Source organism: Tenacibaculum haliotis, from assembly GCF_025215075.1.
Taxonomy (GTDB): domain Bacteria; phylum Bacteroidota; class Bacteroidia; order Flavobacteriales; family Flavobacteriaceae; genus Polaribacter; species Polaribacter haliotis_B.
The window spans coordinates 1-112,350 of sequence record NZ_JAOBTH010000021.1 but is presented as its reverse complement, the minus strand read 5'-3'; the positions used below and the strand labels follow the sequence as shown (position 1 = coordinate 112,350).

Annotated in this window: 109 protein-coding genes; 39 read left to right on the top strand and 70 right to left on the bottom strand. The window is 30.3% G+C overall.

All coding sequences use genetic code 11. The annotated features are described in order from the left end of the window. Nucleotides 1-824: 824 nt before the first annotated feature. From N2251_RS02885 to N2251_RS02840, 10 genes are all read right to left on the bottom strand, one after another. Nucleotides 825-1,562, bottom strand: coding sequence for a DUF4294 domain-containing protein (locus N2251_RS02885; RefSeq protein ID WP_260585208.1), 738 nt, complete (start codon nucleotides 1,560-1,562; stop codon nucleotides 825-827). A 103-nt stretch (nucleotides 1,563-1,665) separates the two neighbouring features. Further along, a complete protein-coding gene (locus N2251_RS02880; RefSeq protein ID WP_068706221.1) occupies nucleotides 1,666-2,919 on the bottom strand; it encodes an aminotransferase class I/II-fold pyridoxal phosphate-dependent enzyme in 1,254 nt (417 codons plus the stop codon). Nucleotides 2,920-3,059: 140 nt separating this feature from the next. Then, entirely contained in the window at nucleotides 3,060-5,270 is a 2,211-nt protein-coding gene (locus tag N2251_RS02875) for a xanthine dehydrogenase family protein molybdopterin-binding subunit (protein ID WP_260585206.1), read from the bottom strand. Between the two features lie 11 nt (nucleotides 5,271-5,281). After that, nucleotides 5,282-5,743, bottom strand: coding sequence for a (2Fe-2S)-binding protein (locus tag N2251_RS02870; RefSeq protein ID WP_260585205.1), 462 nt, complete (start codon nucleotides 5,741-5,743; stop codon nucleotides 5,282-5,284). 209 nt (nucleotides 5,744-5,952) lie between these two features. Then, nucleotides 5,953-6,423 carry a hypothetical protein gene (locus tag N2251_RS02865; protein ID WP_068706215.1) on the bottom strand — a complete coding sequence of 157 codons (471 nt, stop codon included), beginning with the start codon at nucleotides 6,421-6,423 and terminating at the stop codon, nucleotides 5,953-5,955. Nucleotides 6,424-6,502: 79 nt separating this feature from the next. Next, entirely contained in the window at nucleotides 6,503-7,690 is a 1,188-nt protein-coding gene (fabV, locus tag N2251_RS02860; RefSeq protein WP_260585204.1) for an enoyl-ACP reductase FabV, read from the bottom strand. Next, on the bottom strand, nucleotides 7,668-8,078 hold the full coding sequence (locus N2251_RS02855; protein WP_260585203.1) for a glyoxalase: 411 nt from the start codon (nucleotides 8,076-8,078) through the stop codon (nucleotides 7,668-7,670). The genes fabV and N2251_RS02855 overlap by 23 nt, the downstream gene beginning before the upstream one ends. After that, complete coding sequence (locus N2251_RS02850) at nucleotides 8,071-9,018, bottom strand: phosphoribosylaminoimidazolesuccinocarboxamide synthase (protein ID WP_260585202.1); 948 nt, start codon at nucleotides 9,016-9,018, stop codon at nucleotides 8,071-8,073. The genes N2251_RS02855 and N2251_RS02850 overlap by 8 nt, the downstream gene beginning before the upstream one ends. A gap of 39 nt (nucleotides 9,019-9,057) precedes the next feature. Further along, entirely contained in the window at nucleotides 9,058-9,249 is a 192-nt protein-coding gene (locus N2251_RS02845; RefSeq protein ID WP_260585201.1) for a hypothetical protein, read from the bottom strand. A 1-nt stretch (nucleotide 9,250) separates the two neighbouring features. After that, entirely contained in the window at nucleotides 9,251-10,204 is a 954-nt protein-coding gene (locus N2251_RS02840) for a PhoH family protein (protein ID WP_260585200.1), read from the bottom strand. A gap of 120 nt (nucleotides 10,205-10,324) precedes the next feature. Between N2251_RS02840 and N2251_RS02835 the strand changes: the two genes are divergently transcribed. From N2251_RS02835 to gldG, 5 genes are read left to right on the top strand one after another with little or no spacing between them, the layout of a single operon-like run. Beyond that, nucleotides 10,325-11,188 carry an SAM hydrolase/SAM-dependent halogenase family protein gene (locus N2251_RS02835; RefSeq protein ID WP_260585199.1) on the top strand — a complete coding sequence of 288 codons (864 nt, stop codon included), beginning with the start codon at nucleotides 10,325-10,327 and terminating at the stop codon, nucleotides 11,186-11,188. 5 nt (nucleotides 11,189-11,193) lie between these two features. After that, the gene (locus N2251_RS02830) at nucleotides 11,194-11,490 is read left to right on the top strand and encodes a putative quinol monooxygenase (protein ID WP_260585197.1); all 297 of its coding nucleotides are present in this window, start codon (nucleotides 11,194-11,196) and stop codon (nucleotides 11,488-11,490) included. Next, nucleotides 11,490-12,014 (top strand): GNAT family N-acetyltransferase, encoded by a 525-nt coding sequence (locus N2251_RS02825; RefSeq protein ID WP_260585196.1) that lies wholly within the window; start codon nucleotides 11,490-11,492, stop codon nucleotides 12,012-12,014. The genes N2251_RS02830 and N2251_RS02825 overlap by 1 nt, the downstream gene beginning before the upstream one ends. Next, nucleotides 12,014-12,724 carry a gliding motility-associated ABC transporter permease subunit GldF gene (gene gldF, locus N2251_RS02820; RefSeq protein ID WP_260585195.1) on the top strand — a complete coding sequence of 237 codons (711 nt, stop codon included), beginning with the start codon at nucleotides 12,014-12,016 and terminating at the stop codon, nucleotides 12,722-12,724. Before N2251_RS02825 ends, gldF begins: the two co-directional genes overlap by 1 nt. Then, a complete protein-coding gene (gene gldG, locus N2251_RS02815; protein ID WP_260585194.1) occupies nucleotides 12,717-14,360 on the top strand; it encodes a gliding motility-associated ABC transporter substrate-binding protein GldG in 1,644 nt (547 codons plus the stop codon). Before gldF ends, gldG begins: the two co-directional genes overlap by 8 nt. Here gldG and N2251_RS02810 read toward each other — a convergent pair. Both N2251_RS02810 and N2251_RS02805 read right to left on the bottom strand, forming a co-directional pair. After that, on the bottom strand, nucleotides 14,353-15,114 hold the full coding sequence (locus N2251_RS02810; RefSeq protein ID WP_260585193.1) for an NAD(P)-binding domain-containing protein: 762 nt from the start codon (nucleotides 15,112-15,114) through the stop codon (nucleotides 14,353-14,355). The genes gldG and N2251_RS02810 overlap by 8 nt on opposite strands. Then, a complete protein-coding gene (locus tag N2251_RS02805; protein ID WP_260585192.1) occupies nucleotides 15,101-15,766 on the bottom strand; it encodes an aquaporin in 666 nt (221 codons plus the stop codon). Before N2251_RS02805 ends, N2251_RS02810 begins: the two co-directional genes overlap by 14 nt. Before the next feature lie 107 nt (nucleotides 15,767-15,873). Here N2251_RS02805 and N2251_RS02800 point away from each other — a divergent pair, with 107 nt between their 5' ends. Both N2251_RS02800 and N2251_RS02795 read left to right on the top strand, forming a co-directional pair. Continuing rightward, complete coding sequence (locus tag N2251_RS02800) at nucleotides 15,874-16,713, top strand: DUF2911 domain-containing protein (protein ID WP_260585191.1); 840 nt, start codon at nucleotides 15,874-15,876, stop codon at nucleotides 16,711-16,713. 107 nt (nucleotides 16,714-16,820) lie between these two features. Further along, nucleotides 16,821-18,008 carry a BaiN/RdsA family NAD(P)/FAD-dependent oxidoreductase gene (locus N2251_RS02795; RefSeq protein ID WP_260585190.1) on the top strand — a complete coding sequence of 396 codons (1,188 nt, stop codon included), beginning with the start codon at nucleotides 16,821-16,823 and terminating at the stop codon, nucleotides 18,006-18,008. Nucleotides 18,009-18,155: 147 nt separating this feature from the next. Here N2251_RS02795 and N2251_RS02790 read toward each other — a convergent pair whose 3' ends face one another. From N2251_RS02790 to acs, 12 genes are all read right to left on the bottom strand, one after another. Further along, nucleotides 18,156-19,811, bottom strand: coding sequence for a sodium:solute symporter family protein (locus N2251_RS02790; RefSeq protein WP_260585189.1), 1,656 nt, complete (start codon nucleotides 19,809-19,811; stop codon nucleotides 18,156-18,158). A gap of 111 nt (nucleotides 19,812-19,922) precedes the next feature. Next, nucleotides 19,923-20,675 carry a DUF6503 family protein gene (locus N2251_RS02785; protein ID WP_260585188.1) on the bottom strand — a complete coding sequence of 251 codons (753 nt, stop codon included), beginning with the start codon at nucleotides 20,673-20,675 and terminating at the stop codon, nucleotides 19,923-19,925. A 138-nt stretch (nucleotides 20,676-20,813) separates the two neighbouring features. Beyond that, nucleotides 20,814-22,580, bottom strand: a complete 1,767-nt coding sequence (locus N2251_RS02780) for an ABC transporter ATP-binding protein (protein ID WP_260585187.1) — start codon at nucleotides 22,578-22,580, stop codon at nucleotides 20,814-20,816. A 90-nt stretch (nucleotides 22,581-22,670) separates the two neighbouring features. After that, nucleotides 22,671-23,396 (bottom strand): acyl-CoA desaturase, encoded by a 726-nt coding sequence (locus N2251_RS02775; RefSeq protein WP_260585185.1) that lies wholly within the window; start codon nucleotides 23,394-23,396, stop codon nucleotides 22,671-22,673. 59 nt (nucleotides 23,397-23,455) lie between these two features. Next, complete coding sequence (locus tag N2251_RS02770) at nucleotides 23,456-24,028, bottom strand: Crp/Fnr family transcriptional regulator (protein ID WP_260585212.1); 573 nt, start codon at nucleotides 24,026-24,028, stop codon at nucleotides 23,456-23,458. A gap of 82 nt (nucleotides 24,029-24,110) precedes the next feature. Further along, nucleotides 24,111-24,488 (bottom strand): hypothetical protein, encoded by a 378-nt coding sequence (locus N2251_RS02765; RefSeq protein WP_260585184.1) that lies wholly within the window; start codon nucleotides 24,486-24,488, stop codon nucleotides 24,111-24,113. A 12-nt stretch (nucleotides 24,489-24,500) separates the two neighbouring features. Beyond that, complete coding sequence (locus N2251_RS02760; protein ID WP_260585183.1) at nucleotides 24,501-24,893, bottom strand: GreA/GreB family elongation factor; 393 nt, start codon at nucleotides 24,891-24,893, stop codon at nucleotides 24,501-24,503. An 11-nt stretch (nucleotides 24,894-24,904) separates the two neighbouring features. Next, nucleotides 24,905-26,200, bottom strand: a complete 1,296-nt coding sequence (locus N2251_RS02755; RefSeq protein ID WP_260585182.1) for a Glu/Leu/Phe/Val family dehydrogenase — start codon at nucleotides 26,198-26,200, stop codon at nucleotides 24,905-24,907. A 6-nt stretch (nucleotides 26,201-26,206) separates the two neighbouring features. Then, entirely contained in the window at nucleotides 26,207-26,395 is a 189-nt protein-coding gene (locus N2251_RS02750) for a hypothetical protein (RefSeq protein WP_260585181.1), read from the bottom strand. A gap of 178 nt (nucleotides 26,396-26,573) precedes the next feature. Continuing rightward, the gene (locus N2251_RS02745) at nucleotides 26,574-27,902 is read right to left on the bottom strand and encodes a sigma-54-dependent transcriptional regulator (RefSeq protein ID WP_260585180.1); all 1,329 of its coding nucleotides are present in this window, start codon (nucleotides 27,900-27,902) and stop codon (nucleotides 26,574-26,576) included. 7 nt (nucleotides 27,903-27,909) lie between these two features. After that, nucleotides 27,910-29,004, bottom strand: a complete 1,095-nt coding sequence (locus N2251_RS02740; RefSeq protein ID WP_260585178.1) for a sensor histidine kinase — start codon at nucleotides 29,002-29,004, stop codon at nucleotides 27,910-27,912. A gap of 81 nt (nucleotides 29,005-29,085) precedes the next feature. Then, a complete protein-coding gene (gene acs / locus N2251_RS02735; RefSeq protein WP_260585177.1) occupies nucleotides 29,086-30,993 on the bottom strand; it encodes an acetate--CoA ligase in 1,908 nt (635 codons plus the stop codon). A 464-nt stretch (nucleotides 30,994-31,457) separates the two neighbouring features. On the opposite strand from acs, the gene N2251_RS02730 reads away from it, so the two are divergent. Together N2251_RS02730 and N2251_RS02725 are read left to right on the top strand one after the other, a co-directional pair. After that, nucleotides 31,458-32,375 (top strand): AraC family transcriptional regulator, encoded by a 918-nt coding sequence (locus tag N2251_RS02730; RefSeq protein WP_260585176.1) that lies wholly within the window; start codon nucleotides 31,458-31,460, stop codon nucleotides 32,373-32,375. 58 nt (nucleotides 32,376-32,433) lie between these two features. Continuing rightward, complete coding sequence (locus tag N2251_RS02725) at nucleotides 32,434-33,162, top strand: sulfite exporter TauE/SafE family protein (RefSeq protein WP_260585175.1); 729 nt, start codon at nucleotides 32,434-32,436, stop codon at nucleotides 33,160-33,162. Between the two features lie 4 nt (nucleotides 33,163-33,166). On the opposite strand, the gene N2251_RS02720 is transcribed toward N2251_RS02725, so the two are convergent. The 3 genes from N2251_RS02720 to N2251_RS02710 form a co-directional block, all read right to left on the bottom strand. After that, nucleotides 33,167-34,891, bottom strand: coding sequence for a cytochrome-c peroxidase (locus tag N2251_RS02720; protein WP_260585174.1), 1,725 nt, complete (start codon nucleotides 34,889-34,891; stop codon nucleotides 33,167-33,169). Between the two features lie 63 nt (nucleotides 34,892-34,954). Continuing rightward, the gene (locus N2251_RS02715) at nucleotides 34,955-36,475 is read right to left on the bottom strand and encodes a PhoX family protein (RefSeq protein WP_260585173.1); all 1,521 of its coding nucleotides are present in this window, start codon (nucleotides 36,473-36,475) and stop codon (nucleotides 34,955-34,957) included. Nucleotides 36,476-36,663: 188 nt separating this feature from the next. Further along, complete coding sequence (locus N2251_RS02710) at nucleotides 36,664-37,134, bottom strand: Dps family protein (RefSeq protein WP_260585171.1); 471 nt, start codon at nucleotides 37,132-37,134, stop codon at nucleotides 36,664-36,666. Nucleotides 37,135-37,248: 114 nt separating this feature from the next. Between N2251_RS02710 and N2251_RS02705 the strand changes: the two genes are divergently transcribed. Beyond that, nucleotides 37,249-38,190, top strand: a complete 942-nt coding sequence (locus N2251_RS02705) for a hydrogen peroxide-inducible genes activator (protein ID WP_260585170.1) — start codon at nucleotides 37,249-37,251, stop codon at nucleotides 38,188-38,190. A gap of 36 nt (nucleotides 38,191-38,226) precedes the next feature. Here the strand turns inward: N2251_RS02705 and N2251_RS02700 are convergent, their stop codons facing one another. Beyond that, nucleotides 38,227-40,119, bottom strand: coding sequence for a SulP family inorganic anion transporter (locus N2251_RS02700; protein ID WP_260585211.1), 1,893 nt, complete (start codon nucleotides 40,117-40,119; stop codon nucleotides 38,227-38,229). Between the two features lie 145 nt (nucleotides 40,120-40,264). Here N2251_RS02700 and pyrR point away from each other — a divergent pair, with 145 nt between their 5' ends. The 5 genes from pyrR to N2251_RS02675 are packed head-to-tail and all read left to right on the top strand — an operon-like array spanning nucleotide 40,265 to nucleotide 43,406. Continuing rightward, nucleotides 40,265-40,819: a bifunctional pyr operon transcriptional regulator/uracil phosphoribosyltransferase PyrR gene (gene pyrR, locus N2251_RS02695; protein ID WP_260585169.1), complete on the top strand. Its 555-nt coding sequence runs from the start codon at nucleotides 40,265-40,267 to the stop codon at nucleotides 40,817-40,819. A 24-nt stretch (nucleotides 40,820-40,843) separates the two neighbouring features. Then, complete coding sequence (locus N2251_RS02690; RefSeq protein WP_260585168.1) at nucleotides 40,844-41,776, top strand: aspartate carbamoyltransferase catalytic subunit; 933 nt, start codon at nucleotides 40,844-40,846, stop codon at nucleotides 41,774-41,776. 2 nt (nucleotides 41,777-41,778) lie between these two features. Beyond that, nucleotides 41,779-42,111, top strand: a complete 333-nt coding sequence (locus N2251_RS02685) for a hypothetical protein (protein ID WP_260585167.1) — start codon at nucleotides 41,779-41,781, stop codon at nucleotides 42,109-42,111. Between the two features lie 32 nt (nucleotides 42,112-42,143). Beyond that, nucleotides 42,144-42,464 carry a T9SS type A sorting domain-containing protein gene (locus tag N2251_RS02680; protein ID WP_260585166.1) on the top strand — a complete coding sequence of 107 codons (321 nt, stop codon included), beginning with the start codon at nucleotides 42,144-42,146 and terminating at the stop codon, nucleotides 42,462-42,464. Then, the gene (locus tag N2251_RS02675) at nucleotides 42,465-43,406 is read left to right on the top strand and encodes a ribonuclease Z (RefSeq protein WP_260585165.1); all 942 of its coding nucleotides are present in this window, start codon (nucleotides 42,465-42,467) and stop codon (nucleotides 43,404-43,406) included. Here the strand turns inward: N2251_RS02675 and N2251_RS02670 are convergent. Next, complete coding sequence (locus N2251_RS02670; RefSeq protein ID WP_260585164.1) at nucleotides 43,403-43,765, bottom strand: CoA-binding protein; 363 nt, start codon at nucleotides 43,763-43,765, stop codon at nucleotides 43,403-43,405. The genes N2251_RS02675 and N2251_RS02670 overlap by 4 nt on opposite strands. A gap of 96 nt (nucleotides 43,766-43,861) precedes the next feature. On the opposite strand from N2251_RS02670, the gene N2251_RS02665 reads away from it, so the two are divergent. Continuing rightward, complete coding sequence (locus tag N2251_RS02665; protein WP_260585163.1) at nucleotides 43,862-46,342, top strand: TonB-dependent receptor; 2,481 nt, start codon at nucleotides 43,862-43,864, stop codon at nucleotides 46,340-46,342. Between the two features lie 158 nt (nucleotides 46,343-46,500). Here the strand turns inward: N2251_RS02665 and N2251_RS02660 are convergent, their stop codons facing one another. Next, on the bottom strand, nucleotides 46,501-47,508 hold the full coding sequence (locus tag N2251_RS02660; protein WP_260585162.1) for a 3-oxoacyl-ACP synthase III family protein: 1,008 nt from the start codon (nucleotides 47,506-47,508) through the stop codon (nucleotides 46,501-46,503). 109 nt (nucleotides 47,509-47,617) lie between these two features. Here N2251_RS02660 and N2251_RS02655 point away from each other — a divergent pair, with 109 nt between their 5' ends. From N2251_RS02655 to N2251_RS02640, 4 genes are all read left to right on the top strand, one after another. Beyond that, nucleotides 47,618-49,009 carry a Gfo/Idh/MocA family protein gene (locus N2251_RS02655; RefSeq protein WP_260585161.1) on the top strand — a complete coding sequence of 464 codons (1,392 nt, stop codon included), beginning with the start codon at nucleotides 47,618-47,620 and terminating at the stop codon, nucleotides 49,007-49,009. A gap of 121 nt (nucleotides 49,010-49,130) precedes the next feature. Continuing rightward, on the top strand, nucleotides 49,131-51,044 hold the full coding sequence (gene htpG, locus N2251_RS02650; RefSeq protein ID WP_260585160.1) for a molecular chaperone HtpG: 1,914 nt from the start codon (nucleotides 49,131-49,133) through the stop codon (nucleotides 51,042-51,044). A gap of 147 nt (nucleotides 51,045-51,191) precedes the next feature. After that, the gene (locus tag N2251_RS14055) at nucleotides 51,192-51,551 is read left to right on the top strand and encodes a VF530 family protein (RefSeq protein ID WP_312025081.1); all 360 of its coding nucleotides are present in this window, start codon (nucleotides 51,192-51,194) and stop codon (nucleotides 51,549-51,551) included. 153 nt (nucleotides 51,552-51,704) lie between these two features. Then, nucleotides 51,705-52,115: a GNAT family N-acetyltransferase gene (locus N2251_RS02640; protein ID WP_260585159.1), complete on the top strand. Its 411-nt coding sequence runs from the start codon at nucleotides 51,705-51,707 to the stop codon at nucleotides 52,113-52,115. Between the two features lie 364 nt (nucleotides 52,116-52,479). On the opposite strand, the gene N2251_RS02635 is transcribed toward N2251_RS02640, so the two are convergent. The 7 genes from N2251_RS02635 to N2251_RS02605 are packed head-to-tail and all read right to left on the bottom strand — an operon-like array spanning nucleotide 52,480 to nucleotide 60,795. Beyond that, nucleotides 52,480-53,985, bottom strand: a complete 1,506-nt coding sequence (locus N2251_RS02635) for a lipopolysaccharide biosynthesis protein (protein ID WP_260585158.1) — start codon at nucleotides 53,983-53,985, stop codon at nucleotides 52,480-52,482. Between the two features lies 1 nt (nucleotide 53,986). After that, nucleotides 53,987-55,072: a non-hydrolyzing UDP-N-acetylglucosamine 2-epimerase gene (gene wecB, locus N2251_RS02630; RefSeq protein ID WP_260585157.1), complete on the bottom strand. Its 1,086-nt coding sequence runs from the start codon at nucleotides 55,070-55,072 to the stop codon at nucleotides 53,987-53,989. Then, entirely contained in the window at nucleotides 55,069-56,343 is a 1,275-nt protein-coding gene (locus tag N2251_RS02625; protein ID WP_312025080.1) for a glycosyltransferase, read from the bottom strand. The genes wecB and N2251_RS02625 overlap by 4 nt, the downstream gene beginning before the upstream one ends. A gap of 7 nt (nucleotides 56,344-56,350) precedes the next feature. Continuing rightward, nucleotides 56,351-57,535, bottom strand: coding sequence for a glycosyltransferase family 4 protein (locus N2251_RS02620; protein ID WP_260585155.1), 1,185 nt, complete (start codon nucleotides 57,533-57,535; stop codon nucleotides 56,351-56,353). Between the two features lie 6 nt (nucleotides 57,536-57,541). After that, nucleotides 57,542-58,060, bottom strand: coding sequence for a methyltransferase domain-containing protein (locus tag N2251_RS02615; protein ID WP_260585154.1), 519 nt, complete (start codon nucleotides 58,058-58,060; stop codon nucleotides 57,542-57,544). A gap of 33 nt (nucleotides 58,061-58,093) precedes the next feature. Further along, nucleotides 58,094-60,514 carry a YfhO family protein gene (locus N2251_RS02610; protein WP_260585153.1) on the bottom strand — a complete coding sequence of 807 codons (2,421 nt, stop codon included), beginning with the start codon at nucleotides 60,512-60,514 and terminating at the stop codon, nucleotides 58,094-58,096. A 2-nt stretch (nucleotides 60,515-60,516) separates the two neighbouring features. Continuing rightward, nucleotides 60,517-60,795, bottom strand: a complete 279-nt coding sequence (locus tag N2251_RS02605) for a DUF4834 family protein (protein WP_260585152.1) — start codon at nucleotides 60,793-60,795, stop codon at nucleotides 60,517-60,519. A gap of 137 nt (nucleotides 60,796-60,932) precedes the next feature. On the opposite strand from N2251_RS02605, the gene N2251_RS02600 reads away from it, so the two are divergent. From N2251_RS02600 to N2251_RS02570, 7 genes are all read left to right on the top strand, one after another. After that, entirely contained in the window at nucleotides 60,933-62,315 is a 1,383-nt protein-coding gene (locus N2251_RS02600; protein WP_260585151.1) for a transporter, read from the top strand. 18 nt (nucleotides 62,316-62,333) lie between these two features. Next, a complete protein-coding gene (locus N2251_RS02595) occupies nucleotides 62,334-63,452 on the top strand; it encodes a GTP cyclohydrolase (RefSeq protein ID WP_260585150.1) in 1,119 nt (372 codons plus the stop codon). After that, on the top strand, nucleotides 63,452-64,162 hold the full coding sequence (locus N2251_RS02590; protein WP_260585149.1) for a 16S rRNA (uracil(1498)-N(3))-methyltransferase: 711 nt from the start codon (nucleotides 63,452-63,454) through the stop codon (nucleotides 64,160-64,162). Before N2251_RS02595 ends, N2251_RS02590 begins: the two co-directional genes overlap by 1 nt. Nucleotides 64,163-64,201: 39 nt before the next feature. Then, nucleotides 64,202-65,362, top strand: a complete 1,161-nt coding sequence (locus N2251_RS02585) for a helix-turn-helix domain-containing protein (protein ID WP_260585148.1) — start codon at nucleotides 64,202-64,204, stop codon at nucleotides 65,360-65,362. Nucleotides 65,363-65,854: 492 nt separating this feature from the next. Then, nucleotides 65,855-66,493, top strand: coding sequence for a DUF4159 domain-containing protein (locus N2251_RS02580; RefSeq protein ID WP_260585147.1), 639 nt, complete (start codon nucleotides 65,855-65,857; stop codon nucleotides 66,491-66,493). Beyond that, nucleotides 66,477-67,388 (top strand): bile acid:sodium symporter family protein, encoded by a 912-nt coding sequence (locus N2251_RS02575; RefSeq protein ID WP_260585146.1) that lies wholly within the window; start codon nucleotides 66,477-66,479, stop codon nucleotides 67,386-67,388. The genes N2251_RS02580 and N2251_RS02575 overlap by 17 nt, the downstream gene beginning before the upstream one ends. A gap of 3 nt (nucleotides 67,389-67,391) precedes the next feature. Beyond that, nucleotides 67,392-68,438, top strand: a complete 1,047-nt coding sequence (locus N2251_RS02570; RefSeq protein WP_260585145.1) for a lysophospholipid acyltransferase family protein — start codon at nucleotides 67,392-67,394, stop codon at nucleotides 68,436-68,438. Here N2251_RS02570 and N2251_RS02565 read toward each other — a convergent pair. From N2251_RS02565 to N2251_RS02550, 4 genes are read right to left on the bottom strand one after another with little or no spacing between them, the layout of a single operon-like run. After that, nucleotides 68,419-71,340 (bottom strand): serine hydrolase domain-containing protein, encoded by a 2,922-nt coding sequence (locus tag N2251_RS02565; protein WP_260585144.1) that lies wholly within the window; start codon nucleotides 71,338-71,340, stop codon nucleotides 68,419-68,421. The two genes, N2251_RS02570 and N2251_RS02565, sit on opposite strands and share 20 nt — an antisense overlap. A gap of 58 nt (nucleotides 71,341-71,398) precedes the next feature. Next, nucleotides 71,399-71,884 carry an ABC transporter ATPase gene (locus tag N2251_RS02560; protein ID WP_260585143.1) on the bottom strand — a complete coding sequence of 162 codons (486 nt, stop codon included), beginning with the start codon at nucleotides 71,882-71,884 and terminating at the stop codon, nucleotides 71,399-71,401. Nucleotides 71,885-71,920: 36 nt separating this feature from the next. Then, on the bottom strand, nucleotides 71,921-72,748 hold the full coding sequence (locus N2251_RS02555; RefSeq protein WP_260585142.1) for a 3'-5' exonuclease: 828 nt from the start codon (nucleotides 72,746-72,748) through the stop codon (nucleotides 71,921-71,923). Between the two features lie 14 nt (nucleotides 72,749-72,762). Continuing rightward, on the bottom strand, nucleotides 72,763-73,617 hold the full coding sequence (locus N2251_RS02550; RefSeq protein WP_260585141.1) for a PPK2 family polyphosphate kinase: 855 nt from the start codon (nucleotides 73,615-73,617) through the stop codon (nucleotides 72,763-72,765). 147 nt (nucleotides 73,618-73,764) lie between these two features. Here N2251_RS02550 and N2251_RS02545 point away from each other — a divergent pair, with 147 nt between their 5' ends. Then, nucleotides 73,765-74,274, top strand: coding sequence for a flavodoxin family protein (locus tag N2251_RS02545; protein ID WP_260585140.1), 510 nt, complete (start codon nucleotides 73,765-73,767; stop codon nucleotides 74,272-74,274). Nucleotides 74,275-74,309: 35 nt separating this feature from the next. Here the strand turns inward: N2251_RS02545 and N2251_RS02540 are convergent, their stop codons facing one another. From N2251_RS02540 to N2251_RS02530, 3 genes are all read right to left on the bottom strand, one after another. After that, nucleotides 74,310-75,230 (bottom strand): AraC family transcriptional regulator, encoded by a 921-nt coding sequence (locus tag N2251_RS02540; protein ID WP_260585139.1) that lies wholly within the window; start codon nucleotides 75,228-75,230, stop codon nucleotides 74,310-74,312. Nucleotides 75,231-75,590: 360 nt separating this feature from the next. Then, nucleotides 75,591-75,902, bottom strand: a complete 312-nt coding sequence (locus tag N2251_RS02535; protein ID WP_260585138.1) for a hypothetical protein — start codon at nucleotides 75,900-75,902, stop codon at nucleotides 75,591-75,593. Then, nucleotides 75,895-77,199, bottom strand: a complete 1,305-nt coding sequence (locus tag N2251_RS02530; protein ID WP_260585137.1) for an NAD(P)/FAD-dependent oxidoreductase — start codon at nucleotides 77,197-77,199, stop codon at nucleotides 75,895-75,897. The genes N2251_RS02535 and N2251_RS02530 overlap by 8 nt, the downstream gene beginning before the upstream one ends. Before the next feature lie 107 nt (nucleotides 77,200-77,306). Here N2251_RS02530 and N2251_RS02525 point away from each other — a divergent pair, with 107 nt between their 5' ends. Next, entirely contained in the window at nucleotides 77,307-77,732 is a 426-nt protein-coding gene (locus N2251_RS02525; protein ID WP_260585136.1) for a DUF7738 domain-containing protein, read from the top strand. A gap of 1 nt (nucleotide 77,733) precedes the next feature. Here the strand turns inward: N2251_RS02525 and N2251_RS02520 are convergent, their stop codons facing one another. The 5 genes from N2251_RS02520 to N2251_RS02500 all read right to left on the bottom strand — a co-directional run bounded on the left by N2251_RS02520 (nucleotide 77,734) and on the right by N2251_RS02500 (nucleotide 82,209). Continuing rightward, complete coding sequence (locus N2251_RS02520) at nucleotides 77,734-78,261, bottom strand: hypothetical protein (RefSeq protein WP_260585135.1); 528 nt, start codon at nucleotides 78,259-78,261, stop codon at nucleotides 77,734-77,736. A 162-nt stretch (nucleotides 78,262-78,423) separates the two neighbouring features. Further along, on the bottom strand, nucleotides 78,424-79,668 hold the full coding sequence (locus N2251_RS02515) for a hypothetical protein (RefSeq protein ID WP_260585133.1): 1,245 nt from the start codon (nucleotides 79,666-79,668) through the stop codon (nucleotides 78,424-78,426). Between the two features lie 23 nt (nucleotides 79,669-79,691). After that, on the bottom strand, nucleotides 79,692-81,044 hold the full coding sequence (locus N2251_RS02510; RefSeq protein WP_260585132.1) for a hypothetical protein: 1,353 nt from the start codon (nucleotides 81,042-81,044) through the stop codon (nucleotides 79,692-79,694). 196 nt (nucleotides 81,045-81,240) lie between these two features. Beyond that, nucleotides 81,241-81,618, bottom strand: a complete 378-nt coding sequence (locus tag N2251_RS02505) for a hypothetical protein (protein WP_260585131.1) — start codon at nucleotides 81,616-81,618, stop codon at nucleotides 81,241-81,243. A 342-nt stretch (nucleotides 81,619-81,960) separates the two neighbouring features. Then, nucleotides 81,961-82,209, bottom strand: coding sequence for a hypothetical protein (locus N2251_RS02500; RefSeq protein WP_260585130.1), 249 nt, complete (start codon nucleotides 82,207-82,209; stop codon nucleotides 81,961-81,963). A 151-nt stretch (nucleotides 82,210-82,360) separates the two neighbouring features. On the opposite strand from N2251_RS02500, the gene N2251_RS02495 reads away from it, so the two are divergent. Continuing rightward, entirely contained in the window at nucleotides 82,361-82,546 is a 186-nt protein-coding gene (locus N2251_RS02495) for a hypothetical protein (RefSeq protein WP_260585129.1), read from the top strand. Nucleotides 82,547-83,020: 474 nt separating this feature from the next. On the opposite strand, the gene N2251_RS02490 is transcribed toward N2251_RS02495, so the two are convergent. The 7 genes from N2251_RS02490 to N2251_RS02460 form a co-directional block, all read right to left on the bottom strand. After that, entirely contained in the window at nucleotides 83,021-83,398 is a 378-nt protein-coding gene (locus N2251_RS02490; protein ID WP_260585128.1) for a hypothetical protein, read from the bottom strand. A gap of 151 nt (nucleotides 83,399-83,549) precedes the next feature. Beyond that, the gene (locus N2251_RS02485; protein WP_260585127.1) at nucleotides 83,550-83,867 is read right to left on the bottom strand and encodes a hypothetical protein; all 318 of its coding nucleotides are present in this window, start codon (nucleotides 83,865-83,867) and stop codon (nucleotides 83,550-83,552) included. Between the two features lie 127 nt (nucleotides 83,868-83,994). Further along, entirely contained in the window at nucleotides 83,995-84,735 is a 741-nt protein-coding gene (locus N2251_RS02480; RefSeq protein WP_260585126.1) for a LytR/AlgR family response regulator transcription factor, read from the bottom strand. After that, a complete protein-coding gene (locus tag N2251_RS02475) occupies nucleotides 84,728-85,951 on the bottom strand; it encodes a sensor histidine kinase (protein WP_260585125.1) in 1,224 nt (407 codons plus the stop codon). The genes N2251_RS02480 and N2251_RS02475 overlap by 8 nt, the downstream gene beginning before the upstream one ends. Nucleotides 85,952-86,079: 128 nt before the next feature. After that, nucleotides 86,080-88,965, bottom strand: coding sequence for a sensor histidine kinase (locus N2251_RS02470; RefSeq protein WP_260585124.1), 2,886 nt, complete (start codon nucleotides 88,963-88,965; stop codon nucleotides 86,080-86,082). A gap of 107 nt (nucleotides 88,966-89,072) precedes the next feature. Beyond that, on the bottom strand, nucleotides 89,073-90,962 hold the full coding sequence (gene dnaK, locus N2251_RS02465) for a molecular chaperone DnaK (protein WP_260585123.1): 1,890 nt from the start codon (nucleotides 90,960-90,962) through the stop codon (nucleotides 89,073-89,075). 113 nt (nucleotides 90,963-91,075) lie between these two features. Further along, nucleotides 91,076-91,699, bottom strand: coding sequence for an NUDIX hydrolase (locus N2251_RS02460; RefSeq protein WP_260585121.1), 624 nt, complete (start codon nucleotides 91,697-91,699; stop codon nucleotides 91,076-91,078). A gap of 7 nt (nucleotides 91,700-91,706) precedes the next feature. On the opposite strand from N2251_RS02460, the gene pyrE reads away from it, so the two are divergent. Beyond that, complete coding sequence (gene pyrE / locus N2251_RS02455) at nucleotides 91,707-92,357, top strand: orotate phosphoribosyltransferase (protein WP_260585120.1); 651 nt, start codon at nucleotides 91,707-91,709, stop codon at nucleotides 92,355-92,357. 6 nt (nucleotides 92,358-92,363) lie between these two features. Next, complete coding sequence (locus N2251_RS02450; RefSeq protein ID WP_260585119.1) at nucleotides 92,364-92,753, top strand: SRPBCC family protein; 390 nt, start codon at nucleotides 92,364-92,366, stop codon at nucleotides 92,751-92,753. Nucleotide 92,754: 1 nt separating this feature from the next. Here the strand turns inward: N2251_RS02450 and N2251_RS02445 are convergent, their stop codons facing one another. Then, nucleotides 92,755-93,486 (bottom strand): biotin--[acetyl-CoA-carboxylase] ligase, encoded by a 732-nt coding sequence (locus N2251_RS02445; RefSeq protein ID WP_260585118.1) that lies wholly within the window; start codon nucleotides 93,484-93,486, stop codon nucleotides 92,755-92,757. Between the two features lie 85 nt (nucleotides 93,487-93,571). Between N2251_RS02445 and rsfS the strand changes: the two genes are divergently transcribed. From rsfS to N2251_RS02415, 6 genes are read left to right on the top strand one after another with little or no spacing between them, the layout of a single operon-like run. Next, complete coding sequence (rsfS, locus tag N2251_RS02440; RefSeq protein ID WP_260585117.1) at nucleotides 93,572-93,940, top strand: ribosome silencing factor; 369 nt, start codon at nucleotides 93,572-93,574, stop codon at nucleotides 93,938-93,940. Between the two features lie 25 nt (nucleotides 93,941-93,965). Beyond that, entirely contained in the window at nucleotides 93,966-95,894 is a 1,929-nt protein-coding gene (gene ftsH, locus N2251_RS02435) for an ATP-dependent zinc metalloprotease FtsH (RefSeq protein WP_260585116.1), read from the top strand. Nucleotides 95,895-95,905: 11 nt separating this feature from the next. Then, on the top strand, nucleotides 95,906-96,496 hold the full coding sequence (locus N2251_RS02430) for an LUD domain-containing protein (protein ID WP_260585115.1): 591 nt from the start codon (nucleotides 95,906-95,908) through the stop codon (nucleotides 96,494-96,496). Between the two features lie 3 nt (nucleotides 96,497-96,499). Beyond that, nucleotides 96,500-97,294, top strand: a complete 795-nt coding sequence (locus N2251_RS02425) for a phosphatidate cytidylyltransferase (RefSeq protein WP_260585114.1) — start codon at nucleotides 96,500-96,502, stop codon at nucleotides 97,292-97,294. Between the two features lie 22 nt (nucleotides 97,295-97,316). Then, complete coding sequence (locus N2251_RS02420; protein ID WP_260585113.1) at nucleotides 97,317-97,574, top strand: acyl-CoA-binding protein; 258 nt, start codon at nucleotides 97,317-97,319, stop codon at nucleotides 97,572-97,574. Nucleotides 97,575-97,579: 5 nt separating this feature from the next. Next, nucleotides 97,580-98,209 (top strand): YceI family protein, encoded by a 630-nt coding sequence (locus N2251_RS02415; RefSeq protein ID WP_260585112.1) that lies wholly within the window; start codon nucleotides 97,580-97,582, stop codon nucleotides 98,207-98,209. Nucleotides 98,210-98,250: 41 nt separating this feature from the next. Here the strand turns inward: N2251_RS02415 and N2251_RS02410 are convergent, their stop codons facing one another. The 13 genes from N2251_RS02410 to kynU form a co-directional block, all read right to left on the bottom strand. Next, the gene (locus tag N2251_RS02410; RefSeq protein ID WP_260585111.1) at nucleotides 98,251-99,051 is read right to left on the bottom strand and encodes a class I SAM-dependent methyltransferase; all 801 of its coding nucleotides are present in this window, start codon (nucleotides 99,049-99,051) and stop codon (nucleotides 98,251-98,253) included. Between the two features lie 98 nt (nucleotides 99,052-99,149). Continuing rightward, on the bottom strand, nucleotides 99,150-100,697 hold the full coding sequence (locus N2251_RS02405; protein WP_260585110.1) for a peptide MFS transporter: 1,548 nt from the start codon (nucleotides 100,695-100,697) through the stop codon (nucleotides 99,150-99,152). A gap of 117 nt (nucleotides 100,698-100,814) precedes the next feature. After that, nucleotides 100,815-101,918, bottom strand: a complete 1,104-nt coding sequence (locus N2251_RS02400; RefSeq protein ID WP_260585109.1) for a hypothetical protein — start codon at nucleotides 101,916-101,918, stop codon at nucleotides 100,815-100,817. A gap of 1 nt (nucleotide 101,919) precedes the next feature. Then, nucleotides 101,920-103,002 (bottom strand): amidohydrolase family protein, encoded by a 1,083-nt coding sequence (locus N2251_RS02395; protein ID WP_260585108.1) that lies wholly within the window; start codon nucleotides 103,000-103,002, stop codon nucleotides 101,920-101,922. After that, nucleotides 103,003-103,530, bottom strand: a complete 528-nt coding sequence (locus N2251_RS02390) for a 3-hydroxyanthranilate 3,4-dioxygenase (RefSeq protein ID WP_260585107.1) — start codon at nucleotides 103,528-103,530, stop codon at nucleotides 103,003-103,005. 360 nt (nucleotides 103,531-103,890) lie between these two features. Then, nucleotides 103,891-104,661 carry an SDR family oxidoreductase gene (locus tag N2251_RS02385; protein WP_260585105.1) on the bottom strand — a complete coding sequence of 257 codons (771 nt, stop codon included), beginning with the start codon at nucleotides 104,659-104,661 and terminating at the stop codon, nucleotides 103,891-103,893. Between the two features lie 48 nt (nucleotides 104,662-104,709). Continuing rightward, entirely contained in the window at nucleotides 104,710-104,928 is a 219-nt protein-coding gene (locus tag N2251_RS02380) for a DUF6500 family protein (RefSeq protein WP_260585104.1), read from the bottom strand. Nucleotides 104,929-105,025: 97 nt separating this feature from the next. Then, nucleotides 105,026-106,465: an aldehyde dehydrogenase gene (locus N2251_RS02375; protein WP_260585103.1), complete on the bottom strand. Its 1,440-nt coding sequence runs from the start codon at nucleotides 106,463-106,465 to the stop codon at nucleotides 105,026-105,028. Nucleotides 106,466-106,517: 52 nt separating this feature from the next. Beyond that, nucleotides 106,518-106,922, bottom strand: coding sequence for a RidA family protein (locus tag N2251_RS02370; protein WP_260585102.1), 405 nt, complete (start codon nucleotides 106,920-106,922; stop codon nucleotides 106,518-106,520). 56 nt (nucleotides 106,923-106,978) lie between these two features. Then, complete coding sequence (locus N2251_RS02365; RefSeq protein WP_260585101.1) at nucleotides 106,979-107,548, bottom strand: transposase; 570 nt, start codon at nucleotides 107,546-107,548, stop codon at nucleotides 106,979-106,981. Between the two features lie 28 nt (nucleotides 107,549-107,576). Then, entirely contained in the window at nucleotides 107,577-108,110 is a 534-nt protein-coding gene (locus tag N2251_RS02360; protein ID WP_260585100.1) for a DUF1697 domain-containing protein, read from the bottom strand. A 52-nt stretch (nucleotides 108,111-108,162) separates the two neighbouring features. Next, nucleotides 108,163-109,587: an FAD-dependent oxidoreductase gene (locus N2251_RS02355; protein ID WP_260585099.1), complete on the bottom strand. Its 1,425-nt coding sequence runs from the start codon at nucleotides 109,585-109,587 to the stop codon at nucleotides 108,163-108,165. Nucleotides 109,588-109,861: 274 nt separating this feature from the next. Then, nucleotides 109,862-111,121 (bottom strand): kynureninase, encoded by a 1,260-nt coding sequence (gene kynU, locus N2251_RS02350; protein ID WP_260585209.1) that lies wholly within the window; start codon nucleotides 111,119-111,121, stop codon nucleotides 109,862-109,864. Between the two features lie 155 nt (nucleotides 111,122-111,276). Here kynU and N2251_RS02345 point away from each other — a divergent pair, with 155 nt between their 5' ends. After that, nucleotides 111,277-112,050, top strand: coding sequence for an IclR family transcriptional regulator (locus tag N2251_RS02345; protein ID WP_260585098.1), 774 nt, complete (start codon nucleotides 111,277-111,279; stop codon nucleotides 112,048-112,050). Nucleotides 112,051-112,350 lie beyond the last annotated feature (300 nt).

Genomic DNA, 112,350 nt, shown 5'->3' with positions numbered 1-112,350 from the left:
CGCTAGCGTTCATCCTGAGCCAGGATCAAACTCTTCATTGTATATTTTAAATAATATTAATGAATAAGTTTCAAAAGAATTTGTTCTAACGAATTAGAACGTGGTTATTCTACTCTTTGTTTACGCTGTCAATTTCAATATTTTCAATGAACGTGTCGAGTCGACACTCACAAGTATTTTCAACTTGATTATCTTCTCAGACTTCTTGTAGAAATGTTAGATTCGAACTAACTGATTTTATTACCAAATCATTCCAAAATTTCTTTGATCGTTTTCGCTTTCTTAAAGCGGTTGCAAATCTATAAACTTTCTAAAAACTGACAAAACTTTTTTTGAAGTTTTTTTTAGTTTATTTTTGCGATGTTTTCAATAAACTTCCGCTTTTTAAACGGACTGCAAAGATACTTTCTTTCTTTTGATTTAAACAAGTTATTAGTAACTTATTTTTAATCTTTTCTTGATGATATCTTAACAATGTTTTTAATGAACTTTCACTAATCTTAAACTTGCGTTTTTCCCTTAGCGGGTGCAAATATAGATCCCTTTTTTAACATGACAATGCTTTATTTTATGTTTTTTTTGACGTTTTTTATTGTGTATTGTTTTTTAGATAGTTAGCTGTTTTTTATTTTATGAAATCAACTTTAAATAGTTTTGCGCGAGGAATGGAATATATCGAATACGATCAATACAGGCTCTTTGTTTGAGCTCTTTTTGCTTGGTAAAGCTAAAAAGCGAGTAGTCAAAGCCCGACAATTTTTGCGAAAAATTGACGCGCCATAAAAAATAACAACTAATATATATTGTATTAGAAATGATTTTGATTACTTTTTTTTACGTTTGTTCTTTTTAGCACGCTTTTTGCGTTGTTTTGCAAACATCTCCTTGTAGAATTCTACATCAATATACCCTCTGCCCTTTGATACTATAGATAAATAATCTTTTTTCAATTTAGGTTTTTGATATTCTAACTTCTCTTCAATAAATGCTCGTTGCAATACATCTTCTATTAAAAAGTCTTCATTTTCAAGCCTAGGAAGATATTCTGATTTTAAAGACAACTTAAACATATTAGCTGTTGTGTTATACCAAAACGCTTTCCAACCACTTCGTAATTCTTTTACATTATTAAAGGCTGTTTTACCTGATTGTCGATGAATTAACTTTAGTAAAATTCGTCCTTCGGTTCTTGTTAACTTTTTTAATGGTTTTGTCAACTCTTCTTCTAGATACTTTTGTGTTTTTTTTACAAATCTTCTTTTCGCTTTTTTTGATTTTAATGTCGATAAGTGTGTCGCTACACTATCAATTTTTTTTATAGCTAGCACTGCATAAGGATACGCTTTGAAAACTTTACGTTTAAACCAATAATAATAACGAGCGTCTGATGCTGTTTTATATTTGTGTTTTGGTAAAATAGCGACTTCATTTAACGCAATCATTAAACTATCTCCGTTTTTGACTAGAAAATAGTCATTATTAAAATCAGGTAAAGTGTCCTGTATTTGCGCTTTTAGAACGGTAACTTGTAATATTATATATAGGTATAAAAACTTTTTCATTTTTTTTAGTATCAATAAGTAGTACCAAATGTATTCGTTTCTTTTTAAAACAAAAAAACTCATGAAATATTTCATGAGTTTTTTTTATTTTCTGAGCATTTTGCTATTTAGCCATAATTGCTTCGGCTACTTTTTTATAAGTTCCGTTTTCTAATTTTTCTCTTATTGCTGAAAAAGCTACGATTGTTTCATCAACATCTGCTTGTGTATGACGTGCTGTTGGAATTAATCTTAATATAATTAATCCTTTAGGAATTACTGGATACACTACAATTGAACAAAATACCCCGTGATTTTCACGTAAATCTTGCACCATTGCCATTGCTTCTGGTATTTCTCCTTTTAAATATACAGGAGTGATACATGTTTGCGTAGTTCCTAAATCAAAACCAGCATTACGTAAACCTGATTGTAAAGCGTTTGTAATTTTCCATAAATTTTCTTTTAACTCAGGCATTGTACGCATCATATCCAAACGCTTTAATGCTCCTTTTACCATTGGCATTGGTAATGATTTTGCAAACATTTGCGAACGCATGTTATATTGCAAATACTGAATTACATCTTTATCTCCTGCAAAGAAAGCTCCAATACCTGCCATTGATTTTGCGAATGTTGCAAAATAAACATCAATACCTTCTTGAACTCCTTGCTCAAAACCTGTTCCTTTTCCACCTTCACCTAAAGTTCCGAAACCATGTGCATCATCAACTAAAAGTCTAAAGTTATATTTTTCTTTTAAAGCTACAATCTCTTTTAAACGACCTTGCTCACCACGCATTCCAAAAACTCCTTCTGAAACTAATAGAATTCCTCCACCAGTTTTTTCTGCCATCCTGGTTGCTCTCTTTAAATTTTTTTCGCAACTTTCTATATCATTATGGCGGTACACAAAACGTTTACCAGCATGTAAACGAACTCCGTCAATAATACATGCATGTGTATCCATATCATACACAATAATATCATCTTTATTTACCAAAGCATCGATGGCCGAAACCATTCCTTGGTACCCGAAATTTACTAAATACGCTGCTTCTTTCTCTACAAATTCAGCACACTCTTGCTCTAATTGCTCGTGATACTTTGTATGGCCAGACATCATACGCGCTCCCATTGGATATGCTAACCCATCAGCAGCAGCTGAATCTCCATCTGCTTTTAAAACATCTGGGTGATTTGCTAGTCCTAAATAATCGTTGATACTCCAAGTAACTACCTTCTTACCGTTGAAAGACATTCTGTTAGAAATTGGCCCTTCTAATTTAGGAAATACAAAATAACCTTCTGCTTTATCTGCCCATTTTCCTAAAGGCCCTTTATCTTCTTTAATTCTTTCAAATAAATCTTTTACCATTATTACTTTTGTAATTTTATGCTGCGAAAATAATGCTTTTTAAGAAATTTTCAAAATTGACAACCTCCTTAATGACTTGAAATAAAAAAAGATATCGAAATCGATATCTTTTCTATTAAGACTTATTTTTAATTATGTTTTTATGGTTGTTTTAACTGATTGATAAACGGTTGTTTATACAAACGTTTTCCTAAAGCTTTATAAATTGCATTTGCAACTGCTCCACCTGCCGGGGGCAATCCTGGCTCACCTAACCCTGTTGGCGATAATTCGTTTTTAACAAAATGTACTTCTACCTTAGGTGTTTCATTCATTCTTATTAATCGATAGGTATCAAAATTTTTATTAGATGGTTTCCCTTTTTCGAAAGTTAAATCAGCGTACATTGCATGTCCAATTCCGTCGATTACACCACCTTGTACTTGATTTATTGCTCCGGTTGGATTTACTACAATTCCGCAATCTACCGCTGCAACTACTTTAGTTACTACAGGCAAACCGTTTTTTAAAACAACTTCAGCTACTTCAGCGACGTGGGTGTTATGACTATAATATGCAGAAAAACCTTGATAAACACCTTCTTTTTCTTTACCCCAATTTCCTTTTTCTACAGCTAGTTTTATGGTATCTTCCATTCTTTTACCTGAATACTCAATCTTTTTATCTTGAGTATCTTTTACGTTTTGCAATAAATCGATACGCAATTGTACAGTATCTACATTTAATTCTGCTGCTAACTCATCAAAAAAGGCTTGCTCTGCAAAGGCTAAAAAATTAGTATACGGAGCTCTCCATGCCCCTGTTGTAATATCACTTTGATAATTTTTTGTAGATACTTTATAATTTGCAATACATCCTGCAGGGAAAAAATGTGGTATTAACCCATACATATTACCATCAATAGCTGCTTCTTTTAAATGATATCCTGTAATTTTATTATTTCTAATTGAAGCTGCAATTCGATATTTTATTGCTGGGCGATAAACCCCTGTAGTCATATCATCTTCTCTTGTCGATATAACTTTTACAGGCTTTTTAATTGCATTAGATATTTCAGCAGCTTCATATACAAAATCACCATATAAACGTCGACCAAATCCTCCTCCCATTCTTGTCATATGCACTTGAACATCGGCTAAATCTCTATTTAACATTTCTGCAACAACCATCGCAGCAAATTCTGGAGTTTGTACTGGTCCTATTAAATCAATCTTTTCTAGAGTAACATTGGCGAAAAAATTCATTGGTTCTAAACAATTATGAGGTAAAAAAGGTGAATGATATGTTCTTTCAACTATTTTATCTGCTGATGCAAATGCTTTTTCGATGTTTCCATCTTCACGACGTACATCAAAATCTTTAGCATCTAAAATATCATTTAGAATTTTATCATGAGCTTCAGTATTTTCTAATTTTTTATTATTGGTCTTCCAAACAGCTTTTATAGCGTTTTTTCCTTTAATCGCTGCCCAAGTATTTTCTGCAACCACCACCACTTTATCTGTTTCAGACATTTTAAAAGTCCAATTAGATTTACCTGAATCTAAAAAACTTCTAACTTTATCTCCAATAATTATAACATCTAATACTCCTTTTACTTTTTTTGCTTCAGATGCATCAAAAGAATCTAATAATTGACCGAATGCCGGAGGTCTTAAAACTGTTGCATATACCATTCCGGGAGCTTTATAATCTAATCCAAATAAAGGTTTACCTGTTACTATTTTTTCTAAATCTACATTGGTTGCACTCTTTCCTATAATGGTAAATTCAGAAGGCTTTTTTATAGTTACATTTTCAGGCACATCTAAAACAGCAGCTTCTTTTACAACATCTCCATATCCTAAAGTTTCTCCTTTAGCATTCGTTATAATTCCGTTTGATGCTTTACATGTTACTGGATCTACGCCCCATTTTACAGCGGCAGCATTTACCAACATTTGTTTTGCTGTGGCGCCGGTTTGCCTTAAAGCATCCCAACCAAAACGTATTGATTGACTACCTCCTGCCAACTGACGTTTATAATTTTTAGTATCTAATGGAGCTTGTGCTACATGTACATTATTCCAGTCAACATCTAGTTCTTCGGCTATAAGCATTGGCATAGAAGTTTTAACACCTTGCCCAATTTCTGGATTTGGAGAATAAATAGTTACATAACCTTCGTTAGATATTTGAATAAATGCATTGAAATCATTAAAATTTAAATTTTCAATATCAACTGATGGTTTTACATTGGGCTTGCATGCGGTAAACAAATTAAACCCAATCATAATTCCGCCACCTGCTAATGCCGATGTTCTTAAAAAACTCCTTCTACTAAACGTAATTTTATTTTTTGATGTACTCATAAGTTTAATTTTTAAGACATTTTTTTAGCGGCGATTCCTACTGCTTTTTCTATTCGGTTGTAAGAAGCACATCTGCATAAATTACCATGCATTGCTTCTCGAATTTCCTGGTCAGACGGACTCGGATTTTCTTTTAAAAACGATGCCGCTGTCATTATTTGCCCTGCTTGGCAATATCCGCATTGCGGAACATCAACTTCCTCCCAAGCTTCTTGCAACGGATGATTTCCTTCTTTTGACAAACCTTCAATCGTTGTTATTTCTTCATTATCTAACTCTGATACTTTTAATTGACAACTTCGCATTGCTGCGCCATCTACATGTACTGTACAAGCACCGCATTGTGCAATTCCACAACCGAATTTTGTACCTACCATTTCTAATTCATCTCTTAAAATCCATAACAAAGGCGTATCATCATCCGTAGAAAAAGAATGTGATTTTCCGTTTATTTTTAATGTATAATTTGGCATTTTTTGAAGTTTTTGTTTTTGCTCGAATAAGTTACGTAAAAAAATTATATTTTTTTTCGGTTAATTGGCAATAAATAATTTCGCTTTACTTAAATGTGATTACGAAATAAATTCGGAATGACGTTATCAAGAATATTTTATCACTTTTATTTTTAATAGATTTTATTAGATTTGGTTCTGAATCAAATTCAGAATAACGAGAAATATTTTTATAATTTATCTAACTCTAAACGGAAATCATATTGTAAATCTTCGTGTAACGTAGCCATTAATTTTTCTATTAACTTTATTTGCGTTGTTAATATATTTTGTAATCGCGGGCTTTTTTGTATTGATGGTTTAAAGTTTTTAAGTTTTACACAGAAATATAAGAGCAGTTCTACTTCTGTTTCTTTTTTCTTTGAGAAACGAATGTATTTTTTTGTGCTTGTTAATATTTTACGCATACTTTTTCTTATAAAGAAGTAGCTTTTGGTATTAATTCCTTCAAATAAAATGTCTATCTCTTTTTTAACTCCCAAAATGTAGCTCTCTTCATCATGTGATTCAAACAACAAATAGGTTAATAACTCTTTATTTTCTTTTTTGAATCGAGCTAATTTTAAACATAATTCTAATAATTCGTTCGTATTCTTATGTTTTAGTTCGTCTTTTAATATTTTAACGGTAGCTGTTTTCATCTTTTAATTTAAAAATTAAATATAACTAAAAAACCTCATAGACTTTATATCTATGAGGCTTTCAATTTATTTTTTTGATTTACTGAATACTTGGTACTTTAACAAGCTCGTTAACATCAGCATCATAATCTACTCCGTCGACTTTAAATCCGAATAACTTAAAAAACTCATTACTGTATCCTTCTAAATCACCTAACTCAGCTAAATTTTCAGTAGTTGCTTTTTTCCATAATTCTGCAATTTCTGCTTGCACATCTTCACGCATTTCCCAGTCATCAACTCTAATTCTTCCTTTGGCATCTAAATCTAAATCGCCACCAAATAAACGTTCGCTATACAAACGTTGAATTTGTTCGATACACCCTTCATGAATTCCTTTTGCCTTCATCACTTTAAATAATAAAGAAATATATAACGGAATTACCGGAATTGCAGAACTAGCCTGAGTTACCAATGCTTTATTTACAGAAACATATGCTTTTCCGTTTAATGATTTTAAATCTTCAGTAATTTTAAAAGCTGTTGCTTCTAAATCATCTTTTGCAGCACCAATTGTTCCGCTTCTATAAACAGGTTTTGTTACTTCTGGCCCAATATATGAATAAGCAACTGTTGTAGCCCCTTCTGATAATAAGTTTTCTGATTGTAATGCATCCATCCACATTTTCCAATCTTCACCTCCCATAACTGTTACTGTATTAGCAACATCTTCGCCTTCGGCTGGATTTATAGATATTTCTGATACTTTTCCTGTATGAAAATCTACTGTTTTATTTGTAAACACCTCTCCTATTGGTTTTAAAACCGATTTAAAGCGTTTACCAGATTCTGGATGCGTTCTTACTGGTGATGCTAAACTATAAATTACTAAGTCTACCTGACCTAAGTCTTCTTTAATTAGCTTAACAACTTGTTCTTTTATTTCGTTTGAAAATGCGTCTCCGTTTATACTTTTTGCGTATAATCCTGCTTTTTCAGCTTCTTGTTCAAAAGCTGCTGTATTATAAAAACCTGGCGATCCTGGTCTTCCTTCTGTGGCTGGTTTATCAAAAAAAACTCCGATTGTTGCAGCGTCTGAACCAAAGGCACTTGAAATTCTTGATGCCAGTCCGAAACCTGTTGATGCACCTATTACTAATACTTTTTTGGCTCCCTCAATTTTTCCTTTCGATTGTACGTATGCTATTTGATCTTTTATATTTTGTTCACATCCTGTTGGGTGAGATGTTAAACAAATAAACCCTCTAGTTCTTGGTGCTATTATCATTGTTGTTTGTTTTAAAATCTTTAATTTCTAATTGACTGTCTTTGATTCGTTGGCCAATCATCATTAAAATTCTTTTATTAATATCAGCATTATTTTCTTTATAAAACTCAAATTCACCAACGGTAAACTGACCTATAATTAAACCTAAAAACTGATTTTTTAAATTTATATTTTTTTTGGTGATATTGTTCACCACTTTATTAAACTTCTCTTTTTCGACATTTAAAATATCTACTTTTTGCTTATTACAGAAAAAAATGAAAAACTGTAGCAATAAATCATGTTGTAATTTTAAAATTGGACGCACAGTCTTATTCTGAAAATCTTCAATAGGTATTTCAGATGAAAAGTTTAAAACTGGTCTAATAGTTAGTTTTTTACTATCCATTCAAAAAATTAACAACATTTTTTTCTATACGATCTAATACGTTTGCTGTATTTGCTTTTACAAATTTCTCTCCTGTAATTTGTTCGTACAATTCGATATATCTATTTGAAATTTCGATAACTTTTTCATCAGACATTTCAGGAATTTGTTGTCCGTCTTTTCCTTGAAAATTATTTTCAATTAACCACTGACGTACAAACTCTTTTGATAACTGCTTTTGAGCTTCTCCTCTATCTTGTCTATCCTGATATCCATCAGCATAAAAATAACGAGAAGAATCTGGCGTATGAATTTCATCAATCAATACAATTTTGCCATCCTTTGTTTTTCCGAATTCATATTTAGTATCTACTAAAATCAATCCGCGAGAAGCTGCTATCTCGGTTCCTCTTTGAAATAAAGCACGTGTATATTTTTCTAAAACGATGTAATCTTCTTCAGAAACAACTCCTTTTGATAAAATTTCTTCACGAGTTATATCTTCATCATGATCACCATTATCAGCCTTGGTAGATGGTGTAATTATAGGAATAGGAAACTTGTCGTTTTCTTGCATTCCTTCTGCCATTGTTACGCCACATAAAACTCTTTTACCTGCTTTATATTCACGTGCTGCATGACCAGACATATAACCACGAATTACCATTTCTACCTTAAAAGGTTCACATAAATGACCAATTGCAACGTTTTCATCTGGATTTGCGTGTAACCAATTCGGAACAATATCAGCAGTATCATTCATCATTTTGGTAGCAATCTGATTTAAAATCTGCCCTTTAAAAGGAATTTGACGTGGTAAAACTACATCGAAAGCTGATAATCTATCAGAAGCTATCATTACTAATAACTCATCATTTATATTATAAACCTCGCGTACTTTACCTTTATAAACCGACTTTTGTTTTGGAAACTGAAAGTTAGTTTCATTAATTGTATTCATTCTTTGTTTGTTGTGTTGTTGGCTGCAAAAATATACTATTTATTTTTCTTTTTTATTTCTTTCCTTAAAAGAATAAAATAAAGAAAAAGACGAGCCTATAATTAAAAACCACAAGCCTGTTCCTTTTAAAAATGATGGAAGAATAATATTGTTTTTAGATTCTAAAAAGTAAATTACTATACCTATAATACATATTAAAAGCCCTAATAAAGCGATTACCTTCTTTTTCATACTATTCTGTTTCTATACTTTTATAGGCTTTAATAATTTTTTTGATCAATCGATGGCGTACTACATCTTTATCATCCAGATACACTTGTGCTATACCTCCAATATCTTTTAAAGCCAATAATGCCTGTTTTAACCCAGAAACTTGTTTACGCGGTAAATCTATTTGCCCAGGATCTCCTGTTATAATAAACTTTGCATGTTTTCCCATTCTTGTTAAGAACATTTTCATTTGATTATGCGTTGTATTCTGAGCTTCATCTAAAATAACAAAAGCATTATCTAAAGTACGTCCACGCATAAATGCCAAAGGAGCAATTTGTATGATTCCTTTTTCTAAATGCGATTCTAGTTTTTCATGCGGAATCATATCTCGTAAAGCATCATATAAAGGTTGCATATACGGATCTAATTTTTCTTTTAAATCGCCCGGTAAAAAACCTAAATTCTCTCCAGATTCTACAGCAGGTCTTGTTAAAATTATTCTACGAACTTCTTTTTCTTTTAATGCTTTTACTGCCAGGGCAACTGCTGTATACGTTTTTCCTGTTCCTGCTGGACCAACAGCAAATAACATATCATTATTTTGCATCAAATCAACCATTTTACGTTGATTTGTTGTTTGTGCTTTTATCAATTTACCATTAACACCGTGTACTAAAACACCTTCTATTTTTCCGGATTTTCGAATTTCTTCTTCTTTTCCCGTTGCTGTTAAAACACGTTCAATGCTGTTTTCATCTAATTTATTATATTTATTGAAGTACTTTACAAGCATTTCTAACCGTTTTTCTAATTCATCTAGAATTTCAGGTTCTCCATAAATTTTAAGTTTATTTCCTCTAGCAACAATTTTCACTTTCGGAAAGTACTTTTTTAACGCTGTAATTGTACTGTTTTGAGCTCCAAAAAATTCATTTGGGTCGATTTCTGTTAGTTCAATGATACGTTCGTTCAAATGACAAAGGTTTTAATATTATTCACTTTAAAAATAATGATTATTTTTATTGAATTATGTAGTTTTGCTATAAATTTTAGCTTACTTTTTCAACCTACTAATTAACAAGCAATTAAATTAATGTCTCTAATTACATTAACTACCGATTTTGGAATAAAAGACCACTTTGTAGGGGCTGTAAAAGGAGCAATTTATAGTGAATTACCTGAAGCTAAAATTGTTGACATTACACATCATATAACCCCATTTAACATTACAGAAACTGCTTATATTTTAAAAAACACCTATAAAAGTTTCCCTGATAAAACAATTCATATCGTTGGGGTAGATTCTGAATTAAGTCCAGAGAATAAACATATTGCAATTGAATTAGACAATCATTATTTTATTTGTCCTGATAACGGATTAATTGCAATGATTGCATCAGAAATAAAACCAACAAAAATTGTTGAAATCAATATTCACAATCATATCGAAACCAGTTTTCCTGTATTAGATGTTTTTGTACAAGTTGCTTCACATATTGCTCGTGGTGGTAGCCTAAATGTTATTGGTAAAGAAATAGCTTCTTATAAAAGTAGTGTTGAAATTCAGCCAAAAGTAAATCAAGCGAAAGACATTATTATTGGAGGAGTTATTTATGTTGATAATTACGGAAATGTAATTACGAATATTAATAAAAAACTTTTTATAGCTATAGGTAAAGGTCGTAATTTTACCATTGCTGCCAAACGATCTATTTTTAATAAAATTTACAATCGCTATAATGAAATTGTAGATTACTCTGTCTCTAAAGAAAAAAGGAATTGTGATGGCGAAAAATTAGCTATTTTTAATTCGGCAGGTTTTTTAGAAATTGCTATTTACAGAAGCAATCTAAACACCGTTGGTGGTGCATCTTCTTTATTAGGGCTAGGATATAGAGATACCATTACTATTGAGTTTGAAACCATTGAAACACCCGATTTTACCACAATAAATTAAAAAATATGTTTGTACGAATTGTAAAGATGAGTTTTCATTCAGAGAAAATTGAAGAATTCTTAGCTAATTTTAACACAAAAAAAGAGTTTATTAGAAACTCACCCGGCTGTCGTTTATTAGAATTGTATAGAGATAAAAACAATCCAGATATTTTCTTTACTTACAGCTATTGGGAAACCGAACAAGATTTAGAAAACTACCGAAACTCTGACCTATTTAAAGGTGTTTGGGCACAAACAAAAGTATTATTTAACGACAAACCATTAGCGTGGAGTGTTGACAAAACCGTAAGCCTACCATAATGAACTACCCTACAATTTTCCCTGAATTATCTACCGAAAGATTAACATTACGCCAATTATCTTTTAACGATAAACGAACTATTTTTAAACTGCGTTCTAACAAAGAAGTTAACAAATTAATTGTTAGAGATACACCTAAAAACTTAAATGATGCCGATTCTTTTATTCAAACTTGTTTGGATGAATTTGAAAAAGGTAATCGAATTTTTTGGGCAATTCAGCATCAAGAAAACAACCAAATAATTGGTACCATCGTTTATCATAATATCAATGCCGAAAATAATTATGCTGAAATTGGTTATGAATTAAATCCCGATTTTCATAATGAAGGTTTTATGAGTGAAGCTATGGCTACTGTTTTAGAATATGGAAAATCAGTTTTAAAACTACAAACAATTGAAGCTTTTACACATCAAAATAATACTGCGTCAATAACGTTATTAAAAAAACATCAGTTTATTTTAGATGATGATGATTTATTTGATGATAATACTATTTTTCGCCTCGATATAAACCCAGCATAATGTACGCTATACTAAAAAAAGAATTCAACTCATTTTTTGCATCACCAATAGCTTATTTAGTTATCGGTGTTTTTTTACTCGTAAACGGATTATTTTTATGGGTTTTTAAAGACAATTTTAATATTTTAAATGCTGGTTTTGCCGATTTAAGTTCTTTCTTTTATTTAGCACCTTGGTTATTTTTATTTCTGATTCCGGCAATTACCATGAAGAGTTTTGCTGATGAATTTAATAGCGGAACCATAGAAATTTTAAAAACAAAACCTGTTACCGATTGGCAAATTGTATTAGGTAAGTTTACCGCATCTTTACTTTTAGTTTGTGTTGCTTTAATACCAACATTAACTTATGTTTATACCGTTTACACGATTGGAAATCCTGTTGGAAATTTAGATATTGGTAGTACAATTGGTTCGTATTTAGGATTACTTTTTTTAGCTGCCACTTATACCGCAATTGGTTTATTTACATCTACACTTTCTAAAAATCAGATTGTAGCCTTTATTTTAAGTGTGTTTATTACTTTTATTTTTTTCTACGGATTTGATGCTGTAAGTAGCACTTTAGGAAACTCGATACAACAATTAGGAATAAACGAACATTTTAAAAGTATTAGCCGTGGTGTAATTGACACACGTGATGTTATCTATTTTTTAAGTGTTACTTTTTTCTTTTTATTCATCACCAAACAACAATTAAAAAATGAGTAAAAAGATACAACATATAGCCTTTACTCTTATCGGACTGTTATTATTAAACTATCTTTCAACATCAATATACAAAAGATTTGATTTAACAAAAGATAAGCGTTTTACAATATCTGATGTTAGTAAAAACATATTAGATAATATTGATAATACTGTTTTTGTAAACGTGTATTTAGAAGGTGATTTTCCTGCAGAATTTAAAAGATTACAGATTGAAACACGTCAATTTTTAGAGGAATTAAAAGCTCAGAATTCGAATATTTTATTTCGATTTATAAATCCTGATAATATTCGTGAGGAATTGATACAAAAAGGAATGATGCCTACGCAATTAACTATTGAAGAGGATGGAAAACTATCACAAGCTATTATTTTTCCTTGGGCAGAAATTAATCTTGGTAAAAAATCTACTTTAGTCTCTTTATTACCAAATGCAATAGCCAAAACTCAAGAAGAGCAACTACAAAATGCTATTGAAAAATTAGAATATTCTTTTGCAAATGCATTGAATAATATCACTAAAAATAAAAAGCAAAAAATAGCAGTTATTTCAGGTAATGGCGAGTTAGAAGATATTTATTTATACAGTTTATTAAGTGAAGTAGGAAAAAATTATCACTTAGCTAAATTCACTTTAGATAGTGTTGCTAAAAATCCGCAGAAAACACTTAAAGATTTAACAAAATATGATTTGGCTGTTGTTGCCAAACCAACCGAACGTTTTACCGAACAAGAAAAATTTACACTCGATCAATTTATTACCAACGGAGGAAAATCCCTGTGGATGATTGATCAAAATTATGCCGATACTGATAGTTTATACAACGAAGGGAAAATGTTGGCTTTTCCGCGTGATTTAAATTTAACCGATTTATTATTCAGTTATCAAGTTCGGGTAAATAATAAACTAATTCAAGATTTATACTCGGCTAAAATTCCGCTTGCAACTGGTAACACCGGTAATCAAGCACAGTTTCAACATCTAAACTGGTTTTATCATCCGTTAGCAAACGGAAATCCAAATCATTCGACAACAAAAAATATAGCTCCAGTTCGCTTTCGTTTTACCACTCAAATTGACACTTTAAAAGGTAATATTAAAAAAACACCTTTATTTATTACTTCAGTTTTAAGTAAAAAAATCGGAACTCCAAATTTTGTAGAACTACAAAGTATTGCCCAACAACCTAAAGAAAATGAGTATAAAAGCGGCCCACAGCTTTTAGGTGTTTTATTAGAAGGTAATTTTAATTCTGCCTATAAAAATAGAACAAAACCATTTGATACGTCACTTTTTAAAGCAGAAAGCAACCCTAATAAAATGGTTGTCATTGCGGATGGAGATATTGGTAAGAATCAAGTTTTAAAAGGTAAACCACACGATTTAGCTTTGGATAAATGGACAGGCGAGCAATTTGGAAACAAAGAGTTTTTAATAAATACTATTGATTATTTATTAGACGATGTTGGTTTAATTAATTTACGAAATAAAACATTGCAGATAAACTTACTTGATAAACAAAAAGCTTACACCGAAAAAAGTTTTTGGCAGTTTATAAATATGGGTATTCCGTTAATTTTACTAGCTATATTTGGCTTCGTTTTTAACTATTTAAGAAAAATAAAATATGCTAAATAGACAGCAAATCGTCGTGAATAAAAGTATAATCTAAAGCTTGTTGTATTTTTTTCGAACTGATAATCTTCCACTCATAAACTTCATTGTTTTCAAACTCTGGAACTTCAAAGTCGTTCCTTAATTTGGCTAAGGTGTAAAACTCTCTTCTTGTTGGATGATGGTTAGAACATGCATTAAAAGTTTCACCCCAACAATTCTGATCAATAATTGTATGAATAATCTCTATACAATCGTCTTTATGAATCATATTTACAAAACCTTTTGGATGTGGTATTTTTCTTCCATTTTTAAACCAATTACTTGGTTGTCTTACATCTCCAAATAAACCTGCAAAACGAATAATAGTAGTTTCGAAAAAAGTATTTTCTCTAAATAAATTTTCTATTGCTGTTAAAGGAGTTTTTAAAACTTCATCTTCTTCTGTCATGATTTTATTAACTCTTCCATAAACTGAGGTAGAACTAATAAAGATTATTTTTTGTATTGGAGAGTTTTCTATTTGAGCAATTAAATTTTCAAAACTATCAACATCTTTAGAAGTAATTGTAATAATTAAAATATCTGAATTTAAGAAAGTATCAAACTCTTCAAATTCAGAAATATTAACAATATAAGGTGCTATTCCGTTAACTTCTAAAAGATCTAATTTTTCTTCAGAAGTTGTAGAGCCTTTTACTTTATATCCTTCATTTAATAACGAAACTGCTAATGATTTTCCTAACCACCCACAGCCTAAAATACTAACATTCTTCATCACAACAATTATTGTCTTTTACAAATTTACAAGAAACTACCGCTAACAAAGCTCCTAAAATTGGCGCTAATATATATAACCATAAATGCTCTAAATGCCCAGAAACCAATGCTGGAGCAATGGAACGAACAGGATTCATAGACGCTTTGGTCATTGGTCCTGCAAACATTGCTTCTAACAACACCACACCACCAATAGCAATACCTGCCATTACGCCTACTTCTTTACTTCCGCTAGAAACATTAATTATTGTTAGCATTAAAAAGAAGGTTAGCAGTAATTCTAAAATAAACGCTCGCCATGGTTCTAATACAGGAATGGTTGCACCGTAATATTCACTTTCAGGAAATAACACCCATAAAATGCAACTAGCAAGTAACGCTCCTACTAATTGAGCAATTATATATTTAGGAACTTCTTTCCATGAAAACTTTTTAGCATACGCAAAAGCTATAGTAACTGCCGGATTAAAATGAGCTCCTGATATTTCACCAAAAGCATAAATCATAGCCATAACAATTAAACCCCAAGTTATTGCAACACCTGTATGCGTTAAATCGGTTCCGCCAGTTATTTCACTCACTGTCATTGCACCAGTACCACAAAAAACCAAAGCAAAAGTTCCTATCAATTCAGAAATATATTTTTTCATATTGCAAATATCAACTAAAAAAATGATGTTTATTTTAAGTTTTCATTAACATTTAACTCAATTTTTACTCGTAATTTTAGCATCGAAACAAAAACAAACCAATTATCATGAAAAAATTAGTTTTAAGCTTATTTGTAGCTGCACTTACGTTAACTACAAATGCACAAATAAAAACTCCAGCTCCTAGCCCTTCTTCTAAATTAGAACAAACTGTTGGATTATCAGATGTTACAGTTGAATATTCTAGACCAGGAATGAGAGGAAGAACTATTTTTGGAGACTTAGTTCCTCACGGAAAAGTATGGAGAACTGGAGCAAATGAAAACACTAAAGTTACTTTTAGTACGGATGTTACTATTGATGGTAAAGAGTTAAAAAAAGGAACATACGCTTTATATACTAAACCAGGAAAAACTTCTTGGGAAGTAATTTTTTATACGGATGCAACTAACTGGGGAACTCCACAAAAATGGGATGCTAGTAAAGTAGCTTTATCTACAACTGTAAAGGCTGATATGATGCCAATGAAAATAGAAACTTTTACAATTACTATTGACGATATTACTAATAGCTCTGCTGTTTTAGGAATGTTATGGGAAAACGCTTATGTTGGTGTAAAATTTAACACACCTACGGATAAAGCTGTTGAAGCTAGTATTGCTGCAACTATGCAAGGTCCAAAAGCTGGTGATTTTTACTCTGCTGCTGTATATTATTTACAGAGTGGTAAAGACATTAAAAAAGCGGCAACTTGGATTAACAAAGCAGTAGATATGACTAAAAATCAACCTCGTTTTTGGTATTTACGTCAGCAATCTTTAATCTTAGCAAAAGCTGGAGATAAAAAAGGAGCTGTTAAAGCTGCAAAAGCATCTTTAGCTGGTGCTGAAAAAGCAGGTAATGCTGATTATATTAAAATGAATAAAGAGTTTTTAGCTAAAATGTAATACTACATATTTAAAAACATATTAAAAAGACTGTCTTATAAGGCAGTCTTTTTTGTTTTATTATAATTTTACATTCTCTTTATAAAAACAAATAGTAGTTTTGTTATATGAAAAAATCAATAGCCATTATTGGAGGTGGATCTTCTGCTCTCTTTACAGCAGTTTTTTTAGATTCAAATAAATTTGATATCACAATTTATGAGAAAAAAAAATCTATTGGGAGAAAGTTTTTAGTCGCTGGTGATGGTGGATTTAACCTTAGCCATGGTGAGCATATTGATAAAATGATTACCCGTTATACACTTACTTCATTTCTTAAAAATGCTTTATTAAACTTTACGAATGAAGATTTACGTAACTGGTTGTTATCTATTGATATTCCAACTTTTGTAGGAAGTAGTAATCGTATTTATCCTGAAAAAGGAATTAAACCCATTACAGTTCTTACCAACATCAAACAGTTTTTAATTGATAAGAATATACAATTCGTATACAATTATGAATGGAAAGGTTGGAGTGATAAAAGTGAATTGATTTTTAATGACAATAAAATTGTAAGAGCTGATTACACTATTTTTTCATTAGGTGGCGCTAGTTGGAAAATTACTGGATCAGAAGGTAATTGGGTAGATAATTTTAAGGAGAAAGATATAAATACACTTCCTTTTTTACCTGCTAATTGTGCTTATAATATTAATTGGAAAGGTGATTTTATATCTAAAAACGAAGGACAGCCTTTAAAAAATATTGCACTTTCTTGTTTAGATAAAAAACAAAAAGGAGAATTGGTTATTACAAAATTCGGATTAGAAGGAAATGCTATTTATGCATTGAGTCCGCAAATACAATCGCAACTAACTGCTAACAAAAAACCTGTTATTTATTTAGATTTAAAACCAACTCTTGAATTAGCAACAATTCAAAAAAAAATAAAGGACTCTCATTTAAGAATAACTGATATTCTTAAAAAAATACTGAGGTTAAGTTCACCTCAAATTGCTCTTTTAAAAACTATTTTAACAAAAGAAGAATACATCAACAAAAATAATATTGCTAAAAAAATAAAAGCGTTACCTCTTGTAATCGAAGCGGCTGCAACTTTAAACGAGGCTATTTCAACTACTGGAGGAATTTCTTTAAACGAAGTCAACGAAAATTTCGAGTTAAAAAAACTCAAAAATAATTATTGCATCGGTGAAATGTTAGATTGGAACGCGCCTACCGGAGGTTATTTATTACAAGCCTGTTTTAGTATGGGAACTTATGTTGCAAAGCATTTGAATGAAAAAGAATAATCCTTTTTAGGTCATTCTTAATTTATTTCAAAATCTCATCTATCATAGCACCCAATGCTTATGCGAACCTGAAACAAGTTCAGGTTGACGTATTCGATATCTTTTTAATTTCTATTTATATCAGAATAACTAAACTACAATTATTACTTATTTCTTATTTAAAAATGGTTGTAATAAAGAAGCTATTAAAATTACCAATCCGCAACCCAAAGCATTTAACCATAAGAAAGGTAGCCAATCTGCTTTCCAAACATAAATAATAATTAACTGAGTGATAATTGCGGCTATAAAAACGGCATTCGATTTCACAAATTTAAAGAAGAAAGCTAATAAGAATATTCCTAATACATTTCCGTAGAAAATAGAACCGATAATATTAACTAACTGAATTAAATTATCAAATAAATTGGCTACACAAGCAACGGAAATTGCTAAAAGCCCCCATCCTAAAGTAAACCATTTGGTCATTTTAACATAATGCTCTTCACTCCTATCTTTTGATTGATTTCTTTTATATAAATCGATAACAGTGGTTGATGCCAATGCATTTAACTCGGATGCTGTAGATGACATTGCTGCCGATAAAATTACCGCCAACAACAAACCGATTAATCCTTTTGGCAAATTGTGCAATATAAAATGGATAAAAACATAATCTTTATCATTCGTTTCTACTTGAGTGTTTGCTTTTGTAATAACTGCTTTTGCTTCTTTTTTTATCGATTTATCTTGTTCATTTAAAGCTTGTAATTGTTTTTTATTTTCGTCGGATAATCCATCAAAAATCAATGCTTTTTTCTGATTTTCAATCTGGATATGTTTATCACCTAAAGCCTTATACTCTGATGCATATTGAGAATTTTCAACAGCTTCTTTTGCCTTCGGATTAAAGTTTAAAGGCGAAGTATTAAATTGATAAAAAACAAAAACCATTACCCCAACCAATAGTATAAAAAATTGCATAGGCACTTTTAACAATCCGTTAAAAATTAAACCTAACTGACTTTCTCGAACCGATTTTCCTGATAAATATCGCTGAACTTGACTCTGATCGGTTCCGAAATAAGAAAGCATTAAAAATGTTCCTCCTAAAATACCTGTCCAAACTGTGTAGCGATTATTTAAATCCCAAGAAAAATCTAATACTTGCATTTTATCCGAAGCTCCGGCAATTTCTAACGCTTTTGTAAATGTAATTCCGTCAGGTAAATATTGTAATATCAAATAGAAGGCAATAAACATTCCTGCAAAAATTACTGCCATTTGTTGTTTTTGAGTAACACTTACGGCTTTTGTTCCGCCAGAAACAGTATAAATAATTACTAAGAATCCGATGATTATATTTAATGTAATTAAATCCCAACCTAATACAGCTGACAAAATAATTGCAGGCGCAAAAATGGTAATTCCTGCTGCTAAACCTCTTTGAATTAAAAATAAAATAGCAGTTAAAGTTCTTGTTTTTTTATCAAAACGCCCTTCTAAATATTCGTACGCTGTATATACTTTTAATCGATGATAAATCGGGATAAATACCAAACAAATGATGACCATAGCAATTGGCAATCCGAAGTAAAATTGTACAAAACCCATTCCGCTATGAAATGCCTGTCCTGGTGTAGATAAAAAGGTAATCGCACTTGCTTGTGTTGCCATTACTGATAAACCAATTGTCCACCATTTACTATCACTTCCTCCTTTAATATAATCTTCAGCGTTTTTTCTTCCTCTAGTTTTCCAAACTCCGTAAAAAACAATAAATGATAATGTTAACGAAAGTACTACCCAGTCTATAGTTTGCATATTCTAATTCGTATATAAATTTGTAATAATATAAAATAATGCGATGTAAACTATATTTGCAATCAACACTACTGTATATTCTTTTTTCCAAGTATATTTTTGTGAATCCATTTATTTTGTTGGTTTTGCATAAAAGTCAGCATCAAATGATGCTTCACTTAATAAAGGTAATACAAATTTGGTAGGTTCTCTTGCTGGCTCAGTAGGATTACCATTTTCATGTTTTTTATACCACGTTAAAGATTTAGGTAATAAAAACCCGTTAACGTTTTGCCAATCGTTATATCTAATAATACTCTTTTTATTTGATGCTTTTTTACTGTGATACGTAACTGTATAAGCTAACCAACTCATTTCGTTGGTAGTTTCATCGTAATAAATAAAATAATTATCATCTGGTGATGAACCTACATTTGCATTGTATGAAATTTTAAACCCTGGATATTTTTTTCCTTCAAACTCTAATGGTTTTGTTTCTGAATATACAATTCCGTCATCTGCCAAAACAAAAGGCATTGTATAAAAATAAAAATATAGGTTATAATAAAAATTAGGATCTTTTTTATACTTCGTAGTATCTGAAACCCAAACGTTTTTACCATCATAACCTAACGAATATTCTTTCGAATTGATTACTGCTTTTCTTGAATGTAAATCCGTAGTATGTTCCTCTCCTTTTAAACCATACGACAATGTTTTCATTTTACGCCAATTATCAATACCTCCATGTTTTTGAAAAACTTTAGCTAATTTTTCAGGATATTTAGCAACTGATTTTTCTTCTTTAACAACTTCTTTTTTTGATTCATTTTTACAAGCTAAAGAAATTACTGCAATTACTATTAATAAGACTATTTTTTTCATTTTTTTATGGATGTTTTATTACTATAAAATACAGTCGAGTATTAGCAGTAAACTTACACAACTTCTATGAATTTATAAAATAAAAAAGCATCCGAATTCGGATGCTTTTTTATTTTATAAGTTTATTATTAATGACATTTAAATTTTTGATTGATAGGTGTACAACTCAAAATATCTCCCTTGTTTTTTTATCAACTCGTCATGTGTACCTCTTTCTACTATCGAACCAGCTTCAATCACCAATATTTGATCTGCTTGTTTAATAGTGCTTAATCTATGCGCAATTACAATAGTTGTTCTTTCTTTTATTAATTCGGATAAACTTTTCTGAATCAATGCTTCACTTTCGGTATCTAAACTAGAGGTAGCTTCATCTAAAATAATAATTTTAGGATTTGCTAAAATGGCTCTTGCAATTGCCAAACGCTGACGTTGTCCGCCAGAAAGTTTTACACCTCTTTCACCAATTAACGTATTTAATCCGTCATCAAAACGATCGGTAAATTCATTTACATACGCTGCTTTTACAGCATTTTGTAATTCTTTTTCAGTTGCATCTGGTCTTGGGAATAAAATGTTTTCTCTTATTGATCCTTCAAATAAAAACTCATCCTGTAAAACGACTCCTAAATTTTTACGGTAACTGCTTAATTTAACTTTTGACATATCGTAATCATCAATCGATACTTTTCCTGATTTTGGATTTAAAAAAGTCGCCGATAATCCTGCAATGGTAGATTTACCAGAACCAGAACTTCCAACCAATGCTGTTACGGTTCCTTTAGGTACTTTAAAACTAATATTATTTAGTACCTGTTTTCCTTCTTCATATGAAAAAGAAACATCGTCAAATTTTATGGCTCCGTTTACATCTTTCAACTCAATAGTTCTTTCTGCATCATCTTCCTCAGCTTCCATGTTCATCAACTCTTCGGTTCTATCTAAACCTGCTAAAGCCTCCGTTAATTGACTTCCGATATTACTCATTTGTACAATTGGCGCAATCATTAAACCTAATAAAAAAGTAAATGATAAAAAATCTCCAACGGTTAATTCACCCATCATAATTTTATAACCACCAATTCCCATAATTCCTGTAGAAGCAATTCCTAATAAAAAAGTTGCCGAACTTGTCATGATTGCCGTTGCTGTTAAACTCTTTTTTACATTCTGAAACAAAAGAGCTACTCCTTTTTCAAAAGATTCGTTTTCTTGTTGCTCTGCATTAAATGCTTTTATGACTCTTACACCTGCTAACGTTTCAGTTAATCGTCCTTTTACCTCAGCATTAATTACACCTCTATTTCTAAAAATAGGCCTGATATATTTAAATGCTTTTAAAGCAACTAACCCGAAAATAATTACAGGTATTAATACAAACAGCGTCATTGACCAACTTATGTTTATCAATAAAATTAAAGAAATTATGGCTGTGATTGACCCTCCAACTAATTGAACCAATCCGGTTCCTATTAAATTACGAACCCCTTCTACATCACTCATAATTCGAGAAACTAAGGCTCCTGATTTTGTGTTATCGAAAAAACTAATGGGTAAAGACAAAACTTTCTTTTGCACTTTTGCGCGCAATTCTGAAATTAAATATTGTGCTTGTACACTTAAAATACGTGTTAATAAAAATGAAGTTATTGCTTGAATTAAAATAGCTGCGCCAACAACAAATAATAAGCTGTATAACGCATTGTAATCTTTATTAGGAATTACATCATCTAGCAGTGATTTAATTTTTAGTGGAGCAACCAAACTTGCCAACCTACTTATTACTATTAAAACTAAACCAATTAAAACTAAGTTTTTACGTGGCCAAATAATAGTTTTAAATGCTTTTCCTATTGATACTTTAGGTTTCTTTTTGTTTTCTTTTGATGAGGTATGTTGCTGCATGTTTTTTTATTGAAGATACTATTTATCGTCAAAATATATGCCATTTACAATAAGCCTGACACAATTACAAAATACAATTTAAAAGTACTTTTATTTTAATTTTATCAACCTTACTTTATCTAAAACAACCATAATACAATACGTTACATCTATTTCATGCCATCTTACACCACCAAAATTAGCACGACCACCATTAGCATGGTGATTATTGTGATACCCTTCGCCCATCATTAAAAAATCGAATGGTAATAAATTTTTTGAAGTGTCGCTTACTTTAAAGTTTACATAACCATAAATATGTGCAAACCAGTTTATAATTACTCCGTGTATTGGTGCCATTAAAAAAGCTACTGGTAAAAACAACCATTGCCACCAAGCAGTTGCAAAAAACATAAAAAACACAACGTATAATGCTCCCCAAGTTAATCTAGAGAACTTTGAACTTGCAAAATTGTCAAAGCTTTTCCATTGTGGTACATTTTTGGTAAATTTTTCTTCAATTGCTATTCTTTGATTATTGATATCTTGATACATATTTTTAGTACGCCACATCATACTAAATAAATTACTATCGTATTTAGGTGAATGCGGATCTTTCTCGGTATCGGCATACGCATGATGCATTCGGTGCATTACACCATAACCATAAGCACTTAAATAATTAGAACCTTGTGTTAACCAAGTTAAAAAGAAGCACACTTTTTCTCCAAAATTTGACATTTTAAAGGTTTGATGTGCTGAATATCTATGCAAAAAGAAGGTTTGAAAAAACAACCCTGAATACCATAAAATTATCATGAAAATTACTATCACCATTCTTATAAAATTAGCTTACAAAGAACCAATTTTAGTATCGCAAAAAAAATGAACCTAAGTTAAGTAATTCGCTTTCTAATTCGGCTTAAAGCCTGCGCTGTAACACCTATGTATGAAGCAATATATTTTAGTGGAATTTCTTTAATTAGCTTAGGACGTTCATCAAATAAATTAAGGTAACGTTCTTCGGCTGTTTCATTTAATAAGGATTGCTCTCTTTTAGATTTTATTAAAAATAAACGTTCTGATGATAATCTTCCTAAAGTATTTCCTATGGACGTTTTTTTATAAACCTCTTGTAAGTCTTCATAAGACATGCTCCACATCTCTACATCCGTAAGTGTTTCTAATTCATATAACGAAGGCAATTGCGTTAAAAAAGAATCGTAAGCACTTACAAATTCATTATTAAAACAAAATCCAAAAGTAGTTTCTTTATCTTCTTCTTCTTTCGGAATAAAAAAACGTACAATACCCTTGTCAATAAAAGAAATAGACCTTTCTACTTCTCCTACATTTAAAAGTTTTGTACGCTTTTTTACTTTTTTTAGTTTTAATCTAGCTGTAAAAAAATTCCAATCATTATCATTAATTGTTAGTGATTTTTCTAGATATGTTCTAATATTTACAATGCTCATCTTGCTATATTATCAATAATACATAACTTAAATTATTATGTCTATTTTTTTTGCAAGATACAACGCATTATTTTAGTCAATTATAAAGACTTAACAAAACCTTTTCTTTTAATATCCTATAATTTTTAATATGCTTTAGATATAAATATCTTGCATCTTCATGCTCATTTAAATAAAATAAATCACAAGCAACATCATCACATTCATTTAGTTTTTCTGTTTCATTTCTAATACTATGTAGCTGAGTTAAAATATCTGAGTTTTTTTTTATCATCAATAATAAATCATCTCTTAAGTCTTTCTTTTTAATTAAATTAGATGCTATTTTAGCTAACCTATCACATTCTTCCGTTACATAGTTTACATGAGAAATCCACACATCTAATTCTCTAAAACTTCGACTTTGAAGAATCTGTGTTTCAGTATCATAATTAACATACTTATTTGATTGCATAATCTTATGTTTTTATATTTTTTGAATATCTAAAACCCGTAAACGTTTTATTCCTCCAGGAAACTCCCATTGAATTACATCTCCCTTTGCATACCCTATTACTGCAGCTCCCATTGGCATAAGGATTGATACTTTTTTTTCAGCTATGTTACTTTTTAAGGGTACTACTAATTGAAAAGTATTGTTCCAATCATTATCTTCTGAACTCACCGTAATTAAAGAATTAAACCTAACTACATCTAGATACATTTCTTTTTCATCAAGGAAAATTGCTTCTTTTAATTCTTCTCTTAACTTTAAAATATGGTTTTTAACTGTAGCTTCATTTTGTTTTTCTTCTATATTTAAAAGCTGTTTAAGTAAAAGAAACTCATTTTTTTCAATCACTAACTTTTCATATTTCATTTCTCTAAATTTTATGGAAAAATTCCACGTTGTACATAAGCTCTTTCTATACGTTCTATAGCGATTACATAAGCTGCTGACCTCATATCTAACTTTCTGCTTTCTGACATGTTTAAAACTTTAATAAAAACTTCTCTCATTTTTTTATCAAGCTTTGCCATAATTTCGTCAAGCTCCCATAATTCTCCGTTCCTATTTTGTAACCATTCAAAATAACTACCAATAACACCACCTGAATTACATAAAATATCGGGAATAATTGAAACCCCTCTTTCTAACAACATTTTTTCTGCTTCAGTTGTCGTTGGTCCGTTTGCTCCTTCTGCAATTAAAAAAGCTTTTATTGTTGATGCATTTTCTTTTGTTATTTGATTACCTAAAGCCGCTGGAATACAAATATCACAATCCAAACTAAAGAAATCTTCTTTAACTACTTTTTCTGATTTAGTAAACCCAACTATACTTCCTTTATTAAATTTTGTATACTCAAATAAGTCGTTTACATTAATTCCTTTAAAATTTGTAATAGCTCCAAAGGCATCTTGAACTCCAACCATTTTCGCACCTTCTTTTTCTAAAAAATGAGCTGCCCAAAAACCAACATTTCCAAAGCCCTGAACAATAAATTTTTTATCATTAAGATTTACATTTTTTTGTTCTGCCCAAAATTTTATATTTAAAAACACACCGTATCCTGTAGCTCTATCTCTACCTTCTAAACCTCCAGAACCAACAGGCTTCCCTGTTACAACATGTTGATTTTTTGATCTTTCTGCAGGTGCTTTTGTAGACATATACGTATCTGCAATCCAAGCCATTGTTTGCGCATTTGTATTTACATCTGGTGCAGGAATATCGTGTTCTGGGCCAATATTATCTCCTAAAGCAAATGTAAAACGCCTTGTTATACGCTCTAATTCTGATTGAGAATATTTCTTTGGATCCATTTGAATTCCTCCTTTTGCTCCACCATAAGGTAAGCCAGTTAAAGAAGTTTTCCAAGTCATCCACATTGCTAATGCTTTAACGGCATCTATATCTATTGTTGGATGATACCTTAAACCTCCTTTGTAAGGTCCCAATGCATTATTGTGCTGTACTCTATATCCTTTAAAAATTTCTACCTCTCCGTTATCCATACGAACAGGAAAGTGAATAATTAATTCGTTATTTGTTATCCCTAATATTTTTTTAATATTTGGATTCAAGTTCACCAAATCTGATGCAGCATCAAATTGCTTCATAACATTCTGAAGCATTCCTTGTTTTGGCTCTTTTTTCTGTTTTAATCTTGTTGTTAAAGTCATTTTTAATTAAATAAGTTCTAATTCTTTTTTGCTTTTTACCGCATTAAAATTAATTGCCTTTGTAGTTGTTTTATTTTCTGATACTTTTTCTTGCATAAACTCACTACAAGACCAAATAAAAACTTTATTTGATGTTAAGTTACAAGAATTAACATCATTACAAGTACTACATAAACTTCTTTCATTAGTGTCCATAAATTATACTATTTTGAATATCTATTATCTATTGACAATAGACATACCAAAAAATAAAATAAATTAAAAATAAACACGTAAAACACTAAAATACAGACAACTACTTATTTAAATTATTTTTACCCAAAACACATCGTGCGAGTAAAAATTACCCACATGATACATTTATACTCATTTTTTACTTTAACTTTTCTCGAAGTGTTTTTCTATCTATTTTAAGAATTTCTGCAGCTTTTGTTTTATTATTATTTGTAGCTGCTAGAACCTGAATAATGTAATTTTTTTCAAACTCTTTTAAAGATATTAACTCTTGAGTTTTAGAAAAATCAATTTGATACTTTACATAATCTGGAAGGTGCTCTATCTCCACCGAGGTATCACACATAATTACTCCACGTTGAATTACATTTTCTAATTCTCTAATGTTTCCTGGCCAATGATATCTTTTAAGTATATCTAATGCTTCTGAACTTATTCTCATGAATCGATCTTTATATTCAACCCCGTATTTAAAAAGGAATTTTTCAACCAATAATGGTATATCAGAAACACGTTGTGCTAAAGTAGGAACATCTATTTGCACAACTGTTAACCTATAATATAAATCTTCTCTAAATCTACCTTTTTTAATCAGCTCTTGTAAATCTATATTCGTTGCCGCAATTACCCGAACGTCTACTTTTTCTGTTTTTTGTGAACCAACTCTTACTACTTCCTTTTCTTGTAAAACTCTAAGCAATCGCAACTGTGCTGCCAAAGAAGCATTTCCTATCTCATCTAAAAACAAAGTTCCTTTATTAGCTGCTTGAAAAAAACCTGACCTGTTTGAATCTGCTCCAGTAAACGCCCCTTTTACATACCCAAATAATTCTGATTCTAATAAATTTTCTGGAATACCGCCACAATTTACAGCTATAAATGGTGCCGAGGAAAATTTACCCATATAATGTATAGAACGCGCTACCAACTCCTTACCTGTTCCGCTTTCTCCAGAAATAAATACTGTTGCTTTATTATTTTTAAGCCGTTCAATTACATCTGTAACTTTTTGAATTGCAGGTGAATTTCCTATCAATTCTCCATAAGAAGTTTTTTTAGGTTCTTCATCTTCAATTTTAACCGTTCTTTTTAATTTAGATTTATTTTCTAATGATTTTAATATTGCTGTTTTTAATTCCTCTTTTGTAAATGGTTTTGTAATATAATCTACTGCTCCTGATCTCATTACTTCAAGAGCCCCATTAATAGATGGAAAACCAGTTACAACTAGTTTAGGGATTTTCGGAAAATGTTCTGATGTATATTTTATCAACTCTAACCCATCAACACCTGGCATTTGCAAATCTGTAATTAACAAATCAATAGGCTGATCTTTTAATATCTGCAACGCTTCTTTTACAGAAACTGCTTTGTAAGTATGATAATTTAACGATTTTAAATGACGTTGAATAAGTTCTAATATATGAATATCATCATCAACAATTAAGATATTTTCTTTGTGTAGCATTGCTTATTTATTTCGGGAAATTAATTACAAAAACAGTTCCTTTTGGTTTGTTTGCTCTATATTTTATAGTTCCTCTATGGCTTTTCACAATTCCATGAACAACACTTAATCCTAAACCAGAACCTTCTCCGATGGGTTTTGTAGTATAAAATGGATTGAAAATATTATCTGCCGATTTTAATGAAATACCTATTCCTTCATCTAAAATTTTTAACCATATTTCTTCGTTCATTTCCTCTATAGAAACTTTAATTTTTCCATTAATAGGCGAAAAATAAATTGCATTAATAACCAAATTAAAAATTACTTGGGTTAATTGAATTTTATCAACTTTTAATTGAATATTTTTTTTATTAAAATAAAACTCACTTTTAATATTTTTTTTTCTAAAATTTGGTCCTAACAAACTTATTGCCTCTTTTATAATAGGCACACAGTTTATTAGTTCCATTTGTTGCGGCATTTCGCAAGAAAAAAACATTAATTTCTTAACAACTTCCCTAGAATAAATAGCACTATTTACAACTTTACCTAGGTCTTTCATTGCTACTTTATCATTTTCAAATCGTTCTTGCAAAAGCTCTGTAAAGCCTAAAATATTAGCTAAAGGTGTATTTAATTCATGAGCGATTCCTGCAGTAATTTCGCCTAAAATAGACAATCTATCTACTCGTTCCATTTGTCTTTTAGCAAGAATATCTTTCTCTTTAATTTGTTTACGCTCAAATAAATCACCTATTTCAGAGGCTATTTTATTAAGTAACTGTTTTTCTTCTTCTAAAAAAGCATTTTGAGAAAACTCTACTTTTGAATATCCTACTTTTATTGAACCAAAAACTTCTCCAAATACTTTTATTGCCGAAATAATAAAAATAGCTTCTATATTTTTATTTCCTGATAAAACAGTATATTCATTTGTTTCAATTTCTACAAAAGCAGCATCTGGGTAGCGGATGGAAGTTACCACGTTTGAGGCGATTCCTTTTAAAAGCTTTATTATGTTTGTAAAATCACTATTACGAATTAAAGAGCTAACATTATACAAACATGTTAACTCTTTAATGCGTTCTTTTAGTTTATCTTCTATTGATATAATTTCCATTGTAGCTATAATATGACTAACTACAAATTTAATTCTTAAAAAATAATTCTCACTTAAAAAACACCAAAATAGTATTTAAGCTTACAATCTATTATCAATAATACTTTGTACTACTTCAGGGTTTAACAAGGTTGAAACATCTCCTAAATTATCCAATTCATTATGTGCTATTTTACGTAAAATACGGCGCATAATTTTTCCTGATCGTGTTTTTGGTAATCCAACCGTAAATTGAATTTTATTCAATTTAGCTATTGGACCAATATGTTCTGTAATTATTTGATTTATTTCTGTTCGTAAATTATTATGATCTCTACCTTCACCAACATCTTTTAAAATTACATAACCGTACAATGCATTTCCTTTTACATCGTGCGGAAAACCAACAATAGCACTTTCTGCTACCGCAGGATGTTCATTTATGGCATCTTCAATAGGCGCGGTTCCTAAATTATGTCCCGATACAATAATTACATCATCTACTCTACCTGTAATTCGGTAATAACCAACCTCATCACGCAAGGCACCATCGCCTGTAAAATATTTGTTATCAAAAGCTGAAAAATACGTTTCTTTATAGCGTTGGTGATTTCCCCAAATTGTTCTTGCCATACCTGGCCAAGGGTATTTTACACACAAACGTCCATCTACTTGATTTCCTTTTACTTCCTCTCCCTTTTCATCCATTAATACCAATTGTACTCCTGGTAAAGGTAAAGTTGCGTAAGTTGGTTTGGTTGGGGTTATATATGGTAGCGGAGAAATCATCATTCCGCCTGTTTCAGTTTGCCACCAAGTATCTACAATTGGAGATTTCTTTTTACCTACATTATCATTATACCAATGCCAAGCTTCTTCATTTATTGGTTCTCCTACAGTTCCTAAAACTTTTAAGGATGACAAATCATATGTATCTACAAATTCTAGCTTTTCTTTTGCTAAAGCTCTAATTGCCGTTGGAGCAGTGTAAAACTGATTAATTTTATGTTTTTCTATGATTTCCCAAAAACGTCCAAAATCAGGATAACTAGGTACACCTTCAAACATAACTGTTGTGGCTCCGTTTGCTAGTGGACCATATACGATGTAACTATGTCCGGTAATCCAACCAATATCTGCCGTACACCAATACACATCATTTTCCTTATAATTAAATACATTTTTAAAAGTATAGGCTGTATAAATCATATAACCAGCAGTAGAATGTACCATTCCTTTCGGACTTCCTGTTGAACCTGATGTATATAAAATAAATAACGGGTCTTCTGCGTCCATTATCTCTGGCTCACAAACATCAGAAGCTTTATCTATTAAAGGTTGCAACCACTTATCTCGTCCTTCTTTCATTTGAATCGTTGAGTGAATCCTTTTCGCTACTAATACTGTTTTAACTCCTTCACAATCTACCAAAGCTTCATCTACAATTCCTTTTAAATCAATTGTTTTCGCTCCGCGGAAAGAACCATCCGAAGTAATTACCATTTTTGCTTCACAGTCGTTTACTCTTGTTGATAAAGCTGTTGCCGAAAACCCAGCAAATATTACAGAATGTACCGCACCTATCCGAGCGCAGGCTAATACTGAAACTGCTAATTCAGGAATCATTGGTAAATAAATACAAACTCTATCTCCTTTTTTAATACCGCTTTCTTTTAAAACATTGGCAAATTTACATACTCTTTTGTGCAACTCTTTATATGAAATATGCACTGCTTTTTCATTTGGACTGTTTGGTTCGAACAATATTGCTGTTTTATCTCCTCGTATTTGTAAGTGACGATCGATACAGTTTTCGGTAATATTTAACTTTGCTCCTTCAAACCATTTTATTTCAGGTTTTAAAAAATCATACTCTAAAACTGTATTCCATTTTTTTCGCCATACAAAATGTTCTTCTGCTATTTCTTCCCAAAACAACTCAGGGTTTCGTACCGATTTACGATATACCTGAAAATATTCTTCTAAATTTTTAATATGATAGTTACTCATTATGCTGTATAATTATGAAACACTAATTTAAGATTATTCTATAATAATCTTCTTTTTTTTCTACTTATGACAACATTTCATAGATAAAACACTTATTAATTGATTTTCCACTGTTTTATTTTCAACTTTTTCTAAATTAAAATATAAGAGTCAGTAAATAAGTTTAACAATGTCTATTCTATATTATATTTAAGTAATTAATTCTATAAATACAATTTAAAATAAACGTGGTAAAGCCTATTTAACCTATAAAATTATTTGTTTATCAAAAAAAAACTAACACATTTAAGTGTTAGTTTTTTTCTTTTTAATAGCAATTTTCTCTGGGGGGAACTTGTCTTTTTACATTTACACAATTCGAATATTAGAATTATTGATATATCAAATTTACCGATTAAACTTTAACAATAGTTGCACTATATTCTTAAATTTTTGCACTATATTACTATCCGAAAGAAAAAGTTATGATATCATTAGACCACCAACATTTTAAAAAGAGGAAACTCTCTACTCTTATTGAAAATAGGACGATGTATTCTTCTGAATATGCCGAATTAAATATATTTGAAACTTTTGAAGCCACAAAAAATGTTTTCTTAAATTTCGATTCTACAGTTATTGCGAGTATGTTAACTGGTAAAAAAACGATGCATTTTAATGATACAACACCTTTTTCTTTTGTTCCTGGTGAATCTTTAGTCATTCCTGAAAATAATAGCATGAATATTGATTTCCCGGATGCTTCTTTAGATAATCCTACATCATGCTTAGGGTTAGTTATTGATCAAGGAAAAATAAATGAAGTTGTTTATAACTTCAATGAAGACACCACTATTGAAAGAGAAAATAACGGATGGGATTTTAAAAAAGCGACATCTCATTTAAATAACAACAATGAATTAAATATTTTAGTAAACAGGCTTACGAGCACGTTTATTAACAATACAAAATCTAAAGATGTACTATTAGATTTAATGATTCAAGAACTAATTATTCGTTTGTTACAAAGCAAAGCACGAAAGTTAATTTTAAATAATGTTGATGATTTATTTAATGATACTCGTATCGGATACGCGGTAAAATACATTAAAGATAATTTAACAAAAAATAATTTAACTTTAGATGAAGTTTCTGAAAAAGCTTGCATGAGTAAATCTCATTTCTTTAAAAAATTTAAAAGTACACTAGGTGTTACTCCCGTGGATTATATAAATTCTGAGAAAATTAAATTTGCAAAACAATTGATTAAAAACACTCCTCAAGAAAATATTTGTGATATCGCATACAAAGCAGGGTTTAATAGTGTTACTTATTTTAATAGACTTTTTAAGAAAAATGAGCTTTTAACACCGCAACAATTTAAAACATCTTTGAAAAATTAATTTCACAGAACTATTGACATTTTTAATTGAATCCGTTTTTTTAAACTGGCAGCTAATTTTGCTTTTTTTTAGTATTTCCATACTTTACTCTTCCGTTGGTTTTGGTGGAGGCTCTAGTTATTTAGCTGTTTTAGCCTTAACAGGTATCGCATATATACAAATAAGATCTACCTCTTTAATATGTAATATTGCCGTTGTTTTTGGTAATGTTTTGATATTTCAAAAAGAACAATTATTTAATTGGAAAAAAGTAATTCCACTTGTTTCATTTAGTGTTCCATTAGCTTTTTTAGGTGGTTTTCTTAAAATAAATCAAACTATATTTTTTATTCTTTTAGGAGCTACTTTGTTTGTAGCTGCAATTACCATGTGGATTTCTAAAAATGTAATTTCATTAAAAAAAAATACAACAAAAGTAAGCATTCACAAAAATGCGAGTTATGGTGGCATTATTGGTTTTATTTCTGGCATTGTAGGTATTGGAGGTGGTATTTTTTTAGCGCCTTTTTTACATTTAACAAATTGGGATTCTCCGAAAATAATTGCGGCAACGTCAAGCTTTTTTATTTTAGTTAATTCTATTGCAGGGCTACTTGGCCAGTATATGAATCCTAGTTTTACTATTGACTGGAATTTAACTACTATTTTATTGATTACCGTTTTTATTGGCGGCCAAATAGGCAGCAGAGTAAGTCATCAATTCTTTAGTCCTATTCAATTAAAAAAGGCAACCGCTATTTTGGTTGCCTTTGTAAGTATTCGTATTTTAATTAAATATTTATTTTAAACAATTACTCGTCAGTCAATGTTTTCATAAATTCTACAACTTGAGTTATTTCCTTTTCAGATAAATTTAATTTATCAAAAGGTAATGTTTGCTTTTCTTTATGAAACCCTAAACCTTCTCCGCCTCCTTTATTATAAAAATCCATTACTTCTTTTAAAGTTTTATAAACGCCATTATGCATATATGGTGCAGTTTTGGCTATATTTCTAATAGTAGGTGTTTTAAAGAAATGTTTACGTTCGGGTGTTTTATACAGATTATAACGTCCTAGATCTGATGAAATCATTGGATTTATAGTATCCGTAGATATTGGAACACCTATAAACTCTAGCTCTGTATCATTGTAATTAGGCGGAACGGTTCCGTTAAAAACAGGTGCAAAATGACACGTTGCACACAATGCTTTTCCCATAAATAAATTAAATCCTTTTTGTTCGTCACTTGTTAAACTAGCCTCTTCTCCTCTGATGTTTTTATCAAATTTTGAATTAAAAGTATTTAAGGTTCTTATATAGGATGCAATCGCATGTCGAATGTTAAAATTTACTCTTTTATTATCATATAAATTAGTAAGTAAATTTTTATATTTTTCGTTTTTTAACACACGCTGTACTACTGAATCCATAGACATATTAAATTCATTGTGATTTTCTACCACACCAATAACCTGCCCTTCTAAACTGCCTGCTCTCGAATCCATAAAAAAACCTCTTTGGTAAGAAGCATAAGTTAATGTAGGGGTGTTTCTTGTTTGATTCTTATCAAATGTTTTTCGACCATCTGTAAAAGCCAAATCTTTAATATGACAGGTTACACAAGCCATATTATAATCTTTAGAAAGAGAGGTGTCATTAAACAACTGTTTTCCGAAAACTATTTTAGCTGCCAATTGAGTAGTATCACTTAAATGGTCGGAAAAATAATTGGCGTTTAATGTTTTATCTGAAAACAAGGTTGTCATGTTATTAGACAATGCCATTTCAAAAGGAAATTTCACTTTCCAGTCTTTTTGAATTTCAAGTAATATTTTTAATTGCGGATTCGTATGTTTTTTTATAAAAGTAAATCTATCAAAACTATCAAAATCATGGTCTAAATCTTTTTGGGCATTTTTAATTGCTTTTTCAAACTTAATAAGCAGCTCTTTTGATGTAAACTTCTCTTTATTTAGTTGAACAATCTTTAATATTGTTTTATAAGTATATGAACTTTCTATTAGTGATTGATTTAAAACAGGCGAATCAAAACCTGTAATACCAGTGGTAGCTATTCTTGTAATTTGATCTCTTATCAACCAAATTACATGATAGTCTTTTAACTTAATAACTACATTTTTTCGAATTAATTTTAATCGACCACTTGTAACGGTTATTGCTCTTTTTAAAACATCTTGATCAATATTTTCTTCATGAATAGTTTCTTCTATTACCTGAAAACCTATCGGCTTTATCGCTCTAGTATCATTACTTTCCTCGCCTTTAACCCCTATTATATTAGGTGCATTTAACGATTTATAATTGTCTTTGTCTGAAAAAGCTAAAATTGGCTCTAGTAATTTAAAATTTTTTCTTGCTGCTATGTATTTATTTCGTTGTTCTTTTATTGGCTTTCCTTCCATGGCATCTAGATTTTCAATAGCCATAGAAAGCTGCTCTACATAAAGTTGTTTTACAGCATCAGAAAATGCTGTAATTGATTGATATTTTTCTTTTTTTTGATTGCATCCCATCAATAAAAGCAAAAGACATACACAAAGGTATGTCTTAGCTAGACTTAAGATATCTTTCATATTTTATCTTTCTAATCCTGTAATTAAATGTAAAACAGAACCTTCTTTTCTATTTGATAAATTAGGATTTGCTTTTGGATCTGTAAATGAAGTTCCGTCTGCTGGTTCCCATCCATGGTTTTGAGTCATTACTAAAAATGAATTCTTACCATTATTTACAATATCTGTCACATCAATCATTCCTGTAATTTCCCAATTTCTTGAAGTTGAACCGTATCCTAAAGATGCTGCTCTTTCTTGATCACACTCTAATACTGTTTTTATAGCTCCGGTTGTTAAATTATATTGATACAGTTTAGAATATCCTATAATACTTGGATTTACAGAAGCATACCCGTTAGGATCTTCTTGAATATAAGCATAGTTTTCAGTTACTAAAATGTTATCTGGCGAGTGAAATCCATCTGCTTTTCCTCCAACAATATCACCATCTAATACACAAGTAATTTTTGCAGTTCCTGTTGGATCAGTATCATTTAAAACTACTTTATAAACACGTCCTAAAATAGATCCTTTACCAACTAAACCTGGCTTATTACGTCCAGTTACTGCAAAATAAATTTCTCTATTATTCGCTGCAGAACCTCTTCTCCAATCAATATCTTCTAATCTAGAGAATCCCATAACCCCTTTTGTTTTACATTCAGTATCTAAAGCGTTAATTTCTTTTTCTTCAAGTTCTACAAACTCCACATCATATTCAGTTCCTTCAGCCATGTCCATTTCATAAGTTACACCTGGAGAAGTTACTTTTAAACCATATAATTTTCCACCATCTAAATCTCCTCTATTACCAACATACATTCCTAATTGACCTGAAGGCACTTCGTTATTAGCATTATCGTCTCCAATAAATGCTACCGTTTTATCCGCATAAGCATCTTTACCTATTACTACAGCATTTTCAGTAGACCATTGCCCTAATGCTGCTAACATATTTCCTGTACTAGCATCGGTTACTGATTTATAAGGATCTGTTGCAAAAACACCTTTAGATGCTCCACCCCATTCACCTCCTGATAAATATAATGGTCCAAAACCATGTTCTTGTGGAGAAATCATTGATCCAGAACACTGAGCAGTTTCAGCTGTTGCTGTTGCGTTTAAAATATATTCTGCAGATACTGGTCTTAAATTTTCGTTTAATTTAATTCTTGCAATAGAATAATCTGCTTCAATATTATTAATTAATGTAAAACTACCATCTGTTTCAGCTAACAAACCTGCTCCATCTGCCATAGAACCATATACAAAGTCTGGTGAATTTGGTATCACATCTTCTGATGATAAAATTGGCGTAATTTTTAACCCTACAAAATCACTTGTTACTTTTAAAAAGTTTGGTGTTTTAGAAGCTGTTAAATATGTTGTTGCATCAGAACCATTTTCTCCATCTGATCCGTTACTTCCATCAATACCATCTATACCGTCTGTTCCATCAATAGCATCTTCACAAGCTGTAAATGTGGTAATACTAATTGAAATTGTTAATAAGGTAAGTAAGCTTAATTTTAATTTTTTCATTATGATAGTTTTTAGTTTTTTTGATTCCTCAAATTAAGGGCGCGTTTGTAAAACTTATATCAATGCTATTTTAATATCACATCATTAAAATGTAAATTTTATTAAGAGAACTTAAATAACTAGAACTATTCTAAATAGAAAAAGGTGCACTAAATTAGTACACCTTTTTCTATTTAAATCAATTAATCTTACCCCAACCAAGCGTTTAACATCCATATTGTTTTTTCTTGCTCAGTAATAAAGTCACTCATCATAGAATTTGTTCCTTCATCAGCTCCTGCTTCAGATAATTCTAAAATTTTTCTTTCAACTTTTAACAATCCGGCTAATGACTTTACAACTAATTGTACTGCTTCAACATCTTTACTTATATTTTTTCCTACAGGAACCTCTGCCGCTTTTATATAATCATCAAAAGTATGCAATGGAGTTCCTTGTAATGTTAAAATTCGTTCAGCTATTAAATCTACTTTTAACTGAGAATCAGTATATAACTCTTCAAACTTCACATGCAATTCAAAAAAACTTTTCCCTTTAATATTCCAATGCAATCCTCTAACATTTTGGTAATAAACTTGAAAATTAGCCAACAAAACATTTAATTCTTTTACTAATTCAATTGATTTATTCTTATCTAATCCTATAACTGTTGTATTCATTTTATTTATTTTTAGTTATTCATATTTTAATACTTCAAAATTACTTTTAAATAAATCACAAAAACTATAAGTGATATTGATAGTTTTAATATCTTTATCAAAAAATTTGATAGAATGACAATAACTCAGTTAAAATACACCCTTGCTGTTGCTGAATATAAAAACTTTACTATTGCAGCTGAGCACTGTTTTGTTACGCAGCCTACTTTAAGTATGCAAATTCAAAAATTAGAAGATGAATTAGAGGCTAAAATATTTAACCGGTCAAAAAAACCAATTGAATTAACCGAAGTTGGTCAAAAAATTATTGAACAAGCTAAAGTTATTGTTGATGAAAGTAATCGAATTGTAGATATAGTTCATCAACAAAAAGGATTTATAGGTGGCGAGTTTAAACTTGGAATTATACCTACGGTTATGCCAACTCTACTACCAATGTTTTTAAAGACATTTAGTAAAAACTATCCGAAAGTTCAGTTAATTATAGAGGAGTTAACTACTGAAGAAATTGTTAGAAAATTAACCGACGGTCATATCGATGCTGCTTTGGCGGCAACTCCGCTAGAAAATGAAGCGATAAAAGAACGCGTTTTATATTACGAACCTTTTGTGGGTTTAATCCCAAAAGAACATCGTTTGTATGATCAGAAAAAGATTAAAATTGATGATTTAGAAGTGGATGACATTTTATTACTAGAAGATGGACATTGTTTTAAAAACAGCATTATCAATTTATGCAGAACTAATAAAAAGAACTCAACGCATCATTTTCAGTTAGAAAGTGGAAGTTTTGATACACTCATAAAACTATCTAAAGATGGTTTAGGCATGACCTTATTGCCATATTTAAATACGCTAGATTTAAATGAATCTGACAAAGAACATTTAAGAGAATTTGAAACACCTCCTCCTGCAAGAGAGGTCAGCTTAATTTATCATAAATCACAACTTAAAATGCAATTAATTGAAGCTTTAAAAAGCACTATAGATAGTGTTATTAGAGGCGCAATTGCTTTTAGTGATGTTGATATTATTAGTCCGATAAATAAAATATAAGTCATAAAAAATCCCGCTTTTAGCGGGATTTTTTATTTAAAATTTATATTCTGATAGAGGCTTCGGAAAAGCTTCAGGATTTTCAGCTAAATGATAACGAGGATCATCAACATCAGCTATAATTACATCATAAAACTTATCATTCGCTTTATACATTAACACTTTACAGTCTTCACTTAAGTGTTTTAATTTTAATGTTTTTCCTGCTTTCTCATACTTCTCTACTAAAATAAATAAGGCTTCTAGGGCAGAGTGATCAGAAATTCTACTTTCAATAAAATCAATTTCTACATTTTCAGGATCATTTTTAACATCAAATTTTTCATTAAAAGTAGTAATACTTCCAAAGAATAAAGGCCCCCAAATTTCATACACTTTAGTTCCGTCTGCTTTCATTCTTTTTCTAGCTCTAATTTTCTTAGCACTTGTCCAAGCAAAAGATAAAGCTGATATAATTACCCCTACAAAAACGGCAATTGCTAAATCGAAAAATACAGTAACTGCAGATACGATTACTAATACAAATGCATCAGAAGTTGGAATTTTTTTCATGATTCTAAAACTAGACCATGCAAATGTTTCAATAACCATCATAAACATTACTCCTACTAAAGCAGCAATTGGCACTTGCTCTATATATTTATCAGCAAATAAAATAAAAGTTAATAAGGTTAATGACATCATTACTCCCGATAATCTTCCTCTACCACCAGCGTTGATATTAATAACTGTTTGGCCAATCATACCACAACCACCAGTTCCACCAAATACACCACTAACAATATTTCCTGCTCCTTGCGCAACACACTCTTTATTTCCGTTACCTCTACTATCTGTTAACTCATCTACTAAATTCATAGTCATTAAAGTTTCTATCAAACCAACAGATGCCGCTAAAAAGGCATAAGGTGCAATAAATTTAAGGGTATCTAAATTAAAAGGTAAGTTGCTCCAAAGCTCTAATAAATTTAGTTTTTTTGATATTTCATCAATACCGTTTAAACCAGCTCCTCCTCCGTCTCTAATAAAATCACCAACATTAATAGAACTTAAACCACTAAAGATTGATATTAATGTAACAATTAAAATAGCCGTTAATGCTGCCGGTATTTTAGTAGTTATTTTTGGTAATCCCCATACAATAAGCATTGTTAATAAAACCAACCCAATCATTGTATAAAGCTTTTCTCCTTGCATGGTTGATTTTACAACTCCGCTATCTTTTACCGAATAAAACCCTTCTTCAGAAACGTTAAAAACAACTTTTTTTGTTTTAGCATCAAAAACCTGACCTTCTGAAACGAAAAAAGCTTCTTCGTTTGTATTATTATTCCTTACTGAATTTCCATCAATGGTAAATAAAACAGTGTCAGAATTTAAATCTTTAACTTGATTATCTGTTACATTATAAACCAATTCTTTCGATTCGGTTTTACGCATATTTTGTCCGAAAAAATCTTTTTTATTTTCTGTAAACATTCCCAATTGCGCCATAAAAATAACAATTGCCAATCCGTTTACAAATCCCATCATTACAGGGTGTGGAATTAAACGTACAAATTTCCCTAACTTAAACAAACCAGCAAAAACTTGTATTACTCCCATTAAAACAACTGCGGCTAGTAAATAGAAATAGCCCATATTTTCTACAGGGTTATCAAAAAGCAAGCCTTTTGCATGCCCTTCTTGGATCATCGTTACAAAAATAACAGCTACAGCACCTGCTGCACCAGAGATAAGTCCTGGTCTACCACCAAAAACGGCTGAAATTATTCCCACTACAAATGCACCAAACAATGCTACTATTGGGCTAATTTGAGCAACAAAAGCAAAAGCTACCACTTCTGGTATCATTGCTAAAGAAACTGTTATCCCTGCTAACGTATCATCTTTAATGTTAAGTTTCTTATTTTTAAGGTATTTCATCATAATATTCTCGGCTATTGTAAAAGTTGGCAAATGTAAAGATAATTTTATTCATATAGTTTTATGTTTCATCAAGTTTAATTTTGTCCGCTGTTTTTTTTGCTTTATTTTTGAAAAATAAACTATCATACCAATTTGATAGCAAAACATGAGCAGGAAAACACTACTTACTTCTAAAGAAATTGAAATCATTCTGCATCGATTAGCCTGTCAGTTAATCGAAAATCACAACGATTTTTCTAATACCGTTTTAATAGGTTTGCAGCCTAGAGGTTCTTTTTTAGCAAAACGATTAACAAAATTATTAACCGAAGAATATAATATTAAAGACCTTAAACTAGGACTGTTAGATATTACTTTTTATCGTGATGATTTTCGTAGAAGAAATGAGCCATTAGAGGCTACATCTACTCAAATTGATTTTTTAATTGAAGATAAAAAGGTGGTTATTATTGATGATGTACTGTATTCAGGAAGAAGTGTGCGAAGTGCTTTAACCGCAATTCAATCATACGGACGACCAGAAAATATTGAATTATTAGTATTAATCGATCGTCGTTTTAGTCGTCATTTACCAATTCAACCTAATTACAGAGGTAGACAAGTAGATGCTATTAATGAAGAAAAGGTAGTTGTTAATTGGCAAGAGACTCATAAAAAAGATACAATTTACCTAGAAACCAAGCCTACCAAGCTTGATTAGTTATGATTATAAAAACAAACTAAGATGAAGCAGTTAAGTGTTGAAAATTTATTAGGTATTAAGTACCTTAACAAAACTGATTTAGAGCTTATTTTTGAAACTGCTTCTCATTTTAAAGAAGTTATAAACAGACCCATTAAAAAAGTTCCTTCTCTTCGAGATATAACGATTGCTAATTTATTTTTTGAAAATAGTACTCGCACAAAATTATCATTCGAGTTAGCTGAAAAACGATTATCTGCTGATGTAATTAATTTTTCTGCTGCGCAATCATCAGTAAAAAAAGGAGAGACTTTAATAGATACTGTTAACAATATATTAGCCATGAAAGTTGATATTGTTGTAATGCGTCATGCAAGTGTTGGTGCAGGTATTTTTTTATCGAGGCATGTAGATGCTAAAATTATTAACGCTGGTGACGGAACTCACGAACATCCAACACAAGCTTTGTTGGATAGTTTTTCTATGCGAGAAGCTTTAAACAGTAATCTAAAAGGTAAAAAAATTGTAATTGTAGGTGATGTTTTACACTCGCGAGTGGCACTTTCTAATATATTTGCATTGCAACTACAAGGCGCTAAGGTAAAAGTTTGTGGCCCTACTACTTTAATCCCTAAATACATTACTAGTTTAGGTGTTGAGGTTGAAACAAACTTAAAGAAGGCTTTAGAATGGTGTGATGTAGCCAATGTTTTACGTGTACAACATGAACGAATGGATATTAAATATTTTCCTTCAACAAGAGAATACACACAACTTTTCGGAATTAACAGAGAAATACTAGATAGCCTTAATAAAGAAATTGTTATCATGCATCCAGGTCCTATAAACCGTGGGGTAGAATTAACTAGTGATGTTGCCGATAGTAATCAATCTATTATCTTAAATCAAGTAGAAAATGGTGTTGCAGTACGTATGGCTGCAATATATTTACTTGCTCAACAAATAAAAAGATAATCATGAAAATAGCAGAAAAAACAATCTATACTTTATTTAGTTCAGTAGCAGAAACTTTCGCTGAATTTATGTTAACTTTTGAAAAAGAACACATTAACTATAAGGAAAAACACCTTATTGTTGAAATTTCAGAGAGTTTTAACGCTACCAAAGAAAATATTTTATTATTTTTGGTATACGCTCATGAACATCTAAAAAACGGCACATCTTTTGTTATTGTAGTAAAGGATGTAAATATTGATGATTTTCCTGAAACTTTTAACATTGTTCCAACCCTAACTGAAGCGGAAGATGTTATAGAAATGGAAAATATTCAACGTGATTTGGGTTTTTAGCCTTATATTTATTATCCCCTAAATGAATACATATGGTAAAAAAAATACTTTTATTATTTTTATTAACGATAACATTATCTAGTTTTTCTCAAGAAAAATCTATAGATAAATTAGTTGCGTCTCCGAACCCTTTTACGAATAGTACTACCATTTTTGTAAACTCAAAAACAAGTCAAACGGTTATTTTAACTGTTAGAAATGTACTCGGAAAAACAGTGTACTCTAAAAAGTTAAAGGTGATTAATGGTCGTAATTCTATACCTTTTAATCGTAACGATTTAAAATCAGGCATGTATATATATGCTATTCAAAGCAATAAAGAAGTAATTTCTAAACGTTTTGTAATTAGATAAATGAGTTTAAAGTTAACTATTTTAGGTTGCCATTCTGCCACCCCAAGAGTAAACGCACATCCTACATCTCAATATTTAGAAATTAACAACCGTCATTTTCTAATAGATTGTGGCGAGGGTACACAAAGACAAATGCGAAAATATAAAGTTGGTTTTTCTAAAATCAATCATATATTTATATCTCATTTACATGGTGATCATTTCTTTGGCCTTATAGGTCTTATTTCTACCTTCGGTATTTTAAATCGTGAAAAAGAACTCCACATTTATGGTCCAAAAGGTATTAAAGAAGTTACTACTCTTCAATTAAAACTATCAAAATCTTGGACAAAATACCATATTCATTTCCACGAACTCGTATCAAAAGAAAGCGAGTTAATTTTTGAAGATGATAAAGTTTCTGTACATACAATTCCTTTAGACCACAGAGTTTATACCAACGGGTTTTTATTTAGAGAAAAAGAAAAGCCAAGAAAATTACATATCGGTAAAATAGAAGAATACAAAGAAATAGATACTTGCGATTACCATAATATCAAATCAGGTAAAGATTTTGTTTTATCTACAGGTAAAGTTATTCCCAATTCCGAATTAACTATCGATCCTCCTAAATCAAAAAGCTTTGCTTTTTGTAGTGATACTGCATATAAACCAGATATAGTTCCTATTATTAAAAATGTAGATCTTTTATACCATGAAGCTACCTTTTTAAAAAATAGGGAAGATTTATGTGAAAGAACAAAACATGCTACTGCCGAACAAGCAGCCTCAATTGCTAACCAAGCAAACGTAAATAAATTAATTATTGGTCATTATTCTAGTCGATATTCAAACATAGAAGATTTTAAAGACGAAGCACAAACAATTTTTAAAAATGTAGAATTAGCCGAAGCCGGTAAACTATATTCTACAAACTCGGCTCCTGTAAATATTTTAAATTAATATTGATTGGTTGATAATAAAACCAATGTACAAGCCACTTCTGACTGGATTTTATTTTCTTCTAAAAGTTTATAAAACTCATTATTTTCAGTACCCGGATTAAAAATTACTCTCTTGGGTTGTAATGAAATTATATACTCATAGTATTCTTTTTGACGCTCAGCATTTAAATACAATGTAACAGTATCAATATTTTTAAAAAGTACTTTTTCTTTTTCAATAATAGTGTCTAACACTTTCCCTTTTCTTAAACCAATTGCAACGGTTTTTATTCCTTTATCAATCAATCTTTTAATTGCAATATTTGAATATCTCGTAGGATTTAAAGAAGCTCCTATAACTAAAGTATTTTTTTTCATAATTGTTAATAATAAGTTAAAATCCGTTAATTGTAGTAACGAAAATGATAAATGGCAAGTCTACTAAGTATCAAAAGAATCTAAAAAACAAACAAAATGAAAAAAATACTACTACTAATTTTCACCGTATTTAGTGTGAGTTTATTTGCTCAAATGCCCAAAAGTAACTTACCAAAGGCTGGTACTGTTTCAGGTAAAGTTATTGATAAAACAACCAAGGAACCTTTACCTTACGTAAACATTATAATCAAAGATGCTGCCAATAAAATTTTAACTGGAGGAATCACAAACGACAATGGTACTTTTTCTATAAAAAATATTCCTGAAGGAAAAAACACGATTGAAATTCAGTTCATTGGGTACAAAACCATTTCTAAACAAGTTACTATTAATAATAAGAATAGAAAAATAAATTTAGGAACTATTTCATTAATTGAAGATTCAACAACATTAGATGAAGTAGAAATTAGAGCAGAAACGTCTACCGTTGTACAGAAAGTAGATAGAAAAGTAATTAATGTTGGTAAAGATTTAACATCTGCCGGTACAACTGCATCTGAACTATTAAACAACGTACAATCTGTAAGTGTTGATAGCCAAACTGGTGGCATAAGCTTACGTGGTAATAGTAACGTTCGTGTGCTTGTAGATGGTAAACCAACAAATATGAGTGCAGCTCAATTATTAAAACAAATACCATCTTCATCAATAAAAAGTATCGAGTTAATTACCAATCCATCAGCAAAATACAACCCTGAAGGAATGAGCGGAATTATCAATATTATTTTAAATAAAAACGCTAACATGGGGTTTAATGGTTCTGTTGATTTAGGTGTTACTACAGATTATTTTACACGTTTTAATGGTTCAACTAACATGAACTACAAAACTGGTAAGGTTAACTTTTTTGGAAACTACGGTTACAATACAGGTAACAATTTAAATTACGGACAAATTGAAAGACCTGAAAACAATAATGTTCAACAATTTAGAGGAAACAATGCAAACACATCTCATTTAGCAAAAATTGGAGCTGATATTTATATCAATGACAAAAATACCTTATCATTTTATACGACTCAAAATTGGTTTGATGCACATAGTTTATCTGTTCCAAAAATTTATGAAAACAATGTACTAACCTCACATGCTCCTAACGATCAAAAAGTAGATGGTTCTTCTAGCGCATATAACGTAAATTATAAAATTGATTTTGCAAAAGAAGGTCATAATTTAGAATTTGAAAGTACTTATTCATATTCTGACTCTCCCGAAAAATCTATTAGTAAAGATTTAGTAAACTCATCAACTAAATTATTAAATTACTTTAATACAATTAAAAACGAAGGAGAAAACACTTTAATCAATCTTGATTATACAAACCCTATTTCAGAAAAAGGAAAATTAGAAGTTGGTTTAGAATATCGAGTAAACAACACTAAAAACATCAATACTACAGATCAAGAAGAAAACACTTATTTAACAGATGTAAATGGTGTAATAATTACTGATGTTAACGGAAATCCACAAATCACAGGTACTGAACGTATTGGAAATTCATCTTTTAATTATGATAGAAAAATTTATTCTGGTTACATAAACTACGGACATAATTTTGGAAAAGTAACCATGCAATTAGGAGCACGTTTAGAGCAGTATAAAATTGATGGTAATTTTAATTTAGAAAACGAACCATCGGCAACAGTTACTGACGATATCTTTTCTGTGTATCCATCAGCTTTTTTCACTTATAATCCATCAGAAAAAAATCAATTTCAATTAAGCTATAGTCGTAGAGTTGATAGACCTGGAATTGGGCAAGTAAACCCAATTAGACAATGGAGTACGCCACTAATTACTTCTATCGGAAATGAAAACTTAGCGCCACAATTTACCAACTCACTAGAAATAAATTATACACGTAAAATAAAAGGAGGCTCGTTATCATTCGGTACTTTTTATCGCGAAATTAACGACGCTATTTCTCGTGTAACCTATAAAGATCCTACTGACCCTAACGAAGTTCGTCAAATATTATCTTTCGCAAATTTTGATGACACTAGTTCTTACGGGTTGGAGTTTTCTGCCAATTATAAAGTAAATAATTGGTGGCGTTTAAATTCTAGTATGGATTTTTACTCACAAAAACAATTTGGTACAGCTGACTTAAACAATCCTAATTCTGCAAGAATAGAAGTGCAAAACGAAACGTTTAATGCACGTATTAGTAATAATTTTAAAGCTACCAAAAACTTACGCTTTCAGTTATTTGCCATGTATCGTGGCCCAGGAGAAGATATTCAATGGAAAACTAAAGAAATGTGGATGATAAATACTGGTGCTAGTTTAACTGTTTTAAAAGGAAAAGGTACCATAAACTTTAGAGTTAACGATATTTTTAATGGAATGAAGTTTGGTTTTGATTCTACAAGACCTTACAAACAAAGTGGTCAGTTTAATTGGGAAAGTCAAACTACTTACTTAGGTTTCAATTACAGATTTGGAGGGGGAAAAAATAAAGCAAAAGCAAGACGTCAACGTGATAATAACGAAAAACAAGGCGGTGGAATGTTTTAACCTTAAAATAATTCATAAAAAAATCCGAAGTAATAACTTCGGATTTTTTTTATTTCAATATTTTATTAGAAGCTATTTCCCGCTTTTCGCACTCGCTCTTTTTTTGAAGAAAAATCAAAAAAAGGAGCTCAAACAAATGCTTCAATCGGGGCTAAAAACTACCATTTAATAATTACAGAACCCCAAGTAAAACCACTACCAAAGGCAGCTAAAACTACTAAATCGTTCTCTTTAATCTTACCCTTTTCCCATGCTTCAGTTAAAGCAATAATTACAGAAGCAGCAGTAGTATTACCATACTTCATAATATTATTATACACTTTATCATCAGCTAATTGAAATTTTTTCTGAATAAATTGTGCGATACGTAAATTTGCTTGATGCGGAATCAACATATCAATATCTTCTTTCTTTAATCCGTTTGCTTCTAAACCTTCGTTTATTGCTTCTGAAAAACGAGTAATTGCATGTTTAAATACAAATTGCCCATCCATATAAGGAAAATACGATTGATCTTCTGGATCGTTTTTCTCTAAAATTTCAGGAACCCAACGTTGTGTAGATGGTCCTTCTAAAACTAATTTTTTAGCATGTTTACCTTCCGAATGTAAGTGAGAAGATAAAATTCCTTTTCCTGCCTCTTCACTTCTTGATAAAACCGCAGCTCCTGCCCCATCACCAAAAATTACAGTAACACCTCTACCTCTAGTAGATTTCTCTAAACCACCTGAATGATTTTCTGCACCAATCACTAAAATGTTTTTATACATTCCTGTTTTAATAAACTGATCGGCAACAGACATCGAATAAATAAAACCAGAACATTGGTTACGTACATCTAAAGCACCAATAGTTGGCATATCTAACATATCTTGTACTTGCACTCCGCCTCCAGGGAAATACAAATCTGGACTTAAAGTTGCAAAAATAATAAAATCGATATCATCCTTCGTTAAACCAGCTCTTTCTATTGCTATTCTAGCAGCTTTTGCTCCCATTACAGCAGTTGTATCCTCTGTTTTTGGATCAATCCAACGACGTTCTTTAATACCTGTTCTCTCTTGGATCCATTCATCAGAAGTTTCCATAAACTCTTTTAAGTCATCATTTGTAACCACGTTATCTGGCACATAATAACCTAATCCTGTTATTTTTGAATTATACATATTCTATGTTGGTGTTTTTTGTTGTTTGCACATTTGTAGCGGGTAAAAATAGTGATAATTTAATATCTTTACAAAGAAGCTTAAATTAACAAACACGAATCAACATATTATGAATAGAAAAGATTTTCTTTCACTATCAACTAAAGCAGCTGTATTTTTAGGGTTATCTACAGCAATTTCTTGCAAAAATGAAACCATAGAAAAAATAAACCCTTTATTAAATAAAACAGCAAAAGGAACGGCTTTTGGCTTAACAGCACCCAAAATAGCTAAAGTTAACGTCGGAATTATTGGTTGCGGTAACCGAGGACAAACTTTAATCCAAATGTTTGACTGGTTGGTTAAAAATAATAATGCAGAAATTGTTGCTGTTTCCGATTTACACAAAGAAAAAACAGCAAAGCTAAATGAACATTTACAAAAAAAACATCAAAAAACGGCTCATGAATACCACGGAAATGCTGATGAATGGAAAAAGTTAGTAGATAGAGATGATATTGATTTATTAATTATTGCCACTCCGTGGGAAATGCATACGCCAATGGCTTTATACGGCATGGAAAAAGGCAAACATGTTGCTTGTGAAGTGCCTGTGGCCTACACAATGGAGGACTGTTGGAAACTCATTGAAACTGCAGAACGTACACAAAAACATTGTATAATGCTCGAAAATTGTTGTTTTAACAATGAAGAACTTTGGGTTTTAAACATGGTAAATCAAGGTGTTTTTGGTGATTTAACACATGCAGAAGGAGCTTATATTCATGATTTACGTAAACATTTATTAGATGATAAATATTATGAAGATCAATGGAGAATTAAACATCATTTAAATAAAGATGGTAACTTTTACACCACTCATGGTTTAGGGCCAATCAGTCAATATATGGATATTGGTCGTGGTGACACATACGACCATCTTGTTTCTATGAGTTCGCGAGAAAAAAGTTTAAGTGATGCTGCAAAACGCGGTGGAATCGATAAGTTTTCGAACATAAAATGTGGCGACATGAATACCACCATGATTAAAACCAAACTCGGTAAAACAATTATGTTGCAGTTTGATGTACATACAGGCAGGCCTTACAATCGTTTAAACACCGTTGTTGGCACAAAAGCAGTACACGAAGGCTACCCATCAAAACTATATATTAATGATGATGAACTAGCTTGGTGGGGACATAATTGGTTAGAAAAAGAAAAATATAATGAGTACAGAGAAAAGTATAACCATCCGCTTTGGAGTACATTAAAATCGCAGATTTCTGATAATTCTGTTGGTCATGGAGGAATGGATTTTGTAATGATTTATCGTTTAATTAAATGCCTAAACCAAGGTTTACCTTTAGATATTAATGTATATGATAGTGTAATGTGGAGCGCTATTACGCCACTTTCAGAACTTTCAGTAGCACAAAACAGTAGTTCAGTAAAAGTACCTGATTTTACAGGCGGAACCTGGAAAAATAAAAACAAAACAGAAATGTTACGAAACATATAAGTTTATTAACGCTAACAATTTTTGTTGGCGTTTTTTATGTCATCTTGTCACAAAACTATTTTTGGTATTTTTTTTGACTATTTAACTTTCTAGAAAATAATATCAAACAAAATATATAATTATGAGCAAAGGAAGTATTAATGTGTCGGTAGAAAATATATTTCCACTGATTAAAAAATTCTTATATTCTGATCACGAAATCTTTTTACGTGAATTAATCTCTAACGGAACAGATGCAACTACAAAATTAAAACACTTAATTGCTATTGGTGAAGCTAAGACCGAATTAGGAGATGCTAAAATTGAAATCAGCATTAATAAAGAGGCTAAAACCATAACTATTAAAGACCAAGGTTTAGGAATGACAGCTGATGAAGTTGAAAAATATATCAACCAAATTGCTTTTTCTGGAGCCGAAGAATTTTTAGACAAATACAAAGACGATAAAAACGAAACAGGTGTTATTGGGCACTTCGGATTAGGTTTTTACTCTGCTTTTATGGTAGCTGACAAAGTTGAGTTGATTACTAAATCATTTAAAGATGAGCCTGCTGCTCATTGGACATGTGATGGTTCTCCTGAATTTACTTTAGAAGCCCACGATAAATCTGACAGAGGAACAGAAATTATTTTACATATTGCTGAAGATTCTTTAGAGTTTTTAGAAGAAGCTAAAATTGGAGGTTTATTAAACAAATACAATCGTTTTAATCAAGTGCCAATTAAATTTGGAATGAACAAGGTTAACGATCCTGATTTTACACCTGCAACTACAACTGATGCGGATGGTAAAGAAACTACTGAGCCTCACCAACAAATTGAAGTTGATAATATTATCAACAATACAAACCCTGCTTGGACAAAAGCGCCTGCTGATTTAAGTGACGAAGATTACACTAATTTTTATCGTGAGCTATATCCAACGCAGTTTGAAGAGTCGTTATTTCACATTCACTTAAATGTAGATTATCCGTTTAACTTAACTGGAATTTTATTTTTCCCTAAGTTAACGCAGAGTTTAGATATGCAAAAGGATAAAATCCAATTGTATCAAAACCAAGTGTATGTAACTGATAACGTTGAAGGAATTGTACCTGACTTTTTACAGATGTTAAAAGGTGTTATCGATTCTCCAGACATTCCTTTAAATGTTTCTCGTTCTGGTTTACAGGCAGATGGAGCCGTAAAGAAAATATCTGGCTACATTACTAAAAAAGTAGCAGATAAGTTAAGTTCTTTATTCAAAAAAGATCGTGCTGATTTTGAACAAAAATGGAATGATATTAAAGTAATTATCGAATATGGGATGTTATCAGAAGATAAATTCTTTGATAAGGCTAAAAAATTCGCTTTATATCCAACTGTTGCAGATACGTACTTTACTTTTGATGAGTTAATTGAAAAAACAAAAGACGCTCAAACTGATAAAGATGGAAATCACGTAATTTTATATGCTTCTAACAAAGAGGCACAACACAGTTATATTCAAGATGCTACTGCTAAAGGATATGAGGTTGTTGTATTAGATTCTCCAATTGTATCTCACTTAATGCAAAAACTAGAAACTTCAGGTGAATCTAAAGTTCAGTTTACACGTGTTGATTCTGATTTTATTGATAATTTAATTAAGAAAGACGAAGCTGTTATTTCTAAATTAACAGATGAAGAAAAAGAATCGTTAAAACCAGTTATTGAAGGTGTAATTGCATCGCAAACATATACTGTTCAATTAGAAGCAATGGATTCTTCTTCGTCTCCTTTCTTAATTACTGTACCAGAATTTATGCGTCGTATGAAAGAAATGCAAGCTTCTGGTGGTGGAGGCGGAATGATGGGAATGGGTAATTTACCTGAAATGTATAACTTAGTTGTTAATACAAATCACCCATTAGTTTCTGAAATCTTAAACGCTGATGAAGACAAGAAAAAAGGATTAATTACGCAAGCTTTCGATTTAGCCAAGTTATCTCAAAACCTTTTACATGGTGAAGATTTAACCAACTTTATTAAGCGTTCTTACGAATTAATTAAATAAGTAACACCGTTACTTTAAATATTACAAAACCTCTTTGTTTACTCAAAGAGGTTTTTTTGTGAAATTTTTAAAAACCCTACTAAACTAGTTAATTGCTGTTTCAAGTTCTATTTTTGTAGTTCAATGTTAAGATAAAACAATAGAGTAATGGATACAGAAAATAATCCAATTAATAACCCAACACAACGTGAAGAGCTTACAAACATCAATTTTAAGCCAAAAACTAACGAGCAGTTAAATAAAGAAAATCCTTCTAGACAAAACAGAAGACAGGCAACAGAAGAGCAACTTAACAATCCGTTACATGGTGTTAAACTTGCCCAGCTTCTAAAACGCTTAGTTGATTATTATGGTTGGGAGTATTTAGCAGAACGTGTAAACATTCGTTGTTTTAAACACGATCCGACCATGAAATCGAGTTTAGGATTTTTAAGAAAAACTCGCTGGGCTCGTGAACATGTAGAAGATGTTTATTTAGATATGCTAGAAGAACAACAGCAGCAATAATAATATTTAACATCGGAATATTTTACCTCACCTTAAAAACACCTAGAAATCATCAAAATAATAAAAGCAAATACCTCGCAAGCTAAACTTTTTTCTAAAATTAGTATCGCCTCTTTTTTACCTGCACATGGACATTCTGCTCCGCCTAAAGATATGAATGCTTATATCACTAATAACTTTAAAGAAAGCGACTTTATAGAAGAATTAGAAACCGTAGAGAATGAATATTATTTACTGGAATATGAAAATCAAACTGCCGGGTATTCAAAAATAATTTTCAATAAAACCTGTAAAGATGTTACCGCTAAAAACATCACTTATATGAGTAGATTGTATTTACTTGAGGAATTTTATGGTTTAGGGCTCGGTAAAAAATTATTCGATTTTAATGTAGCTCTATGTAAGGAAAATAATCAGGTTGGAATTTGGTTAAACGTTTGGATAGAAAACAAAAAAGCGATTCAGTTTTATGAGAAAGTAGGCTTTACAATAGTAGGGAAAAGTGATTTTAAAATATCAGCAACACACTCAAATCCGAATCATATTATGTACTTAAGTTTATAAACTTCGTTTAAAATGAAACTCTTTTTATGTTATTTTGATGCTCCTAAAGATATCAGATTGACCGCAATCGAAATCAAAGAAAATCGTACCAAGAACATCTTTTAAGTGCTTGACTCGAATTGATAAACATTAATTAAAATGTACAATAGGTTCAGTTGAAGCTATTTTTATACTAAAACGACTATAAGATTAGTTTTTATAGCCATTTTAATTTTACCTGTGTTAAACTAACTTTATAAACCTATGTTAACCAACACATTAAAAAAACCTCCTATATTTGTAATATAAATAATTACCCCCCTTAAAATTATTTATTCTTATCCCCCTAATAAAAGACTTATTCCCTTATGTGTATGAGTCTTTTTTATTTTATATACTTACCTACTAAATTATTCATTTGCTCTGATACTGCTAGTTTAATTACCACAAATACATACACTACAACAATTAAAATACTTTTTAATATGATATTTATTATTGGGTGAATTGGAAACTCTTTGATAAAAACCTCAGGGATATTAAAATTCCAGAAATAAAATCCTAAAAACAATATGGCAATTATGAATACCATTAAGAGCGTTTTTTTGGTAAAAGGAATCATTTTAAACTTTTGCCCTACAAACCACACTTTAAAGGTATTAAATACTAAAACAGTAATTAAAGTAGCCAATGCCAACCCTTCGGTTCCCATATTTAAATAGGTATAAAAATAAGTGTTTAAGAAATATACCGACAAAGCCATACCAACTCCAACTGGTAAAGTGATTCTGTAAAACTTTGAATTTTGAATAATAGCACCATTGTTACCTAAAGACATTAAAAATAACTTTGCGGTAGAAATTAACAAAACAACTAACCCACCACCTGCGGCATAATTTTTATTAGGCATTAGTTTAAATAGTTCGTCTACATTACAATTTACTAGTATAAAAAACAAACCTCCTACTAATAATAAATTAATCGAACTTTTTTTATACAAACTCCTAGTTTCTGTATCATTATCTTCATTGATAGATTTAGAGGTAAGCGGTTGTAATATTTGCCCCATAGCCCTACTTGGCGCTTCTATAAACGATCCTATAAACACCGCAACTCCATAATAAGCAGCCGTAGAAAATCCATCTTTACCTGGTATCATTACTTTATCAATATCTAAAATAATAGCCCCAGCACTTCCTGCTAAAATGATATAAAAAGTGTAACGAAGCACTTCATTAAAGTTATCTGGCAACGTAAAACTAAGCTTTGGCATGTACAACTTAAAAGCATACAACATCATAAGAATTGTTCTTAAAATATATGCAAACGAGATATAGTACAAGAACTCTTGTTTGATAATTATATTTAAATAAACCGCAACTAACAATATCATAACCGCTGCCCTATTGTACAGTTCTTTTAAAATATTACCAAAAACGGATTGCATTTGTACCTTTGCCCACGAATAAAATACTTCAAAATACGCACATGAAACCGCAACGATGTATATATAAATCGTATAGTTTTCGATAATTAAATTTTCTTTTGAATTACTTTTTGCTACAAAATCCATAATCCAATCATGAAAATAACTCCAAAAGAAACCTATTGGTATTGCTATTAGCAATGGTAAAAATAGTACTGTACTTAAAAATTTATCTTTTTCTACTTTAGAAGTATAGCTCGAGTAAAATTTTATAATTGTAAAATGTACTCCAAATGCTGTAATTGGCATAATTAAATTAGAAGCCGAAAAAACATACATTGTTAATCCGTAATACTCATCCTTTAAAAAACGCGAATATAAAAATATGGTGTTTATTCCTCCGATTAAAAACCCTAAATAGATTATAATGGTGTTTTTTAGCGACTGTCTTAGTACGATTCCCAATTTATTCTTGAATTAATTTTATAATTGATTTATATATTCTCTCCCCAACATTATTACCGTATAACGTTTCTTCAAATGTCATTTCTGAATTCAAAAAATCATTAAAAGCATTGGTTATTTTCTTCGGATGTGTTCCTGTAATTGTAGCGTATTTATAGGTTACCAACTCTGTCCATTCTGTTTCTTCTCTTGCTATAATACAGTGCTTTTTATTAAAAAAAGCCTCTTTTTGAAGTCCCCCACTATCGGTAACAACCAAACTACATTTTTTTAACAATTCTAACATATCAAAATAGCCAACAGGATCTATAAAAGTAATATTAGGTTGTAAATTATACTTCGCTAACATTTTTTTAGTTCGAGGATGTAATGGTAAAACTACTTTTTTTGTTTTATTTATTGATTCTAAAGCTGAAAACACTTCGGTTAATTTCTCTTTAAAATCGGTGTTTTCCTGACGGTGAATTGTTGCCAGAGCAAATTCATTTTCTGTTAGTTTTAAATCGCTTATAATAGTCGATTTTTCTTCTGAAAACTGACCGTAAAATTCAACCGCATCTTTCATAATATCACCATGCTGCTCAATTTTAATCGCTAAATTATCAAAACCTTCTTTCTGCAAATTATCTATTGCAACCTGCGTAGGGCAGCTTAATAAATCAGCAATTCTATCTGTTACAATACGATTTACTTCTTCGGGCATTTGCATGTTAAAAGAACGCAAACCAGCTTCAATATGCACCACTTTTACATGTAATTTCTTGGCCGCTAAAGCACCTGCTAGTGTAGAGTTTGTATCACCATACACCACAACTGCATCCGGTTTTTCTGTTACTAAAATCTCTTCGATTTTCTCTAGCATCTGCCCTGTCATGGCACCGTGACTTAAACCGTTGATATTTAAATTATACTTCGGTTTAGGTATTTGCATTTCATCAAAAAAAACAGCACTCATGTTGGCATCAAAATGCTGACCTGTATGCACTATTATTTCTTCAACTTCGCCATGTTTTTGTATCACTCGGCTTAACACAGCTCCTTTTACAAACTGAGGACGCGCGCCTAATATGGTAACTATTTTTTTCAAGAATCTACTACTTGTTTAAGTATTACGGACAATTGTTTGGTTAATTCCTTACGATGGTATTGCTCGATATTTACAGAGGAAACTGTTAACGAGTTTTGTTGGTACTTTTTATACAAATCACTCACTGTCTTTTTTAATTGCTCTTTCTCACTAAAATCGACTATACTGCCTGCTTTTGTTTTTGTTAAAATCTCAGCTAAATCACCATCTTTAGGACCAATTGCTAAGATAGGACGTTTTGCTTGTAAATATTCAAAAATCTTTCCTGTTATAATTCCTTTAGCGCTTGGAACATTATTTACAGCTAATAATAAAACTTGTGAAGCTCGCTGATACTGTTGTACTTCTTTATGTGGCACATAATTTATACGTGTTACATTTTTAAAGTCATACTTCTTTAAATCTGTTACAACATCATCAGATAGTTTTCCAATCAGTTTTATTTCTAAATCGTTTTTAAAGTCGGTGTTTTCTTCGGATAATTCTGCCAGTGCTGTCCATAACATTTTCGGATTTCTATCTGCATTCATCAACCCGATATGTGTGATGGAGAATTTAGAATCTAAAACAGATTGATTATTAGTCTTTTCTTCAGAATCATACCCATTTGTTACCACGTGTATCTTATCAGAAAACACTTCATAATTAGCCCTCATTGTTTTACCAACCACCAAACTTGCATCGGCATTTTTCAGCACTTCTTTTTCTAGCTGATGGTGTTTTTTTATTGCCTTTTTAGTTAATGGAAGTTGATGAAAATAATCAATATCAGTCCAAGGGTCCCGAAAATCTGCAATCCACTTTACATTCGTTTTTTTCTTTAAATGCAATCCGATTAAATGTAAACTATGTGGCGGACCTGTGGTAATAATTGCATCAATCTTATTTTCTGATAAGTATTTTTCTAAATATTTTACAGATGGTTTTATCCAATATTTTCTTGCATCCGGAATAAAATAATTAGCTCGAATGTATTGTAATATTTTCCCGAAAAAAGTTGGATTCGGATTTAAAAAACCGGCACTTGTTTTGGTTTCTTTCTTTTTAAAGATTGACAAAAGATCATTTGGTTCCCAAATAGCTTTTTTAAGTACTTCAACACCTTCAGGAATGTCGTTTGCTAAAGATGCATCTATAATAGGATACTTAGCTTCATCAACTGTATATACTACAGGTTCTACATTAAAATCACGTAAATATTTTACAAATTTTAACCAGCGTTGTACACCAGAACCACCTGCTGGAACCCAATAATATGTAATAATTAGCACTTTCAAATTATAAATTATTGTATAAATCGATTAATCCTTTAGATGTTTTATCCCAAGTAAATTCATTTTTAACAAAATTCTCTCCGTTTTTACCTAATTCTTCCCTTAAAGTAGGATTATTATATAACGTTAAAACTTTATCCTCGAAATCTGCTATATTTTGTGCTTCATGCACCAAACCTCCATTTATTTTTTCTATTAAGTTTTTCTGAGCAATGGCGTTACTTACCAATAATGGTTTTGCCAAACTCATATATTGAAACAGCTTATTTGCATACGCTACATCGTGCTGAATATTACGTTTTAAAGGCGAAATACAAATATCACTTGCTTTTATATAAGACGGAAACAACGAAACGTTTTGCCAACCTTCAAAATCAACAAAATCCGTTATTTGTAACCTTTCAGCTTCTGCTTTTAATATGTAATCGGTCGTGTTTTTACCAACAATTACCAATTTAATAGTCGGAATTTGTTCTTTTAATTTTGCAACAGCTTTTATTGCCGTTAGTAAACCTCTACGAACATGCGTATCTCCTAGATAAAGAATTACAAAATTATCTTTATACTTTTTAGTAATGTTTGTATTCAACTCAAAAGAATCATAAAAAGATTTACGAATGGTATTGGGTACTAAAACCACTTTATTTTCAGCTATTTTAGTTCTATCAACCAACTCATTCACAAACTCTTGAGAAACCGTAATTACTTTATTTGCTTTTTTAATAAATGCTTCTTCTTTTCGCTTCCATTTTTTAGGAGAAATAATATATTTTCCAGGGAATTTCTGTAGATGTGGATAAAACTTCATCACCTCTGGCATATTATCATGCAAATCTAAAACGACAGGTAATTGCTGCTTTTTATTTGCTAAAAAAACTGCTTCAGCAATTCGGATATCATGAATATGAATGGCTTCAATCTTATTTTTAAATAAAAAATCAGCAATCTTCTTTTTCATCAATAATGAATAAAAAGGAACGGTGTATGCTAAAGCAGATAATTTATATTCTAATTTATTAGATTGGTATCGCTTTATCTTAATTTGATTAATTGTTTCTTCGCGCTCTTCTCCTCTATAAGTCAAACAAAATAAAAAAACTTCATGTCCTTTTTTTATCAACTCAATGGCTTCATTTTCTACACGAGGATCAGGCGGAAAAACCTTATCCAATATCATTCCTATTCTCATCTACAACTACTTTCTTTCTGCGTAAACAGCATAATATCTCGGAATAAATTTCCTTAATATCGGTCTGAAACCTATTTTATTAACAGGACTTGTCCATTTTTCTGACTCAACAATATTCCAGTCCGATTTTTCTAGTAACCAATCAAATTGCCAGTCTTCAAATTCGTGATAATGTCTATCCCATACATCCGTTTTACTTCTGTAGGCATTTGCGAACCATAATTTTAAGGGAATTGTAGTTATTAGCTTTGTGCTTTTTATGGCTTTTAAAATATTTAAAGGCGCTAACATATGTTCGAAAATTTCAAACGATGTTACTGCATCTACTTCGTGCTCTTTTACAATATCCGTAATAAAATCTAAATCCTCTCCTTTGGTATTGATCACAGTATACCCATGATTTTCCATAATTTCGGTAAACCTATTTCTAGTTCCTAAATCTAAAATAGTTGCCGGAGCAGGCAACACCTTCTCTAAAAATTTTATTGTATGGTTATATCTCTTTTGAGGATAATATGTTTTCATTAATTTTTATTTAAAAAAAATTGAACTCTAAATTTATTTTTGCTGCTTCTTTTTACGAATTACAAACCAACCAATCGGAATTAGCAATAATAACGCGTAACAAAATAATGTAATTATATTTCCGGTTCGTATCACGGTTGGTTCGTACTTAAATACAACTTCGTGTTTTCCTTTTGGTATATTCATACCTCTAAGTACATAATTTACTTGATAATGTTCAGTTTTAACGCCATCTAAATAAGCATTCCAACCATCTTTATAATAAATTTCTGAGAATACAGCAAACTGATTTTCTTGCGTAGCTGTTTTATAAACTAAGGTTGTAACATTATTTTTAATTAATGAAATTGTAGCTGTTGAATCTTTTTTAAATATATTATTATAATCCATATATCCTTGTGGACTTCTTTTTAATTCTCGTCCATTAATTACAGCTGATGTTTTAGTATTTAAACTATCTAACGCTCGTATTTCTTCATTTGCTGAATTAACTATTTTTAAAGAATTAACAAACCACGCATTTCCGTTTGCATCTGTATTTTCTTGAAATTTATCTTCACCAACAATAACGTATTTTGTATTCAACATATTTAATACGTTGATGTTATTTTTTGCGATTTGATAATCAAATAACTCTTGATAGCGTTTCATTTTCGCAGCATGATAACCACCAATCGAATTATGAAAATACGATGTTCTACCATCTTGCATCGGGTTTCCACCAAAATTAGCTACACGATAATAACTTTTATCTTCTAATATTTCTTTATCAGCTTGGGTTGGTGTAAATGGTTTTAACACTCTTCTTGCCGATGTAAAATCTTCTTTATTTACGTATTTAATATCTACAGAAACTAAATCGAAAAGAATTAAACTTCCTAAAATAATTAAAACCGGCACTTGTTTTAGTTTTCCTTTTAGATAAAACCACAATAAAGCTGCTGATGCTAAAACCAATAAAAATGAGCGAATACTATCGTTAAACAACATCGCTTTTCTATCCGCAATTAAAGCATCTATTAATGTTGGTAATTCTTGATATTGACTATCTCGTAATCCTTCAAAAGCAAATAAACTAGATCCGAATACCGCAAAACCTAAAGTAATTCCGCCTAAAACATAAAATGCTTTTTTTAGAGCGTTTTCTTTTTCTTCGGATGCTACTTCTGATGAAAACAAGTCTCGTAAAGCTATCATTCCTAATAAAGGCACACATAGTTCTGCTATTACCTGAATAGATGAAACCGCTCTGAATTTATTATACAGCGGCACATAATCAATAAAAAAGTTTGTAATAACTGAGAAATTTTTCCCCCAACTTAACATAATTGAAAAAATAGTAGCAGCTACCAACCAATTTCTTAAACGTCCTTTTACTAAGAAAACGCCTAAAAAGAATAAAAAGAATAAAATAGCTCCAATATATGCGGGCGCTTCAACAATTGGCTGTGTTCCCCAATACGTTAAAACCTGGCTCGAATAATCTTTCGCAACACTTTTACCTGCGTTTTGTTCTAAAACTTGATAAAAATTAGAATCTTCTCCTAATTCTTCAACCGTTCCTCCTCCCATAAAACGAGGAATTATCAAATTAAAAGTTTCTGCAATTCCGTAACTATATTCGGTAATATATGATTTATCTAATCCTGTAGATTTTTCTTTTGGTGATCCGTCAGGAGCAATCGTTAATTCCGATTTTCCACGCGTACTAAAATCACCGTATTCTTTCATTGATAATAATCGGGTAGAATTTACGCCTAAACCAATAAACATTGCAACCAATAATACCGCAGCTTGTTTTGCAAATACTGGTAATGTTTTGGTTTTAAAAGCTTCTATAAATTCTACAATTGCCAATATCAACAAACAAAAACCTAAATAATAAGTCATTTGCGGGTGATTTGTGTATACTTCTAAGGCCATTGCTAAAGCTGTAATTACAAATCCGACTAAATATCGTTTTCTAAAAACATATAAAACTCCAGCTATTACCATTGGCATATACCCAATTGCATGTGCTTTTGCATTGTGTCCTGCCCCGAAAATAATAATCAAATATGTAGAAAACCCGAAGGATAAACTTCCTAAAACGGCAAGCTTCCAATCTACTTTTAAGGCTGTTAGTAACAAGAAAAATCCTAAGAAATATAAAAACAAATAATCTGCAGGACGTGGTAAAAAGCGAATCGCTTTATCAATATATCTAACAAAATCATTCGGATAATACGCACTAACCTGATATGCAGGCATACCGCTAAAAGCGTTTCCTAGCCAATAAGGTTCTTCATCATTGGCTATTCTATAATCTTTTACTTCTTTAGACATTCCTATAAATTGGGTAATGTCGCTTTGTTTTATTCGTTTTCCGCTTAAAACCGGATTAAAATATAGCAGCGATATAATTGCAAAAGCAACAATTGTTATCGCATACGGAATCATTTTTTTGTAATTCATGCTTATTCTATTTCTTCAAAATCAACATATTCCCCTACCGAATTATTGCTTTGTTTGGTGTCTTGTGGTTTTTTATCTACAACAGTTTTTCCTTCATCAACAGTACTTTCTTGCTGATTATTATATTGTTGTGCTGCTTTTTTCTGAACTTTATCTACCGCTTTTTTTAATAAATAAGGAGCAAATAACTTCACCAAAAATTTTAGTACGTAATAAACAAGTATAATTATTAATATGGTTCTTAAAAAATTCATAGGTCCAGCTTCATTTATATGTATCATCTTAACTTTTAATAAAAAATTAATCAAAAATAACAATTTGAAGCAAAACGAAGCGTTAAGACTTTACAAAACTTATATTATATAGTAATTTGTATTTTATGTATGTTTGTACTAATTGTATTAATTGAATTTACAACATGATTAAGAAACTTCTTTTGTTTATTACTTTTTTGTTAACCTTGGCTACAAATGCCCAGTATACAACGGTTATAAACTCAAACAACCCTGGTTTTTCTGAAAGTCCTTATAGTGTTGGATCAGGTGTGTATCAATTTGAAAGTAGTCTTTTTTTTAGGAGTACAAGTGCAACACCAACTTTCAGTAATCCACAAGCTACAGGTTTAAACCTTTTATTTAGAACCAGTTTTTTTTCTGAAAAGTTAGAATTTAATTTAAAAACCAGTCTACAGAGCGATAAAATTGCTTTTAAAAACGTTTTTGAATCTTCATATAACGAATTTGGCTTAGGGCAACTTACCTTAGGAGCAAAGTATTTAATCTATACACCTAAATACAACGACAAAAAGAAAGAAATTAGAAGTTGGAGAGCAAGACATTCTTTTGATTACAAAAGATGGATTCCACATATAGGAGCTTATGCTGGGCTTAATTTTGGAAGTATCTTAAATACACCACACAAAAAAGGTGGTATTAGCCCGAAAGTTGGTTTATTGCTTCAAAATGAGTTTTCAACTAAACTTAACGTGGTTACAAACTTATATTACGACAATATAGGAACCGACTTTACGGAATTATCATACATTATTACAGGTACCTATAACTTTAATGATTATTGGTCTGGTTTTGCAGAATGGCAAGATACTTTCGAAAAATACGAACGTAAAAATAATGTTGGTATCGGAGCTGCTTATCTATTTAATGAAGATATGCAATTTAATGCTACACTAAGAGGTAGTTTTGATCAAGAAAAAATAGGACTTCATACAAGCGTGGGAGTCTCATACAGGATAAACAGGCATCATAATAAATTTTTAGAAGTAGATGAGTTTGGTAATAAAATTGAAGAACAAAAATCTACTAAATACACAGAAAACAAAGGTTTCTTTGGTCGTTTATTTGATAAGATAAAAGGTGTATTTAAAAAGAAAGACAAACATACTGTAACGATAAAAGAAGGCGAAAAAGAAGAAAAAATAACTATACAAAGACCAAAAAGAGAGCGCTCTAAATCTTTAGTTGACGTTATTGTTAAAGAAGATATTAAAGAAAAGAAAAAAACAACAAAAGCTGAAAAGAAAGCTGCAAAAAAAGCAGTAAAAGAAGCTGAAAAAGCTATTAAAAACAAAGAAAAAGAGCGTTTAAAATTAGAGAAAAACATTAAAAAAGAGGAAGAAAAGGAAGCTAAGCGTAAAGAAAAAGAACGTAAAGAGATAGAAAAAAATCTTTTAAAAGAAGCAAAACGTAAAGAAGAAGAGCGTTTAAAACTAGAAAAAGAGATTAAAAAATTAGAAGAGGATTTAAAAAAGGAAGACGAAAAAGAGCAAAAGAAGGACAATTAAAAATCTTACATTTGCTGTATGATTAAAATCAAAGAAGTAATATCAAAAAAGGAAATGAAACAATTTGTTAAATTTCCTTTTTCTCTTTATAAAAATAACAAAAACTGGGTTCCTCCTATTATCAGTGATGAGATTGATAATTTCGACCCTAATAAAAATCCTGTTTTTGAAAACGCAAAAGCATTTTTTTTTATTGCATTAAAAGACGAACAAATTGTAGGAAGAGTTGTTGCTATTATAAATACTTATGAAGTAGAAAAACAACAAATTAAAAAAATACGATTCGGTTGGTTTGATGTTATTGATGATATAAAGGTTACTGAAGCACTACTAAATAAAGTTAAAGAAATAGGTCACAAAAATAACTTAGAATACCTTGAAGGCCCTGTTGGTTTTAATAACTTAGATAAAACCGGAGTACTTATTGACGGCTTTGACCATATTGGCACGATGATTACTTGGTATAATCACCCTTATTATTCGAAACATTTTGAGCTACTAGGCTTAAAGAAAGAAAAGGAATATTTAGAAAATAAATTTCTTTTTAAAAATGTAGATGCTGTAAAATACGGAAAAGCAAGTAACATCATTCAAAGAAGGTACGGTTTAAAACCGTTAAGTTTTACTTCAACCAAAGCTATAATGCCGTACGTTGATGAAATGTTTGAATTATTTAGCAAAGCATATTCAAAATTATCAACTTACGTACCTATTTCTGATGCACAAGTAACCCATTTTAAAGAAAAATACATCAGTTTTATCAATCCTGAATATATAAAGTTTGTGGTAGATAAAGATAATAAATTAGTTGCTTTTGCCATTGTAATGCCCTCATTTTCTAAAGCACTTCAAAAAGCAAAAGGTAAGCTTTTTCCTTTTGGCCTTTTTCATTTATTAAACGCTAGAAAAAACTCAAAAGACGTTACCTTTTACTTAATTGGTGTAGCGCCTGAATATCAAAACAAAGGTGTTTTTGCTATTATATTCAAACAATATTGTGATACTTTTTCTAAAAAAGGAATCATAAATTGTATTAGAACTCCAGAATTAGAAGATAATATCGCTATCCATCAAATTTGGAAAGATTTTAATCCAACAACACACAAACGAAGAAGAACTTATAAATTAGATTTATAATGCAGCTATTTTTTAATCAAAATATCACTCCAAACACCAAACAAATTACCTTCGAAAAAGAAGAAAGCAGGCATATTGTTCGTGTTTTAAGAAAAAAAGAAGGTGACATATTACACATTACAAACGGTAATGGTTTTTTATTTTCAGTAGAAATAGCAATTGCTAGTGACAAAAAATGTCTTGCAACGGTTATAAAAAAAGAAGAAAAACCAAATAACAGAGATTATTATTTACATGTGGCTATTGCACCTACTAAAAATAATGATCGTTTAGAGTGGTTTTTAGAAAAAGCAACTGAAATTGGTATTGATGAAATTACCCCTATTATTTGCGACAACTCTGAAAGAAAAATAGTGAAGATTGAACGATTATCTAAAATTGTGCAATCTGCCATGAAGCAATCATTACAATTTACATTACCAAAACTTAATCCTCCTATAAAATTTTCAGAATTCATAAAACAAAACTTCTCAGGAGAAAAATTTATCGCCCATTGCGAAGAAAATATTGAAAAAAAACTTTTAAAAAACAGCGCTGCTAAAAACGCTAAACAAACAATACTCATTGGACCCGAAGGTGATTTTTCAATGAAGGAAATTGAGTCAGCATTTACTGTAAACTTTACACCTATTTCATTAGGTGAAAATCGCCTTCGAACCGAAACTGCTGGTTTAAATGTCGTTCAAAGTATTGCTTTTATCAATCAATAATTCATTTTTTTTTATATATTTGGTTTAAAACCTTACTTATTGGATACCCCTACTTTATTTAACCTGTTTTTACTTATTAGCGCCTTACATGGTTTTGCTTTTAGTATTATCCTTTTTTGTTCAAAAAACGGAAGAGAAAAAAGCATGCTTTATTTAAACTTTCTAATACTTGCTATTTCATTAAACAATATTCAATCTTGGGCTTTAGAGAAACATTTATTTCAACATAAATTCTCTTTAGATTACTTACAAATACCTTGGCATTTTTTAGCAATGCCCTTCCTATATATGTTCCTTATAAATTATTTAAATTTATCTAAGAAATCGTATAATATATTAAAAGCAATAGTGCCTTTATTTTTAATTATAATCGCAACACAAATTGTTTTCGTATATAACTACAATGACACAAATTCTCAAGAGAATTTAAATTACATTTATGAACGATACACTTCTTTTGAAGAAATATTTAGCTTAACCATCTCTTTAAGTGTTTTTATTTATTCACTATATATACTTTATAGAAAAGAAAAACTTTTTACAAAAATAACATCTTTCGATAATTTAAAATGGGTGTATACTTTTTTTAAACTTACAACTGTAGGTTATGTATTATGGATACTTGCTTTAATCATTAAAGTAAAAATGAACTTTACTGGTTTCTTATTCTCTTACTATCCTCTAAGAATTTATACAACATTACTTATTTACTGGTTAGGCTACCAAGGATTAAAACAAATAAGAATACTAAAGGAGCGTAAGAAAATTAGAGAATCATTATTAATTGATTTAGATGAAGGTTTTAATCTTGAAACAATAAACTTAAATACTAAAGACACTTCTTCTGAAAAACACAAAGAGCAATTTTTAGAAATAGATAATTTTATTGATAAAAATAAAAAATTCTTACTACCTAAATACACCTTAAAAAAACTATCAAAAGATACTGAATTAAGCACAAGTACACTTTCTTTAATTATTAATAATATTGCTAAAAAATCTTTTACAGATTACCTTAATGAAAAAAGAATTGAGCAAGCTAAACTGCTTTTACTTGATCCAAGTTATTCTAATTACACAATCACATCTATCGGATTAGAATCTGGTTTTAACTCAAAATCAACATTTTATACTGCTTTTAAGAAAAAATCGGGCTATACACCTGTTCAGTTTAAAAAAACTAAAGCTATTGAAATTTAAAACCCAATAAAATAGTTCGAAATCATCCAAATTGGATGATTTCGAACTCCTTGTTTTTATATCCTTAGTATATTTGTACCAGAGGTCTATAAATTCTAAAAATGGAGATTTTTGAAGGGGTTTTCTTTTTTAGAACTATAGCTTCGAAGATAAATTATTGAGATTCTTCTCAGTAATGAAAAAGAAAAAGATACTACTAAAAACACCGATAGCAATATTGGTGTTTTTTATTTTTAATACTATTTATAAAATAATATCACTCAATTTTTATTAAGATTAGTCCTTAAACACCCAAACTGGATGATTCCGAACTCTTAAAACTTAAGATCTAATTATCTTCGGAAGCGGAAATTAGATTATAAGTATTGAATATCAGTTAAGGGGGATCTTCAAATACAATTAATTTCTTAAGGGGAACAAAACACCAATAGTAATATTGGTGTTTTTTATTGTTCTTTTGTTATCTTGCTTTTTATAATGCAAATTAAAAAAATGAAAAACCTTTTACTGCCTATATTTCTTATAAGTTACACTTTCATTTTCTCTCAGCAAATTGCCACTTTAAAATATAAAGGTGGTGGTGATTGGTATGCTAACCCAACAGCACTACCTAATTTAATACAATTTAGTAATACAAACATTCATACGGCTATTGATAAAGCTAAAACAATAACACTCGATGATGATAACATAAATAATTACCCAATAATTTTTGTTACCGGTCATGGTAATATTTTTTTTACGAACGATGAAGCTAAAAATCTTAAAAACTACTTAATCTCGGGCGGATTTATTCATATATCAGATAATTATGGGTTAGATAAATACATAAGACGGGAATTAACAAAAGTTTTCCCAACACTAACTTTACAACAAATACCAAACAATCACCCGATTTATCATCAAACATTTTCTTTTCCTAAAGGAATGCCTAAAATTCATGAACACAACAAAAAACCACCACAAGGGTTGGGGCTTTTTTACAAAAACCGTTTAATTGTTTTTTATGATTATGAAAGTGATTTAAGTGATGGATGGGAAGATGCTGAAATTCATAATAATCCTAAAGAAACAAGAATGAAAGCTTTAAAAATGGGATCAAATATTATAGAGTATGCTTTTAAACATTAGTGAAACACAAATAGATAGTATTAAAATAAACTTCGATTCAGAAGGTTTATGGTTATTAAATATTGCCATTGCTATAATTATGTTCGGCGTTGCATTAGGCATAAAAATTGACGATTTTAAGCGACTTTTTAAAAAACCTAAAATTGTTTTTGTTGGCGTATTATCTCAGTTTATATTATTACCTGCTGCTACTTTTTTAGCAATTATTTTAATACAACCACACCCCAGTTTTGCTTTAGGAATGATGATGATTGCAGCTTGTCCTGGCGGAAACGTTTCTAATTTTTTTAGTAAAATGGCTGGCGGTAATGCTGCTTTATCTGTAAGTTTAACAGCTTTCGCAACACTTATATGTATTGTTATGACTCCAGTAAATTTACACTTCTGGGGAAGTTTATACGAGCCTACGAATGCAATTTTAAAAACAGTTGAGTTAAACCCGTTTGAATTATTTAAACTTGTTTCGTTAATTCTAGGTATTCCTTTAATACTCGGAATGCTCATAAAACACTATCATTCTGAAATGGCAGAAAAAATAGAAAAGGTATTAAAACCTCTTTCTATGACCGTATTTATTCTTTTAATAGTAATCGCTTTTTCTCAAAATTTAAGCATCTTTAAAAACTACATTCATCACGTATTGTTTTTAGTTATTTTTCATAATATTTTCGCTTATATTCTCGGTTTTTTTACCGCCAAACTTTTTGGTTTAAACAAATCAGATAGTAAAACAATTGCTATAGAAACCGGAATTCAGAATGGAGGCTTAGGACTGTTATTAATTTTTGGTTTTTTTGAAGGTTTAGGAGGCATGGCTTTACTCGCAGCTTTTTGGGGAATTTGGGATGTTTTCTCTGGAATGGTTTTAGCAACTTATTGGGGACGAAAAAAATAGTAAATGAAAACACTTTTATATTCAATTTTTAAAATTTATATTAAAATCGGTTTATTTTTTTATTCAAAAAAAATAACGGTATTAGGTGAAAATAATGTTCCTAAAAAAGGCGCTGTTTTATTTGTTGCAAATCACCCAAACGCATTAATAGATCCTTTATTAATCGCTACAAATACCAAAAGAAAAATTCATTTTCTAGTACGTGCTGCTGTTTTTAAAAATACAATAGCTGCTGCTTTTTTAAATTTATTAGGTTTAATGCCAATCTACCGCATAAGAGATGGGATAAAACAATTATCAAAAAATGAAGCCATTTTTAATGATTGTCAAGACCTTTTAAATAACAAGGAGACTTTACTTATTTTTGCAGAAGGAAGTCATAATAGAAAACGAACCATTAGGCCTTTAAGTAAAGGGTTTACTCGAATAATTTACAGTGCTTTAGAAAAATACCCTAATCTAAATATTCATGTTGTCCCTATTGGTCTTACATATCAAAACTCATCTAGCTATCCTTCTAAAGTTACTTTAAATTTCGGAAAACCTATTTTAGCAAATGAGTTTTATAATCAAAATGATATTTTTAAATCTATTAAAACAATAAAAGAACAAGTTGCTCATCAACTAGAAAATTTAAGTGTTCACATAACAAATGATGAGTTTTATACAACTACAATACAGAAGCTAGATAAAGCTCAAGTAGATTTCACAAAAGTTGGTGCGACAAATGCTATTCTTAAATCTGATTCTTTTCCAAAAGAAAAAAAACGTAGTAAAAACTACGCTTCTTTCTTATATTATATACTTTTAATAAATAGTGTTATTCCTTATTTTATTTGGAAACTGTTAAGTAAAAAAGTACCCGAAATTGAATTTATTGATACATTTCGATTTACCTTAAGCATAGTGCTTTTTCCTCTTTTTTATATATTACAAAGTTTGATCCTATATTTCTTTTTTGATTGGGAAATTGCCATTGTATATTTAGTTACGTCAATTTTAATAGTCCTTTTTTACACCAAATTAAGTACTACTCCGTCATTAAAATAGCATCTTGAATATCTTCCTGAATTTTAGTACGGATATTACTTTTTACCAAACCTCTATTGTTCATGGTAGGATATATTCTGTTTGATAAAAAAACATATACCACTCCTGTTGCAGGATCTGCCCAAGTATAAGTTCCGGTAAAACCACTATGCCCAAAACTTTCATCTGAAACACAGCCACAAGTTGCTTTAACTTTGGGGTTTAATTGAGGTTTATCAAAACCTAAACCTCTTCTTACTTTTCTTTTTGCATAGTAACGCTTATTAAATTTCTGTACGGTTTCTGGTTCTAAATATTTTTTATCACCATAAGTTCCTTCCTGTAAATACATTTGCATAATCTTCCCTACATCATTCGCATTCGAAAACAAACCAGCATGACCACCTACACCACCTATCATAGCTGCGCCCATATCATGTACATAACCATGTACTAGCTGATTTCTATAATAAGTATCTCTCTCTGTTGGTACAATTTCAGATTTTCTAAATTTAGCAAGCGGCAAATAACTTGTTCTGTTAGCACCTAACGAGCTATAAAAATATTCATCTGCTAACTTATTTAATGGCCTCTTATATTTTTTTTCTATAATTTCTTTTATCATATAGTAACCTAGATCGCTGTACTTATAGCCTACTCTTGTTCGCTGTTCAGACTCAACAATATGCTTGTATATAGAATCTTTATAACTTCGCTTTAAATACAAGTTTCTGGCAACTTTAATATTAAACTTACCTGTTCGTATTTTTCGATAATATTTTACTGAGTTCTTACCTGTTTCTTCATCTCTAGTATTCATGTAAAAAGGAATCCATGAGCGTAAACGACCATAATGAGACAATAGTTCTTTTATTAATAAAGTGTCTTTATTAGAATCTTTATACCTTGGTAAAACATCACCTAAACTAGAGTACAAACTTAATTTTCTTTCCTCTTCTGCTTTCATCACCATAGGCAATGATGCTAATATTTTTGTTAAAGAAGCTAAATCATAAATATCAGAATTTTTTACAGCTCTTTTTTTTGTGTTTGTATGATAGCCAAAGCTTTTATTATAAATTACTTTTCCGTCTTTTGCTACAAAAACCTGCCCTCCTGGTGCCATTTTTTGTTGTAAAATAGTATCAATTCTTTTATCAATTATTGATAATTTTTCTGATGAAACTCCCGCTTCTTCAGGGATTGTGTATTGAAACACATTAATTCCCTTTACAAACTCCCCGGTTCCTTCTTTAAAACTTTCTTTAATTGATACCGGTAATTTTCCTTTTAAATCAAAAGCGCCAAATAAAGCTTGCGCTGATAACTCTTGCGATAAAACACTATTTTGATACGATACTACAACACCTTCTATGTTTTCAAATGATTTTACCTGAAGTAAACTATACGGACTCGTAAATACATCTAAAATAACTTTTTTGTTTCTTGATATTTCTTGTAACCAAACTAAATTTTTATTTGAAAACTTATAGCCTTTCCAAGGATTCTTATTTGATTTATGAAAACCAACAATAATCAAATTATATTTTTCTAGTTTTTGTTTTAATACACTCAAATGCTTATCTGAAACGACATCTATTGCCGTATAATTTTTTAACATATCAACAAAAGAGCTTCCTTTTGCATCTCCTAAAGCAACGTATGCTATTTTTTTATCCTTTAAATTTTTAATTGGTAAAATAGCCTCTTTATTTTTTACAACGGTTATCGCATCTTTTATTAATCTTCTATGTAAAACCTCATCATAAGGTGAATTTATATCTTTTGATATATTTTCCGTATCAATTGATTTATACGAGTTTAAACCGACTAAATACTTCGCTTTTAATATCTTTTTTACAGAATAATTCAAACGTTCTTCTGTTAATTCTCCATCAGTTAATGCTTTTTTAAGCAATCTTACTGAACCAGGAACATCCTGAGAAATCAATAATACATCATTACCTGCTAAAATCGCAGCAACATCTATTTGTGCTGGAGTTGAATAATTAGCAGCTCCTTTCATGTTTAAACCATCCGTAATTATCAATCCTTTAAAGCCTAATTTATCTTGCAACAAAGTAGTCACAACATTTTTTGATAATGATGATGGTAATTTCACATTCGTTTCTAAAGCAGGAATACTTAAATGTGCTGTCATAACACTAGCAACACCTTCTTTAAACATTTTTTTAAAAGGATACAACTCTAACGAATCTAATCGTTGCTCACTAAAATTAATTGTTGGTAATGTATGATGCGAATCTGCCGCTGTATCTCCATGACCTGGAAAGTGCTTTGCATTTGCTAACACTCCCGCACTTTGCATCCCTTTTGTAAAAGCAATTGCTTTTTGAGTTACATTTTCTTTATTTTCTCCAAAAGATCGATTTCCGATAATCGGATTTTTAGGGTTTGTATTGATATCTACCACCGGAGCAAAATTGATATGAATACCAACTCTTTTACAGTGTTCACCAATTCTTTTTCCTGTTGCTACTAACAGTTCATTATCTTTAATTGCACCTAAAGTCATATTCCAAGGAAAACGATACGTGTTTTTAAGACGCATATCTAAACCCCATTCACCATCAAAACCAATCATTAGTGGTACTTTAGATACTTCTTGATATTTATTATTTAAAACGACTTGTTTTTCTGGTGTTCCTTGCATAAAAATTAAGTTACCAACATGGTACTTAGTTATCATTTCGGTAATAGCCAACTCATGCTTTTTATCTTTGTTAGAATAGGCTTGTATCATAAATAACTGTCCGATTTTTTCATCAATCGACATATTATTCATAATGCTATCTACCCATTTCTCTTGTCCGTCCGCATCTTTTGCTAACAACGGATCCGTTTGCTGAGCTTGTAGTACTTGTACAAATACTGTTATTAAAATTATGAGTATCTTTTTCATGTTTTTTTCCTTCTTTTTCTACACTTTTATTGCGTTACACAATAATTAAAATCAATTGTTATACCAAAAATCGTTTGTGCCAACTTTTATCGGCAGTAACTTCCCAGTTAGTTTCAAAATCTTCCTTGGTATCTACCATATTATTAAATACGATAGTTTTTGATGTTATCTTTTTATCTTTTGCTAATTGCTGAAAATCGGATAATTTAACAACATTAATATTGTCACCATCTTTAAAAGAAACGTTCATTTTATTCATTAAATCGATTCTTAATTCTTTTTCTAATTCTTGTACAAAATGAACTGAAGAATCTATTGAACATCCTGATACATCATTAAAACCTTCATCTACACCCAATATTAAAAACTGGTTATATTTTATAGTAAATGATCCTTTTAAATCATCTCCATGACGTGTCCAATTATCAATAAAAAGTATGGTTTTAGCACAAATGTATTCTACTTCTTCGATACTAAATTCTCTGTCTGCTTGATAAATCCAAACTCTTGAATTTGTTGGTAAATTATTATATTCTGTAAACATTTTTTATTCTTTTTTTATAATCTCTAAAGTAAAAAATTATCTTAAATTAAACTTTTGTTGTAAAGCTTCTAACTTTTCTCCGTCGGTCATTTTCTTTTTAGGTACTGCCATTCGCTCTTTAATTTCGCGTAATACTTTTTTGGTGTACAACGGAAAATCAGCATTCTGAATCCATGAATTGTACCCTGGGTTTTCTTTAAACACTTCTTCTACTGTTCTTCCTTTATATTTTCCGAAAGAGAAAATTTCTTCGTCTTTATCATTCATCAAAATAAAACCTGCAAAATCTGCTCGTTTACCATGTGTTGAATATTCACTTAAAGCATCAACAGTATTCTCAATATCTTCATACTTATCTAGCTGTGCTAATAAAATTTCGTAGGTAGCATTGGTATCGGCTTCTGCGCCATGCGCACCAATTAATTCTTTGCCACAGTAAAACTGATATCCTGCACTTAAAGTACGTTGTTCTTTTTTGTGAAAAATAACCTGAACATCAACTGCTTTACGATCATTCATATCAAAATCAATCCCTGCACGCATTAATTCTTCTGCTAAAACCGGAATATCAAATCTGTTTGAATTAAAACCTGCTAAATCACAACCTGCAATCATTTCGTTTATACTAACAGCTAATTCTTTAAAAGTTGGCTCGTTGGCAACTTTTTCATCAGTAATTCCGTGAATTTCTGATGATTCTTTTGGTATTGCTACCTCAGGATTTACCAACCATGTTTTACTTTCTTTATTTCCGTTTGGAAATACTTTTAATATTGATATTTCTACCACTCTATCTTTCGCAATATTGATTCCTGTTGTTTCTAAATCGAAAAATATAATTGGTTTTGTTAAGTTTAATTCCATCTTTTTTTTGGCAATTATTCGTTATTTAACTGAGCTTTAAACTCGTCTAATTTATCTAAATCTTTTTGCGCTAATGTAGGTTCTTTAAAACCGTACTTTTTTAACGTTTCGCTAATTGTTTTTCCTACAATATATCTCGCCGTTGGTTTATCATCTGCAGGCACTACATACCAAGGTGCATAATCTGTATTAGTTCTGTTTAATAAATCTACATAACATTCTTGATATTTACTCCACAACTTACGTTCTTTTAAATCGCCAGAAGAAAATTTCCAGTTTTTCTCTGGAATATTTAAACGACGTAACAATCTGTTTTTTTGTTCTTCTTTAGATACATTTAAAAAGAATTTTAAAATAATGGTTCCGCTATCTGAAATGTGCTTTTCAAATTGATTGATTCTTTCCATTCTATCATGGTAAAAAGTATCATTTAAATCTTCTAAACTTTTAACTGTGGGTATATTTTCACCTAAAATATACTCGGGATGCACTCTTGTTACCAACACATTTTCGTAATGTGTTCTATTAAAAACACCTATTTTACCTTTTGCTGGTAACGCGATATAATGGCGCCACAAAAAATCATGTTTCAACTCTAAATCTGTAGGCACTTTAAAACTATGCACCACTACTCCACGTGCATTTACATCTTTAAACACCTCACGAATTAAGCTATCTTTACCCGAAGTATCCATTCCTTGTAAGCAAATTAACATACTATACTTACCTTCGGCATACATAGTATCTTGTAACTCACTAATCTCTTTTCGTATTTTTTTAAGCTTCTTTTTGGCGTCTTCATCCACTTCTTTCGTTCTGAAATTACTCAATGTTGTTGCGTTCGAAAACTTATAGGTGTTTGTATTCATTTACAATAGTGAATTAGTAGCATAAAAATACAAAAAAAATCTCCTTTTTGTATTGATTTTCCCTTGGGAATTATCAATTTTTACGATTAAAGATTAAATGTTGTTCTAATTAAATTTCAGAAATTTATCTTCTAAATAAAAATACAGATGAACACAAGAGTAATTATACAAGGAAGCTCGAAAAGCAACGGAAATACAAATACGATTATTCAATATTTAAATAAAAATAATGATTTTGATATTATCGATTTAAAAACTAAAAATATTGGTGATTTCGAATATGATTTTAGCAATGCAAATGACGATTTTATTCCGTTAATGGAAACTATTATACAAAAATACGATACTATAATATTTGCTACACCTGTTTATTGGTATAGCATGAGTGGAATTTTAAAGACATTTTTTGACAGAATGTCTGACTTATTACATTATAAAAAAGATTTAGGAAGGTTAATGAGAGGTAAAAATATGGCTATGATTAGTAATTCTGGCGAAAATGATTTAAAAAATGGATTTACCATGCCTTTTATAGAAAGTGCCAATTATTTAGGCATGAATTACCTTGGCGACACGCATACGTGGTTTACCAAAGATGGTTCTGAAATTACTTTAGAAGCTAAAAATAACATTGATACTTTTAGATGTCTACTCTAAAAAAAAGGTTGCTGGTAAAACAGACAACCTTTTTTTTATTGAATAGGAATACAAATATCTACAATACATTTTCCTTCGGGATGCTCTTCAGGGTTGTTATAATAAATTCCAAAAGGATCTTGATCGGCTTTTTTAAAACCATGTTCACTCATCCACACAAAGTTATTTTCCCATGCTTTTTGAAACTCAGATATATTAATTTCTAAATGAGAAACAATACATTTAGTTTTAGGTAACGTTCTTAAATTTACTTCACCATCCGTTTTCACTAACCCATTTAATGTCATACAAGCACTCATACGTATTTTATCTTCGTCAGTAATTTTTGGGCTGTCATGATAAATTGTTACCATTCGCAAATCTTTTTGTTGCATTAAGCCTTTCGGAAAAGCCCATTGCATTAACCTCTTATAAACACCTTCGATTAAATCCATCTTTCCTTGATGACTTATATATGCTAGCTGCAATTCAGGTACAATTTTAACTTCAGTAGTTGCATTCATTTTTAACCAATTTAAAGAATTATTAACATTACAAATATACTGTTCAAAAGATGTTGTTACTTGTCCGTTCTTGCTTTCTGATTTAGATATTTCACTAAATTTATATTCACTTTCTTTTTTGAATTCAACAGGGCTCATTCCATAAAATTTCTTAAATGTTCTTGAAAATGAAGATAAACTTGCAAACCCTACTTTTTCTGCAACTAAAGTTATAGATAGTTCTTTTTGATGCAATAAAAATGATGCTGCTTTTTCTATCCGCTTTCTAGTTATAAAATTATTTAAGGTTTCTCCTGTTACTGTCAAAAAAAGTCGATGAAAATGAAATCTAGAAAAATATGCTTTTAAGGCAACGTCTTCTAAAGTTAATTTTTCATGTAAATGCTCTTCAATATAAGCAATTGCTTTACTTATTCTTATAACTGTTTTTGATGTTATTTTTTTAGAAGACATTTTTAATTTTTATTATTTTTTTGAAGGATTAAAAATATAAAACCACTTATAAAATATAAAAATACATCTAGTATATCGGCAGTATATCTCGGGTGGAATTTAGGCAAAAAATATTCATATAATAATGCGTATAAACTACAAATATATAAAACAATCCAAAGAGGAATTTGATACTTTTTATTTTGCTTACTCCATCTTAAAATAAATAAACTACCTATTAAAATAATTGGAATTATTAAAAAATCATTCAAATAAAATTGAATAATTTTTGGCAAATTAAAATTTAGTTTTTGAGCAAAATATACAATTGTTCCTAAAAACAATGAAAATATAAAGTAAATAGGTAGTACTTTTTTCATGCTACCCAGCGGCTACCATTGTTACAAACCAAGCCAAAGCTCCACCGATTATACTCACTAATAAAAAAGCAGAATATAAAATCCAGCCAATAATTTTATATAAAAAAAAAGGATGTTGTTTTAAACGTTCGGCTAAATTGGGATTATCAATTTCATGCTGCGCTTCAACTACACGTTCTTGTTTTTGCTTTTCTATTTTTATTTCTACCTTTTTTTTATGTGATATTAATTCTCCACAGCTTTTACAATAATCAGCATCCGAAGTAAAAACCTCACATTTACTACACTTAATACTTCTAGATATTTTAGCCATTTTCTTTATTAAATGAATATTTATTTTTGTTTTTATACGGACGAATAATTAACCTCGTTTCTCTATCAAAACGAATATAATTATACATCCAATTCATAAATACAATTACTTTATTTCTAAAACCTATTAAAGAGAATAAATGCACAAACATCCAAACAAACCATGCAAAAACTCCTTGAAATTTTAATCTTGGTAAATCTACTACCGCTTTATTTCGCCCAATAGTTGCCATCGCTCCTTTATCATTATATTTAAAAGCTTTAAGTTTTTTTCCTTTAAATTTTGCTAAAACATTTTTAGCCAATAAAGTTCCTTGCTGAATGGCTGGTTGCGCCATCATTGGGTGCCCATGTTTATTATCTTCCGTTTGCATACAAGCTACATCTCCTACCGCATACACATTTTTATAACCTATTACCTTGTTATATTCATCAACCTTAAATCGGTTTGCTCTTTCAACTAAACATTCTTGCTGTAAACCATTAATAGCACCTCCTTTTACTCCTGCAGCCCAAATTACCGTTTCTGCATTAAAATTATCGTGACCATTTGTTGTTACCGTGGTTCCGTTATAATCTAAAACTCGAAGATCTTTCCAAACATCAACGCCTAACTTTATTAAGAAATCCTCGGCTTTTTCTGATGCTTTAGCACTCATTCCTTTTAATAATTCGCCAGAACTTTGAATCAAATTAATTTTCATCAATCGGATATCTAAATCAGGATAATCTTTAGGTAGAATTCCTTTTTTCATTTCTGCCAATGCACCTGCTAATTCCACACCTGTTGGCCCTCCGCCAACAATGACAAAATTCATTAAAGCTCTTCGTTTTTCTAAATCGGTTTCTAATAATGCTTCTTCAAAATTTTCTAACACCAAACTACGGATATTTAATGCTTGTGGAACCGATTTCATTTCCATCGCATACTTTTTGATATTTGTATTTCCGAAAAAATTTGTGGTAGATCCTGTTGCTATTATCAACTCATCGTACACTAAATTACCAATAGTTGTTTCAATTATATTTTGATCCGCATTAATATTGGTAACTTCCGCCAAGCGGAAAAAGAAATTTTCAACATCATTAAAACGCTTCCGTAACGGAAAAGCAATACTATCTGGCTCTAACCCACCAGTGGCAACTTGGTATAATAATGGTTGAAAAGTATGGTAGTTATGTTTGTCTATTAAAACGACTTGAAGTTCTTGTTCTTCTAATCCTCTTGCAGCAGCTAAACCTGCAAATCCTCCACCAATAATTACAATTCTAGGAAAACTTGTTTGAGGTATATTCATTTTGAATTATTTTATTTCAGAACAACAAATTTAACTAAAAATTAGATTTTATTCTTTAAATTTGCTTACAAGTTAACACAACTATCCCTTTATAAAAATACGCTACTATGTTTAATTTTTTAAGAAAGAAAAAAGTGAAAGGTTTAGTTATTAAATGCGATACTGATGTTATTGTAGTTAACGAAAAACCAATTACTTTTCCGACCGATTATGCTACTTTAATTACTGTATTAGGAAAACCAGATAGAGAGCTTCAAAAATCTAATAACTATATGTTTTGGGATAAATATGGTGTATTTTGTGGCTATACAGATAAAGATGCTATTTTATCTATCAATGTGTATCAAAACAAGTTGGATAAAAGTGAATACAATACCAAAAATCAATTTAACGGGAAATTGTTTTTAAATGATGAAGAAATTACCAACAACGAATTCGGAAAAGTTTCTTTGGGTAAAATAGCTATTCACAGATTAGGAAGTGAAAACGAAATTCGTTTTGGTTTTAGTTTAGGAGTTAATAAAAACTATTAATTTACAATTCTCTTTTTAATTGCTGTATCGGTTTATTTGTATTGATTAAATTTGTGATTAATATTTTCCTTAATACTTCAATATCTTCTTCAAAATATTTTGCCCATTTATATTCGTTAAACAATGTTTGAATTTGTTTTAACCGTTGATGAGCTAAAGTTAAAGTCATTAAAAAAACTTCTTTTTTTACTTTATTTTTTAATCGTTTAACTTTCGCTTGTTTTAGTAAAAAATCTACTTCTAAGTAAAATACTTTATCGGTATTGTTTAATGGATAAAAATCATTCCATTTTGCAAAACCTACGTAATAATTTTGACTTTTATATGTTTCAATTCCTTTAATTTTCCAACGACAATTAGCAACCCTTCCCCAATGATTTGAATAACGAAAAACTCCAGCATCTGTGTAAAAATATAAACTCCCCGATTTACTTTGATAGTGAGCAGATTTATCTTTAAAAAAATCTATTGACTGAGATTCAAATTCACAATAAGTATATCTAAAAAAATTAAATTTATGAAATTTCATGCTTCAAAAATAAGTAAAGTCCCCGACTTTTGATGAACCCTTATTATAAAAAAAACCGAATTGCTTTTAAACAATTCGGTTTCAAATAATCAAAGATATTTTTATTTAAGTAATCCTTTTTAAATCATGATCCTTTTTACTTGAATCAAACAATAAAAAGTCTTATTCATCTAAATAATCTTCTAAAACTGTGATCCACCCCTTAACTGGATCTAACAATAATTTTTCTGTGTTTGCAGTATATTCTAATTGAATAGTACCTTTTGCTACTGGATCAATATTTTGCCCGTCTTTATGAGCCCAAACAGTAACTTTTAAATCATATGTTTTTCCTTGTTGTAATTTATCTTGTGTTTGTCTTAACAATTCTAAAAAAGCATAATCAGCTAAATTATTAGAACGATTAATAGTTACTTTTGGATAATGGAAGTAAAAGTCATTTTCATAATCATCTAATTGAGGTATGTTTTTAGAATATTTTGTACTTTTTCTTCTTAAAACTTCTCTATCTGTTGTTACTCCTGCCATTTCATAAGTAATATTAAACCAAGAACCTGGGTGAGATATTGACAATGGCATATCAAAATAAGGTTTAAATGCTACAGTAGAACCTAGCTCTTGCTTAGTAATAAAATTAGCAGCTTTTTCTACTGGTTGGTTTGCCTTTGAACTCTTTAAGTAATGTGTTGCTTTTGCAAAAGCCACTTTACCATGGTAATTTTTATACGTATCAAAACGCATTAATTTCTTTTTTGTTTTCGCTACTTTTAACGAATTTAAGTCGCTAATCATCATATCTATTTTAGCTTGTGCTGTTTCAATATCCCAAGTATCTAAGTCTGCTTTGTTTTTAGCCATTACCTCAATTACAGTTCTTTTAGAATCTAATGGAACCGATTCTTCATATTTATTTAAAGACCTACTTGTTTGTTGTGTTTGTGCTATAACGCCTGGGGCTATTTCGAATACTTCAATGTATGATTTTGCTCCTGTAGAAACCCATTCAAAAAACATTTTAACTTGTTTTTTGTTAAAATAACTTTCTTTAAAGTTCATTTTTAATTGTGGTTTCTCACTTTTTTTTTCCCAGTAATGTAATTCATTCACAATTTTCCCACCATCTTCTTTTACAAACTTAATACCAAATGTACTTTTATCTATTAAACCGTAGTATTCGCCACTTAATCCCATTTCATCATTCACACTATTTAAATGACTAAAAGTACCTGATGATGACCCTGCTGTTTTAGATTTTTTCGAAGATCTCGTTGATCTAGAAGATTTTTTACTGCTCTTTTTAGAACTTACTTTTTTTAATAATTTACCAAATTGCGCATTAGTTTCGGTTGTGTTTCCTAAAAATAATGCTGCACTTAAAGCACATGTTAATAATAATTGTTTTTTCATAATTACTGTTTTTTATTGTTGAATTAAAAATTTAATTTTATTGATTTCACTTGTTTTGTCACCTTTCCATTATCTCCTTTTGCTCCACTTCTTCCTCTACTTGCATGAGAATATTTCGGCGCACCTCCTTTACCACCATTTCCTCCTTGGTTATTAAGAACAATATTTAATTTTACTACTGATGGATCTTTTATTAAAAGAATATTACCACCTGCTCCACCAGAACCACCATTTCCTCCATTTGGCGAACCATCACGTCCTTCAAAGCCACCCATACCGCCACCACCTTGATTGTTTATAATCAATTTCGTGTAAGTAGTTAACTTATAACGTGCAACGTGCTTTTCTTTTGTGGTATTATAAATATCTATTTTATTTAATTTAATGCCAGTTTGTTTATGAGTAACTGTTTTAACTTTTATCGTTAAATTATCACCTCTACCTGCATGTTGACCATTTTTACCTTGAGAAACATGTACATATTTATGACGTTCATGCCCCCAAAAACCTGATTGATTTACTTGAATAGATAAGTTATTTGTGGTGTTAATATGCTTCGTAGCATTTAATGTTGGGTGATATTTTGATACTGCTTTAATCGTTATTCTGTCCTGCTTTAACGACTTTGCATCTTCATCTACTCGAACCTCATCAATAGTACTACTACATCCTTTATTTTTAAGTGTAAAATCACTCCAAGGAAGTTTTCCTCCTAATTTTTTTGTAGACAGCTTACTTCCATCCTTTAACGTAGCCACAATGCCGTATTTAATAGCTTCTGAAAAATGAGCTACTTTTTTAGGGGTATTTAACAATTTGATTTCAATTTTACTTACCTGCTTGTTTTGTAGTGAATTTTTCTTTCTTTCGGCTTCTGCAATGGCACCTTTCTGTTCTTTTACCTCTGCTCTTGCATTTGTTTGATTTTTAAATACTGCTGTCGCATAGCTTGCTACCAGTTTATTTAACTCTTTATAGTTTTTAGATAAACTTCCGTTTTTAGAAAACACATATTTTGTAGTCGCTTCTTCTTTTCCATTCCAACTATAATAAATACCTATATCATCTATAAATGTTAATCGATAAGTAGAAAAATTAAAATAAGCTGGATGACCTGGTACGTCTGGTTTAAAATTTTCATCTAAAATACCTGCTCTTTTTACTAAAACGTTACTTACGTTTTTTGCTGTCTTGGTAATTTGAATTGGCCACTGTTTTTTAACCTTAACCATTTTATATTTACCATACGATATTTTCTCTACTTTAAAAACGGTATACTTTCCTGATTGGAATGTTGCTACAATTTCATTTTGATTTTTTTGTGCTTGACCTACAATTGCCAAAAACATTAAAAGGATTGAAAGAAATTTTTTCATTTTAACTATTGTTATCTATTTGATTACTACGAGGCAAATAAAATTTAATTTTAGATAAACAGCATTAAATTACTTCCCAATGAACCTTTTTTACTTCCGAGTTAAAAATTGAAAAACAGCTAGTTATCATTTAAAAACAAAAAAAACTCCGTTTATAAAAAACGGAGTCGATTTATTTCTGTTAAGAAAGAAGTGCTTAAAGATCTTGTACTTTTGTTGCTTGAGCTGTTGTTGTTGCTCCATTGCCATCCTTTGCAACAACTTTTACTATTACATCTTTACCATCTCTATCATAAGTAACTGTTAAATCATGGTCACTTTCTAAATTGCTTCCCTCTAACTCGTTGTTTACATACAAGTCGTAGACCACTTTATCTCCATCAGGATCAACTGCCTCTGTCCATGAAACAACTAGAGAACTAACTGGAGTTGGTGATACAATTACGGTTCTAGGTTGATTAGCATCTGTTAAAGTAACTGTAAACTCTCTTGGTGCTCTATTTACATCATCATCACTACATGACATGAAGGCAAATACACTAAAGCAAATTAATAATACTTTTAAATTTTTCATTTTTGTGGGTTTTTAAATAATAAAATCAAAGGTGCAGCTATTAATCATGGTACTTCTTATTTTGTTTCCTAACGGAACCTAAATCTTTCCGAATAACAAACAGCTATCATTTTACTCCCTATATTTTACAATTATAATTTATAATCATTACATTTTTATATAAAAAAACTCCGTTTATAAAAACGAAGTTAATAATGCTCTTATTAAACATTTGATTATCCTTTTCTGTCATTCCCAAACCTTATAGCTTTATCTCTAATTTGTTTAAGAATTTTCAATGAATATTAGTTAACGAGTTAAATTATAAACATTGATAACTAATTTGGCTAAATAGCTTTAAAACTAAGGATGAATAACATTTACCACTTTTGTAGCCTGTGCTGTTGTTTTGGCTCCATTTTCATCTTTTGCAACAACTTTTACAATTACATCATCTCCAGTTACCTCGTAAGATACTGTGGCTTCTCTTTTACCATTTAAATCACTTTCTTCTATAACATCATTTACGTAAATATCATAAACAACATCATCTCCATCTGGATCAACAGCTTCTGTCCATATTACTCCTAAATAACGAATTGGAGTTGACACAGCTGTTCTAGTATTAACGTGATTATATATGGAAAGTTGCGTATAAATAAGCGAAAAAATTGAGAATAAAAACAAAGTAAATAAATTAGTAATAACCTTAAATAAAGACCTAGTAGCAATTTTTTATATATGTTGTTAGGCACTGTAAAATATGGATTGGATATTATTTGTGTTTAAAGGCACTAACAATGTAAAGTATCTTGTAGCTGCTGAGAGCGAAGAGGATGCTTGGAATAAATTAAGAAGTAGACAAAGTATGAGAATGGAATTACTTAAAAAACAATACCGAAACATTGGAACGATGAACGGAAGTAGCGGTGTTTGGAAAATTAAATAAATTATTTTATTGTGCCTCAACATCCGATAAAGTAACTGTAAACTCTCTTGGTGCTCTATTTACATCATCGTCACTACATGACATGAAGGCAAATACACTAAAACATATTAATAATGCTTTTAAATTTTTCATCTTTGTGGGTTTTTAAATAATTTAATCAAAGGTGCAACTATTAATCATGGTACTTCTTATTTTGTTTCCTAACGGAACCTAAATCTTTCCGAATAACAAACAGCTATCATTTTACTCCCTATATTTTACAATTATAATTTATAATCATTACATTTTTATATAAAAAAACTCCGTTTATAAAAACGAAGTTAATAATGCTATTATTAAACATTTGATTATCCTTTTCTGTCATTTCCAAACCTTATAGCTTTATCTCTAATATGTTTAAGAATTTTCAATGAATATTAGTTAACGAGTTAACTAATATTCATTGATAACTAATTTGGCTAAATAGTTTTAAAACTAAGGATGAATAACATTTACCACTTTTTTAGCCTGCGCTGTTGTTTTGGCTCCATTTTCATCTTTTGCAACAACTTTTACAATTACATCATCTCCAGTTACCTCGTAAGATACTGTGGCCTCTCTTTTACCATTTAAATCACTTTCTTCAATAACATCATTTACATAAATATCATAAACAACATCATCTCCATCTGGATCAACAGCTTCTGTCCATATTACTCCTAAATAACGAACTGGAGTTGGCGAAGATGTTCTACTACTAACATCCGATAAAGTAACTGTAAACTCTCTTGGTGCTCTATTTACATCATCATCACTACATGACATGAAGGCAAATACACTAAAACATATTAATAATGCTTTTAAATTTTTCATCTTTATTCTATTTTAAATTATGGTTCAAAAATGAAGGAATTTGTTATAACATTCATCATATTATTTCCGAATGAATCAATAATATTTCCAAATAAAAAAACCAAAACTAATTTCTAGTTTTGGTTTTAACAAGGTTAAATAATTCCTTAAATTATAATTTTGAAAGCTTTAATGTTTTACCACAATGCTTACTTTCTATTTTGAAAATAACATTTCCTTTTCTTCCTTTGTTTGCCCAACGTACTTCCTTACCTACTTTACATGAAATACTTGTTTTAGACCCTCTATTTAGACTTACAAAACCAGTACCTGTATAAATAGAAACTTTGCCTTTTGTATCATTGATTAAATAAATACCACTACCTAGTTCTACTTCTTTTACCCTGTTTTCTTCTATGGTAGAATTACTTACTACATTGAATGACATTAAACCTATTACAGCTACTATTACTAATATTACTTTTTTCATTTTTATTATTTTAAATTATCACTCAAAAATGACTTTTTTAAATCAAAAGCAATCAATATTATTTCCCAATAGTTTAATATTCTTTCCAAATAAAAACCCAATTACTTTAAAACTCGTGCTTTTTAAATTACGTATAAAAAAGTGTTTCAAACGCTTCTTTATAACTTTTACTTACTGGCACCTTAAATTGAGAATCTAATATTACTTCTTTTTCTTTTTTTGAATATGTTTCAATTTTCTCTGTATTGATAATCCATGACCTATGCAGTCTTATAAACTCAGTATGATCACATAATAGGTTTTCATAATAACTTAACTTCTTTGCAACCATATATTTTTTGTCATTTTTCATATGTAATATAGAATACATTCTATCTGCTTCAATACTATATATATCGTTTATATTTACAATTGCATAATCTGTTTTATATGGTATTGCTATTTTGGTTATTTTCTTTCTGTTCTCTTGTAATAAATCAATTCTAGCTGATTGCGTGTTGTTTTCAATACTTTTTTCGGCTTTTTTTATAGCCTTTTCTAACAACGATATATCAATCGGTTTTAAAAGATAATCTATTGCAGTTACTTGAAATGCTTTTATAGCATAACTGTCATAGGCTGTTATAAAGATAATATGAAAATTAATTTCATCAAATTCACTTAATAATTGAAATCCGTTTTTTTGAGGCATTTCAATATCTAAAAAAACAATTTGAGGTTGGTGCTTCTTTATTGCTTTTACAGCCTCATCAACATTAGCGGCTTCAGCTAAAATATTTACATTATCGCAAAAGTCATTTAATAAAAATCTTAAATTTTCTCTTGCGTTTATTTCATCGTCTACGAGTATTGCGCTAATTTTATTCATCTAATAAAGTATATGGTATTTTTACGAGTACTTTGTTGCCAAATTTTGTAGTTTCATAACTAAAACCAATATCTGTTTTATAATATTCTTTTAACAGTACCAATCTTTTATTAAGTATTTCTCTTGATGACATTTCTTGTTCTTGAGAAATATTTCGAATTCCATTATCGAGTATTTTACAGACTAATGTCTCTTTTTCTAAATAAAAGCTTATTGTTATTATTTTATCTCCTGTAGCAACGTGTAATAATCGATATCGAATTGCTTCTTCTATATAGGGTTGAATTATCATTGATGGAATTTTAATTTCTCCATCGAAATTGAGTTCTTCAATAGTAAATAAAAATTGATCACCAAATCGTAACTTTTCTAATTCTAAATAATTTTTAACAATAGATAACTCTGTGTTCAACTCTACAAAACTATCGTTACTTGTTTTTAAATTTTGTCGCATAAGAGATGAGAATTTTGTAAAAAAATCATATGCTTCTATTTTATCATCTTTTAAAATTAAATTTTGAATTGAATTCATTGTATTAAACATAAAATGAGGATTCATTTGCGCTTTTAACGTTTGTAGCCTTAATAGGTTTAACTCATTTTCTTTCTGCTTTTCTAATTTTAAGTAAGCTTTTTTTAATTTAATTTTACTTTCTAACAGCTTCTCTTCCTTTTTTTTATTTAATGCTTCTGAATAATTTAAAATAACAAAGGTTCCTAAAAAAACACAAAAAACTAACACAGGTAGTATCATGTTTTTAGGATATATATTTAAAAATAAATTAGGAATAAAATACAAGCAAAAACACAGCAATAAAAAAAGGATGTTTATCCATTTTTTTTCAATAAACAATATTCCTATTAACGGATAAACAAAATAAAAATTTTCTATTAATAATGATGGTGTAGTAAAGTTTGCAAAAACAAATGTTATTCCTATTATAGAAGCTATAAAGACAACCCTTGCCAATGTATACTTTTTAATTTTTTGACAATAAAAAATAACACCGATTAAAACATAAGAAATTCCATGTAAAATTAAACTTTCTTTAATTTCTCTATCAAATAACAAATCAAACATTGTTATGATAATAATCATAATACACCATGTACTACAAAAAGCATTTAAAAGTCTTATTTTTTTGTATTCGTTGTCTTTTTTAGACGTTACTCCTACATTTAAGAAAGAGTGATATATTTTTAAAAAATTATTCATGTAATTAAAAAAAGGGGAAAAAGTTCCTTTTCCATAAGGAACACTAGGTTTTAAATATTTAACTTTTTTTTTACAAAACTCATATTTAACTTTCAGATAACACCAAATACTTTCCGAAAGGTAATTATTTAAAAATGAAAAGGGATTTTGATTATAACTTTTGTTCCTATGTCGAGTTCTTTATATTCAAAACCAATATCTGTTTTATAAAAATCTTTCAATATTTTTAACTTATCTTTTATTGATTTTGTTGAAAAAGAAGCACTTTTATTATTTGTTTTTTTATTTATTTCGGCTGCCGCTTTCAACCCAATTCCGTTATCTGTAATTTCGCACTTAAAGAGTTTCTCTTGAGAAAATTCAATTTTTATTTTACCTACTCCATTTGTTTTATGAAGCAAACCATGTTTTATTGCATTTTCTATAAATGGTTGAATTACCATCGTTGGTATTTTAATATCGTCTATAAACTCCGCTCCTTTTATCTCGTATGAAAAACCCTCTCTAAATCTAAGTTTCTCAAGCTCTAAATACTTTTCTATCAATGATAATTCTTCATCAAAATACACAAAGCTTTTAGTGCTCAATAGCAAACTTTCTCTTAACAAAGACGAAAATTTCGTTAAATAGTTATATGCTTCTAGTTTACTTCCTTTTAGCACTAAATTTTGAACAGAATTTAAGGCATTAAATGTAAAGTGTGGATTCATTTGAGATTGCAATGTTTCTAATTTTGATCCTACCAACGCCTTTTGCATTCGTTCTTTTTCAATAGCTACCTCTTGTTTTTTTTCTAACCTCTCTAATTTCATGTTAAAAAGCAACCAAATCAAAATGAATAGAAATGTTCCTATTATTAACAGAAACCACCATTCTTTATAAAAGGGCAATTTTATTACTAACTTTATACCCCTCTCTTTTGTTTCTTTTTTACCATTTACCTCTGTTGCTTTTAATTTTAAAACATACTCTCCTGCCGCAAGGTTATTAAATGTAATTTGATTTATCCCTTTATCAATTCTATTCCATTTACTATTAGCTGAAGCAGTTATTAATTTATATTGATAAACAATATTATCTTCTGCTAAAAAACCATTGGTAAGAAAGGTGAATTTTATTTTTTTAATATCAGATGTTAATTCGTATTCCTCTTTTTCTTCTACTTTTTTATCATCTATTAAAATTGACGTAAAATTAAAATTTAAAACTCTTCTATCTTTAAAAACTTTTTCTTTATTTATCTTAAACAACCCTTTATTTGAACTAAAGAACAAAGCATCTTTAAAAGGAATTATTTCTGATATATTAAAAGAGTTTATACCATCTTTTTTAGTTAAATTTTTAAATGTACCTGTTTTAGTGTTTAATACTTGTAATCCTTTATCTGTAGTTATCCAAAGAAGCTCACCATCTCCTTTTATCTTACCTGTTTTGCTAGATAACAAACCGTTTTCTTTCATGTAATTTATTGTTGCCACCCCATTTTCAAGACCGATGATTCCATCTTTAAAGGTTGAAATCCAAATAATACCATTTGCAGTTTCATCAATATCAATTGCAAAAATTGGCTTATTGTTAAATAAAACTCTTGATGCTTTTTTTTCTATATTATATTTTTCAACCCCATCAACATAACCTACATACATTTCTTTTTTACTACTATAATAAGTTGTGTATGCTCTTGCTCCTTTTAGATTAAAAACATTTTTATTTTTAACGTTTATAATCGATGCAGAGCTATGGGTTGCATACAATATATTGTTTTTATCTATTAATGATAAATCTTTCGCATTCGAGCAAAAACTATCTTCATAAATATTTTTATTTTTTTTATCATATACAAAAGAACCTCCACCTAAACTCAAATATACTTTTTCATCACTATCACAAATAGAATACACCTTTTCTTTATGTATCTGTTTTGTAAATTCTATTTTTTTAGTTTTTCTATTTAAAATAGCAATATCACCTTTAGTTGTACCAATGATTAATGAATCGTTACCAATACGACTCATTGCACTTATATTTTGTTTTTCTTCAGCTATTGTATATTTCTCGATGAACAAATTGGGTACTATATATATTCCGTTTCTTAAAGTAGTAAACCAATAATTATTATTTCTATCTTTTAAAACTGCACTAATTTCTTTTCCCTTAAAATATGTTTTTTTATGTGTTAATTCTCCATTATTAAAATCATAAATAAACAAACCATTTCTGGTACACGCCCACAACTGACCCGATTCTTCATAAAATTTTATAACTTCATTTTTTTTAAGAGTTTTAGTTAAATCAACTTCTTCAAGTTTCCCTTCCTGTTCATAGAATAACTTAGGGTGTACTTTTAAATTATTTGCGTTATACGCATATATTAAATGTTTTTTTTTAAAAGATGTTATTTGCCATTTGTTAAACTCATATTTTTTAAATTGATTTAATTCATACTTTACTATTGTATTTCTACCTTTAATTGTTTCTTTTATTTCATGGTCATGTAAATTTACTAATGCATCATTTTCTACATAAAATGGGTAAAACCCTGCTTTTATATCAAAAATTTTATTTTGATGTAAACTATTTAAGCCAATCCTATAAAGTCCTGTTCTAGTACTCGCCACCAAATCATTTTGATAGAATGAAAAAAGTGCTAATTGTCCTTTTACTTCTTCTTTTAAATCTTTAAAAAGAAGTAATTTATCATTTTCTATATAAAAAAATTGTCCCGAAATATTATTACACCAAACCCTTCCTTTTGAATCTAGTTTTAAACCAAAAACAGATAATCCTCTTTTTTCTATATGACTATAGTTTTTAAACTCTTTACCATCATAACGAAAAAGTCCCTTATCGGCTGCCAACCATATAAAACCTTTATTATCTTCTACAATACTGTAAAACTCTATATCAGGTAACCCATCTTTCTCTGTTAAGTGCGTAAAAACAGGTTGTTGAGAAACTACTTTAGTCGTAAAAAATAAAAAAATAAAAAACAGGTATGTGTAAATTTTCTTCACAGTATTTTTTTTAATCTATATATTCAAATGTAGTTATTATAAAATAATGAAAATAAAAAACCCATTACAATTTCTTGTAATGGGTTTTTAGTACATGTAATGTATTATTATTTTACTTCTTCGAAGTCTACATCTTCAACATTATCTTCCTGAGCATTGTTTGCTTCTGGTTGAGCTTGTTGAGCTCCTGCAGCACCTTGATCTGCATACATTTCTTCAGAAGCAGCTTTCCATGCTTCATTAATTGTAGTCATTGCAGTATCAATCTGTGCTAAATCTGCAGACTCATGAGCAGCTTTTAATTCAACTAAGGCAGCTTCAATTGGCGCTTTCTTATCGTCAGATAATTTTTCACCAAATTCTTTTAATTGCTTTTCTGTTTGAAAAATCATTGAATCTGCTTCATTTATTTTTTCAGCAGTTTCTTTTGCTTTTGCATCAGCATCAGCATTTGCTTCTGCATCAGCTTTCATTTTTTCAATTTCTTCTTCTGATAATCCTGAAGAAGCCTCAATCTTAATATCTTGAGTTTTCCCTGTAGCTTTATCAGATGCAGATACTTTAATGATTCCGTTTGCATCAATATCAAAAGTTACTTCAATTTGAGGAACTCCTCTTTGTGCTGGTGGAATATCAGTTAATTGGAAACGACCAATTGTGTTATTATCTGCTGCCATTGCTCTTTCACCTTGTAAAACGTGAATATCTACAGATGGTTGATTATCTACAGCTGTAGAGAATACTTGAGATTTTTTTGTTGGAATAGTAGTATTCGCATCGATTAACTTTGTGAATACGTTACCCATTGTTTCGATTCCTAAAGATAAAGGCGTAACATCTAATAATAATACGTCTTTTACATCTCCAGATAAAACTCCACCTTGAATTGCAGCTCCTAAAGAAACTACTTCATCAGGATTTACTCCTTTACTTGGTGATTTTTTAAAGAAATTTTCAACAGCTTCCTGAATTGCAGGAATACGAGTTGATCCACCTACTAATACGATTTCATCGATTTCATCGATAGATAAATCAGCATTTTTTAAAGCAGTTGCACAAGGCTCAATAGTTCTTTTGATTAAATCATCAATTAAAGCCTCAAATTTAGCTCTTGTTAATGTTCTAACTAAGTGCTTTGGTCCTGAAGCAGTAGCTGTAATATATGGTAAGTTAATTTCTGATGAAGTTGTGCTAGATAATTCAATCTTCGCTTTTTCAGCAGCTTCTTTTAAACGCTGTAAAGACATTGGATCTTTACGTAAATCCATTGCTTCGTCAGCAATAAATTCTTCTGCTAACCAGTTAATGATTCTTTCATCAACATCATCTCCACCTAAGTGTGTATCACCATCAGTAGCTAATACTTCAAATACACCATCTCCTAATTCTAAGATAGAAACATCATGTGTTCCACCACCAAAATCAAAAACAACTATTTTTTTATCATCATGAGATTTATCTAAACCATAAGCTAAAGCAGCTGCAGTTGGTTCGTTAATAATTCTACGAACTTTTAAACCTGCAATTTCACCAGCTTCTTTTGTAGCCTGACGTTGTGCATCGTTAAAATATGCTGGTACAGTAATTACAGCTTCAGAAACATCTTGACCTAAATAGTCTTCAGCTGTTTTCTTCATTTTCTGTAATACCATTGCAGAAATTTCTTGTGGCGTATATAAACGACCATCAATATCAACACGAGGTGTATCATTATCTCCTTTTACAACACTATAAGGTACTCTTCCTGCTTCTTTTGAAGAATCAGAAAACTTATTACCCATAAAACGTTTAATAGAATAAACTGTTTTTGTTGGGTTAGTAACTGCTTGACGCTTTGCTGGATCACCAACTTTACGCTCTCCTCCTTCTACGAATGCTACGATAGATGGTGTTGTTCTTTTTCCTTCTGCGTTAGGAATAACAACTGGTTCATTCCCTTCCATTACAGAAACACATGAATTTGTGGTTCCTAAATCAATTCCTATAATTTTACTCATAACTAACTATTTATCTTAAATTTTTAATTCAATTTTACAAGTAGTGTTAGTCAAAGTGTGTGCCAACTGGTTTTTATATTTGTTTTGGCAGAAAAAAAAGTGCCGTTATGAAACTACAATGACAGAGTGTCATTTTTTAATTGATTTTTATAATGTTTATATACTAAAATGATATTAGAAAACGTTTTTCTTAAAGCTATTTCTGTTGCTTCGGTATCTTTAAACATTACTTTAGTAATTCCTTCTTCAAGTTGAGGCGTTAATTTACCTTTATAAGAAGAGTACATTAAATACCAATGCGTTTCTTTTAATCTGTATTTTCCATTTTGAATAAAAAAATGATAGGTTTCTATTAGCTTTTTATCAATTTTAAGATTTGTTATACCGCATTCTTCTTCAACTTCTCTAATAGCTGTTTCTTCTATCTTTTCTCCTTTTTCTGCCCGTCCTTTTGGTAAATCCCATTTACTAGCTCTATAAATAAATAGCATCTCTTTTTTATCATTTAAAACCAGTCCGCCAGCTGCAATTTTCACATTAAAACTCTCCTTAAACACCTCCCATGTTTCAAGTAAATTAGGCGTATATAAGTAAACTCCATTTAACTTACCCTGTTTCAACTTATAAATAAGTTCTTCCATAATTACATTTTTGTAAGTAAAAACAATATAATCTTCTTCATTTTTTACTGAAGTTGTAAAGATTATTGGTTTATCATTAACAAAAACTTTATACATTTGCTTTATGGATTTTAACAAAGATACAGGAAAAAAAACAGCTGAACTTTTGCTGCAAATAAAAGCTATTAAATTAAGCCCTAACGAACCTTTTAACTGGGCTTCTGGTTGGAAATCACCAATATACTGTGACAATAGAGTTACATTATCTTATCCGCCAGTTAGAAATTTCTTAAAAGAGAAGATTGCAAAACTAGTTGAAGAAAAACATGGTAAACCAGATGTAATTGCTGGTGTTGCTACCGGAGCAATCGCTATTGGTATGCTTGTAGCTCAAGAATTAGGAGTCCCTTTTATATATGTTCGTCCAGAACCTAAAAAACACGGACGAAAAAATCAGATAGAAGGACATTTAGAAAGCGGCCAAAACGTAGTTGTTATTGAAGACTTAATTAGCACTGGTAAAAGTAGTTTAAATGCTGTAAAAGCTTTAAAAGAAGCAAATGCAACCGTAAAAGGTATGATTGCTATTTTTTCTTACGGATTTGATATTGCTACCGAAAACTTTAAAAATGATAATGTAGAACTTACAACATTAAGTAACTACGAATGTTTACTTGAACAAGCTTTAGATAGTAAATACATTACCAATGAAGAATTAAGAATGCTAGAAGATTGGAGAGTAGCACCTAGCAGATGGAAACAAAACGAAAAATAAGAAATAATGAATATTGAAGGAAACAAAGTAATTGTAAAAAAATCGACTAAAGAAGTATTTGATTTTTTAATCAAATTAGAGAACTTCGAACAATTAATGCCAGAAAATACTCAAAAATTTGAAGTAGATGGTGATAGTTTTATTTTTGGTTTAAAAGGAATGCCAGAAATAAGATTGGTAATAAAAGAAAAAACTGAGTATTCTAATATAACTTTAGGTGCTGCTAGTAGTAAATTACCTTTCACTTTATCATCAGATATTAGTGAAGTTTCTGAAAATGAAAGTGAAGTTATTTTAAAGTTTGATGGTGAATTTAATGCGATGATGGCAATGATGGTTAAAAAACCATTAACTAAATTTATTGAAACTTTAACTGAGAATATTGCTAAAATATAAATTAGGCAAACGAAACTTCTTTAATACCAAATTCTTTTACTGTTTCGTTTTCTAGTTCGATTTGGAGATTTCCTGATTTGGATACTCCTATGATTTTACCCATAAATAAAATGTTCTGATTTGTTTTAAACATACTCGGAACATTTTTTTTATACAAAAAACTTAAATATTGCTTTTCTAAAACGGCGTATTCTTTTTTTCGCAGCAATTTAATGTTCTCTTTCAAGCTGACTAAAACTTTATCTAGTAAAAAATCTAAATCGATTTCTTCACCTAAAATCATTTTTATTGAAGACGCATTTGGTAAATCAACCGAAAAACTATCCTGATTCACATTAAGTCCGATTCCGATAACAGTAGAAGTAATTTTAGTTAAACTTAAAGTGTTTTCAATTAAAACACCTGCTATTTTTTTATTTTCTGACATAATGTCGTTAGGCCATTTAATAGCTAACCGAGGTAGTTTCAAATATTTAACAGCATCATAAACGCTTAAAGAAACACAAAAATTTAAATATTTATAATCAACTACATTAAAATTTTCAAACCTACAAAAAACACTAAAAGTCAAGCTCTTACCTCCCTGCACATTCCAATTCGAATTCATTTGTCCTCTACCCAATGTTTGCTCTTTTGCAACCACTACGGTAAAGTCATCCACATTTACTTTTACTGCCATATCCTTTAAAAAAGAATTGGTAGAATCAATGGCATCAAGTTTGATTATTTTCATATAAGTTTTGCGAGTAAAACAAGTATCAATATTAAGCAATATACTCGCAAAAAAAGAATAACTTTGCTAAAAATTAATTTTTTTGATGACTAAAAAACAAGCAAGCACAGACGATTTAATCGCTGTGATTATAAAAGGGATTGAAGAAGTAAAAGGAGAAAACATCCAACTACTAGATTTAAGAGAAATAGAAAACACTGTTTGCGATTATTTTATAATTTGCTCAGGAAACTCAAACACACAAGTAAACGCTATTTCTGGCTCGGTACAGAAAATGGTAAGTAAAGAACTTAAAGATAAACCTTGGCATATTGAAGGGCAAGGAAATTCTGAATGGGTTTTAATGGATTATGTACACGTTGTTGTTCATGTTTTTCAAAAACAAATACGTGATTATTATGATATTGAAAGTCTTTGGGGTGATGCAAAAATCACGGAAATTAACCCAGCGTAATTACTATTAATTTAGACACATATTTATGAGTGATAAGAAAAAAAATGCACCAAAATTTACTTTTAATTCATTTTGGATATACATTCCGATATTAGTTGTTCTTTTAGGATTAAGTTTTTTAAACTCAAATGACTTGGGTTCGAAAAAATTATCTGAAAATGAGTTTAATGAAATTCTTAAAAAAGGAGATGTATCTAAAATACTTATTTACAATAAATCTTTTGCTGAAATCTTTATTAATGACGAATCTTTAAAAAAAGAAGCACATCAAAAGTTAAGTAATTCTCCTTTTTACAGAAAAGGAGACCCATTGTATACCTATAACTTTGGTGATTTACAAAACTTTGAAAAAGAGCTACAAAAAGCCAAAGAAACGTACAATCTTAATTTTGATAAAGGAAATGACAGTAAAACCAGTATGATGGATACTATCATTGGTTTTTTACCTTTTATCTTATTAATCGGTATCTGGCTTTTCTTTATGAAAAGAATGTCTGGTGGTGGTTCTGGAGCCGGAGGCGGTGGTCAAATATTTAACATCGGTAAATCGAAAGCAAAATTATTTGATGAGAATACCAAAGTTAAAACAACTTTTAAAAATGTTGCTGGTTTAGAAGGTGCAAAAGAAGAAATTCAAGAAATTGTAGACTTCTTAAAAACACCTGAAAAATACACCAAATTAGGAGGTAAAATACCTAAAGGAGCCTTATTAGTAGGGCCTCCAGGAACAGGTAAAACACTATTAGCTAAGGCTGTTGCAGGTGAAGCAGGTGTTCCTTTTTTCTCTTTATCAGGATCTGATTTCGTAGAAATGTTTGTTGGTGTTGGTGCTTCTCGTGTAAGAGATTTATTTAAACAAGCACAGCAAAAATCTCCTTCTATTATTTTTATTGATGAAATTGATGCTATTGGTCGTGCAAGAGGTAAAAATAGCATGACAGGTGGTAATGATGAACGTGAGAATACATTGAATCAACTTTTAACAGAAATGGATGGTTTTGGTACTGATACAAATGTTATTGTATTAGCCGCTACAAACCGTGCAGATGTATTAGATAAGGCTTTAATGCGTGCGGGTCGTTTTGACCGTCAGATATATGTTGATCTTCCTGATTTACATGAGCGTAGAGAAATTTTCGAGGTACATATAAAACCTTTAAAATTAGCCGAAAATGCTAATTTAGAATTGCTTGCACAACAAACTCCAGGGTTTTCTGGTGCTGATATTGCAAACTTATGTAACGAAGCTGCTTTAATCGCTGCTAGAAATAACAAAGAAGCAATTGAACATCAAGATTTCTTAGATGCTGTTGACAGAATTGTTGGTGGTTTAGAAAAGAAAAATAAAGTAATCACGCCTAAAGAAAAGAAAGTTATTGCTTTTCATGAAGCTGGTCATGCTACCGTAAGCTGGATGTTAGAACATGCTGCTCCGTTAGTAAAAGTTACCATTGTACCGCGTGGTCAATCATTAGGTGCAGCTTGGTATCTTCCTGAAGAAAGAAAAATTATTCAAACAGAACAAATGCTTGATGAAATGTGTGCTACCATGGGTGGTAGAGCTGCAGAAAAGTTGATGTTTAATAAAATTTCTACAGGTGCTTTAAGTGATTTAGAAAAAGTTACCAAACAAGCTCGTGCTATGGTTACTGTTTATGGATTAAATGAAAAAGTAGGTAACGTTACTTATTACGATTCATCAGGAAACGATTCTTTCGTAAAACCATATAGTGATGACACTGCTAAAATTATTGATGAAGAAATTTCTAAAATGATTGAGGTTCAGTACCAAAGAGCTATTGATCTTTTAAGCGAACATAAAGACAAACTTAGTCAACTTGCTGAGTTATTACTTGAAAAAGAAGTTATGTTTAAAGATGACTTAGTTAAGGTATTTGGTGAAAGACCATTTGAGAAAAAAGAAACTAAAACTAATCCAATAACTGAAGAATAGTTTTTATTTGAATGAATTTTATAAAAAAATTATATAAATCATATAAAAAATCATCTGAAGAAAAGTTAATTAACGAACAGGAAGTTAACTTATCTTTAGATGATTCTTTTGTTCATAATTTTATCAATAAAGGTGGTAAATTTTTATACTGCACCACTATAGATGAAGTTTCCAACAATTTGAAACATATTTTACAAGAAAATAATTGGAAAAAAATAACGTGTTCTGATTTTGATTTATTAAAAATAACAAAAAAAGTAGACCTTAATATTCAGCAGCATTCTTCTGAAGCTATTCCTTTTTTTACATCTTGTGAGCATTTAATCGCGAATAATGGAAACATTTTATTTTCATCTAATCAACTAGGAGGCAACAAACTGTCTTCTCATTCAGAGCATTTTATCGTGTATGCGACTACCAGTCAGTTAGTCAAAAATATGGGAGAAGGTTTAACAGGCATAAAAACGCATTTTAGTGGCAACATTCCTACCAATATTAGCGCAATCACAAATTACAAATTAGAAGTAGAAGATGATAGTTTTTTAAGTTATGGTAATAGTAATACAAAAAACTTATATTTGCTGCTCTTTGAAGATTTATAAACCATGCGCAACCTTATAACAAGAAGTATTTCTGGACTTGTTTATGCTATCCTTTTTATTTCAGCCATCCTTTTTTCAGCAGAATCATATATCGGATTAATTGCAGTTTTTGCAAGTATATGTGTTTTTGAATTTTCAAGAATACTGGAATTAAAAAATATTACACCTTATTTAATTTTAGCAGGAATTGTATACCTGTCTGTTATCGAGTTACCTTTATCATTTGCTAATAATTTAATAGGTTTTTCATTAGCAGGCTTACTTATACTACTCTACTTATTAATTAGTACTAAACCTATAAAAACAGATAATTTAGGACAAAAATTATTCTTACAAGTAATTTATTTGATACTACCTTTTTACTTTTTAATAAAACTACCTTTTATTGAAAACAGCTATCATCCTAACATTATTGTTTTTATCATTTTAATGATTTGGATTAATGACAGCTTTGCCTTTTTTGTAGGGAAAAATTTTGGAAAGCATAAATTATTTGAATCTGTGTCTCCTAAAAAAACGATTGAAGGTTTTATTGGCGGATTACTATTTGCTGTTTTAGCTGGATTTTTAATTGGTAATTACTCTGATTATTTTTCAATCTTAAACTGGATGATCATTGCTATTATTGTTGCTGTATTTGGTTCTTTAGGTGATTTAGTTGAATCGAAATTTAAAAGACAGGCAAATGTAAAAGACAGTGGTACTATTATGCCAGGTCATGGAGGTTTACTAGACAGACTTGATAGTTTGTTTTTCCTTGCTCCTTTCGTATATTTGTATGTACACTATTTAATATAATTACCCTACTTGATTATTATTTATGATAAGTGATTTAGATATACAGTTTAATAAAGCTTATAAAAAAGCTTCTAGTTATAAAGAAAAGTTACCTCCTGATGTTATGCTTAAATTCTATGCTTATTATAAACAAGCAGTAAAAGGAGATAAGTTTACTTTTAATAGTAATCATGATTTGAGAAATGCTTTTAAATTTAATGCTTGGATTCAATTACAAGGTATGAGTGAAAATGAAGCCAAACAAGAATACATCAATTTAGTTAACTTAATTATAAAATAATTACCATGAAAAAAATCATTTATTCATTATTTGTATTCACAGCCATAGGAAGTTTTGTTTCTTGTAAGTCAGAAGCAAAAAAAGAAACAACAGAAAATAAAAAAGTTGAAGCAATACAGAAAGCTGCTTTTATCTTACAAGATGCAGACAATGCTATAAATTGGACAGCTTATAAAACAACTGAAAAGCTGCCTGTAAACGGACAATTTCAAAAAGTAAACGTTACATCTAATGGACAAGGAAATACGGTTAAAGAAGCTATTAATAATGCTGAATTTTCAATTCCAGTGAGCAGTGTTTTCACAAAAGACACAAGTAGAGATTTTAAGATTAAAAAATTCTTTTTTGGTCTTATGGATAACACAAAATTACTTTCTGGTAAATTAGTTCTAGAAAATGATTCTATTGGGTATTCTGATATAACTATGAATGGAGTTACGAAGAAACTACCATTTAAGTACACTATAAACGGAAAGGTTTTCAACTTAACTGGTAACTTAAAAATTACTGATTTTAGCGCAGAAAAAGCATTAATATCTTTAAATGACGCTTGTAAAGATTTACATAAAGGTGCTGACGGTATTTCTAAAACGTGGGATGATGTTGCAATAAACATTACTTCTACTTTTAAGTAATACTCAATTTACTTGCATAAAAACAAAGCCTTAGATTTTATCTAAGGCTTTGTTGCTTTAAGTGTAAAAATTAAAGGATATAGTTTATCTTTTGTTACAAACATACCGTTTTCTGTTTCTTCTAAATTTGGTAATACATTGTAAGGACATTCATCGTATTCTTTTAAAAAATCTATCTGCAAACCTTCAGAAGTTAACGCAGTAATTACATCACCTAACCCGTGATTCCAACCATATTCTTTGGTTATCATTTCATCATTAGTATCTGCATATGTACCAGAATATTCTTCATAAACCACTTCTTTCTGATTGTACTTGTATCTCATTTTCACATCATCATTCTGATAATCGAACATCCATACAATCGGATGAAATTCAGCTATAAAAAACGTTCCACAACTTTTTAATTTAGAAGCCACCACTTTTGCCCAAGGTTTTAAATCCGGTAGCCAACCAATAACTCCGTAGCTTGTAAAAACAATATCAAAAGTTTCTAAAACATAATCATTTGTATCATATACATTACAGCATACAAAATTAGCATCTAAGTTTAATTCTGTATTTAATTCTTCTGCTAATTTTATTCCTTCATCTGACAAATCAATTCCTGTGCATTTTGCCCCCATTCTTGCCAAACTCAATGTGTCTTGTCCGAAGTGACATTGTAAATGCAATAATGATTTTCCTGAAATATCTCCTAAAGTATCTAATTCATATTTCATTAATGAATTCTTACCTTTTTTGAATGCTTTTAAATCATACATATCGCTTTTAGCATGCACAGCAACTTTCTTATTCCAAGTTTCCTTATTTGTCACAAAATATTGCTCCTTATTTTCCATAGAACTAAGATATTAAAAATATTGAAATTATTCTGTCTCATACTTTTCATCTTTATTTTGATTTTATTGTTAATCAATAAGAAATAAAATTAATACATTTAGTGAATACTATTCATCATTTTTTTTATAGATGAAGAAAAAACAATTACTAAAACACCTACAATCGAAGCCATAACTCCAAAACTTGCATATACAGAAACATACGTGTACAACTGCTGAAATACAATTCCTTTTTCTAAAACTACACTACTTGATAATCCTGTTATAAACTGAGTGATTTCTCCAAAAAACCCCTCTGAAAACACTCCCAAATCACCTTCCGAAACTGTAGTTAATTTGGCTATTTTTCCTGCGAAGAAGTGACCATAAAAATTCGCCGAAAACCATACTCCCATAATAAAAGAAACATATTTAATTGGCGATAATTCTGTCATTTTTGACAAACCGATAGGTGATAAAAATAGTTCTCCTATTGTTAATACTAAATAACCTATCACTAAGTAAAACATCGGAGTTTTTGCAAATGCATCTACTTGATTTGCTGACATTCCGAAAATAACAAAACCAAGTCCAAGAAATAATAATCCAAGTCCGAATTTAATTACCGAATTAGGATTCTTATTTATTTTACTCAAAAATGTCCATAATATAGAAAACGGAATTGCTAATAAAATAATAAATCCAGAGTTGATACTATTGGTACCTGCTGCACTCATTCCTATTAAATTCACATTTCTATCTGCGAAGAGCGTTAATGAACTACCTGCTTGCTCAAAGATTGCAGAAAAGAGTGTGTACAAAACAGTAAAATATACAGCAACTAATAAACGCTGCTTTTCGGTTTTACTTACTTTTTTTAAAATATGGGTGATGTAGGCGATTAAAAATAATGAAACTACCCAAACTAAGTAATGTTCAAACTGATGAAATCGCACAATTAAGGCAAAAATTGGCACCGACAAAAATGCGGCAATAATAATAGCATTCCCTTTTTTTATTCCGAAGATCGATTCATTATACAACTCCTTATTTGTAACCAAACCTTTATCTTCAAAAGTATTATTTTTAAGACCTCTTTGAAATACAAGCAATCCTAATAACATACCAATTCCTGCTAATACAAAACCATAATGCCAACCATAAGTTTCGGCAAACCAAGCACAAGCTAACGGCGCTACTGCCCCACCAATATTTATTCCCATATAAAAAATGGTAAATCCTGCATCTCTACGCACATCTCCTTGCTCATACAAATTACCTACAAACGAAGAAATGTTTGGCTTAAAGAATCCGTTTCCTACAATAATTAAAGCCAATGATCCGTAGAAAAAAACTGGTTGCTCAAAGGTTAGTAAGAAATGTCCCAACGCCATTAATACACCGCCCAACAAAATTGCTTTTCGAAAACCTAGTATTTTATCAGCAAGAATACCTCCAATCATAGGTGTTACATATACTAGTGACATATATGCTGCATATACTCCGAATGACATTTCATCGGAATACAACAAATGCTTTGTCATATACAGAACAAGCAAAGCTCGCATTCCGTAAAACGAGAATCGCTCCCATAGTTCAGCAAAAAATAAATAAAGTAACCCTTTTGGATGCCCTATAAAATCGGACGTAGAAGTATGTGTTTTCATAAAATAAATTTGTTTTTACAAATCTATTTTTATGTGATTTTTTTAAAAAGCATTGTAGTTAATTGTACTAAAAAATAATGAATTGTGAGTTTTTGTAACTCTAAAAAGCACTTAAAATTATTTTTCTTGGTATTCTTCTAGCAAAGCTTCATCAATAAATATATGCTCAGGTAAAATACGCAAACGATATTTACTTTCGCCTATAAACGTGATTAAATCTTTGCGTTCCAATCGATCGTTTTCTTCTAACTGAAGTATCAAATTTATATTATCAACGATTCTAGTTAAGTAGGTTTGACTTTTTATTTCTCCGCCTGAATTTACAACAATAGATTGGTTACAAGCATCAGCAAATTTTCTTCTATATGCAAAATTCAATAAGTTTTTATACTGCGTTGTTTTCGATCCGAAATCTATTCTTTCTTCATATATTCCTTTAGATGGTATACTTAATTGTATTAAAGACCAGTCTAAAAATTTGATTTTAATTTCGTTTGGTTTTGGAGTGTGCGCTAGCTGAATCACCCAGCTTGTTGCCAAAACTAAAAATACCGAAACCAACGATGTTTTTGCTATAATCCTAATCATCAGATTCACAAAATCATTATCTAAACCTACAAAAACATCATATAATTGCGATAGAAATAATAATAAAATTGAAACGATCGAAATAATAGCTACCAATTTTAAATCTCGATACATAAAAGTTCTAAAAAACGAAACTGCCATTAAATAACACAAAAAAGTAGTTAATAACACATCCGGAATTGCTGCTATTTTCATTCCGAAATAAATTTCATTTCCTATAAACGAGGACAAAATAAGTGTGATTGAAGCTACTATAAGTATAATAACTCCAATAACTTTTACGTTTTTTTCATTTCTATAAATAAATTTTGGCGCGTCATACACATAATACAATGCCAGTAACCAAAATAAATTATTTATGGTTGATAAAATATTTACACCTATTTGATAAATACTTGTTTCTATAAATTTAAAATAACCCGCTGTGTATGCCCAAATACCAGAAATTACCCAAATTAACATTCCAAAACTTAAATACAGTAAACCTTTATCTACACGTTTTAATGTACTCCCCTCTTCCAAAACCTGCTTAAATCGCTTTCTTATATTATAATAAATAGCTAACAATAAAATTGCACCTATAAAAGAAATAAAAATGTGCAATAAATTATGAAACTGAGTAACTTCAGACATGTTATTTTAAAATTTTCGAAATCAAATCTTGTTTCGCTTTTTCATCATCACCAAACAACCAACGCAAGGTATTATCTTCCCAAATTTCGTCGTATTGCTTTTGATTAATAATATCTCTATCAATAGCTAAATCTAACAATTTACCTGGATACGATGATTGCGCATCACTTTCCATTTCTCCTAACGGATATGGGTCATCTAATCCCATTATTACTTGATTTGATCCTTGGCGGTCGATCATTAATTTTAAAGAATCTGTATCATGAACCAAAGTGTCAAAAAAGATATTCGGGTGCCCTACTGCTTTTCTTGGGTGTGTTTTTCCTTCAAACAAATCGGGTCTTCCGTCAAATCCTTGAATACGACGTCCTAAATTCATTTGTGCCAACTGACCACCATGCGCAAAACAAGTTCTTATATTCGGAAAACGTTCTTGCATACCGTTTAAAGTATAAAAATGATACGCATCACCACATTGAGCCAACATCCAAATTAAATGAAAACGCCAATTGGTATTTTCTAACTTAATCATTTTATCTCCGTCATACGGATGAATTTCAATGGCTAGTTTATATTTATTTGCCAATTCGAAAATTGGATCATTTTCTTTATCAAAAACACAACGCCACTGCCCAATCGAATCCATAAAATGTGTTGGCAAACACAATACTTTTAAACCTAATTCTTCTACACAACGCTCTATTTCATATAATGCTCCGTAAATAAAACCAGGATGCACCACAAAACCACAAGTAAATTTACCTGGATGATCGTGCTGTACCTTTGCGTTAAAATCATTTTGAAAACGCAATGCTTTTTTCATTTCTTCTAAACGCAATCCGTTTCCGTACAACTGAGAAAGATTTAAAACTACGGCATGGTCTAACTTATTTTTTTCCATCCAAAGTAACTTTTCATCTAAAAAGAAACTCGAATCTGTAACAGGTCGTTTCCATCCTTTTTGCAACATATGTTTTCGCTCATCATCTACCCAAAAGATTTCTTTTTCCTTCATAAAACTAGGAATTTGCTCTGGATATGGTAATAAATGTGAATGCCCGTTTATGCGTAATTTACGTTTCATTTATTTAATTTTATTTGGTGCTTGCATTACTGTTCCGCAATTATTACAAGTACATTTTTGAGTATCAGAATAATATTTATCAAAAATAATTGGCATATCTGTTTCTATATTATCCAAAGCAAATTCTTCTCTGTATAACTGATTTCCACAATTTTCGCAATACCATTCTAAGGCATCCATCATCTCTTTAGCTCGCGGGTATTCAATTACCAAACCTACCGTATTTTCTTTACGTTGTGGCGAATGCGGTACTTTAGCAGGCAACAAATAAATATCACCTTCATTAATTTCTACATCAATCATTTTTCCGTTAGCATCAATGATTTTTAAAACCATATCACCTTCTACTTGGTAAAAAAACTCTGGTGTTTCGTTATAATGATAATCTTTTCTGTTATTTGGTCCACCAACAACCATTACAATATATTCGCCATTATCCCACACTTGTTTATTACCAACGGGTGGTTTTAATAAATGACGGTTTTCATCAATCCACTTTTTAAAATTTAAAGGCTGTACTAAATTCATATATATAGTATTTGGGCGTTCCCTAAAGGTCGGGCTTTTCGCTGTATCTTTTTATGTATTCTCGATACATTTTATTTTTTTCGTTATCACTTCAAAATAAAACACTCGAATTAACATAAAAAGGATGCCGCTACAATCCCTAACGCGAAATTTTATTTTTTATTTATAATTTTTATTTTCATTGTAACATACTGCTTCTTAAAAACATAGTTCTTGTATAAACACAAAAAAACACTTTGATTTTAAACAACTCTTAAAAAACTAACTTAGCCCTGATTGAGCGGTTTGTTTAAGCTCTTTTTAAGTTTTTTTCAACTTAAAAAAGCGAGTAGCGAAAGCAGGAAATAGCTACTAAATAAATTATAAACTCTTTGTTCTTCCACCATCAACCGGAACGTTAATTCCGTTAATAAAGCTTGCACTTTCACTTGCTAAAAACACCACCGCATTGGCAATTTCTTCTGGCTTTGCAAAACGTTTTGCTGGCGATGCGTTCATCATATTTTTAGAAACCTCATCAACAGACAATCCTGTTTTGGCAGCTTTATTGTTTATAATTTCTTTTAAACGCTCTGTTCCTGTAGCTCCAGGCAATACATTATTTACGGTAATATTAAACTGCCCAAGCTCGTTTGCCAGTGTTTTAGACCAATTGGCTACGGCACCACGAATCGTATTCGACACTCCCAAACCATCTAAAGGTTGTTTTACCGAAGTAGAAATCACATTGATAATTCGACCAAAACCTGCTTCTTTCATAAACGGAACCACCGCTTGCACCAATACATGATTGCATTTTAAATGCTGAGTAAAAGCACGTTCAAACTCATCTAATTGTGCATTAAAAACTGGTCCACCAGCAGGTCCACCAGTATTATTTATTAAAATATGAAAGTTTAAATTACTTGCTTCAATCTTTTCTTTTAATTCTGATGGATTTGAAAAATCGGCAACGATATAACTGTGATTTCCTTTTGGTAATTCAGCCAAAACTGCTTTTAATTTTTCTTCGTTACGCGCAATTAATGTTACGTTTACACCTTCTGTAGCCAAACCAATTGCTGATGCTTTTCCGATACCTTGTGTGCTACCGCAAACTAAGGCGTTTTTATTTTGTATGTTTAAATTCATTTATTATAGATGAAAGAAAAAAGACTTTTACATCTTTTCTCTTGGTTCTTATTTATTTTCTAAAATCATTGCTTTAACTTTCACTGCTTTTTCAAAGTGGTCTAACTCATGAGTTTCAATCCACCATTTTGCAACTTCCATTAACAGCTTTGGATTGTCATTTTTATTTTTAAAAAATGCATAAAAAGACAACCCTACATTGGTTCCTTTTTTTGCGATTTTCTCTTCACAAACAGCGATTATTTTTTGTTGTATTTCTTTATTCATCATTTTTATTTAGCTCTCGATACAATTTTTCGTTCCTCAAAATCACTCGAATTTACATTATGTAATCACTGTGCATTAAAACCCAAAACTGGTATCTTTAATATTTAATACAAATATTTTTAGGTTCGGTAAAAAAGCGCAATGCTTCAAAACCACCTTCACGCCCTACGCCACTTGCTTTTGCCCCTCCAAAAGGAGTTCTTAAATCTCGTAACATCCATGTATTTACCCAAACAATTCCGGTTTGTAATTGTTTAGAAAATTGCATGGTTCTATTTAAATTATTTGTCCAAAGTGTTGCAGATAAACCGTATTTAACATCGTTTGCTAAATGCAATGCTTCGTTATCCGTTTTAAATGACATAATGGTAACTACCGGACCAAAAATTTCTTCTTGATTCAATCGACATTTATTATCCGTTACTTCAATTATTGTAGGTTGTAAATAATATCCGTTTTCACTGTCAGCTACAGTCACAGTTTCACCTCCAAAAAGAATCTTGCCTCCTTCTTCCTCAGCTATATCAATATATGATTTTACTTTTTCTAAATGCTGTTTAGACACTAAAGCTCCAATATTTGTATCGCTATTTGCTGGATTTCCAACTTTTAATTCAGATACTTTTTGAACGAAATCTTTTTTAAATCGTTCATATATTTTTTCTTCCACAAAAATTCTACTTCCGCATAAACAAATCTGACCTTGATTTGCAAATGAAGATCTAACTGTGGTTGCTAACATTTTATCGTAATCGCAATCTGCAAAAATTAAATTAGGGTTCTTCCCTCCTAACTCTAAAGATAACTTCTTAAACATTGGCGCTGCTACTCGTGCAATATGTGCTCCAGTAGTTGTTCCTCCTGTAAATGAAATTGCTTTAATATTCGGATGTGCTACAATTGCTTGTCCTGTTGAACCTCCTAAACCGTGGACAATATTTAAGACTCCTTTTGGTAACCCTGCTTCATTACAAATCTCACCTAACAAATATGCTGTCATTGGTGTTACTTCACTTGGTTTTGCTACCACACAGTTTCCTGCTGCAATTGCCGGAGCAATTTTCCATGTAAATAAATACAGCGGTAAATTCCAAGGAGAAATACAACCTACCACACCTATTGGCTGACGTAACGTAAAATTTACTGCATCCAACCCTACACTTTCATGTGCTTCTGAAGCAAACTGTGTAATCGCGTTTCCAAAAAAACGAAAATTACTTGCTGCTCTCGGAATATCAATTTGTTTAGCCAAACTTAACGGTTTTCCGTTATCTTTAGATTCTGCCAATGCAAAACGCTCTAAATTTACTTCCAACAAATTTGATATTTTAATCAGAATTTCACTTCTTTCTTCTAAAGTAGTGTTTGACCAAGCGGGAAAAGCATCTGCTGCTGCTTTATAAGCCAACTCAACATCTTCTTTGGTTGAATTCGGAATTTGAGAATATACTTCTCCATTTGATGGATTGTAATTATCAATGGTATTTCCTTCAATCGAAGCAACAAATTGTCCGTTTATGTAGTTTTTTATGTTCATTCTATTGTTTAATTAGACCTCACAGGTTTTAAAAACCTGTGAGGTCTTTTCTCTATTTTTGTTTCTTAAAAGCCACAACTTTAATTTCCACCACCAAATCTGGATGTGGTAATTGATGCACTGCAACAGTGGTTCTTGTGGGACCGGTTTCTTTTTCAAAAAACTCAGCATACGCTTTGTTATAGCCAGCAAAATCGTTCATATTTACCAAAAATGAGGTTACATCAACCACATCTTTAATACTTGCACCAACGGTTTGTAATGTTTTATCGATATTTTTTAAAACTTCTCGTGTTTGAATTTCTGCATCTAACTTTTTAGTGTTCATTTCATCAACCAACTCAACTCCTGCAATTGTATTGTCTGAACGCCTTGAACTTGTTCCTGACACAAAAATAAAATCACCCACAACTTTTACATGTGGATATGCGCCTCTTGGTGTTACTTTTTTTTTCATATTACTTTACTTAGTAAACCTCACAGGTTTTAAAAACCTGTGAGGTTTATATTTAATTATTCTAAAACTAATTCCGTTAATTTTTCATCAAACTCCAATTTTTTGTAAGCTAAATGGTGTATAAAATTATCTCTATTACCAAATAAAAATAGCACTTCTTCCCTTTTTAATAAAGTGCTTTTTTCTGAAATAAGACTTAAATATGATGAATGTTTATAATCATTTAAACTTGTTACAAATTGATGATAAATTGGATTTAAATTTATATAAATTATTAACTTTTTTAAATATACTTCTTCTTCAACCTTAATTCTCTTAAATCGATCTCTAAATAAACTACCTCTTCTATTATACTTCTTATTTATTGATTTTGAGTATGAATTAAATAGATTAGAAAATGATTTAGATACTTTTTTCTCTTCTGCTACTTCTTTTATCTGAACTAATAAATGAAAGTGATTTTTCAATAAACAATAGGATAAAACATTAGCTATAGGATTAACGTACTTTTTCATTAATTTTAAGAAATAAATATAGTTAACATCTTCTATAAAGATATTTTCTCCATTATTTCCTTGATTGAAAATATGATAATAATTATTTACTTGTAACGCTTCGTATTTCATCTAATTTATTATGTAAGCCTCACAGGTTTTAAAAACCTGTGAGGTCTTTCGCTAATTCTAATAACTTTAAAGTTGTTTTATAATTTCTTGTTGTTGCTATAACATTGAGTTTTTTCTCAATCATATTATTCGTCAATTTTGTTTTTCCGAAACCTGACAGACAGTTTAAATAAATTACATCACCAGCTATTTTATATTGATCTTCTTTAATTCCTTTTATTTCAAATTCTGTTTCACTTGTTGTTTTATCTAAAAAAGTAAAAGCAACTATTTTTTCATTCTCTATTGAAAAAGGGTATTTATCAATTACTGTTTTCCATTCTTGTGGTGTTCTTACTAACACAGGAATATCATAACCAAACTTATCAGCAATTCCTTTATTTACTCTTTTACAAACCTCAACTTTTGTTTCATCTGAACTTAAAATAATATTACCACTCTGAATATAGGTTTCAACATTTTTAAACCCTAAATCATTTAATAATTCACGTAGCTCAGCCATCGGAAGTTTATTTTTTCCTGACACATTAATTCCCCGAAGTAAAACGATATATGTTTTCATATTTATTTTTGAGACTTCACAGATTTTGAAAACCTGTGAGGTATTTTATACATTACAAACCAGCAATTTTATCGTCATTTAAAATCTCATTGGTTTCTTGTTGCACTTTTTCTAAAACAATTTTCAATTCATCTTTTGTCATATTTAATGAAGTTGAAATATCTTTATCAGCAATTAAATTCAACAAAGCTTTGTCTTGTGCGCGTCCTTTTTTCATGGCTTCTTTATAAGGGATATTTTCGTTAAAAGTTACCATAGAATATTTAGAAAAATACTCGGTTGGAAAATTCTTCTCCAAATCCATTTCTATTTTTCTTTTTTGCTTGAATAACGGATTTGCCACATGATCTTTCATCTCATAAAAGTTATCGATCGCTAAATCAGCAATGGCATCGGTGTCTTCTTTTCTTGCTTTTTCGTACCTTTTAAAAACTGTTTCCCAGCTAGCTATTTCTCGACTGCTCTCGAAATGACTTAAAACTTCATCAAAAACAGTTACATCTTCAAACGAAGCATTCATTCCTTGTCCGTAAAACGGTACAATTGCATGCGCAGCATCACCCATTAAAATGGTTTTATTTTGATAGCTCCAAGGTGAACATTTTACGGTTCCTAACGAACCAGTCGGATTGTTAAAAAACTCGTCTTTTATACTCGGAATTAATTTTAAAGCATCCGGAAATTGCTCTTCAAAAAATGCGGAAATTTTTTCTTCGGATGTTAAATTTCGGAAATTATACTCACCTTCATCATAACTTAAAAAGAGTGTTACCGTAAAGCTTCCATCCATATTTGGTAAGGCAATTAACATATATTCTCCTCGTGGCCAAATGTGTAAATGATCTTTACTTATTTGATGATTTCCAACTTTATCTGCCGGAATTTCTAATTCTTTATATCCATGAGATAAATAATTTTGCGAATAGCTAAACAAAAATTTCTTCTCTAAATAATAACTTTTTCTAAGTGACGAACCAGCTCCATCTGTTCCGAAAATTACATCTGCATTAATAGAAAATTCTTCTTTAGTTTTATAATCTTTAAAATGAGCAACGGTATTTTCAATGTCTACCGAAGTACATTTTTTATTAAAATGAATAGTTACATTTTCGTGCTTTTCGGCTTCAGTTAGTAAAATCCCGTTTAAATCGCCACGAGAAATAGAATTGATGTATTCATTTTCTCTTCCTGAATAATTTGATGCAAACGTATTGCTTTCTTTATCATGCATTAAACGACCATACATCGGAATACAAATTTCACGTGCTTTTTCTTCTACTCCGCATAAACGCAAAGCTTTAAATCCACGATCTGACAATGCTAAATTAATAGATCTTCCTGCAGAAATATCTGTAGTTCGTAAATCTGGACGACTTTCGTAAATAGTTACTTTAAAACCTCTTTGCGCCAATCGTAAAGCCAATAAACTTCCGCATAAACCTGCTCCTATAATTAATATATTATCTTGTTTGTTCATTTTATATTCGTGTCTGTTCGAGCGCAGTCCTGTACTAATTAAAACCTCTCGACTGCGCTCGAGGAGAAATTAAATTTATATTTTAAAAATATTCTTTAATTATTTTATACAATAACCTACTTAATAGAATGGTGAAAATTATTAAACCTGGTATTTCTATAATTTCCCAAAATGATTTTTTCTCTTTTTTCTTCATTCTATTTTTTTTCAGATTTCTATCTGCTCAGAAATGACAAACCTAATGAAAAACTGAAATAAATTCAATTTAATAATTTTACAAAAGTGTTTTTAAAATCGAAACCATTCTAAACACATCTTCAAAACTATTATACATTGGCACTGGCGCGCAACGAATAACATCTGGCTCTCGCCAATCGGTTATAATATTGTTTTCTGTTAATTTTTTATGTAAACTTTTATCAGCGTTTTTTACTTGAATAGACAACTGACAACCGCGCTCTTTTGGATTACTTGGCGTAATTATTTTAATATCTTCTGAATCAATTTGGTTGATTAAAAATTCAAAATAACCTGTTAATTTTTCTGATTTTTCTCCTAATGCTTCCATTCCTACCTCAGTAAACATATCTAAAGAAGCTTTAATTGCTGCCATAGATAATATTGGCGGATTACTTAATTGCCATCCTTCTGCTCCTGCCATTACATCAAAAGGTTGACGCATATTAAAACGTGTTTCTTTATTGTGATTCCACCAACCAGAAAAACGTGGTAATTCTTTATTATGTGCATGCTTTTCGTGCACAAACAATCCTCCTAAACTTCCGGGCCCTGAATTTAAATACTTATAAGTACACCAAGCTGCAAAATCTACTCCTGAATCGTGTAAATTAGGAGAAATATTACCAGCTCCGTGTGCCAAATCAATCCCTACAAAACATTCTTTTGAATGTCCTATTTCTGCAATTCGTTTTAAATCTAAATATTGACCGGTATAATAATTAACGCCTCCTATTAATAGTAACGCAATTTCATCTCCTTGTTCGGCAACGATCGTTTCTAAATCTTCAATATTTAATAACTCTTCACCCGCTCTTGGTTTCCATTCAATTAATCCGTCTGCTACATCAAATCCATGGAATTTTAATTGAGATTGTACAGCATATCTATCTGAAGGAAATGCATCAGATTCTATGACTATTTTATATTTCTTTTTTGTTGGTTGATAAAAAGACACCATTAACAAATGTAAGTTGGTTGTTAGCGTATTCATCACCACAACTTCTAGCGGTTTTGCTCCTACAATTTTAGCCATACTCTCAGTTAAAAACTCATGATAAGGCAACCAGGGTGTGTTTCCTTCAAAATGACCTTCTACTCCATAATTAGCCCAATCATCTAATTCTTGCTGAATGTGTTTTTGAGTATTTTTAGGTTGTAACCCAAGCGAATTCCCTGTAAAGTACAACCATTCATTACCTTCTTTATCTTTTGGTATATGAAACTGATTGCGTAAATGTGCTAATTTATCTTTTGTATCTTGTTGTTGTGCGTAATCGAGTGTTGCTTTGTACATGCTTCTTTTTATTTCTAAAAAACCTTTCTTTTTAAACACTAAAGATACTTGATTTATAAACAAATCAAAAAAACAAAAGTGTTTCATTAAATGAAACGGTGTTTTATAAATTTACACTTTTTTATTATATTAGCAAAAATGATTTTCAAAAAATAATGATTGAGAACAAAAATTTAAACCAATCAATTATAAAAGCTTTTACGGTTTTAGATGCTTTTACAAATGATAAAAAAGAATGGGGTGTACGTGAATTAGCTAATAAAACAGGTTACAACAAAAGCACAACTTATAGGTTATTAAGCACTTTGGTTTATTTAAATGTTATACATCAAAATGAAAATGAAAAGTATTGTTTAGGTAGTAAACTTTTTGAGTTAGGTAATCGTGTTTCTTTATATCAATCTTTAATCACAGCAACCAATCATCCTATTAAAAATGTAGCTTTAGAAATACAAGAAACAGTATTACTTGCTATTTTAAAAGAAGAGCAAGTTTTTTACGTAAATAAAGCTGATAGCTTACAGGGTTTAAAAATAAGCACCTCTATTGGTTCTTATCAACCAATACACGCAACTGCTTCAGGAAAATTATTATTAGCTTTTTCTTCTGATGAGAAACAAAATTCTTATTTAAAAAATGAATCTTTAACTAAATTTACTAAAAAAACAATTACCAAAATTCCAGATCTAAAAACAGCGTTACATATTATAAAAAAACAAGGGTATGCTTTAGATTTAGAGGAGTTAGAATTAGGTTTAATATGCATAGCTATTCCTATTTTTAATAAAAAAGGAAATACTATTGCAAGTATTAGTGCTTCTGGTCCTTCAAGTCGTTTTAAAATCGAAAACGTACAAAACTACATTTCAATTTTACAAAAAGGGGCATCCTTAATTGAAAAACCACTACAAGATTTTGATTCTCTATAAAAAAAACCTTGTAAATATTTGAGGGCACTGAAAAAGCAACTCTTTTTGAAATTTAACTTTAAAAGCGATTAAGAAATGTTACATTTCTCTTAATCGCTTTTTGTTTGCTGTACTTTTTTTGATAAAGTCTTATGTTATATAAAAATTGGGTAAAACAAACCGTTTTTTNTCTACATCGAAATAATAGGTGTTTACTTGGTTTTTCCCAACATCTTTTTTCCCTTGTTGTGCTTTTCTAATGGCTAAGTGCCCTGCTGGACAAACAAACATATCAGCATCTTTATTGTAATCAAACTGTTC

Coding starts and splice junctions, on each gene's coding strand:
- N2251_RS02885 (WP_260585208.1), bottom strand. CDS start 1,562: ATGAAAAAGTTTTTATACCTATATATAATATTACAAGTTACCGTTCTA.
- N2251_RS02880 (WP_068706221.1), bottom strand. CDS start 2,919: ATGGTAAAAGATTTATTTGAAAGAATTAAAGAAGATAAAGGGCCTTTA.
- N2251_RS02875 (WP_260585206.1), bottom strand. CDS start 5,270: ATGAGTACATCAAAAAATAAAATTACGTTTAGTAGAAGGAGTTTTTTA.
- N2251_RS02870 (WP_260585205.1), bottom strand. CDS start 5,743: ATGCCAAATTATACATTAAAAATAAACGGAAAATCACATTCTTTTTCT.
- N2251_RS02865 (WP_068706215.1), bottom strand. CDS start 6,423: ATGAAAACAGCTACCGTTAAAATATTAAAAGACGAACTAAAACATAAG.
- fabV (WP_260585204.1), bottom strand. CDS start 7,690: ATGATAATAGCACCAAGAACTAGAGGGTTTATTTGTTTAACATCTCAC.
- N2251_RS02855 (WP_260585203.1), bottom strand. CDS start 8,078: ATGGATAGTAAAAAACTAACTATTAGACCAGTTTTAAACTTTTCATCT.
- N2251_RS02850 (WP_260585202.1), bottom strand. CDS start 9,018: ATGAATACAATTAATGAAACTAACTTTCAGTTTCCAAAACAAAAGTCG.
- N2251_RS02845 (WP_260585201.1), bottom strand. CDS start 9,249: ATGAAAAAGAAGGTAATCGCTTTATTAGGGCTTTTAATATGTATTATA.
- N2251_RS02835 (WP_260585199.1), top strand. CDS start 10,325: ATGTCTCTAATTACATTAACTACCGATTTTGGAATAAAAGACCACTTT.
- N2251_RS02830 (WP_260585197.1), top strand. CDS start 11,194: ATGTTTGTACGAATTGTAAAGATGAGTTTTCATTCAGAGAAAATTGAA.
- N2251_RS02825 (WP_260585196.1), top strand. CDS start 11,490: ATGAACTACCCTACAATTTTCCCTGAATTATCTACCGAAAGATTAACA.
- gldF (WP_260585195.1), top strand. CDS start 12,014: ATGTACGCTATACTAAAAAAAGAATTCAACTCATTTTTTGCATCACCA.
- gldG (WP_260585194.1), top strand. CDS start 12,717: ATGAGTAAAAAGATACAACATATAGCCTTTACTCTTATCGGACTGTTA.
- N2251_RS02810 (WP_260585193.1), bottom strand. CDS start 15,114: ATGAAGAATGTTAGTATTTTAGGCTGTGGGTGGTTAGGAAAATCATTA.
- N2251_RS02805 (WP_260585192.1), bottom strand. CDS start 15,766: ATGAAAAAATATATTTCTGAATTGATAGGAACTTTTGCTTTGGTTTTT.
- N2251_RS02800 (WP_260585191.1), top strand. CDS start 15,874: ATGAAAAAATTAGTTTTAAGCTTATTTGTAGCTGCACTTACGTTAACT.
- N2251_RS02795 (WP_260585190.1), top strand. CDS start 16,821: ATGAAAAAATCAATAGCCATTATTGGAGGTGGATCTTCTGCTCTCTTT.
- N2251_RS02790 (WP_260585189.1), bottom strand. CDS start 19,811: ATGCAAACTATAGACTGGGTAGTACTTTCGTTAACATTATCATTTATT.
- N2251_RS02785 (WP_260585188.1), bottom strand. CDS start 20,675: ATGAAAAAAATAGTCTTATTAATAGTAATTGCAGTAATTTCTTTAGCT.
- N2251_RS02780 (WP_260585187.1), bottom strand. CDS start 22,580: ATGCAGCAACATACCTCATCAAAAGAAAACAAAAAGAAACCTAAAGTA.
- N2251_RS02775 (WP_260585185.1), bottom strand. CDS start 23,396: ATGGTGATAGTAATTTTCATGATAATTTTATGGTATTCAGGGTTGTTT.
- N2251_RS02765 (WP_260585184.1), bottom strand. CDS start 24,488: ATGCAATCAAATAAGTATGTTAATTATGATACTGAAACACAGATTCTT.
- N2251_RS02760 (WP_260585183.1), bottom strand. CDS start 24,893: ATGAAATATGAAAAGTTAGTGATTGAAAAAAATGAGTTTCTTTTACTT.
- N2251_RS02755 (WP_260585182.1), bottom strand. CDS start 26,200: ATGACTTTAACAACAAGATTAAAACAGAAAAAAGAGCCAAAACAAGGA.
- N2251_RS02750 (WP_260585181.1), bottom strand. CDS start 26,395: ATGGACACTAATGAAAGAAGTTTATGTAGTACTTGTAATGATGTTAAT.
- N2251_RS02745 (WP_260585180.1), bottom strand. CDS start 27,902: ATGCTACACAAAGAAAATATCTTAATTGTTGATGATGATATTCATATA.
- N2251_RS02740 (WP_260585178.1), bottom strand. CDS start 29,004: ATGGAAATTATATCAATAGAAGATAAACTAAAAGAACGCATTAAAGAG.
- acs (WP_260585177.1), bottom strand. CDS start 30,993: ATGAGTAACTATCATATTAAAAATTTAGAAGAATATTTTCAGGTATAT.
- N2251_RS02730 (WP_260585176.1), top strand. CDS start 31,458: ATGATATCATTAGACCACCAACATTTTAAAAAGAGGAAACTCTCTACT.
- N2251_RS02720 (WP_260585174.1), bottom strand. CDS start 34,891: ATGGGATGCAATCAAAAAAAAGAAAAATATCAATCAATTACAGCATTT.
- N2251_RS02715 (WP_260585173.1), bottom strand. CDS start 36,475: ATGAAAAAATTAAAATTAAGCTTACTTACCTTATTAACAATTTCAATT.
- N2251_RS02710 (WP_260585171.1), bottom strand. CDS start 37,134: ATGAATACAACAGTTATAGGATTAGATAAGAATAAATCAATTGAATTA.
- N2251_RS02705 (WP_260585170.1), top strand. CDS start 37,249: ATGACAATAACTCAGTTAAAATACACCCTTGCTGTTGCTGAATATAAA.
- N2251_RS02700 (WP_260585211.1), bottom strand. CDS start 40,119: ATGATGAAATACCTTAAAAATAAGAAACTTAACATTAAAGATGATACG.
- pyrR (WP_260585169.1), top strand. CDS start 40,265: ATGAGCAGGAAAACACTACTTACTTCTAAAGAAATTGAAATCATTCTG.
- N2251_RS02690 (WP_260585168.1), top strand. CDS start 40,844: ATGAAGCAGTTAAGTGTTGAAAATTTATTAGGTATTAAGTACCTTAAC.
- N2251_RS02685 (WP_260585167.1), top strand. CDS start 41,779: ATGAAAATAGCAGAAAAAACAATCTATACTTTATTTAGTTCAGTAGCA.
- N2251_RS02680 (WP_260585166.1), top strand. CDS start 42,144: ATGGTAAAAAAAATACTTTTATTATTTTTATTAACGATAACATTATCT.
- N2251_RS02675 (WP_260585165.1), top strand. CDS start 42,465: ATGAGTTTAAAGTTAACTATTTTAGGTTGCCATTCTGCCACCCCAAGA.
- N2251_RS02670 (WP_260585164.1), bottom strand. CDS start 43,765: ATGAAAAAAAATACTTTAGTTATAGGAGCTTCTTTAAATCCTACGAGA.
- N2251_RS02665 (WP_260585163.1), top strand. CDS start 43,862: ATGAAAAAAATACTACTACTAATTTTCACCGTATTTAGTGTGAGTTTA.
- N2251_RS02660 (WP_260585162.1), bottom strand. CDS start 47,508: ATGTATAATTCAAAAATAACAGGATTAGGTTATTATGTGCCAGATAAC.
- N2251_RS02655 (WP_260585161.1), top strand. CDS start 47,618: ATGAATAGAAAAGATTTTCTTTCACTATCAACTAAAGCAGCTGTATTT.
- htpG (WP_260585160.1), top strand. CDS start 49,131: ATGAGCAAAGGAAGTATTAATGTGTCGGTAGAAAATATATTTCCACTG.
- N2251_RS14055 (WP_312025081.1), top strand. CDS start 51,192: ATGGATACAGAAAATAATCCAATTAATAACCCAACACAACGTGAAGAG.
- N2251_RS02640 (WP_260585159.1), top strand. CDS start 51,705: ATGAATGCTTATATCACTAATAACTTTAAAGAAAGCGACTTTATAGAA.
- N2251_RS02620 (WP_260585155.1), bottom strand. CDS start 57,535: ATGAGAATAGGAATGATATTGGATAAGGTTTTTCCGCCTGATCCTCGT.
- N2251_RS02615 (WP_260585154.1), bottom strand. CDS start 58,060: ATGAAAACATATTATCCTCAAAAGAGATATAACCATACAATAAAATTT.
- N2251_RS02610 (WP_260585153.1), bottom strand. CDS start 60,514: ATGAATTACAAAAAAATGATTCCGTATGCGATAACAATTGTTGCTTTT.
- N2251_RS02605 (WP_260585152.1), bottom strand. CDS start 60,795: ATGATACATATAAATGAAGCTGGACCTATGAATTTTTTAAGAACCATA.
- N2251_RS02600 (WP_260585151.1), top strand. CDS start 60,933: ATGATTAAGAAACTTCTTTTGTTTATTACTTTTTTGTTAACCTTGGCT.
- N2251_RS02595 (WP_260585150.1), top strand. CDS start 62,334: ATGATTAAAATCAAAGAAGTAATATCAAAAAAGGAAATGAAACAATTT.
- N2251_RS02590 (WP_260585149.1), top strand. CDS start 63,452: ATGCAGCTATTTTTTAATCAAAATATCACTCCAAACACCAAACAAATT.
- N2251_RS02580 (WP_260585147.1), top strand. CDS start 65,855: ATGAAAAACCTTTTACTGCCTATATTTCTTATAAGTTACACTTTCATT.
- N2251_RS02575 (WP_260585146.1), top strand. CDS start 66,477: ATGCTTTTAAACATTAGTGAAACACAAATAGATAGTATTAAAATAAAC.
- N2251_RS02570 (WP_260585145.1), top strand. CDS start 67,392: ATGAAAACACTTTTATATTCAATTTTTAAAATTTATATTAAAATCGGT.
- N2251_RS02565 (WP_260585144.1), bottom strand. CDS start 71,340: ATGAAAAAGATACTCATAATTTTAATAACAGTATTTGTACAAGTACTA.
- N2251_RS02560 (WP_260585143.1), bottom strand. CDS start 71,884: ATGTTTACAGAATATAATAATTTACCAACAAATTCAAGAGTTTGGATT.
- N2251_RS02555 (WP_260585142.1), bottom strand. CDS start 72,748: ATGGAATTAAACTTAACAAAACCAATTATATTTTTCGATTTAGAAACA.
- N2251_RS02550 (WP_260585141.1), bottom strand. CDS start 73,617: ATGAATACAAACACCTATAAGTTTTCGAACGCAACAACATTGAGTAAT.
- N2251_RS02545 (WP_260585140.1), top strand. CDS start 73,765: ATGAACACAAGAGTAATTATACAAGGAAGCTCGAAAAGCAACGGAAAT.
- N2251_RS02540 (WP_260585139.1), bottom strand. CDS start 75,230: ATGTCTTCTAAAAAAATAACATCAAAAACAGTTATAAGAATAAGTAAA.
- N2251_RS02535 (WP_260585138.1), bottom strand. CDS start 75,902: ATGGCTAAAATATCTAGAAGTATTAAGTGTAGTAAATGTGAGGTTTTT.
- N2251_RS02530 (WP_260585137.1), bottom strand. CDS start 77,199: ATGAATATACCTCAAACAAGTTTTCCTAGAATTGTAATTATTGGTGGA.
- N2251_RS02525 (WP_260585136.1), top strand. CDS start 77,307: ATGTTTAATTTTTTAAGAAAGAAAAAAGTGAAAGGTTTAGTTATTAAA.
- N2251_RS02520 (WP_260585135.1), bottom strand. CDS start 78,261: ATGAAATTTCATAAATTTAATTTTTTTAGATATACTTATTGTGAATTT.
- N2251_RS02515 (WP_260585133.1), bottom strand. CDS start 79,668: ATGAAAAAACAATTATTATTAACATGTGCTTTAAGTGCAGCATTATTT.
- N2251_RS02510 (WP_260585132.1), bottom strand. CDS start 81,044: ATGAAAAAATTTCTTTCAATCCTTTTAATGTTTTTGGCAATTGTAGGT.
- N2251_RS02505 (WP_260585131.1), bottom strand. CDS start 81,618: ATGAAAAATTTAAAAGTATTATTAATTTGCTTTAGTGTATTTGCCTTC.
- N2251_RS02495 (WP_260585129.1), top strand. CDS start 82,361: ATGGATTGGATATTATTTGTGTTTAAAGGCACTAACAATGTAAAGTAT.
- N2251_RS02490 (WP_260585128.1), bottom strand. CDS start 83,398: ATGAAAAATTTAAAAGCATTATTAATATGTTTTAGTGTATTTGCCTTC.
- N2251_RS02485 (WP_260585127.1), bottom strand. CDS start 83,867: ATGAAAAAAGTAATATTAGTAATAGTAGCTGTAATAGGTTTAATGTCA.
- N2251_RS02480 (WP_260585126.1), bottom strand. CDS start 84,735: ATGAATAAAATTAGCGCAATACTCGTAGACGATGAAATAAACGCAAGA.
- N2251_RS02475 (WP_260585125.1), bottom strand. CDS start 85,951: ATGAATAATTTTTTAAAAATATATCACTCTTTCTTAAATGTAGGAGTA.
- dnaK (WP_260585123.1), bottom strand. CDS start 90,962: ATGAGTAAAATTATAGGAATTGATTTAGGAACCACAAATTCATGTGTT.
- N2251_RS02460 (WP_260585121.1), bottom strand. CDS start 91,699: ATGTATAAAGTTTTTGTTAATGATAAACCAATAATCTTTACAACTTCA.
- pyrE (WP_260585120.1), top strand. CDS start 91,707: ATGGATTTTAACAAAGATACAGGAAAAAAAACAGCTGAACTTTTGCTG.
- N2251_RS02450 (WP_260585119.1), top strand. CDS start 92,364: ATGAATATTGAAGGAAACAAAGTAATTGTAAAAAAATCGACTAAAGAA.
- N2251_RS02445 (WP_260585118.1), bottom strand. CDS start 93,486: ATGAAAATAATCAAACTTGATGCCATTGATTCTACCAATTCTTTTTTA.
- rsfS (WP_260585117.1), top strand. CDS start 93,572: ATGACTAAAAAACAAGCAAGCACAGACGATTTAATCGCTGTGATTATA.
- ftsH (WP_260585116.1), top strand. CDS start 93,966: ATGAGTGATAAGAAAAAAAATGCACCAAAATTTACTTTTAATTCATTT.
- N2251_RS02430 (WP_260585115.1), top strand. CDS start 95,906: ATGAATTTTATAAAAAAATTATATAAATCATATAAAAAATCATCTGAA.
- N2251_RS02425 (WP_260585114.1), top strand. CDS start 96,500: ATGCGCAACCTTATAACAAGAAGTATTTCTGGACTTGTTTATGCTATC.
- N2251_RS02420 (WP_260585113.1), top strand. CDS start 97,317: ATGATAAGTGATTTAGATATACAGTTTAATAAAGCTTATAAAAAAGCT.
- N2251_RS02415 (WP_260585112.1), top strand. CDS start 97,580: ATGAAAAAAATCATTTATTCATTATTTGTATTCACAGCCATAGGAAGT.
- N2251_RS02410 (WP_260585111.1), bottom strand. CDS start 99,051: ATGGAAAATAAGGAGCAATATTTTGTGACAAATAAGGAAACTTGGAAT.
- N2251_RS02405 (WP_260585110.1), bottom strand. CDS start 100,697: ATGAAAACACATACTTCTACGTCCGATTTTATAGGGCATCCAAAAGGG.
- N2251_RS02400 (WP_260585109.1), bottom strand. CDS start 101,918: ATGTCTGAAGTTACTCAGTTTCATAATTTATTGCACATTTTTATTTCT.
- N2251_RS02395 (WP_260585108.1), bottom strand. CDS start 103,002: ATGAAACGTAAATTACGCATAAACGGGCATTCACATTTATTACCATAT.
- N2251_RS02390 (WP_260585107.1), bottom strand. CDS start 103,530: ATGAATTTAGTACAGCCTTTAAATTTTAAAAAGTGGATTGATGAAAAC.
- N2251_RS02385 (WP_260585105.1), bottom strand. CDS start 104,661: ATGAATTTAAACATACAAAATAAAAACGCCTTAGTTTGCGGTAGCACA.
- N2251_RS02380 (WP_260585104.1), bottom strand. CDS start 104,928: ATGAATAAAGAAATACAACAAAAAATAATCGCTGTTTGTGAAGAGAAA.
- N2251_RS02375 (WP_260585103.1), bottom strand. CDS start 106,465: ATGAACATAAAAAACTACATAAACGGACAATTTGTTGCTTCGATTGAA.
- N2251_RS02370 (WP_260585102.1), bottom strand. CDS start 106,922: ATGAAAAAAAAAGTAACACCAAGAGGCGCATATCCACATGTAAAAGTT.
- N2251_RS02365 (WP_260585101.1), bottom strand. CDS start 107,548: ATGAAATACGAAGCGTTACAAGTAAATAATTATTATCATATTTTCAAT.
- N2251_RS02360 (WP_260585100.1), bottom strand. CDS start 108,110: ATGAAAACATATATCGTTTTACTTCGGGGAATTAATGTGTCAGGAAAA.
- N2251_RS02355 (WP_260585099.1), bottom strand. CDS start 109,587: ATGAACAAACAAGATAATATATTAATTATAGGAGCAGGTTTATGCGGA.
- kynU (WP_260585209.1), bottom strand. CDS start 111,121: ATGTACAAAGCAACACTCGATTACGCACAACAACAAGATACAAAAGAT.
- N2251_RS02345 (WP_260585098.1), top strand. CDS start 111,277: ATGATTGAGAACAAAAATTTAAACCAATCAATTATAAAAGCTTTTACG.